At 74.7% G+C, this 115,343-nt stretch carries 102 protein-coding genes and 1 riboswitch (1 of these 103 running past the window's edge); of the genes, 71 read left to right on the plus strand and 31 right to left on the minus strand.

All coding sequences use genetic code 11. From position 1 onward, the window contains the following. Positions 1–33: 33 nt before the first annotated feature. Positions 34–1,179, plus strand: coding sequence for a hypothetical protein (locus ACR80Q_RS13470; RefSeq protein ID WP_435378147.1), 1,146 nt, complete (start codon positions 34–36; stop codon positions 1,177–1,179). 33 nt (positions 1,180–1,212) lie between these two features. Here the strand turns inward: ACR80Q_RS13470 and ACR80Q_RS13475 are convergent, their stop codons facing one another. The 3 genes from ACR80Q_RS13475 to ACR80Q_RS13485 all read right to left on the minus strand — a co-directional run bounded on the left by ACR80Q_RS13475 (position 1,213) and on the right by ACR80Q_RS13485 (position 3,682). Then, a complete protein-coding gene (locus ACR80Q_RS13475; protein WP_435378148.1) occupies positions 1,213–1,527 on the minus strand; it encodes a PadR family transcriptional regulator in 315 nt (104 codons plus the stop codon). 2 nt (positions 1,528–1,529) lie between these two features. After that, positions 1,530–2,534 carry a hypothetical protein gene (locus tag ACR80Q_RS13480; RefSeq protein ID WP_435378149.1) on the minus strand — a complete coding sequence of 335 codons (1,005 nt, stop codon included), beginning with the start codon at positions 2,532–2,534 and terminating at the stop codon, positions 1,530–1,532. Between the two features lie 101 nt (positions 2,535–2,635). Then, positions 2,636–3,682 (minus strand): DUF1015 family protein, encoded by a 1,047-nt coding sequence (locus ACR80Q_RS13485; RefSeq protein ID WP_435378150.1) that lies wholly within the window; start codon positions 3,680–3,682, stop codon positions 2,636–2,638. Positions 3,683–3,737: 55 nt separating this feature from the next. Between ACR80Q_RS13485 and ACR80Q_RS13490 the strand changes: the two genes are divergently transcribed. The 11 genes from ACR80Q_RS13490 (at position 3,738) to aspS (ending at position 15,815) form a co-directional block, all read left to right on the plus strand. Continuing rightward, entirely contained in the window at positions 3,738–4,184 is a 447-nt protein-coding gene (locus ACR80Q_RS13490; RefSeq protein ID WP_435378151.1) for a tetratricopeptide repeat protein, read from the plus strand. Next, positions 4,171–5,106, plus strand: coding sequence for an HAD-IIA family hydrolase (locus ACR80Q_RS13495; protein WP_435378152.1), 936 nt, complete (start codon positions 4,171–4,173; stop codon positions 5,104–5,106). The genes ACR80Q_RS13490 and ACR80Q_RS13495 overlap by 14 nt, the downstream gene beginning before the upstream one ends. 39 nt (positions 5,107–5,145) lie before the next feature. Then, entirely contained in the window at positions 5,146–5,280 is a 135-nt protein-coding gene (locus ACR80Q_RS13500; RefSeq protein ID WP_435378153.1) for a hypothetical protein, read from the plus strand. After that, positions 5,277–6,248 carry a TlyA family RNA methyltransferase gene (locus ACR80Q_RS13505; RefSeq protein ID WP_435378154.1) on the plus strand — a complete coding sequence of 324 codons (972 nt, stop codon included), beginning with the start codon at positions 5,277–5,279 and terminating at the stop codon, positions 6,246–6,248. Before ACR80Q_RS13500 ends, ACR80Q_RS13505 begins: the two co-directional genes overlap by 4 nt. Continuing rightward, positions 6,245–7,204 (plus strand): NAD kinase, encoded by a 960-nt coding sequence (locus ACR80Q_RS13510; RefSeq protein WP_435378155.1) that lies wholly within the window; start codon positions 6,245–6,247, stop codon positions 7,202–7,204. Before ACR80Q_RS13505 ends, ACR80Q_RS13510 begins: the two co-directional genes overlap by 4 nt. Continuing rightward, the gene (gene recN / locus ACR80Q_RS13515) at positions 7,201–8,922 is read left to right on the plus strand and encodes a DNA repair protein RecN (RefSeq protein WP_435378156.1); all 1,722 of its coding nucleotides are present in this window, start codon (positions 7,201–7,203) and stop codon (positions 8,920–8,922) included. Before ACR80Q_RS13510 ends, recN begins: the two co-directional genes overlap by 4 nt. Before the next feature lie 12 nt (positions 8,923–8,934). Beyond that, a complete protein-coding gene (gene steA, locus ACR80Q_RS13520; RefSeq protein ID WP_435378157.1) occupies positions 8,935–10,152 on the plus strand; it encodes a putative cytokinetic ring protein SteA in 1,218 nt (405 codons plus the stop codon). Positions 10,153–10,328: 176 nt separating this feature from the next. Then, positions 10,329–11,519, plus strand: a complete 1,191-nt coding sequence (locus tag ACR80Q_RS13525) for a glycosyltransferase family 4 protein (RefSeq protein WP_435378158.1) — start codon at positions 10,329–10,331, stop codon at positions 11,517–11,519. A 14-nt stretch (positions 11,520–11,533) separates the two neighbouring features. Then, positions 11,534–13,279 carry a CTP synthase gene (gene pyrG / locus ACR80Q_RS13530; protein ID WP_435378159.1) on the plus strand — a complete coding sequence of 582 codons (1,746 nt, stop codon included), beginning with the start codon at positions 11,534–11,536 and terminating at the stop codon, positions 13,277–13,279. A 1-nt stretch (position 13,280) separates the two neighbouring features. Beyond that, positions 13,281–13,958, plus strand: coding sequence for an NUDIX domain-containing protein (locus ACR80Q_RS13535; protein WP_435378160.1), 678 nt, complete (start codon positions 13,281–13,283; stop codon positions 13,956–13,958). Between the two features lie 45 nt (positions 13,959–14,003). After that, the gene (gene aspS, locus ACR80Q_RS13540) at positions 14,004–15,815 is read left to right on the plus strand and encodes an aspartate--tRNA ligase (protein WP_435378161.1); all 1,812 of its coding nucleotides are present in this window, start codon (positions 14,004–14,006) and stop codon (positions 15,813–15,815) included. A 178-nt stretch (positions 15,816–15,993) separates the two neighbouring features. On the opposite strand, the gene ACR80Q_RS13545 is transcribed toward aspS, so the two are convergent. Both ACR80Q_RS13545 and ACR80Q_RS13550 read right to left on the minus strand, forming a co-directional pair. Further along, positions 15,994–16,737: a GNAT family N-acetyltransferase gene (locus tag ACR80Q_RS13545; RefSeq protein WP_435378162.1), complete on the minus strand. Its 744-nt coding sequence runs from the start codon at positions 16,735–16,737 to the stop codon at positions 15,994–15,996. After that, complete coding sequence (locus ACR80Q_RS13550) at positions 16,734–19,019, minus strand: MMPL family transporter (protein ID WP_435378163.1); 2,286 nt, start codon at positions 19,017–19,019, stop codon at positions 16,734–16,736. The genes ACR80Q_RS13545 and ACR80Q_RS13550 overlap by 4 nt, the downstream gene beginning before the upstream one ends. Positions 19,020–19,079: 60 nt before the next feature. Here ACR80Q_RS13550 and ACR80Q_RS13555 point away from each other — a divergent pair, with 60 nt between their 5' ends. From ACR80Q_RS13555 to nusB, 28 genes are all read left to right on the plus strand, one after another. After that, positions 19,080–20,516, plus strand: a complete 1,437-nt coding sequence (locus tag ACR80Q_RS13555) for a replication-associated recombination protein A (protein WP_435378278.1) — start codon at positions 19,080–19,082, stop codon at positions 20,514–20,516. 10 nt (positions 20,517–20,526) lie between these two features. Further along, positions 20,527–20,904 (plus strand): DUF948 domain-containing protein, encoded by a 378-nt coding sequence (locus tag ACR80Q_RS13560; RefSeq protein ID WP_435378164.1) that lies wholly within the window; start codon positions 20,527–20,529, stop codon positions 20,902–20,904. Continuing rightward, a complete protein-coding gene (locus ACR80Q_RS13565) occupies positions 20,901–21,251 on the plus strand; it encodes a hypothetical protein (RefSeq protein ID WP_435378165.1) in 351 nt (116 codons plus the stop codon). Before ACR80Q_RS13560 ends, ACR80Q_RS13565 begins: the two co-directional genes overlap by 4 nt. A gap of 69 nt (positions 21,252–21,320) precedes the next feature. Further along, a complete protein-coding gene (gene alaS, locus ACR80Q_RS13570; protein WP_435378166.1) occupies positions 21,321–24,044 on the plus strand; it encodes an alanine--tRNA ligase in 2,724 nt (907 codons plus the stop codon). 4 nt (positions 24,045–24,048) lie between these two features. Next, entirely contained in the window at positions 24,049–24,552 is a 504-nt protein-coding gene (gene ruvX, locus ACR80Q_RS13575) for a Holliday junction resolvase RuvX (RefSeq protein ID WP_435378167.1), read from the plus strand. Beyond that, on the plus strand, positions 24,549–26,108 hold the full coding sequence (gene mltG, locus ACR80Q_RS13580) for an endolytic transglycosylase MltG (RefSeq protein ID WP_435378168.1): 1,560 nt from the start codon (positions 24,549–24,551) through the stop codon (positions 26,106–26,108). The genes ruvX and mltG overlap by 4 nt, the downstream gene beginning before the upstream one ends. A 9-nt stretch (positions 26,109–26,117) precedes the next feature. Further along, the gene (locus tag ACR80Q_RS13585) at positions 26,118–27,026 is read left to right on the plus strand and encodes a shikimate dehydrogenase (protein ID WP_435378169.1); all 909 of its coding nucleotides are present in this window, start codon (positions 26,118–26,120) and stop codon (positions 27,024–27,026) included. Positions 27,027–27,092: 66 nt separating this feature from the next. Further along, positions 27,093–28,760, plus strand: coding sequence for a GspE/PulE family protein (locus tag ACR80Q_RS13590; RefSeq protein WP_435378170.1), 1,668 nt, complete (start codon positions 27,093–27,095; stop codon positions 28,758–28,760). A 91-nt stretch (positions 28,761–28,851) separates the two neighbouring features. Continuing rightward, positions 28,852–30,303 (plus strand): type IV pilus twitching motility protein PilT, encoded by a 1,452-nt coding sequence (locus tag ACR80Q_RS13595; protein ID WP_435378171.1) that lies wholly within the window; start codon positions 28,852–28,854, stop codon positions 30,301–30,303. A 29-nt stretch (positions 30,304–30,332) separates the two neighbouring features. Then, positions 30,333–31,553, plus strand: a complete 1,221-nt coding sequence (locus tag ACR80Q_RS13600) for a type II secretion system F family protein (RefSeq protein ID WP_435378172.1) — start codon at positions 30,333–30,335, stop codon at positions 31,551–31,553. Between the two features lie 185 nt (positions 31,554–31,738). Beyond that, positions 31,739–31,814: riboswitch (cyclic di-GMP riboswitch) on the plus strand. Between the two features lie 67 nt (positions 31,815–31,881). Beyond that, positions 31,882–32,301 carry a type IV pilin protein gene (locus ACR80Q_RS13605; RefSeq protein ID WP_435378173.1) on the plus strand — a complete coding sequence of 140 codons (420 nt, stop codon included), beginning with the start codon at positions 31,882–31,884 and terminating at the stop codon, positions 32,299–32,301. Between the two features lie 102 nt (positions 32,302–32,403). Beyond that, the gene (locus ACR80Q_RS13610) at positions 32,404–32,826 is read left to right on the plus strand and encodes a type IV pilin protein (RefSeq protein WP_435378174.1); all 423 of its coding nucleotides are present in this window, start codon (positions 32,404–32,406) and stop codon (positions 32,824–32,826) included. Positions 32,827–32,951: 125 nt separating this feature from the next. Continuing rightward, on the plus strand, positions 32,952–34,289 hold the full coding sequence (locus ACR80Q_RS13615) for a type IV pilus modification PilV family protein (protein WP_435378175.1): 1,338 nt from the start codon (positions 32,952–32,954) through the stop codon (positions 34,287–34,289). Next, positions 34,286–34,978 (plus strand): PilW family protein, encoded by a 693-nt coding sequence (locus tag ACR80Q_RS13620; RefSeq protein WP_435378176.1) that lies wholly within the window; start codon positions 34,286–34,288, stop codon positions 34,976–34,978. The genes ACR80Q_RS13615 and ACR80Q_RS13620 overlap by 4 nt, the downstream gene beginning before the upstream one ends. 22 nt (positions 34,979–35,000) lie before the next feature. Further along, a complete protein-coding gene (locus tag ACR80Q_RS13625) occupies positions 35,001–36,836 on the plus strand; it encodes a pilus assembly PilX N-terminal domain-containing protein (protein WP_435378177.1) in 1,836 nt (611 codons plus the stop codon). 67 nt (positions 36,837–36,903) lie between these two features. Beyond that, positions 36,904–37,215, plus strand: coding sequence for a hypothetical protein (locus ACR80Q_RS13630; RefSeq protein ID WP_435378178.1), 312 nt, complete (start codon positions 36,904–36,906; stop codon positions 37,213–37,215). Between the two features lie 109 nt (positions 37,216–37,324). Continuing rightward, positions 37,325–38,131: a prepilin peptidase gene (locus tag ACR80Q_RS13635; RefSeq protein WP_435378179.1), complete on the plus strand. Its 807-nt coding sequence runs from the start codon at positions 37,325–37,327 to the stop codon at positions 38,129–38,131. Between the two features lie 234 nt (positions 38,132–38,365). After that, positions 38,366–39,415 carry a type IV pilus assembly protein PilM gene (pilM, locus tag ACR80Q_RS13640; protein ID WP_435378180.1) on the plus strand — a complete coding sequence of 350 codons (1,050 nt, stop codon included), beginning with the start codon at positions 38,366–38,368 and terminating at the stop codon, positions 39,413–39,415. Then, positions 39,412–40,104 carry a PilN domain-containing protein gene (locus ACR80Q_RS13645; RefSeq protein WP_435378181.1) on the plus strand — a complete coding sequence of 231 codons (693 nt, stop codon included), beginning with the start codon at positions 39,412–39,414 and terminating at the stop codon, positions 40,102–40,104. The genes pilM and ACR80Q_RS13645 overlap by 4 nt, the downstream gene beginning before the upstream one ends. A 31-nt stretch (positions 40,105–40,135) precedes the next feature. Beyond that, positions 40,136–40,942, plus strand: a complete 807-nt coding sequence (locus ACR80Q_RS13650) for a hypothetical protein (protein ID WP_435378182.1) — start codon at positions 40,136–40,138, stop codon at positions 40,940–40,942. 13 nt (positions 40,943–40,955) lie between these two features. After that, positions 40,956–41,882 carry a flagellar basal body-associated FliL family protein gene (locus ACR80Q_RS13655; protein ID WP_435378183.1) on the plus strand — a complete coding sequence of 309 codons (927 nt, stop codon included), beginning with the start codon at positions 40,956–40,958 and terminating at the stop codon, positions 41,880–41,882. Positions 41,883–41,969: 87 nt separating this feature from the next. Continuing rightward, complete coding sequence (gene aroC / locus ACR80Q_RS13660; protein ID WP_435378184.1) at positions 41,970–43,151, plus strand: chorismate synthase; 1,182 nt, start codon at positions 41,970–41,972, stop codon at positions 43,149–43,151. A gap of 10 nt (positions 43,152–43,161) precedes the next feature. After that, on the plus strand, positions 43,162–43,728 hold the full coding sequence (locus ACR80Q_RS13665; protein WP_435378185.1) for a shikimate kinase: 567 nt from the start codon (positions 43,162–43,164) through the stop codon (positions 43,726–43,728). Further along, a complete protein-coding gene (aroB, locus tag ACR80Q_RS13670; RefSeq protein ID WP_435378186.1) occupies positions 43,725–44,804 on the plus strand; it encodes a 3-dehydroquinate synthase in 1,080 nt (359 codons plus the stop codon). The genes ACR80Q_RS13665 and aroB overlap by 4 nt, the downstream gene beginning before the upstream one ends. After that, positions 44,801–45,271 carry a type II 3-dehydroquinate dehydratase gene (gene aroQ, locus ACR80Q_RS13675; protein ID WP_435378187.1) on the plus strand — a complete coding sequence of 157 codons (471 nt, stop codon included), beginning with the start codon at positions 44,801–44,803 and terminating at the stop codon, positions 45,269–45,271. The genes aroB and aroQ overlap by 4 nt, the downstream gene beginning before the upstream one ends. Before the next feature lie 99 nt (positions 45,272–45,370). Next, positions 45,371–46,258, plus strand: coding sequence for an EAL domain-containing protein (locus ACR80Q_RS13680; protein ID WP_435378188.1), 888 nt, complete (start codon positions 45,371–45,373; stop codon positions 46,256–46,258). Next, a complete protein-coding gene (efp, locus tag ACR80Q_RS13685) occupies positions 46,164–46,724 on the plus strand; it encodes an elongation factor P (protein ID WP_435378189.1) in 561 nt (186 codons plus the stop codon). Before ACR80Q_RS13680 ends, efp begins: the two co-directional genes overlap by 95 nt. Continuing rightward, the gene (nusB, locus tag ACR80Q_RS13690) at positions 46,721–47,131 is read left to right on the plus strand and encodes a transcription antitermination factor NusB (RefSeq protein WP_435378279.1); all 411 of its coding nucleotides are present in this window, start codon (positions 46,721–46,723) and stop codon (positions 47,129–47,131) included. The genes efp and nusB overlap by 4 nt, the downstream gene beginning before the upstream one ends. A gap of 487 nt (positions 47,132–47,618) precedes the next feature. On the opposite strand, the gene bldD is transcribed toward nusB, so the two are convergent. Further along, positions 47,619–48,110 (minus strand): transcriptional regulator BldD, encoded by a 492-nt coding sequence (gene bldD, locus ACR80Q_RS13695; protein WP_340290635.1) that lies wholly within the window; start codon positions 48,108–48,110, stop codon positions 47,619–47,621. Between the two features lie 183 nt (positions 48,111–48,293). Here bldD and pyrR point away from each other — a divergent pair, with 183 nt between their 5' ends. The 21 genes from pyrR to dxs all read left to right on the plus strand — a co-directional run bounded on the left by pyrR (position 48,294) and on the right by dxs (position 72,094). Further along, entirely contained in the window at positions 48,294–48,872 is a 579-nt protein-coding gene (gene pyrR, locus ACR80Q_RS13700; protein ID WP_435378190.1) for a bifunctional pyr operon transcriptional regulator/uracil phosphoribosyltransferase PyrR, read from the plus strand. Further along, positions 48,869–49,807, plus strand: a complete 939-nt coding sequence (locus ACR80Q_RS13705; RefSeq protein ID WP_435378191.1) for an aspartate carbamoyltransferase catalytic subunit — start codon at positions 48,869–48,871, stop codon at positions 49,805–49,807. The genes pyrR and ACR80Q_RS13705 overlap by 4 nt, the downstream gene beginning before the upstream one ends. Beyond that, a complete protein-coding gene (locus tag ACR80Q_RS13710) occupies positions 49,804–51,147 on the plus strand; it encodes a dihydroorotase (RefSeq protein ID WP_435378192.1) in 1,344 nt (447 codons plus the stop codon). The genes ACR80Q_RS13705 and ACR80Q_RS13710 overlap by 4 nt, the downstream gene beginning before the upstream one ends. Further along, the gene (locus ACR80Q_RS13715; RefSeq protein WP_435378193.1) at positions 51,147–51,653 is read left to right on the plus strand and encodes a PH-like domain-containing protein; all 507 of its coding nucleotides are present in this window, start codon (positions 51,147–51,149) and stop codon (positions 51,651–51,653) included. Before ACR80Q_RS13710 ends, ACR80Q_RS13715 begins: the two co-directional genes overlap by 1 nt. Continuing rightward, the gene (gene carA, locus ACR80Q_RS13720) at positions 51,650–52,840 is read left to right on the plus strand and encodes a glutamine-hydrolyzing carbamoyl-phosphate synthase small subunit (protein WP_435378194.1); all 1,191 of its coding nucleotides are present in this window, start codon (positions 51,650–51,652) and stop codon (positions 52,838–52,840) included. Before ACR80Q_RS13715 ends, carA begins: the two co-directional genes overlap by 4 nt. Beyond that, positions 52,840–56,166 carry a carbamoyl-phosphate synthase large subunit gene (gene carB, locus ACR80Q_RS13725; protein WP_435378195.1) on the plus strand — a complete coding sequence of 1,109 codons (3,327 nt, stop codon included), beginning with the start codon at positions 52,840–52,842 and terminating at the stop codon, positions 56,164–56,166. The genes carA and carB overlap by 1 nt, the downstream gene beginning before the upstream one ends. Next, the gene (locus ACR80Q_RS13730) at positions 56,163–57,218 is read left to right on the plus strand and encodes an iron-sulfur cluster-binding protein (protein ID WP_435378196.1); all 1,056 of its coding nucleotides are present in this window, start codon (positions 56,163–56,165) and stop codon (positions 57,216–57,218) included. The genes carB and ACR80Q_RS13730 overlap by 4 nt, the downstream gene beginning before the upstream one ends. Continuing rightward, the gene (locus tag ACR80Q_RS13735) at positions 57,215–58,294 is read left to right on the plus strand and encodes a dihydroorotate dehydrogenase (protein ID WP_435378197.1); all 1,080 of its coding nucleotides are present in this window, start codon (positions 57,215–57,217) and stop codon (positions 58,292–58,294) included. The genes ACR80Q_RS13730 and ACR80Q_RS13735 overlap by 4 nt, the downstream gene beginning before the upstream one ends. Then, the gene (gene pyrF, locus ACR80Q_RS13740) at positions 58,291–59,244 is read left to right on the plus strand and encodes an orotidine-5'-phosphate decarboxylase (RefSeq protein WP_435378198.1); all 954 of its coding nucleotides are present in this window, start codon (positions 58,291–58,293) and stop codon (positions 59,242–59,244) included. Before ACR80Q_RS13735 ends, pyrF begins: the two co-directional genes overlap by 4 nt. A 226-nt stretch (positions 59,245–59,470) precedes the next feature. Further along, complete coding sequence (mihF, locus tag ACR80Q_RS13745; protein ID WP_435378199.1) at positions 59,471–59,788, plus strand: integration host factor, actinobacterial type; 318 nt, start codon at positions 59,471–59,473, stop codon at positions 59,786–59,788. Continuing rightward, a complete protein-coding gene (gene gmk / locus ACR80Q_RS13750; protein ID WP_435378200.1) occupies positions 59,785–60,399 on the plus strand; it encodes a guanylate kinase in 615 nt (204 codons plus the stop codon). The genes mihF and gmk overlap by 4 nt, the downstream gene beginning before the upstream one ends. A gap of 67 nt (positions 60,400–60,466) precedes the next feature. Then, positions 60,467–60,739 carry a DNA-directed RNA polymerase subunit omega gene (rpoZ, locus tag ACR80Q_RS13755; RefSeq protein ID WP_435378201.1) on the plus strand — a complete coding sequence of 91 codons (273 nt, stop codon included), beginning with the start codon at positions 60,467–60,469 and terminating at the stop codon, positions 60,737–60,739. A gap of 5 nt (positions 60,740–60,744) precedes the next feature. Next, the gene (coaBC, locus tag ACR80Q_RS13760; protein ID WP_435378280.1) at positions 60,745–62,007 is read left to right on the plus strand and encodes a bifunctional phosphopantothenoylcysteine decarboxylase/phosphopantothenate--cysteine ligase CoaBC; all 1,263 of its coding nucleotides are present in this window, start codon (positions 60,745–60,747) and stop codon (positions 62,005–62,007) included. A 69-nt stretch (positions 62,008–62,076) separates the two neighbouring features. Continuing rightward, a complete protein-coding gene (gene metK, locus ACR80Q_RS13765; RefSeq protein ID WP_435378202.1) occupies positions 62,077–63,270 on the plus strand; it encodes a methionine adenosyltransferase in 1,194 nt (397 codons plus the stop codon). Between the two features lie 19 nt (positions 63,271–63,289). After that, positions 63,290–65,404: a primosomal protein N' family DNA-binding protein gene (locus ACR80Q_RS13770; protein ID WP_435378203.1), complete on the plus strand. Its 2,115-nt coding sequence runs from the start codon at positions 63,290–63,292 to the stop codon at positions 65,402–65,404. A 97-nt stretch (positions 65,405–65,501) separates the two neighbouring features. Further along, positions 65,502–66,047, plus strand: coding sequence for a peptide deformylase (gene def, locus ACR80Q_RS13775; protein WP_435378204.1), 546 nt, complete (start codon positions 65,502–65,504; stop codon positions 66,045–66,047). Next, entirely contained in the window at positions 66,048–67,046 is a 999-nt protein-coding gene (gene fmt, locus ACR80Q_RS13780) for a methionyl-tRNA formyltransferase (RefSeq protein WP_435378205.1), read from the plus strand. It abuts the gene before it with no gap. After that, positions 67,039–68,727, plus strand: a complete 1,689-nt coding sequence (locus ACR80Q_RS13785) for an RsmB/NOP family class I SAM-dependent RNA methyltransferase (protein WP_435378206.1) — start codon at positions 67,039–67,041, stop codon at positions 68,725–68,727. The genes fmt and ACR80Q_RS13785 overlap by 8 nt, the downstream gene beginning before the upstream one ends. A gap of 44 nt (positions 68,728–68,771) precedes the next feature. Beyond that, complete coding sequence (gene rpe, locus ACR80Q_RS13790) at positions 68,772–69,449, plus strand: ribulose-phosphate 3-epimerase (RefSeq protein WP_435378207.1); 678 nt, start codon at positions 68,772–68,774, stop codon at positions 69,447–69,449. Beyond that, complete coding sequence (locus ACR80Q_RS13795) at positions 69,446–69,874, plus strand: hypothetical protein (protein WP_435378208.1); 429 nt, start codon at positions 69,446–69,448, stop codon at positions 69,872–69,874. The genes rpe and ACR80Q_RS13795 overlap by 4 nt, the downstream gene beginning before the upstream one ends. Before the next feature lie 228 nt (positions 69,875–70,102). Further along, positions 70,103–72,094, plus strand: a complete 1,992-nt coding sequence (gene dxs / locus ACR80Q_RS13800) for a 1-deoxy-D-xylulose-5-phosphate synthase (protein ID WP_435378281.1) — start codon at positions 70,103–70,105, stop codon at positions 72,092–72,094. Here dxs and ACR80Q_RS13805 read toward each other — a convergent pair. The 9 genes from ACR80Q_RS13805 to ACR80Q_RS13845 form a co-directional block, all read right to left on the minus strand. After that, positions 72,017–72,895, minus strand: coding sequence for a hypothetical protein (locus ACR80Q_RS13805; RefSeq protein ID WP_435378209.1), 879 nt, complete (start codon positions 72,893–72,895; stop codon positions 72,017–72,019). The genes dxs and ACR80Q_RS13805 overlap by 78 nt on opposite strands. 168 nt (positions 72,896–73,063) lie before the next feature. Next, on the minus strand, positions 73,064–75,163 hold the full coding sequence (locus ACR80Q_RS13810; RefSeq protein ID WP_435378282.1) for a 3-hydroxyacyl-CoA dehydrogenase NAD-binding domain-containing protein: 2,100 nt from the start codon (positions 75,161–75,163) through the stop codon (positions 73,064–73,066). A gap of 41 nt (positions 75,164–75,204) precedes the next feature. Continuing rightward, on the minus strand, positions 75,205–76,449 hold the full coding sequence (locus ACR80Q_RS13815; protein ID WP_435378210.1) for a thiolase family protein: 1,245 nt from the start codon (positions 76,447–76,449) through the stop codon (positions 75,205–75,207). Between the two features lie 69 nt (positions 76,450–76,518). Further along, the gene (locus ACR80Q_RS13820) at positions 76,519–77,922 is read right to left on the minus strand and encodes an HRDC domain-containing protein (RefSeq protein WP_435378211.1); all 1,404 of its coding nucleotides are present in this window, start codon (positions 77,920–77,922) and stop codon (positions 76,519–76,521) included. Positions 77,923–77,944: 22 nt separating this feature from the next. Then, positions 77,945–79,477, minus strand: coding sequence for a DUF6297 family protein (locus tag ACR80Q_RS13825; RefSeq protein ID WP_435378212.1), 1,533 nt, complete (start codon positions 79,475–79,477; stop codon positions 77,945–77,947). Continuing rightward, positions 79,470–80,111 (minus strand): ABC transporter ATP-binding protein, encoded by a 642-nt coding sequence (locus tag ACR80Q_RS13830; protein ID WP_435378213.1) that lies wholly within the window; start codon positions 80,109–80,111, stop codon positions 79,470–79,472. The genes ACR80Q_RS13825 and ACR80Q_RS13830 overlap by 8 nt, the downstream gene beginning before the upstream one ends. A gap of 325 nt (positions 80,112–80,436) precedes the next feature. After that, positions 80,437–81,084, minus strand: coding sequence for a Crp/Fnr family transcriptional regulator (locus ACR80Q_RS13835; protein WP_435378214.1), 648 nt, complete (start codon positions 81,082–81,084; stop codon positions 80,437–80,439). A 34-nt stretch (positions 81,085–81,118) separates the two neighbouring features. Continuing rightward, complete coding sequence (locus ACR80Q_RS13840) at positions 81,119–81,718, minus strand: response regulator transcription factor (protein ID WP_435378215.1); 600 nt, start codon at positions 81,716–81,718, stop codon at positions 81,119–81,121. 110 nt (positions 81,719–81,828) lie between these two features. Further along, on the minus strand, positions 81,829–82,428 hold the full coding sequence (locus ACR80Q_RS13845) for a DUF3000 domain-containing protein (protein ID WP_435378216.1): 600 nt from the start codon (positions 82,426–82,428) through the stop codon (positions 81,829–81,831). 88 nt (positions 82,429–82,516) lie between these two features. On the opposite strand from ACR80Q_RS13845, the gene hemE reads away from it, so the two are divergent. From hemE to hemQ, 3 genes are read left to right on the plus strand one after another with little or no spacing between them, the layout of a single operon-like run. After that, the gene (gene hemE / locus ACR80Q_RS13850) at positions 82,517–83,581 is read left to right on the plus strand and encodes a uroporphyrinogen decarboxylase (protein ID WP_435378217.1); all 1,065 of its coding nucleotides are present in this window, start codon (positions 82,517–82,519) and stop codon (positions 83,579–83,581) included. Then, positions 83,578–85,050, plus strand: a complete 1,473-nt coding sequence (gene hemG, locus ACR80Q_RS13855) for a protoporphyrinogen oxidase (RefSeq protein WP_435378218.1) — start codon at positions 83,578–83,580, stop codon at positions 85,048–85,050. The genes hemE and hemG overlap by 4 nt, the downstream gene beginning before the upstream one ends. Before the next feature lie 44 nt (positions 85,051–85,094). After that, positions 85,095–85,811, plus strand: a complete 717-nt coding sequence (gene hemQ / locus ACR80Q_RS13860; protein WP_435378219.1) for a hydrogen peroxide-dependent heme synthase — start codon at positions 85,095–85,097, stop codon at positions 85,809–85,811. 53 nt (positions 85,812–85,864) lie between these two features. Here hemQ and ACR80Q_RS13865 read toward each other — a convergent pair whose 3' ends face one another. Together ACR80Q_RS13865 and msrB are read right to left on the minus strand one after the other, a co-directional pair. Then, a complete protein-coding gene (locus tag ACR80Q_RS13865) occupies positions 85,865–86,326 on the minus strand; it encodes a GNAT family N-acetyltransferase (RefSeq protein WP_435378220.1) in 462 nt (153 codons plus the stop codon). A 43-nt stretch (positions 86,327–86,369) separates the two neighbouring features. Continuing rightward, positions 86,370–86,885, minus strand: coding sequence for a peptide-methionine (R)-S-oxide reductase MsrB (gene msrB / locus ACR80Q_RS13870; RefSeq protein ID WP_435378221.1), 516 nt, complete (start codon positions 86,883–86,885; stop codon positions 86,370–86,372). 117 nt (positions 86,886–87,002) lie between these two features. On the opposite strand from msrB, the gene ACR80Q_RS13875 reads away from it, so the two are divergent. Further along, positions 87,003–88,256: an alpha/beta hydrolase family protein gene (locus ACR80Q_RS13875; RefSeq protein WP_435378222.1), complete on the plus strand. Its 1,254-nt coding sequence runs from the start codon at positions 87,003–87,005 to the stop codon at positions 88,254–88,256. A gap of 828 nt (positions 88,257–89,084) precedes the next feature. Here ACR80Q_RS13875 and ACR80Q_RS13880 read toward each other — a convergent pair. Genes ACR80Q_RS13880 through ACR80Q_RS13890 form a run of 3 tightly spaced genes read right to left on the minus strand, consistent with a single transcriptional unit; the run spans position 89,085 to position 91,196 of the window. Then, complete coding sequence (locus tag ACR80Q_RS13880) at positions 89,085–89,873, minus strand: dihydrofolate reductase family protein (RefSeq protein ID WP_435378223.1); 789 nt, start codon at positions 89,871–89,873, stop codon at positions 89,085–89,087. Next, entirely contained in the window at positions 89,866–90,309 is a 444-nt protein-coding gene (locus ACR80Q_RS13885) for a SufE family protein (protein WP_435378224.1), read from the minus strand. Before ACR80Q_RS13885 ends, ACR80Q_RS13880 begins: the two co-directional genes overlap by 8 nt. Further along, complete coding sequence (locus ACR80Q_RS13890; protein ID WP_435378225.1) at positions 90,306–91,196, minus strand: sulfurtransferase; 891 nt, start codon at positions 91,194–91,196, stop codon at positions 90,306–90,308. The genes ACR80Q_RS13885 and ACR80Q_RS13890 overlap by 4 nt, the downstream gene beginning before the upstream one ends. 103 nt (positions 91,197–91,299) lie before the next feature. On the opposite strand from ACR80Q_RS13890, the gene zapE reads away from it, so the two are divergent. Continuing rightward, positions 91,300–92,349, plus strand: coding sequence for a cell division protein ZapE (zapE, locus tag ACR80Q_RS13895; protein ID WP_435378226.1), 1,050 nt, complete (start codon positions 91,300–91,302; stop codon positions 92,347–92,349). Between the two features lie 181 nt (positions 92,350–92,530). Then, entirely contained in the window at positions 92,531–93,331 is an 801-nt protein-coding gene (locus ACR80Q_RS13900; protein WP_435378227.1) for a DUF2382 domain-containing protein, read from the plus strand. Positions 93,332–93,455: 124 nt separating this feature from the next. On the opposite strand, the gene treZ is transcribed toward ACR80Q_RS13900, so the two are convergent. The 10 genes from treZ to ACR80Q_RS13950 form a co-directional block, all read right to left on the minus strand. Beyond that, complete coding sequence (gene treZ / locus ACR80Q_RS13905) at positions 93,456–95,246, minus strand: malto-oligosyltrehalose trehalohydrolase (protein WP_435378228.1); 1,791 nt, start codon at positions 95,244–95,246, stop codon at positions 93,456–93,458. A gap of 70 nt (positions 95,247–95,316) precedes the next feature. Then, the gene (gene treY / locus ACR80Q_RS13910; RefSeq protein WP_435378229.1) at positions 95,317–97,857 is read right to left on the minus strand and encodes a malto-oligosyltrehalose synthase; all 2,541 of its coding nucleotides are present in this window, start codon (positions 97,855–97,857) and stop codon (positions 95,317–95,319) included. After that, positions 97,854–100,070, minus strand: a complete 2,217-nt coding sequence (gene glgX / locus ACR80Q_RS13915) for a glycogen debranching protein GlgX (protein ID WP_435378230.1) — start codon at positions 100,068–100,070, stop codon at positions 97,854–97,856. Before glgX ends, treY begins: the two co-directional genes overlap by 4 nt. Before the next feature lie 110 nt (positions 100,071–100,180). Beyond that, positions 100,181–102,022 (minus strand): acyl-CoA dehydrogenase family protein, encoded by a 1,842-nt coding sequence (locus ACR80Q_RS13920; RefSeq protein ID WP_435378231.1) that lies wholly within the window; start codon positions 102,020–102,022, stop codon positions 100,181–100,183. Between the two features lie 101 nt (positions 102,023–102,123). Next, positions 102,124–103,152 (minus strand): Atu2307/SP_0267 family LLM class monooxygenase, encoded by a 1,029-nt coding sequence (locus tag ACR80Q_RS13925; RefSeq protein WP_435378232.1) that lies wholly within the window; start codon positions 103,150–103,152, stop codon positions 102,124–102,126. A gap of 95 nt (positions 103,153–103,247) precedes the next feature. Then, the gene (locus ACR80Q_RS13930) at positions 103,248–105,299 is read right to left on the minus strand and encodes a hypothetical protein (protein WP_435378233.1); all 2,052 of its coding nucleotides are present in this window, start codon (positions 105,297–105,299) and stop codon (positions 103,248–103,250) included. Positions 105,300–105,381: 82 nt separating this feature from the next. Beyond that, the gene (locus ACR80Q_RS13935) at positions 105,382–106,839 is read right to left on the minus strand and encodes an FAD-dependent monooxygenase (protein ID WP_435378234.1); all 1,458 of its coding nucleotides are present in this window, start codon (positions 106,837–106,839) and stop codon (positions 105,382–105,384) included. A gap of 111 nt (positions 106,840–106,950) precedes the next feature. Then, entirely contained in the window at positions 106,951–107,505 is a 555-nt protein-coding gene (locus ACR80Q_RS13940; RefSeq protein ID WP_435378235.1) for a hypothetical protein, read from the minus strand. Next, the gene (locus tag ACR80Q_RS13945; RefSeq protein ID WP_435378236.1) at positions 107,502–107,966 is read right to left on the minus strand and encodes a hypothetical protein; all 465 of its coding nucleotides are present in this window, start codon (positions 107,964–107,966) and stop codon (positions 107,502–107,504) included. The genes ACR80Q_RS13940 and ACR80Q_RS13945 overlap by 4 nt, the downstream gene beginning before the upstream one ends. A gap of 88 nt (positions 107,967–108,054) precedes the next feature. After that, entirely contained in the window at positions 108,055–109,350 is a 1,296-nt protein-coding gene (locus tag ACR80Q_RS13950) for a PP2C family protein-serine/threonine phosphatase (RefSeq protein WP_435378237.1), read from the minus strand. Between the two features lie 151 nt (positions 109,351–109,501). Between ACR80Q_RS13950 and ACR80Q_RS13955 the strand changes: the two genes are divergently transcribed. Then, positions 109,502–110,209, plus strand: a complete 708-nt coding sequence (locus ACR80Q_RS13955) for an alpha/beta fold hydrolase (RefSeq protein WP_435378238.1) — start codon at positions 109,502–109,504, stop codon at positions 110,207–110,209. A gap of 178 nt (positions 110,210–110,387) precedes the next feature. After that, a complete protein-coding gene (locus tag ACR80Q_RS13960) occupies positions 110,388–112,334 on the plus strand; it encodes a glycoside hydrolase family 43 protein (protein WP_435378239.1) in 1,947 nt (648 codons plus the stop codon). Between the two features lie 9 nt (positions 112,335–112,343). Here ACR80Q_RS13960 and ACR80Q_RS13965 read toward each other — a convergent pair whose 3' ends face one another. Further along, a complete protein-coding gene (locus ACR80Q_RS13965; protein ID WP_435378240.1) occupies positions 112,344–113,366 on the minus strand; it encodes a LacI family DNA-binding transcriptional regulator in 1,023 nt (340 codons plus the stop codon). 208 nt (positions 113,367–113,574) lie between these two features. Between ACR80Q_RS13965 and arfA the strand changes: the two genes are divergently transcribed. Together arfA and ACR80Q_RS13975 are read left to right on the plus strand one after the other, a co-directional pair. Then, positions 113,575–115,098 (plus strand): arabinosylfuranosidase ArfA, encoded by a 1,524-nt coding sequence (arfA, locus tag ACR80Q_RS13970; RefSeq protein ID WP_435378241.1) that lies wholly within the window; start codon positions 113,575–113,577, stop codon positions 115,096–115,098. Between the two features lie 75 nt (positions 115,099–115,173). Beyond that, positions 115,174–115,343 carry the 5' end (the start) of an ABC transporter substrate-binding protein gene (locus ACR80Q_RS13975; protein ID WP_435378242.1) on the plus strand. 1,189 nt of this gene lie beyond the right edge of the window, so 170 of the gene's 1,359 nt are visible here — the first part of the coding sequence; the start codon lies at positions 115,174–115,176; the stop codon falls past the right edge of the window.

Consider the following 115,343-nt stretch of genomic DNA (forward strand, 5'->3'; position numbering starts at 1 on the left):
GGGCGGCCTATCGTGCGTTACTGAGGAGTACAGATGAACAACAGCTCTCGCCCCAACGGCTCGGGTTCTGGCAGCGGACGGCCGCCCTCCCGCGGTGGACGACAGGGCGGCCCCCCCAGGAGCGGTGGCCCCCGTCGTGACGGTCCGCCCCGTGGCGAGGGTGGCCCCCGTCGTGACGGTCCGCCCCGTGGCGAGGGTGGCCCCCGTCGTGACGGCGCGCCGGGCTCGGGCGCCGGACGGCCCGACCGTTCCGGCGGCCGTGGTGCGCCGGACCGTAGCGGCGGCCGGGGCGCCCCCGACCGATCGGGCGGGCGAGGCGCACCGGATCGTTCCGGTGGGCGTCCCGACCGTCCCGGTGGTCGAGGAGGAGCGCCCAACCGGCCCAGCCAGGCCCGGGAGGACTTCGAGCCGGGCGTCCACGGTGCCCGTGACGAGCGTGCCGTCGTCCCGTTCGGGCCCCCGATCCCCGAGTGGGCGACCGAGGGGGCGCTGGACAAGCACGTCCTGCGCGAGTTCGAGGCCCTCGGCGAGCGTCGTTCCACCGAGGTCGCCCGTCGTCTCGTCGCGGCCTACGTGGCCGCGGACGAGGGTGACTTCGACACGGCCCTCGCTCACGTGGCGGTCGTCCGGGTGGCCGGCGCCCGGCTCGCGGCGGCCCGCGAGGCGGCCGGCATCATCGCCTACCGGTGCGGGCGCTACGACCTGGCGTCGAAGGACCTGAAGGCGGCGCGGCGCATCAGCGGCCGGTTCGACACCCTTCCGGTGCTGGCGGACTGCGAGCGTGGGCTGGGACGACCCGAGCGGGCGCTCGAGCTCGCCGCCTCGCCCGAGGCCGCACGGCTGGACCTCGAGGCGCGCATCGAGATGCTGCTCGTCGCCTCGGGGGCGCGCAAGGACCTGGGTCAGGCCGACGCGGCCGTGCTGACGCTGCAGGTGCCCGAGCTGAAGGCTCAGCACAAGCAGGAGTGGCACTACCGCCTCGTCGCCGGGTACGCCGAGGCGTTGGCCGAGGCGGGTCGGGCCGACGAGGCGAAGGTGTGGCGGCTCAAGGCGGCGGCGCACCCCGCCGCCCCGGAGGGCCTGGAGCTGGAGGACGGCGACGACATCGGCCACTTCCTCGACCTGGACCCCGAGGACGACGACGGTCGTGTGGACGGCGGGGTCGGCCGACCCGAGTGAGGCCGACCGTCGGTGGGCCGCTCGTCGCGACCGTCAGCCCTCGCGGCTGACGGTCGCGACGGCGGTGACGAACGCGTCCCACTCGGCGCGCAGCGCCTCCCGTCTGGTGCGCCCCGCCCCGGTCAGCTCGTAGACCTTCCTCGCCGGACCGGTCTCGCTCTGCTCCCACCGGGCCACGATCGCGCCCTCGTCCTCCAGGCGTACCAGCGCGGGGTAGAGCTGGGCGCCCTTGATGGGTTGCAGCCCGGCCGTCACCAGGGCCTGCGAGACCCCGTACCCGTGCCGCGGCGCGACCGCGAGCACGTCCAGCACGAGCATGGGCAGCGAGACGCGCTGCCAGGCGGCCATGCTCAACGTCGCCCCGCCCAGGGCCGGTCGCCCCAGCCCACGACCACGGTGACCGCCGCGCTCAGCAGGAGCAGGACGACGAACACGGCGGTGAGGACGCCGCCCCCGCTGTCGAGGGCCACGATCGCGGCGGCGACGGCGAGCGGGGTGACCGTTCCGGTGACCGTGGACACCCACCAGCGCCGGGTCCGCGCCGTCCGGTCGGCCTCCGCGAGCCGGCGGGCCAGGACCACGGGGTGCCCGAACTCCACGGCCGCCGGTGCGAACCCGGCGCGGAGCGCGTGCTCGACCTCCGCGACATGACCTCGTGCCGTGGCCGCCGGCACCAGTCGGGACCGCAACCCGCCCCGGAACCGGCGGAGCCACTCGGTGTCGTCCCACCGGTCGCGAAGCACCTGCTGCGGCATCCGGTCCGCGACCACCAGGGCGAGGACGCCGGGGGCGAGCAGTGCCACGCCCAGCCACGGCACCGGCACGTCCCGCAGGGCCACGGGGTCCGGGCCGATCCCCGCCGCGGCGGCGACCCCGGCCACGGCCAGCGCGCCGACGGCGACGAGGCCCCCGACCGTGGACCCCGGCCGACCAGCGGACAAGAGGGCCCGCCCCACGCGCCAACCCACGAGCACGACGACGACGCTGACCGCGACCAGGGCGGCCCCGACGCCGACGTCGACCCGCCACCCACCGCGGACCGCGAGCAGGAGCACCGCGATCACAGCGACCCCCACCAGGGACCCGCCCACCTCCCGCAGCGCGGGGCGCAGCCCGCCGCCCTCGGAGGTCCGTACCGCCTCCTCGACCGTCGCCAGCTCGGCCGCGTCCTCGCTCGCCAGCTCGACGGCGTCCCCGAACAGCTCGGCCGCGTGCACGCCCGCCTCGTGCGCCGCCTCCAGCAGCTCGCGTTCGCGCGCCTCGAGCGCGTCCGCCGGGACGTGCCGCCCGGCCACCGCCCTCCGGTAGCGCGCCACCCAGTCCTGGTCCTGCGCCGGCCACGCCCTGACTGCCATGTCGACTCCCGTACCTAGGTAAATTCCGTATCTAGATACAACCAGGACGCTCGTCGGGGTGCAAGAGCCCGGCCCCCCCCCCGTGGCCGGCCGTGCCGTACCTAGGCCCCGTCGCGCGGGCTGGGTTGCCAGCCGGCCAGCGGCCGGACCAGGGCGCCCGAGGGGAGCTTGGGCTCGAAGGCGGTCGCCTTGTACGGCATCAGGGCGCCCCGTCGCGACAACGTGAGCACGTCGTCCAGGTCGGGGGCCGGCAGCAGCACGGCCAGGGCCCCGCTCCGCCCGGACGCCGCGGCCATGTCGGCCTGCGGCTCACGCCGCGTCCGGCACCTGACCGTGTCCTGCAGGACGTGGTCGACCAGCGTCGTCACGTCGGTGCGCGGGTGGTCGGGCCAGATCACCGTCCACGACCGGTCCCCGTGCAGCAGGCGCACGGCGCGGCCGGCGTCGGAGGTCCCCGCCTCGACCACGGCGCCCGCCGCCCGGCAGCGCTCGAGCACCCCCGTCACCACGTCCTCGGCGACCCGGTCGCGCCCGTGCAGGTCCAGCAGCACCCGGTGGATCGGACCGAGCGAGAGCGGCTCGTCGTCCGCGTCCACGACCAGGGCCGTCACCTGCGCCGGCAGCCCCTCCCGGACCAGCTGCACCGCCCCCTCCAGCCGGTGGTGCCCGTCCGCGACGAGGTACGCCCCGCCCGTGAGCAGGGCCACCACCTCGTCGGTCACCGTCGCCGCCACCTGGAGCACCCGGACGTGCCGGTCCCGTTCCGTCACCTCGTACACCGGAGCGGTCCGGCCCGCGACGAGCGCCGACACGGCGCCGCCACCGCGGTGGGTCAGCAGCAGCGGGTCCCGGTCCACGTGGGCGGCGCGCAGCGCCTTCACCCGGCGTCGGACCCCGCGCGGGTCCGTCTGCTCATGGGGCAGCAGACCACCCGAGGCGGGCGGGTCCGCGACGTCCCAGACCGCCACCACCCCGCGCACCTTGGCGTGGGGGGAGTCCAGCTCCACGGCGAACACCGCGGGCGGTCCCAGCAGGTCCCGTCCGGACTCGACCCAGCCCGCATCCCGGAGCCCGCTGTCGTGCCGGGCCGTCTCGGGGTCAGGATGGAGCAACCGGACCGGCGAGACCCCCGCCGTCCCGGTGATCATGTCCGGCATCGTACGGTCCCGGGTCGGGACGAGCAGACAGGAACGGAGGTGTCGGATGGTCGGCGCCCAGGAACCGGAGCGCGGTGGACCCGGCGACCCCGACGGCGTCCGACGACCCGCCGGCGACGTGTACGACTGGGTCTCCCGGGCCCGCGGCATGCTCGCCCGTGGCGACGCCGGAGCCGCGGCGACGCTCCTGCGGCACGCGCTGTCCGAGGTGCCGGGCTCTCCCGAGCTCGTCGAGACGCTGGCGCGGGCCGAGTTCGAGACGGGCCGCTTCGCGGTGGCCCGCGACCTGTTCGCGGACCTGGTGGAGGCCAGCCCCGACTCCGACTACGCCCGGTTCGGTCTGGGCGCCAGCCTGGTCCGGCTCGGCCGCTACCAGGAGGCCCTGCCCCACCTGGCGATGGCCGACGTCATGCGTCCCGGCCGGGCCGAGTACCAGGCGTTGCTCGCCCGAGCCCGCGCCGTCACCGAGAGGAGCCCCCGTGCCGAGGACTGACCACGACGCCCTGCTGCTGGACCTGGACGGCGTCGTCTACGCCGGAGAGCGTGCGGTCCCGGGGGCGCCGGAGGCGCTGGCGCGGCTGCGGGAGGAGGGCACCGCGCTGCGCTTCGTGACCAACAACGCCTCCCGCACCCCGCAGCAGGTCGTCGACAAGCTCGTCTCCGTCGGGGTGCCGGCGAGCGTCGAGGAGGTGCTGGCCTCGCCGCGGGCCGCCGTGGAGCTGCTGCGCGGGTCGGTCGGGCTGGCCGAGGGGGCGCACGTCGCCGTCGCCGGCACGCAGGCCCTGATGGACGCCGTGACCGGTGCCGGCCTGCGGGCCGAGCACGTCTCGCAGGTGACGCAACGCCCGGACGCGCTCGTGCAGGGGTTCTCGCCGACCACCTCCTGGGCCGACCTGGCCGCCACCACCCGCTGGGTGGCCGCCGGGGTCACCTGGGTGGCGACCAACCTGGACTCGACGATCCCCACCGACTGGGGCATCGCCCCGGGCAACGGGCTGCTCGTGCACGCCGTGGCGGAGGCGGCCGGGCGCCGGCCCGACGCCGTCGCGGGCAAGCCGGGACCGCACCTGTTCGCGGTCGCCGCGCGGTCCTGCGACTCCTCCCGGCCGCTGGTCGTGGGGGACCGCCTCGACACCGACATCGCGGGCGGTGTCGCCGCCGGCCAGGACACCGCCCTCGTGCTGACCGGGGTCCACGGCCTCGTCGACGCCCTGCGGGCCGGTCGCGACCACCGTCCCGGCCTCGTGCTGCAGGAGCTGGGTGACCTGTGGGACTCCCCGGGACGGGAACGCTCGCTCGAGCTCACCCGGCAGCTGCACGAGGCCTGGGAGGAGCTGGACGCGGCACCGGACCCGGCACGGCGGGACGAGGTGATGGCGCGTCGGCTGGAGGAGCTGTCCCCAGGGGCGGGGTGATCTCATCGCCCGAGGGTGCCGACGGGTACGGTCGGAGCCATGCAGGAGCAGACCCGGGCCGCCGTGGAGGACCTGGACGACCTCACGGTCGCCGTCGCCCGGCTGGAGGCGACCGCCGACGCCCTGGACTCCCGGCTCACCGCCGCCGCCACCCCGGGGACCGACCGGGCGTGAGACGCCGCCTCGACGTCGAGCTCGTCCGGCGTGGTCTGGCGCGCAGCCGCGAGCACGCGGGTGAGCTCGTCGCGTCCGGCCGCGTCAGCGTCGGCGGTCAGCGGGCCGACAAGCCCGCCACGCAGGTGGACGCGGCCGCGGCCGTCCTGGTCACCGAGCCCGAGGCCTCCGACTCGTGGGTGGGTCGCGGGGCGGGCAAGCTCGACGGCGCGCTCGACGCGCTCGCCACCCGCGGGCTGGCCCCGGTCGTGGCGGGGCGGGTGTGCCTGGACGCGGGGGCGAGCACCGGCGGCTTCACCCAGATGCTGCTGGCACGAGGCGCGTCCGCCGTGCACGCCGTCGACGTCGGCTACGGGCAGCTGGCGTGGCCGCTGCGCACCGACGACCGGGTGCTGGTCCGCGAGCGGACCAACGTCCGCGACCTCGCGGCCGGCTCGCTCGACCCCGCGCCCGACCTGGTCGTGGCCGACCTGTCGTTCATCTCCCTCGCCCTGGTGCTGCCGGCGCTGGTCGCCGCCGCGACCGACGACGCCGAGCACCTGCTGATGGTGAAGCCCCAGTTCGAGGTGGGCCGGGACAAGGTCGGCACCGGCGGGGTGGTGCGCGACCCCGCGCTGCGGGCGGAGGCGGTGCTGTCGGTGGTCGAGGTCGCCCGACGCCTCGGCCGCACGCTGGTGGCCGCCACGGCCAGCCCGTTGCCGGGACCGTCGGGCAACGTCGAGTACTTCGTCCTGCTCCGGCCTACCGGCACGGGGGCCGGGCCCGGGGCGGGGGCCGGCACCGGGCCGGGCACGTCGTCGGAGCAGCAGACGTCGCCGCAGGAGCAGCCCTCGTCGGAGGAGCTCGACCGGGCCCGGGCCGAGGTCGAGCGGGCCGTGGCCGAGGGGCCGACGGGCAGCACCAGCAGCACCAGCAGCAGCAGCACGAGCACCGGCAGCACCGACGACGGCCCGGAGGCCCCGCGATGACCGAGCGCCCGGCCGTGGCCCCTCGCAGCGTCCTCGTCATCGCCCACACCGGACGCGAGCAGGCGCTGCAGGCCGTCGTGTCGGTCGTGTCCGCGCTGGCCTCGGCCGGGGTCGACGTCGTGGTGGGGGAGGACCAGGCCCAGGCGCTGGCCGCGGCCATGCACTACGCCGACGTGTCCGGTGACTTCCGCCACGTCCCCGTGGACGAGGTGGGGGCCCCGTCGCCGGAGGTGCTGCACGGCGTCGACCTGGTGCTGGTCCTGGGCGGCGACGGCACGATCCTGCGGGCCGCGGAGATCGTCCGGGGGACGCCCGCCCCCCTGCTCGGGGTCAACCTGGGGCACGTCGGGTTCCTGGCCGAGAGCGAGCTGGACGGGCTCGCCGACACCGTCGAGCGGCTGGTGGCCGGCGACTACGACGTCGAGGAGCGGATGACGGTCGACGTCGTCGTCCTGGACGCCGGGCGCGAGGTGGCCCGGACCTGGGCGCTGAACGAGATCGCGGTGGAGAAGGCCAGCCGCCAGCGCATGCTCGAGATCGTGCTCGAGGTCGACAGCCGCCCCCTGACGCGGTTCGGCTGCGACGGCATCGTCGTCGCGACCCCGACCGGGTCGACCGCCTACGCGTTCTCGGCCGGCGGACCGGTGGTCTGGCCCGAGGTGGAGGCCATGCTGGTGGTCCCGCTCAGCGCCCACGCGCTGTTCTCCCGCCCCCTGGTGGTGGGGACCAGCAGCGTCGTGGCCATCGAGACCGTCCCGGGCCTGGGCGGCTCCGGGGTGCTGTGGGCCGACGGCCGCCGCTCGCTGGACCTGCCCGCGCGGGCCCGGATCGAGGTCCGCCGGGGCGAGGTGCCGGTCCGCCTGGCCCGGCTGTCGGCGACGGGCTTCACCGAGCGGCTGGTCCAGCGCTTCCGGCTGCCCGTCAACGGCTGGCGCGGCCCGGGGGCCGGCGCGTGATCGAGGAGCTGCGGATCCGTGACCTCGGTGTCATCGCCGACACCACGCTGCCGCTGCACCCCGGCCTCAACGTGCTCACCGGCGAGACCGGCGCCGGCAAGACGATGGTCGTCACCGCGCTGGGCCTGCTGCTGGGCGCCCGCGCCGACCCGGCCCTGGTGCGGGCCGGGGCCCGTGCCGCCACCGTCGACGGGCTGCTCCGGGTACCCCTCGACGGCGAGGCGGCCCGGCTCGCCCAGGAGGCCGGGGGCGAGCTCGACGACGACGCGCTGCTGCTGGCCCGATCCGTCCCCGCCGACGGCCGGGCCCGCGCCTGGGCGGGCGGGCGCGCGGTGCCGGTGTCCGTGCTGGGGGCCGTCACCGAGCAGGAGGTGACCGTCCACGGCCAGTCCGACCAGCTCCGGCTGCGCTCGACCAGCCACCAGCGCTCGCTCCTGGACGCCTACGCCGGGCCCGAGCACGCCCACCTGCTCCAGCGCTACCGCGAGGCCTGGTCCGAGCACCGCCGCCTGCTGGGCGAGCTGGGACAGGTCGAGGCCGCCGCGCGGGAGCGGGCGCAGGAGGCCCAGATGCTGCGGCTGGCCCTGACGGACTACGACCGGGTGCAGCCGCTGCCGGGCGAGGACGCCGAGCTGCACGAGGAGTGGGAGCGGCTCGCCCACGCCGACGAGCTCCAGCGGGCCGGGCACGACGCCCTGGAGGCCGTCGCCGGCGACGACGAGGCGACGACCCCGGGCGCGCAGGGGCTGCTCGCCGCCGCGCGCACCGCGCTGGAGGCGGTCCGCGAGCACGACCAGCGGGCCGCCGAGCTCGCCGACCGGCTGGCCGAGCTCACGTACCTGACCACCGACCTGGGCACGGACCTGGCCGGGTACGCCTCCGGCATCGACGCGGACCCGGGCCGCCTCGCCGACGTCGACGCCCGCCGCAACGACCTGACGCCGCTGCTGCGCGCCCACGGCGACCTGGAGGCCGCCGCGGCGTGGGCCCAGCGGTCCCGCACCCGGCTCGACGAGCTGGACGACGACGGGCTCCCGCAGCGGCTCCGCCGGCAGGCCGACGACGCCGGGGCCGAGCTGCAGCGGCTCGCCGCGGAGCTGCACGGCTCCCGCTGCTCGGCGGCGGAGCGGTTGTCGCAGGCCGTGACCGGCGAGCTGTCGTCCCTGGCGCTGGCCCGGGCGCGGGTCCAGGTCCGGGTCGGGTCCACCGAGCCCGGCCCCGACGGCGCCGACGACGTGGTCTTCCTGCTGGCCTCGCACTCCGGGGCCGAGCCGCGGCCGCTGGCCCGCTCGGCCTCCGGCGGCGAGCTGTCGCGCGTCATGCTGGCCATCGAGGTGGTCACCACGGCCGACGCCCCGGTCGGCACCTACGTCTTCGACGAGGTGGACTCCGGTGTCGGTGGCGAGGCCGCGGTGGAGATCGGTCGGCGGCTGGCCCGTCTCGCGGGTGGCGGCCAGGTCGTCGTGGTCACCCACCTGCCCCAGGTGGCGGCGTTCGCCGACCACCACCTGGTCGTCACCAAGGCCGACGACGGCACCGGGACCGTGTCCGACGTCGCCGCGGTCGACGGCGTCGACCGCGTCCAGGAGATCGCCCGGATGCTCGCGGGCCTGGGCACGTCGAGCACCGCCGCCGCGCACGCCCAGGAGCTGCTGGACACCGCCGCCTCGATGCGCGACGCGCCGCAGCGCACACCCGCCTCCCGCCAGGGGCCGTGACACCCTCGAACGATGAGGACCCTCCTGGGACGGCGACGTCAGCAGCGTGACGAGTCCGGTGTCGTCGGCACCGCCCGCGTCGCCGAGCCCGGGCACCTGCCCGGCGGGCGGTGGCGCTCCGGTGACGTGGCCGTGCTCGACCTGCCCCACCTGGACGTCCGGACCGCCCAACGGCTGCTCGACACCGGGCCGTCCGCGGTCCTGCTCGCGGGCAGCAGCACGTCCGCGCGGTACCCGCACCGCGGTCCCGAGCTGCTCCTGGAAGCCGGCGTCCTGCTGGTGGACCGGCTCGGTCCGCACCTGACGACGACCCTCACCGACGGGACCACGGTGCGCGTCGACCAGGGCCGGGTGATGGTCGGGGCGGGCCGGGACCGGTGGGTGGACACCGAGGTGCCGCTGCAGGGGCGGGTGCAGGACCGTGACACCGTCCGCCTGGCCGTCGAGCAGGCCTCGCGCGGCATGGCGGCCCAGCTGGAGGCCTTCGCCGAGAGCACGGCCCAGGTGCTCGACGTCGAGCGGGACCTCCTGCTGGAGGGCACGGGCGTCCCCGAGGTCCCGGTGCGCCTCGCCGGGCGTCCGGTCGTCGTGGTCGTGCGCGGTTTCGGGTACGCCGAGGACCTGCGGCGGCTGCGGTCCTTCATCACCGAGCGGCGACCGGTGCTCGTCGGCGTCGAGGGCGGCGCCGACGCACTGGTCGAGGCCGGTCTGCGCCCGGACCTCGTCATCACCGACGCCGACGCCGCCGACGGCACCTCGATCGGGGTCGCCGGGCTGTCGTCCGGGGCCCACGTGGTCGTGCACTGCCGCCCGGGTGAGGACGACGTGCGGCCGGCCCCGTCGCCCGACCCGGGGTCGACGAGGTTCTGCTCCCGCCTGACCACGGAGGACACCGCGGTGCTGCTGGCCCACGCCAACGGGGCCGACCCCGTCGTCATGGTCGGTTCCCCGGCCACGCTGGAGGAGTTCCTGGACCGCGGTCGTGCCGGTTCGGCCAGCTCGTTCCTGACCCGGCTGCGGGCCGGCAGCGCGGTCGTCGACGCAGCCACGGTGGCGCGGCTGCACCAGCCCCGCCGGTCCTGGGCGCTCGTCCTGCTGCTCGTGCTGGCGGGCCTGGTCGTCGTGGCGTCGGTGGCCGCCGCGACCCCGTGGGGTCAGGAGCAGCTCGCGGCCGTGGCCGAAGCGGCTCGCGGCTGGGGGCTGCCGGGCGGGGCCTCCTCCGGCGGCTGAGTCCCCGCTCGACGTGGGGTCCACCGCTCGGACCGGGGGGCGTCGGGACCGGGCTGGTGGGGCCGTGCGCCGACGCCGCCACGAGGTCGTTACGGTCTCCCCCACACGTGGAGCACCCCGAGCCCGTCCCGGGGCCCGTCGGCGGCTCGACCCGGCCGGTCACGGAGGTCCAGGCAGTGCCGACGAGCGACGACAGCCGGGCCTACCCGCGCGCGGTCGTCGTGCTGTCCTCACCGACCAAGACCGTCCGCGTCCACGTGCGCGGCCTGGTGCGACGGCTGCTGCTGGCCGGCGTCGACGTCCGCCTGGCGGGGTCCCGGGCCGTCCTGGCGGCGTTCGGCGACGTCGTCGACGTCGACGCCCGCGGCATCGTCCTGCCGCTCGGGGAGGACGTCCGCCCGGTGCACGACCTCGCGGCCGCGACCACCCTGCGCGTCGCGCTGCGGGCCCACGGCACCGACGTGGTCCACGCCCACGGCTTCCGCGCCGGGGCGGTGGCCGCCCTGGCGGTGCGGACGCTGCGGCCCAGGCCCGCGCTGGTCACCACCTGGCACTCGTCGCCCTACCCCGGTGACAGCGGCCGGATGGCCCTGGGGGCGGGGGAGAGGCTGGTCGCGCGCTCCAGCGACGTCACCCTGGCCCCCAGCGCCGACCTGCTGGGACGGGCGCAGGCGCTGGGTGCCCGTCGGGCCCGGCTGTCACCGGTCTCGGCGCCGGCGGTGGACCCGCCGACCCGACCGCGGGACGAGGTGCGGGCGGGCCTGGCCCGGGAGCTGGGGATGGACGCCGACGTCCCCTGGATCCTGACGGTCGGGCGCATCGTGCCGCAGAAGAACCACGACCTGCTGCTGGACGCCTCCGCCCGCTGGCGGGGTCTGCACCCCGCGCCGGAGGTGCTGGTGGTCGGGGTCGGGCCGGGGCCGGTCGTCGCCCGGCTGCGGCGGACCATCGCCGAGGAGCGGCTGCCCGTGCGGCTGCTCGGCGCCCGGGACGACATCGCGGCCCTGATGCACGCCTCGGACGTGTTCGTCCTGACGTCGCGGTGGGAGGCGCCCGCCCTGTCGGTCCAGGAGGCGATGCACGCCCACCTGCCCGTGGTGTCCACCGCCGTCGGCGGCGTCCCGGACGTGCTGGGCGACACCGGCGTCCTGGTGCCGGGGGACGACCTGGAGGCGTTCGCCGTCGAGGTGGCCCTGCTGCTCAGCGACCCGGTCCGCGCCGAGGCCCTGGCCGAGGCCGCCGGGGCCCGCGCCCGGGCCATGCCGGACGAGGACGACGTGGCCGCGGACGTCCTCGACTCCTACGCCGAGGCCTGCGCGGCCCGCCCCACCCGGCCGCGGCGGCACCCGGTGGACCCGGCCGACTGATAGCGTCGAGGTCCGTGGTGGAGCGCGCGGTCACTCAGCAGATATTCGTCACCGGGGGCGTCGCATCGTCCCTGGGCAAGGGGTTGACCGCCTCGAGCCTGGGCCGGCTCCTGCGGGCCCGGGGCATGCGGGTGGTCATGCAGAAGCTGGACCCCTACCTCAACGTCGACCCCGGGACGATGAACCCGTTCCAGCACGGCGAGGTGTACGTCACGGAGGACGGCGCCGAGACCGACCTGGACATCGGGCACTACGAGCGGTTCCTGGACATCGACCTGGACGCCGCGGCCAACGTGACGACCGGGCAGGTGTACTCCGCCGTCATCGCCAAGGAGCGCCGCGGGGAGTACCTGGGCGACACGGTGCAGGTCATCCCGCACATCACCGACGAGATCAAGGCCCGGATGCGGGCCAAGGCCGGTTCCGACGTCGACGTGATCATCACCGAGATCGGCGGCACGGTCGGCGACATCGAGTCGCTGCCGTTCCTGGAGGCCGCCCGCCAGGTGCGCCAGGACGTCGGCCGCGACGACGTGTTCTTCGTCCACGTGTCCCTCGTGCCGTACATCGGGCCGTCGGGGGAGCAGAAGACCAAGCCGACCCAGCACTCCGTGGCCGCGCTGCGCAGCATCGGCATCCAGCCCGACGCCATCGTCTGCCGGGCCGACCGCTACATCCCGGACTCGGTCAAGCGCAAGATCGCCAACTCCTGCGACGTCGACCTCGACGGGGTCGTGGCCGCCATCGACGCGCCCTCCATCTACGACATCCCCAAGGTGCTGCACGCCGAGGGCCTGGACGCCTACGTCGTGCGCCGGCTCGGCCTGCCCTTCCGGGACGTGGACTGGACCCAGTGGGACGAGCTGCTGCGTACCGTCCACCACCCCGCCCACGAGGTCGAGATCGCCCTCGTCGGCAAGTACACCGACCTGCCCGACGCCTACCTGTCGGTCACCGAGGCGCTGCGCGCGGGTGGCTTCGCCAACGACGCGCGGGTCCGGCTGCGCTGGGTGCCGTCGGACAGCTGCGACACCCCCGAGGGAGCCCGACGCGCGCTGGAGGGCGTCGACGCGGTGTGCGTCCCGGGCGGGTTCGGCATCCGGGGCATCGAGGGCAAGCTCGGCACGCTGCGGTGGGCGCGGGAGAACCGGGTCCCCACGCTGGGGCTGTGCCTGGGCCTGCAGAGCATGGTCATCGAGTACGCCCGCACCGTCCTGGGCCTGGAGGACGCCAGCAGCTCGGAGTTCGACCCCGACACCAGCCACCCGGTGGTGGCGACCATGGCCGAGCAGCAGGACATCGTGGCCGGGGCCGGGGACCTGGGCGGGACGATGCGGCTGGGTTCCTACACGGCCCGGCTCACCGAGGGCAGCGTCGTCGCGGGCGTCTACGACGCGACCACCTGCGTGGAGCGGCACCGGCACCGCTACGAGGTCAACAACTCCTACCGCGGGCGGCTCGCCGAGGCGGGGCTGGTGTTCTCCGGCACGAGCCCGGACGGCGCGCTGGTCGAGTTCGTCGAGCTGCCCCGCGAGGTCCACCCGTTCTACGTCGGCACGCAGGCCCACCCCGAGTTCCGGTCCCGGCCCACCCGGGCCCACCCCCTGTTCGCCGGGCTGGTCGCGGCGGCGCTGCAGCGGCAGGCCGAGGAGCGGCTCGACCTGGACGAGGCGCAGATGCAGCACGCCGACCTGGACGACGGGGCCGACGGGGCCACGGACCGGTCGACCACCGCCGCCGCGTCCGTCGCGGGCGCCTGAGGTGCCGCAGGACCGGTACGCGCCGCGCCCGGTGACCGGCCGCGAGCGTCTCGTCGAGGGCATGAAGTGGGACGTCGTGGCGGACGACTTCACCCTCGAGCCGCCCGAGGGGCAGGACGTCGACCCCGTCACGGTCCGTCGGGAGTACCTGGAGCACCCGGGCGCGGTGAGCGTCCTGGCCATGGACGACGACGAGCGGGTCCTGCTGCTGCGGCAGTACCGCCACCCCGTCCGGCACGAGCTCTGGGAGCTGCCGGCCGGGCTGCTGGACCTGGACGGCGAGGAGCCGTTGCTGGCGGCGGAGCGCGAGCTGTGGGAGGAGGTCGACCTGCGGGCGGGCCGCTACGACCTGCTCGTGGACTTCCTCAACTCCCCGGGTGGTTCCGACGAGGCCCAGCGGGTGTTCCTGGCCCGCGACGTGCAGGTGGTGCCCGAGACCGAGCGGTTCACCCGCGAGAACGAGGAGGCCGGCATCATCACGGCCTGGGTGCCGCTGGACGAGGCGGTGGCGGACGTCCTGGCGGGGCGGATCCAGAACCCGGGCGCCGTCATTGCGCTGCTGGCCGCCGACGCCGCCCGCCGGGCCGGCTGGTCGACGCTGCGCCCGGTCGACAGCCCCTGGCCGATGCACCCGACCTACCGTCCCGCCCCGCGCGGCACGGACGCGCCGAGCACCTAGACTCCCGGGAGCCCGTCAGCCCCGAGAAGACAGAGGACCTCCCCCGTGCTTCGCACCCACACGGCAGGCGCCCTGAGCGCCTCCGAGACCGGCACCGCCGTCACCCTCACCGGTTGGGTCGCGCGCCGTCGCGACCACGGTGGGGTCGCGTTCATCGACCTGCGTGACGCGTCCGGCGTGGTCCAGGTGGTCGTCCGCGACGAGACCATCGAGTCCTCCGGGGCGCACGAGCTGCGCAACGAGTACTGCGTCAAGGTGTCCGGCACGGTCCGCCGCCGCCCCGAGGGCAACGAGAACCCGGCCCTGCCCACCGGCGAGATCGAGGTCGACGTCGACGAGCTCGAGGTGCTGAGCCCCGCGGACCCGCTGCCGTTCCAGGTCGACGAGCACGTCGAGGTGGGCGAGGAGGCGCGGCTGCGCCACCGCTACCTGGACCTGCGCCGCCCCGGCCCCGCCGCCGCGATGCGCCTGCGCAGCGAGGTCAACAAGGCCGCCCGCACCGTCCTGGACGACCAGGGCTTCGTCGAGGTCGAGACGCCCACGCTCACCCGCTCCACCCCCGAAGGGGCCCGCGACTTCGTCGTGCCGGCCCGCCTGGCGCCCGGCTCGTTCTACGCGCTGCCGCAGAGCCCCCAGCTGTTCAAGCAGCTGCTCATGGTCGGCGGGCTCGAGCGGTACTACCAGATCGCCCGCTGCTACCGCGACGAGGACTTCCGTGCCGACCGGCAGCCGGAGTTCACCCAGCTCGACGTCGAGATGAGCTTCGTCGAGCAGGACGACGTCATCGCGATCGGCGAGGACGTGCTGCGGGCGCTGTGGGCGCTCGTCGGCCACGAGATCGGTGACGTCCCGCGGATGACCTACGCCGACGCCATGGCGCGCTTCGGCACCGACAAGCCCGACCTGCGCTTCGGCCTGGAGCTGGTCGACTGCACCGACTACTTCGCCGACACCCCGTTCCGGGTGTTCCAGCAGAAGGCCTCCGGCGGCCACGTCGGCGCCGTCGTCATGCCCGGCGGCGCCGGGCAGCCCCGCAAGGTGCTCGACGCGTGGCAGGAGTGGGCCAAGCAGCGGGGCGCCAAGGGGCTGGCCTACGTGCTGGTCGCCGAGGACGGCACGCTGGGCGGTCCGGTGGCGAAGAACCTGTCCGAGTCCGAGCGGGACGGCCTCGTCGCGCACGTCGGCGCCTCGGCGGGCGACTGCGTGTTCTTCGGCGCGGGTGCCGTGCCGGAGGCCCGCGCCCTGCTCGGTGCGGCGCGGGTGGAGATCGCCCGCCGCACCGGCCTGATCGACGCGGCCGACGCCGCGGCGCCCGGCGGCAAGGCGTGGTCGTTCGTCTGGGTCGTCGACGCCCCCATGTTCGAGTCGTCCGCATCGGCCACCGCCGCGGGCGACGTCGCGGTCGGCGCGGGGGAGTGGACCGCCGTGCACCACGCGTTCACGTCACCCAAGCCGGAGTTCCTCGACAGCTTCGACTCCGACCCCGGTCGCGCCCTGGCCTACGCCTACGACATCGTCTGCAACGGCAACGAGATCGGCGGCGGGTCGATCCGTATCCACCGCCGCGACGTCCAGGAGCGGGTGTTCTCGATCATGGGCATCGACGCCGACGCCGCCCAGGAGAAGTTCGGGTTCCTGCTCGACGCGTTCAAGTTCGGCGCCCCGCCCCACGGCGGCATCGCGTTCGGCTGGGACCGGATCGTCATGCTGCTGGCCGGCGCGGACTCGCTGCGCGAGGTCATCGCGTTCCCCAAGTCCGGTGGCGGTCACGACCCGCTGACCGGCGCCCCGGCCCCCATCAGCGCCCTGCAGCGCAAGGAGGCCGGCATCGACGCCAAGCCGGAGCCCAAGGCCTGACCCGGGCCGGCCCGGCTGGCCGGGCCGGCCGGGCTGGTCCGGCTGGCCGGGTGGCACACGCAGTGGTCGTGAAATGGGCCTCGAAGGGCGTGGATCGCGACCACAACGTGTGCCAGGCAGGACGGGCGGGGCAGGACGGGCGGGGCGGGACGGCCACGGCGGGATGGGCTGGGCAGGACTAGGCGGGGAGCTCGCGGGTGGCGTAGTCGTGGCCGCCCGTGAAGCCGATGCGGTCGTAGAGGGCCCGGGCGACGGTGTTGCCGGACCACAGCGCCAGGCTGACGGCCGGGGCGGTGCGCAGCAGCCGCCGGGTCATGCCCACCGTGAGGGCCGCACCGAGGCCCTGCCGGCGGGCCGCCGGTGACACGGCGATGCTCGACAGGTGCGGCACCCCGGGGGTGTGCTCGGTGACGGCGCCGCAGGCCAGCAGCCGGCCGTCCTCGTCGGCGACCGCGGCCCACGACCGGGCGCCGGGGCTGCCCGGTCGGACGTAGGCGTCGGGGTTGGCCTCGTCCAGGAGCTCGTCCAGGCGTACGGGGTCGGGGTCCCAGCGCACCCGGTCCTCACCCGGCACGATCGGCAGCGCTGAGGTGGTGTGCAGCCAGGCCCACAGCGAGCCGTGCTCCGGGTGCGCGAACGGCAGGGGTACGGCGGCGTCGACCGTCACCTCGTGGGGCCGGAGCGCCCGGCACAGGTCCTCGACGACCTCGCCGACGCGGGCCACGTCCCCGCCCACGTGCAACCCCCCGCGGGAGAAGTAGGACGTCGGCGCGTACCCCACCGCCCACCACCCCTCGCCGGAGCGGACCTCGCGGACCGCGGCCGGCGCCAGGTGGTGGGTGACGTAGGCGTCGCGGCCCGACGCCACGACGGCCTCGCGCCACGACCGTCCGACCAGGCGCCCCGGGGCGGCACCGGTCACTCGCTGACCCCGATCCGCTCGTGCAGGCGTCGCAGCGGCCGCGGCGCCCACCAGTTCCACTCCCCGAGCAGGGTCATGGTCGCGGGCACGAGCAGGATCCGGACCAGGGTCGCGTCGATGGCCACGGCCGTGGCCAGCGCGACCCCGGTCTGCTTGATGATGAGCAGCTCACCGGTGACGAAGCCCGCGAACACGATGACGATGATGAGCGCGGCCGAGGTGATGATGCGCCCGGACCGCTGCAGCCCGGCCGCGACGGCCTCGTCGTTGCCCATCCCGGAGTCGCGCAGCTCCTTGATCCGGGCCAGCAGGAACACCTCGTAGTCCATCGCGAGGCCGAAGCCCAGGGCCAGGACCAGCGGCGGGATGAACGCCTCGATGCCGCCCGTCGACGTGAAGCCGAGCAGCTCCTCGCCCCAGCCGTCCTGGAACACCAGCACCAGCACCCCGAACGACGCCCCCAGCGACAGCACGTTGAGGACCAGCGCCTTGGCCGGGATCAGCAGGGAGCCCGTCATGAGGAACAGCAGCACGAACGTGGCCAGCACCACGACACCGATCGCCAGCGGGGCGTCGCGCAGCAGCGACGCGGTGAAGTCGTCCAGCGACGCGGCGAGCCCGGTCACGTACGTCTCGGCGCCCACGTCCAGCGCCCGGACCTCCTCGATGACCTCCAGCGCCTGCGCCGAGGAGGAGTCCTCGACGGCCAGGTCGACGTCGACCACGGAGATGCCGTCCAGCACCTGCGGGGGGCGGACCGCGTCGACGTCGGCCAGGTCCTCGACCTGCGCCACCAGGTCGGCGACCACGGCCTCGTCGGTGGACTCCAGGACCACGGTGACATCCGGCGCCGACAGCGCGGGGAAGTCCGCGTCCAGGGTGTCGAACAGCTCCCGCTGCTCGTTGCCCGCGGGCAGCAGGGCCGTGCCCGAGGAGCGCAGCTGCATGTCCAGCGCCGGCACGGTCAGCAGGGCGAGGACCGCGGTGGTCGCCCCCGCGACCAGCCACGGCCGGCGCTGGGTCCAGGCGGCCAGGCCGGAGAAGAACCCCGTCGGTGGCGGGACGTCGCCGAAGGCCGTCGACAGCCGCCCCAGCCCGGGGACGCGTCGCAGCAGGCCGGGACGCAGCAGCCGGTCCCCGCCCGCGGCCAGCAGCGCCGGCACCAGGGTCAGGGCCACGAGCAGCGCCACGACGACGACGCTGAGCCCGGCCGCGCCGACGGCCCGCAGGATCGACGCCTCGAAGAGCAGCAGCCCGGACAGGCTCAGCGCGACCGTGATGCCGGAGAACATGACGGTGCGGCCCGCGGTCGACATGGTGCGGCGCAGGGCGTCGACCCGCTGCTCGCGGGCGCTGTGCCGGTGTCGGTGCCCGGGCACCCGTGCGTCGACGGGAAGGTCTCCCGGGCGGCGGCGGGCCTCCTCGCGGTAGCGGGACACGATGAGCAGGCCGTAGTCGATGCTGAGGCCCAGCCCCAGCACCGTGAGGATGCTGACCACGGAGGAGTCGATGTCCACCAGGTAGGAGAAGCCCAGCAGGCTGGCCAGCGCCGCGGCGACCGACGCGACGGCCCCGACGATGGGGATGCCCGCGGCGAGGAACCCGCCGAACACGAACACCATGACGGCCAGCGACAAGGGCAGCGCGATCAGCTCGCCGCTGCGCAGGTCCTCCTCGACCTGGCCGGTGATGGCCTCGATCAGCTGGTCGACGCCGCCGACCGTGCCGCTGCTGCCGGGCAGGTCGGCCTCGACGTCGACGACGAGCTGCTCGAGCCGTTCCACCGCCGCCTCCGCGTCCGCCTCGGCGACGTCGTCGGCCGGGACCACCACGACGACGACCGCGTCCCCCTCGGTCGACACGTAGGCCAGGGCGCGCGGGTCCTCCGGGGCGAACGCGAACGGGTCCGCGACGGACGTGACGCCGTCGACCTCGGACAGGTCGGCCCGCGCGTCGCCGACCAGCCCGGCCAGGGCCGGGTCGGCGGGGTCCACGTCTCGCAGCAGGGCCGTCAGCACGGCCCCGGAGTCCGACGCCTCGGCGATGCGCTCGGTCGCGGTCAGCGACTCCCCGGGCACCGTCGGCTCGCCGGAGGTCAGTCGGTCGAACAGGGACTGGTTGCCGAAACCACCGCTGGCCAGCGTGAACGCGCTCGCCGCGACCGTCAGCCAGACCAGCAGGGTGACCCAGGGATGGTGGCCGACCAGACCACCGAGGCGGCCGAGCAGACCGACGGGACGGGGCGCACCGACAGGACGGGGCGGGCTGGCAGGGGCAGGCACACCGATAGGTTGGCAGCAGTGGACGCCTCAGCTGACCCCGCCCTGCCGCTCGCGGTCAGGATGAGACCCGGTCGGGTCGACGAGCTCGTCGGCCAGCAGCACCTGCTGGCCCCCGGCTCGCCGCTGCGTCGTCTGGTGGAGCCGCGATCCGGGGCGGACAGGATCGGGCCGAGCTCGGTCGTGCTGTGGGGGCCGCCCGGGGTGGGCAAGACGAGCATCGCCCACCTGGTCGCCTCGGTGCCGGGTCGCCGCTACCGCGAGCTGTCGGCGGTGACGGCGGGGGTGAAGGACGTCCGTGCGGTCATCGACGACGCCCGCCACGCCCGCGACGGCCTCGAGCAGTCCGAGACGGTGCTGTTCATCGACGAGATCCACCGGTTCAGCCGCTCGCAGCAGGACGCCCTGCTCCCGGCGGTGGAGAACCGGCTGGTGACGCTGGTCGCGGCCACCACGGAGAACCCGTCGTTCTCGGTGGTGTCGCCCCTGCTGTCGCGCTCGCTGGTGCTCACGCTGCGGCCGCTGACCGACGACGACGTGGACGGGTTGCTGGCCCGGGCCCTCACCGACCCGCGTGGGCTCGGTGGGCGGGTCGAGCTGTCCGGGCCGGCGCGGGAGCACCTGGTCCGTCTGGCCGGTGGTGACGCCCGCCGCGCGCTGACGATCCTGGAGGCGGCGGCGGGGGCGGCGCTGGCCCGCACGGCGCACGAGGCGGGCGAGGCGCCCGAGAGCGCGGGCGCCGAGAGCGCGGGCGCCGAGAGCGCGGGCGCTGACGGGGCGGGCGCTGACGGGGCGGGCACTGACGGGACGGGCACTGACGGGACGGACGCCGACGGGGCGGACGCCGACCGGCCGGTCGTGGTGGCCCTGGAGGACGCCGAGGCGGCGGTGGACGTGGCGGCGGTCCGCTACGACCGCGAGGGCGACCAGCACTACGACGTGGCCAGCGCCCTCATCAAGTCGGTGCGTGGCAGCGACGTCGACGCCGCGCTGCACTACCTGGCCCGGATGCTCGAGGCGGGCGAGGACCCCCGGTTCGTGGCCCGTCGCCTGATGATCAGCGCGTCGGAGGACATCGGCATGGCCGACCCGTCCGCGCTGCAGACCGCCGTGGCCGCGGCCCAGTGCGTCGCGCTGATCGGGATGCCGGAGGCCCGGATCGTCCTGGGCCAGGCCGTCGTGCACCTGGCGACCGCCCCCAAGTCGAACGCCGCCTACCTGGCGATCGACGCCGCCATCGCCGACGTCCGGGCCGGCAAGGGCGTCGGGGTGCCGGCGCACCTGCGCGACGCCCACTACGCCGGCGCGCAGAAGCTGGGCCACGGGCAGGGCTACCGCTACGCCCACGACGAGCCCCACGGCGTCGCCGCGCAGCAGTACCTGCCGGACGACCTCGTCGCCGCGGAGTACTACCGACCCACCGACCGGGGCGTCGAGGCCCGGCTGGGGGAGCGGCTGCAGCGGTTGCGCGCGCTGCTGGGGCGGCGGTCCAGCAGGTAGGGTCCCCGACATGTCTGCTGGAGATGTCGCAGGGCTGATCGCGGCCATCGCGTTCGTGCTGCTCGTCGGCGCGCTCGCCGTGCCGCTGGTCAAGCTCGGCTCGCTGATCGACGAGGCCCGGATCACCGTCCGCAACCTGTCGAACGAGACCACCCCGCTGATCGCAGGCGTGACGACCACGGTCGAGCAGACCAACGCCCAGCTGGGCAAGGTCGACGTGATCACCACCAACGTGGCCTCGACCACCACCAACGTGTCGGCCCTGACGGCGCTGTTCGCCGCGACGCTGGGCAGCCCGATCATCCGGGTCGCCGCGTTCAGCTACGGCGTGCGCCAGGCCGTCACCGGGGCCCGCAGCGGCCGTCGCGCCGGACGGCGGGCCCGGTGAGCCGCGCCCTCTGGGCCGTGGCCGGTGCCGTCGCGGGTGTCGTCGTGGTCCGCAAGGTGACGGGCTCCCTGCGCCGCGCCACCCCGGAGTCCGTCGCCGACGCCGGGGCCCGGTTCGCCGGGGCCGTCGGCAGCAAGGCGTCCCAGGGCCTGAGCGGTCAGGTCCGTCGGCTGGCCGACGACGTCGCCGACTTCGCCGCCGCGGTCCGCGAGAACGCCGCCGAGCGCGAGGACCTGCTGCGCAGCGCCCTGGGCGTCGACGTCGAGACCGGTGGCATCGACCCGGACGAGGCCCGTGACCTGCTGGCCCACCCCACGCAGCGCCACGAGGACCGTCGGGCGGGCTGACCGCCCACCCATCCTTCCCCGCACGATCACCCGGCCCGCCTTGTCGTGGGCCCGTGAGAGGACCCCCTGATGGAGACCGCCGAGATCCGCCGCCGGTGGCTGTCGTTCTTCGCCGACCGCGGCCACACCGTCGTGCCCAGCGCGTCACTGGTCTCGCCGGACCCGTCGCTGCTGTTCACCGTGGCGGGCATGGTGCCGTTCATCCCGTACCTGACCGGTCGGGAGACCCCGCCCTACACCCGGGCCACCAGCGTGCAGAAGTGCGTGCGCACCCTCGACATCGAGGAGGTAGGCCGCACCACCCGGCACGGCACGTTCTTCCAGATGAACGGCAACTTCAGCTTCGGCGACTACTTCAAGGCCGACGCGATCCGGTTCGCCTGGGACCTGCTCACGACCAGCCAGGACGACGGCGGGTACGGCTTCGACCCCGAGCTGCTGTGGGCGACGGTGTACGAGGAGGACGACGAGGCCTACGGCCTGTGGCAGGAGGTGGCCGGGCTGCCGCCGGAGCGGATCCAGCGCCGCGGCCGCACCGACAACTACTGGTCGACCGGGCAGCCCGGGCCCGCCGGTCCCTGCTCGGAGATCTACGTCGACCGCGGTCCGGCCTACGGCGTCGACGGCGGCCCGGTGGCCGACGAGGACCGCTACCTCGAGGTGTGGAACCTCGTCTTCATGCAGTACGAGATCGACCAGGTCCGCAGCAAGGAGGAGTTCCGCGTCCTCGGCGAGCTGCCCAGCAAGAACATCGACACGGGGATGGGCCTGGAGCGGGTCGCGCTGCTGCTGCAGGGCGTCGAGAACATGTACGAGATCGACGAGATCCGCCCCGTGCTGGACCGGGCGGCCGCCCTGGCCGGGGTCACCTACGGCGCCGGGACCGTCGGCGGGCACGACGTGACCGACGGCTCGCCCGAGCAGACCGCCGCGCACGAGACCGACGTCCGGCTGCGGGTGGTGGCCGACCACGTCCGCAGCGCGCTCATGCTCATCGGTGACGGTGTCCGTCCCGGCAACGAGGGCGCCGGCTACGTGCTGCGCCGCCTCGTCCGTCGCGCCGTGCGGGCGATGCGGCTGCTGGGCGTGCAGACCCCGGTCCTGCCCGAGCTGCTGCCGGTGAGCATGGAGCGGATGAGCCGCTCCTACCCCGAGCTGCGCTCCGACTTCGGTCGGATCTCCACCATCGCCTACGCCGAGGAGGAGGCGTTCCGGCGCACCCTGGACTCCGGCACCGCCCGGTTCACCGCGGCGGCCGACGGCACCCGCGCCCAGGGGCGTCGCTCGGTGTCGGCGGAGGAGGCGTTCGCGCTGCACGACACGTACGGTTTCCCGATCGACCTGACGCTGGAGATGGCGGCCGAGCAGGGCCTGGCCGTCGACGCCGACGGGTTCCGGCGGCTGATGGGCGAGCAGCGGGAGCGCGCCCGCGCCGACGCCCGGGCCAAGAAGACCGGTGGCGTCGACACCAGCGTCTACCGCTCGGTGGCCGACGCCGCGGGCGGCCCGGTGACGTTCACCGGCTACGAGACGACCACGGGCGACGCCACCGTCGTCGGGCTGCTGGTCGACGGGGCGTCCGTCCCGGCCGCCGCCGAGGGCGCCGACGTCGAGCTGGTCCTGGACCGCACGCCCTTCTACGCCGAGGGCGGCGGGCAGCTCCCCGACGCGGGCACCGTCCGCACGTCATCGGGCGCGAGCGTCGACGTGGTCGACGTGCAGAGCCCCATCACCGGCCTGGTCGTGCACCGTGGCCGGGTCACCGACGGCGAGGTCGTCGTGGGCGACGTCGTGCGCGCCGAGGTCGACCTGGAGCGCCGGCGGTCCATAAGCCGCGCCCACACCGCGACCCACATGGTGCACAAGGCGATCCGCGAGGCCCTCGGCGAGACGGCGACCCAGGCCGGCTCGGAGAACGCACCGGGCCGGTTCCGCTTCGACTTCAGCTCCTCCGGCCCGGTGCCGCCGACGGTCCTGCGCGACGTGGAGCAGCGGGTCAACACGTTGCTCGCGGACGACCTCGAGGTCAGCGCCGAGATCATGACCCAGGAGCAGGCGCGGGCCGCCGGGGCGATGGCCCTGTTCGGCGAGAAGTACGGCGACGCGGTCCGCGTGGTGTCGGTCGGCGACTGGGCCCGCGAGCTGTGCGGCGGTACCCACGTCGAGCGCTCCGGCCAGCTCGGCGTGGTCACCCTGCTGGGCGAGGCGAGCATCGGCGCCGGGGTCCGGCGCGTCGAGGCCCTGGTCGGGGTCGACGCCTACGCCCACCTGGCCCGGGAGCACGTGCTGCTGGCCAGCGTCACCGACGCCCTCAAGGTCCGCCCCGACGAGGTGCCCGAGCGCGTCGAGCAGATCGTCACGCGGCTCCGCGAGGCCGAGAAGGAGCTGCAGCGGCTGCAGGGCGAGAAGGTCCTGCAGGCCGCGCCCTCCCTGGTCGCCGCGGCCGAGGACCTGGCCGGCACCCGGTTCGTCGCCGCCCACGTCGGAGAGGTCGGTGGCGACGACGTCCGCTCGCTGGTGCTGGACGTCCGGCAGCGCCTGGGCGCCACCTCGGCGGTCGTGGCCCTGACGGCGGTGGCCAAGGGCCGACCGCTCGTGGTCGTGGCCACCAACGAGGCCGCCCGTGAGGCCGGGGTCGCCGCGGGCGCGCTGGTCAAGGTGGCGGCCGGGGTCCTCGGCGGCGGGGGCGGCGGCAAGCCCGACCTGGCCCAGGGGGGCGGCACCGACCCCGCCGCGGTCGAGCAGGCCCTCGCGGCCGTCCGGCGCGAGGTGTCCGGGACGGTCGGGGCCTGAGCCCGTGGGAGCCCGCCTGGCCGTCGACGTCGGCACCGTGAGGATCGGGGTCGCCGTGAGCGACCCCCGCCGCACGGTGGCGGTGCCGCTGGACACGGTGAAGCGCGTCAAGGACGGTTCCGACCTGCGGGCCATCGCCGCCATCGCGGCGGAGCGCGAGGTCGACGACGTCGTCGTCGGTCTGCCGGTCGGGCTGTCGGGGCGGGAGGGGCCGGCCGCCGCCAGCGTCCGGGAGTTCACCCAGACCCTGGCCGACGCTCTGGCGCCGCTGCCGGTCCTGCTCTTCGACGAGCGCCTGACCACGACGTCGGCGCACCAGGCGCTCCACGCTGCTGGGCGGCCCGGGCGCCGGCACCGTACGGTGGTCGACAGGACGGCCGCCGCGATCCTGCTCCAGACCGTCCTCGATGCGGAGGCCGACAACGGGGAACCGGGCGATCTGGGGAGAACTGCACTCGGGGAACCGGTCGCACCGACCGGCGGGCCAGTCGACAGGAGCGATGGATGACCTACCGGGACACCGGTGGCGCAGGCGCGGGCGGCGACGACGCCGGCGTGCTTCCCGGCGCCGACCTCGACCAGCTGCGTCGCACCAGCCCGCGCCGCGCGGCACGCCTCGAGGCCGAGCGCGCCCGCGGCGGCGGGTTCGCCGCCGCGCCAGGGCCGCCGCCGCACGACCTGCCGTTCGACCAGCACGCCGACGAGGTCGGGCACCAGGACGAGGCGGTGCACCACGACGAGGTCGTGCACCACGACGAGGTCGTGCACCACGACGAGGTCGTGCACCACGACGAGGTCGTGCACCACGACGAGGCGCTGCACCACGACGAGGTGCTGCACCACGACGAGTACGTGGACGAGCCGGCGCACGACGTCTTCGGAGCGCCCTTCCTGCCGCCCGCCCACGACGCGTTCGGCGACCCGGTCAGCGACGGCTACGTCCCCGCCGCCGCGCCGGTGCCGCCGCGCCGCCGCCGGCCGCGCTGGGTCGGTCTGCTGGCCCTCGTCCTGACCGTCGGTGTCGTGGGTGTCGCCGGCTGGTACGCCTACCAGGGGCTGCGCCCCGTGATCGGCGACCTCCAGTCCTTCGAGCTGTTCGAGGCGGCCGAGGACTACGAGGGCGCCGGGACCGGGTCGGTCGAGGTCGTCGTCAACCCCGGCGACACCGGCCAGCAGATGGGCCGCACCCTGCTGGAGGCCGACGTGGTCGCCAGCGTCGAGGCGTTCGTCGAGGCCGCCAACGCCGACCCGCGGTTCACCTCCGTCCAGCCCGGCACCTACACGGTGCCGCAGCAGATCCCCGCCGTCGACGCCGTCGCCGCCCTGCTGGACCCCGCCAACCGGGCCAGCAGCACCGTCGTCATCGCCGAGGGCCTGCGCGTCGACCAGATCCTCGACCGGCTCGCCGAACGGACCGGGCTGCCGCGGGCCGACCTGGCCGCCGCGGTCGCCGCCGCCGAGCTGCCCCCGGCCGCCGCCGGCGCTCAGGGGGTCGTGGACCCGGCCGAGGGGTTCCTGTACCCCGACGGCTACCAGTTCGCGGAGGACGTCACCGCCCAGCAGGTGGTCGACCAGATGATCGCGCGTGGCCAGGAGGTGCTCACCGAGCTGGGGGTCGCCCCCGAGAACCAGCTCGAGGTCCTCACCAAGGCCAGCCTCGTGCAGGGCGAGGCCCGCATCGACGAGGACTTCGGCCGGGTCGCGCAGGTCGTCGACAACCGGCTCGCGATCGACCAGCCGCTGGGCCTGGACTCCACGGTCAACTACGCCACCCAGACCTTCGACACCCGGACCACCGCCGAGCAGCGCGCCTCGGACTCCCCGTACAACACCTACCGGTTCCCGGGGCTGCCGCCGGGCCCGATCAAGTCCCCCGGACGTCAGGCCATCGAGGCCGTCGTGACCCCGACCCCGGGCCCGTGGCTGTACTTCGTCACCACGGACCTGTGCACGGGGGAGACGGCGTTCGCGGAGACCTTCGAGGAGCACCAGGCCAACGTGCAGGTGCTCAACGCCTGGCAGCGCGAGAACACCGCCGAGGACGGCTCGCTCATCTGTGGTTGACGAGCAGCCGTGAGTGACGAGGTCGTGGGCCGGGACGCCGTCGGCCGGGTGGAGGGCCCCCGCCGGGCGGCGGTCCTCGGCCACCCCGTCGCGCACTCGCTGTCACCCGTGCTGCACCGGGCCGCGTACGCCGCCCTCGGCCTGGCGGGGTGGACGTACGACGCGGTGGACGTCGACGAGGCGGTGCTGCCCGGCTTCGTCGCGTCGCTGGACGACGACTGGGCGGGCCTGTCCCTGACGATGCCGCTGAAGCAGGCGGTCCTGCCGCTGCTCGACGAGCTGGACGAGGCCGCGACGGTGACCGGTGCCTGCAACACCGTCGTCCTGCGGGCCGGGCGCCGGGCGGGGGCCAACACCGACGTCGACGGCATGGTGGCGGCGCTGGCCGAGGTCGACCCCCGCGCCGCCGCGGGCGGGCTGCCGGTCGCCCACGTGCTGGGCGGTGGCGCCACGGCCGCGTCGGCCGTGCTCGCCCTGCGCCGCACGGGCTGCCCCGCCCCGGTCGTCCACGTCAGGGACCGCAACCGGGCGGGCGCCGTCCTGGCCGCGGCGCAGCGGTGCGGCAGCGCCGTCGACCTGCAGCCCTGGCCGGACCGGCCCGAGCTGGCCGCCGCTCTCGCGGCCGCCGACGTCGTCGTCTCGACCACCCCGGCCGGCAGCACCGACGCCGTGGCCGCGGCCCTGCCCGCCGGTGTGGTGGGGGTGCTGCTGGACGTGGCCTACGAGCCCTGGCCGAGCCAGCTGGCCGCGGCGTGGGAGCGGTCCGGGGGAGCGGTGGCCCCCGGTTCGCTGATGCTGCTGCACCAGGCCGCGGAGCAGGTCCGGCTGATGACCGGCCGTCCGGCCCCCCGTGCGCCCATGCGGGTGGCGCTGGCCGAGGTGCGGCCCGAGATCCTGCTGCGGGGTCAAGGCCGGTAGCGGTCACGCCGAACTGTCCGGCATGACCCTTCCCTCAGGCGCGCCGTGCGGGACGCGGGCGGGCCGATGAAGCAGCTCACCGACATCCTGCTCGACGAGCGGCTCGTGGAACCCGCCCAGCTGGACGAGGCCTGGCAGGAGCACGAACGGGTCGGACGGCCGCTGGGACGGATCCTCGTCGAGATGGGCCACATCACCGAGGCCCAGCTGGTCGCCGCGCTCGCGAGCCAGATCGGGCTGGACTTCGTCGACCTGTCGGAGCACGCCGTCGACGCCAGCGCCGTCGCGGTCCTCAACCCGGCCATCGCGCGCCGGCACACGGTCCTGCCCATCGGCTTCGACGAGCAGGGGCGGCTGCTGCTGGCGATGGCCGACCCGGGCAACGTGTTCGCCCTGGACGACGTCCGACAGATCACCGGCAAGGAGGCGCGCCCCATCGTCGCCACCCGCGACGACCTGCTGGCCGCCATCGACCGGTACTGCCGCGCCGACGCGGACATGGACGACATCACCAACGCGATGGACGCCGACGAGCTCGAGGACGAGCTCACCCACGTCCGCGCGATCGTCGAGGACGCGCCGATCGTCAAGTACGTCAACATGCTCATCACCCAGGCCATCCAGGACCGGGCCAGCGACATCCACGTCGAGCCGGGGGAGGACGCCCTGCGGATCCGGTACCGGATCGACGGCGTGCTGCACGAGATCATGCGCTCGCCCAAGGCCATCGCGTCCGGCGTCACCAGCCGGCTCAAGATCATGAGCGACATCGACATCGCGGAGCGTCGCAAGCCGCAGGACGGCCGGCTGTCCGTCAACGCCAACGGCCGCAAGATCGACCTGCGCGTGGCGACCCTGCCCACGGTGTGGGGCGAGAAGATCGTCATGCGGATCCTGGACAACTCCAACACCCGGCTCGCGCTGACCGACCTGGGGTTCAGCCGCGAGAACCTGGACCGGTTCGAGACCAGCTACGTCAAGCCCTACGGGATGATCCTCGTCACCGGCCCGACCGGGTCGGGCAAGTCGACGACGCTGTACGCCACCCTCAACGTGGTCTCCAAGCCCGAGATCAACGTCATCACCGTCGAGGACCCGGTGGAGTACCGGCTGCCCGGCATCAACCAGGTGCAGGTCAACCCCAAGGCCGGCCTGACGTTCTCCGCCGCGCTGCGGTCGATCCTGCGCTCGGACCCCGACGTGGTGCTGCTGGGCGAGATCCGCGACCACGAGACGGCCCAGATCTCGATCGAGGCCGCGCTCACCGGCCACCTGGTGCTGTCGACGCTGCACACCAACGACGCCCCGTCGGCCATCACCCGGCTGACGGAGATGGACGTCGAGCCGTTCCTGGTCGGCTCGGCGCTGGACGCCGTGCTGGCCCAGCGCCTCGCCCGCAAGCTGTGCAGCAAGTGCGCCGAGGAGTACACGCCGCAGCGGGAGGAGCTGCGCGCGGTGCGCTTCGGCCTGCCCGACGACGAGCCCGTGCCGACGCTGTGGCGCCCGGTCGGCTGCCCGGCCTGCTCCAAGACCGGCTACAAGGGCCGGCTGGCGCTGCACGAGGTCATGTCGGTCACCGAGGAGATCGAGCGCCTCACCGTGACCCGCGCGTCGGCGACCGAGATCGCCGCCGTGGCCCGCGAGCAGGGCATGACCACGCTGCGCCAGGACGGCATGGCCAAGGTCCGGGCCGGCGTGACGACCATCGACGAGATCCTCCGGGTGGTCGCGTGAGGCCACGCCTCAAGGACGTCGTGGTGGCGTCCGATGCACCGACCGGACACCCGTCTGACCGACGCAGGCCTGAGCACAGCAGGGATGACACGTGAGCGAGCAGGGCTACCAGCCGAACAGCTACGCCTTCGACGGCAGCGCGCACCTCGCGCCGGGCCCGGCCGCCGGCGGCTACCAGGACGTCGGCGGCCCCGTCGCGCCGTTGGTGCCGCCCGCCGCGGCCGGTGTCTACACCCCTGGCGTCGTGCCGCGCGAGGGCTACGGCGAGGCCCCCGGGCCGCTGGACGACGGCTACCGGGGCTCGGAGCTGGCCACCGACGACTACCGCAGCGCCGTTCGTGACGCCGGGGCGTTCGTCGAGGACTACGACACCGGTCACGGCGTCGACATCGAGGGCGACTTCAGCGCCGTCGCGGCCCGCTTCGACGCGGAGCCGGACGGCCCGGTCGAGGTCGCGATGCCCGACTCCACCCACGAGGAGTTCGACCTCAACGCCGTCCTCATCGACCTCAAGGAGCGGGGCGGCTCCGACCTGCACCTGACCGCCAACGCGTCGCCCGCGATGCGGCTGTCGGGCGAGCTGGTCCAGCTGGACGAGTACGCCAAGCTCACCCCGATCGACACCCAGCGGGTGCTGTACTCGATCCTCACCCAGAAGCAGCGCGAGAAGTTCGAGCAGAACCTCGAGCTGGACCTCTCGTACTCGGTGCCCGGTCACGCCCGCTTCCGCGTCAACATCTACCGCCAGCGCGAGTCGCTCGGGGCGGCGTTCCGGCTGATCCCGTTCGAGATCAAGCCGCTGGAGGAGCTCGGCGTCCCGCCGGTCGTCAACAACTTCTCGGGCCTGCCGCGCGGGATGGTGCTGGTCACGGGGCCGACCGGCTCGGGCAAGTCCACGACGCTCGCCGCCGTGGTCGACCAGGCCAACCGGACCCGCAAGGACCACATCATGACGGTGGAGGACCCGATCGAGTTCCTCCACCAGCACAAGAGCTGCCTGGTCAACCAGCGTGAGGTCGGCGAGGACACCCAGAGCTTCGCCAACGCGCTCAAGCACGTGCTGCGCCAGGACCCCGACATCATCCTCGTCGGCGAGATGCGCGACCTGGAGACCATCCACGTCGCCCTCACCGCGGCCGAGACCGGTCACCTGGTGTTCGGCACGCTCCACACCCAGGACGCCGCGCAGACCATCGACCGCGTCATCGACGTGTTCCCCGCGCACCAGCAGCAGCAGGTCCGCACCCAGCTGGCCGGCGCCATCCAGGGCGTCGTCTGCCAGACGCTGTGCAAGAAGGCCGACGGGCGCGGCCGGGTGGTGGCGACCGAGGTCATGATCGCGACGCCCGGCATCCGCAACCTCATCCGTGAGGGCAAGACCCACCAGATCTACTCCGCGATGCAGGCCGGGGCCCAGCACGGCATGCACACCCTCGACCAGCACCTGGCCGAGCTCGTGCGCACCAACCAGATCACGTGGGAGCACGGGCTCGAGAAGTGCCACCACGTCGAGGACTACCAGCGCCTGACCGGGCGCGGCTGAGCCCGGCGACGGAGCAGAGGGAGCCACCGATGGCAGCGACCAAGACCTACGAGTACAGCGTCCGCGACCGCGCGGGCAAGCTGGCCTCCGGCAAGCTCGACGCCGCCAACGAGGCGGTGCTCGTCGGCAAGCTCAAGGCGATGGGCTACGCCCCGATCAGCGTCCGCGAGTCCGGCGCCGGGATGAACAAGGAGATCACGCTGCCGTGGGGCGGCAACGTCGGCCTCAAGGACCTCGCCGTGATGTCGCGGCAGTTCGCGACGATGATCAACTCGGGGCTGTCGCTGCTGCGCGCGCTGACGATCCTGGCCGACCAGACCGAGAACAAGAAGCTGGCCACGACGCTGGGCGAGGTCCGCTCCGAGGTGGAGACCGGCCAGTCGCTGTCCGGGGCGCTGGCCAAGCACCCGCAGATCTTCCCCCCGCTGATGATCAACATGATCCGGGCCGGTGAGGTCGGCGGGTTCCTCGACGCGGTGCTGTTGCAGATCGCCGAGAACTACGAGGCCGAGGTCAAGCTCCGCAACAAGGTCAAGTCGGCCATGACCTACCCGGTCGTCGTGTTCACGATGGCCATCCTGGCCGTGGTGGGCATGCTGCTGTTCATCGTCCCCATCTTCGAGGAGATGTTCGCCGGCCTCGGCGGTGAGCTGCCGGCCCCGACCAAGGTGCTGGTCTGGCTGTCGGGGGTGCTGCGCCTCGGTGCGCCCGTGCTGGTCGTGCTCATCGTCGTGATGGTGGTCGTGTGGCAGAAGATCAAGCACCAGAAGCGGGTGCACGCGATCGTCGACCCGCTGTACCTCAAGGCCCCCGTCTTCGGCGGCCTCGTGCAGAAGATCGCCCTGTCCCGGTTCGCCCGCAACCTGGGCACCATGATCAGCTCCGGCGTCCCGATCCTGCAGGCGCTCGACATCGTCGCCGACACCACCGGCAACGTCGTGCTGACCAAGGCCATCCACGAGGTGCAGGACAGCGTCCGTCAGGGCGAGAGCCTGGCCGGCCCGCTGGCCAACCACCCGGTGTTCCCGTCGATGGTGGTGCAGATGCTCGCCGTCGGCGAGGACACCGGCGCCATGGACACGATGCTCCACAAGATCAGCGAGTTCTACGACCAGGAGGTCGAGGCCACCACGGAGGCCCTGACCAGCCTCATCGAGCCGCTGATGATCGCCGTCCTGGGCGCGCTGATCGGCGGCATGATCGTGGCCCTCTACATGCCGATCTTCAGCATCTTCGAGCTCGTCCAGTAGCACCGCCGACGGCCGTCGTGCCGTCGCCGCGCCGCACGTCACGGTCCGGTCGCCCCTCGCGGGCGGCCGGGCCGTGATCGTGCTGTGACCTGCGTGTTCGCGCCGTTGCTGCGACCGGGTGACAGACCCGCAGAAGCCGTCAAGGACGGGCGGCCAGGACCGATGTCACACGTGTCAACGAGCACGGCCAGACAAGGCACTCCCGCCGAGAGGCGGGGTCGCAAAGCCAGGGGACCCGCACGGGTCGGCCCAGCTGCCTCGGCCGGCGCACCCGCGCCGCGAGGGACCGGTCCTAGCTCACGGTCAGTCTTCTCGAAGGGACACACCCATGCTCGCTCGCATCAACAAGGCGATGGCCAAGAAGGACTCGGGCTTCACGCTCATCGAGCTCCTGGTCGTCGTGATCATCATCGGCATCCTCGCCGCCATCGCCATCCCGACCTTCCTCAACCAGCGTCAGGCCGGCTTCCGCGCCGCCGTCGAGTCCGACCTGCGCAACGCCGCCACCGCCGCCGAGACCTACGCGGTCGAGAACAACGGCGAGTACTCCGGTGGCACCGAGGACCTCGAGACCTACCTCGGGACGGCGGGCAACTTCACCGAGAGCGACAACGTCACCATCACCGTTGCTGAGGCCAACGAGACGACCTTCTGCCTCAACGGTCAGCACTCCAGCATCGACGAGGACGCCATCTCCTTCTCGTTCGACAAGGCAGCGGGCACCCCGGTGGACGGCGCCTGCAGCTGATCCACCTAAACCACCCCGGGGGCGGGTCCGGCAGCGCCGGGCCCGCCCCCGGGCGTACCACCCCGCCGCGCCACCGCGAGACCACCTCGATGGGAGTCCACCGTGCGCCACCTCCGCCCCGGCCGCGACCACGGCTTCACCCTGATCGAGCTGCTCGTGGTCGTGATCATCATCGGGATCCTGGCCGCCATCGCCGTTCCGGTGTTCCTCAACCAGCGAGAGGCGGGCTGGCGAGCCCAGGCCACGTCCGACATGAAGCACGCCGTGCTGGCCGTCGAGACGTTCGTCGCCGGCGACCAGGACCGCAGCTACGCCGACGTCGACGGCGAGACCCACACCTCACCGGTGCTGGCCGACTGGGGCCTCACCACCACCCAGTGGACGACGCTGGTCATCACGGCCGACGACGACCGCGACTTCTGCATCCTCGGCCGGCACGAGCTCCTCACCGAGGACGACATGGTCTACGCCAAGTCCGACGGCGTCGTGAGCTTCGGCCCCGCCGGCTCGCTGTCCTGCCCGTGATGCTCCGATCGGGTCCCGCCCGGTCCTCCGGGCTCCAGACCGCACCCGGGATGACGACAACTGAGGTCGGGCGCACCCGCCCCCGCCGCGCACCGCGCGGCCGGACGACAGCCCAGGAGGCCGCCGTGGCAGGACGCCAGCCCCGACCCGTCGACGCCGACGCCGGCTTCACGCTCATCGAGGTGCTCGCCGCCATGGTGATCTTCGCCGTGGTCAGCATGGGCCTGCTGCACTCGGTCCTGTCGGCGGTCGACACCTCCGGGGACTCCCGCAGCCGGGTGATCGCCGCGAACCTCGCCGCCGGCGCGATCGACCAGGCCCGGGCGGACGGCCTCACCGACCTCGAGGGCGTCGACACCGAGGTGTGGGACGTCACCGTCGAGGGCACGACCTACACCGTGGGCCGCTCGGCCAGCTGGGTGCCCGGTACGGGTGGTACCAGCTGTGGCGCGAGCGCCGGCACCTCGCTGCTGTACAAGCGCGTCGGGATCCAGGTGACCTGGCCCAACATGGGCGGCACCGACCCGGTCCGCACCGACACCGTCATCAGCCCGCCCGCCGGGGTGTTCGACCCGACCACGGGCAACCTGGCGATCAGCGTCCTCGACCGCGACGCCGGGGCCACCGAGTTCGCCCAGGTCCGGCTGACCGGACCGACCACGACCATGGCGCTGACCGACGACAGCGGGTGCGCGTTCTTCGCCGGGATCCCGGGTGGCACCTACACGATCAGGATCACCAAGAGCGGGCACGTCGACACCCAGGGCAACGTGGAGGCCACGGGACAGGCCACGGCCGTGGCGGGGGAGACCGTCTCGTACCAGGCCGACTTCGACCGCGCCGCGACCCTGGAGATCGACGGCCTCGCCGACCCGGACGGCGACGAGGTGGACGCGGACGACTTCCCCTTGCCGGCGGGCAGCCAGCTGAGCCTGGCCCACCCAGGCCTGCAGCAGGGCCGCCGGCTCGTGCCGGCCCAGCTGGGAACCGACGTCGAGGGCGTCTTCCCGTTCGCCTCCGGCTACAGCACCTGGCTCGGGTCGTGCACCGACGCCAACCCTGAGGGGGTCTACACCCCGCCGGCGCCCCCGCCCCCGGCGGCGCCGACGCCACCGACCCCGTGGTGGGACGGCACGGTGTCCGCACCCGTGACGGCTGTGGACCCCGGCGACGACACCGAGGTGGAGGTCCGCGGCGCCCAGGTCGAGGTCCTGCTCCAGACGAGCGTCCTGGGGACGGACATCCCGCTCGTGGGGGTGCCCGTGCGGTTCCAGCACGCAGCCGAGGCGGGTACCGGGTGCAACGGCGGCGAGACGTGGGCGCTGGGCAGCACCGGCACCGACGGTCGGGTCCGCGCCACGTTGCCCTACGGCCGGTCGTGGCAGGTGTACGCCGGGGGTGTGCTGGTCGACACGGTCGACCTCGACCCGGCCGCGGACTACCCCGTGGTGGTCCAGCCGTGAGCGGCGAGCTGGTCCACCGTGGGCTCGGCCGTGTCGTGCGGCGGGTCCGGGGTGTCGGGGCGGGTGACTCAGCAGCCGGCTTCTCGCTCGTGGAGCTGCTCGTGACGATGGTGCTGCTGGGGATCCTCGGCACGGTGGTGGGGACCACGTTCGCCTCCAGCACCGACTCGTTGCAGCGCAGCACCTGGCGGCAGGAGAACACCAGGCTGGCCCAGACCGGCATGGAGACCCTCACCAAGTCCGTCCGGGCGGGCTCGCTCGTCGAGCAGTCCGGTGGTGGGACCGCCGTGCCCGCCTTCCGCGAGGCGACCGCCACCAGCCTGGAGGTCCACTCGTTCGTCGGGGACCGGCCGATGCGGCTGCGCTACAGCATCGACGCGCAGGGTCGGCTCATCGAGACCCGTCGCAAGGCCACCGCAGGCAGCTCGTCGCCGTACTGGACGTTCTCGTCCACCGCGACGACCCGCATCGTCATCGACCGCGTCGTCAACAGCGCCGGCGAGCCCCTGTTCGTGTACCGCGACGGCACCGGTGCAGCTTTCCCGTCGGGCGCCCTCAACGAGGCGTCCCGGCGTGGGATCCGAAGCGTCGACATCACCCTGCACGTGCAGACGGACGACCCCGGTCGGGTCCGTCCCGCCGAGGTCGAGCAGCGGGTCCACCTGCCCAACCTCGGCTCGATCGGCTGAAGGGCCTGAAGGAGTGCACCAGATGCGAACCACCACGAGGTCGACCAGCCGCCGGGACGGGCGGACCCGATCCCTGCTCGCCCTGCTGCGTGGCCGACGGCCGCGGGGCGAGGCGGGGGCCGCCATGATCACGGTGATCGGCACGACCATGGTCATCACCGCCCTGGTGGTGGCCACCCTGGCGTTCACCGTCAACGGGGTCCGCAGCGCGCGCGGGGACCAGGACTGGCAGGCGGCGCTGCCCGCCGCGGACGCCGGCATCGGCGACTACCTGTCGCGGCTCAACGAGGACGGCACCTACTGGCGCTTCGGCAACCCCGCCTCGGCGTACTCGGCCACCAGCGCGGTGACGCTGCCGGGCGGCGCGGACGCCAACCCGGCGTTCACGGGCTGGACGGACGTGCCCGGCTCCAGCGGACGGGCCCAGTTCCGCTACGACGTGAACACCAGCGAGTTCTTCTCCACGGGTCTGGTCAAGGTGCGGTCCACGGGCCGCGTCGGCGAGCGGACCCGCACGGTCGAGTCGACCATCGGTCGACGCAACTTCATCGACTACCTGTACTTCACCGACTTCGAGGTCAAGGACCCCGACCTCTACACCACGAGCGGTACAGGGGCTGACAGCTACAACCCGACCGAGGCCTACGACCGGTGCAACCGCCACCTGTACGACGTGGTGGGCGGGCAGTACCGACGTGACCGGGTCAACAGCGACTACGCCAACCGCACCACCGGGTGCACGGTCATCAACTTCATCGGTCCGGGGGTCGTCTCCGGGTTCGACGGCGACACCATCAACGGCCCGTTCCACTCCAACGACGCGGTGTACGTCTGCGGGAACCCGACGATCAGCGCCGAGGCGTCCACGTCCTACGACGGCGCCCTGACCGGCGGGCGCAACTACCTGCGCAACCGGGACTGCAGCCACACCAGCACGCCGCAGATCGCCAGCAGCGGCAACGACTTCGTCTACGAGCCGCCGCTCACCCTGCCGCCCAGCAACACCGAGCTCTCGCTGCAGGTCGACCACGCCCACACCGGCGGGGACCCCGGCTGCCTCTACACCGGCCCCACCCAGATCACGTTCGTGGGCGACAACAAGATGAACGTCGTCAGCCCGTGGTCGGACAACGGTGGCTCGGCCTGGTGCGGCACCGGCGTGGTCGAGCTGCCCGACCGCGGGGTGATCTGGGTGCGGGACGTGCCCACCACCGACGACGCCTACCGCCGGGACAGCCCGGTGCTGGAGAGCGGCGGCGGGTGCACCACCACCCGGAACCCGCTGGGCTACCCCAAGCGGTTCGGGTCCGGCGGTACGGCTCGGACGGACATCACCCCCTACCGCTGCGACGCCGGCGACGCCTTCGTGTCGGGCACCCTCAAGGGGCAGGTGACCATCGGGACCGACAACAACATCGTCGTCACCGACGACCTCACCTACGCCTCGCCCGGCTGCACCGCTGCCAACTCGACGTGCACTGACCTGCTCGGCCTGGTGGCGAACAACTACATCGAGGTGTACCACCCGTACGGCTGCCGCAGCAACGGCAGCAACTGCGGGGACCTCAGCACCGCCCAGAGGGACATCGTCATCGAGGCCGCGATCCTGTCGGTGAAGCACTCGTTCCGGGTGCAGAACTACCAGTACGGCGGGGACCAGGGCGACCTCACCGTCAAGGGCGCCATCGGCCAGCGGTACCGCGGTGCCGTCGGCACCACCAGCGGTTCCGGTTACGCCAAGAAGTACGAGTACGACTGGCGGCTCCGCTACGCCAGCCCGCCCTACTTCCTCGACCCGGTCGAGTCCGCCTACGGGCAGAAGACCTGGTCCGAGCCGCGAGCGGCCTACGGGCCCTGACGCCCCCCCACGTCGCGGTGGGACCACCACCGCGCGAACGACCCCATCAGAGAGCAGAGGTACCACCATGCGCCGAACCCTCGCCATCACCGCCCTCGCGGCCTGCATCGTCGCGGGCGGCGCCGCCCCGGCCCTGGCCGCGAACGGCAACCCCCAGCGCCCGGACGGCCCTGTCGTCCCCGTCCAGCCGTCCGTCAACGGCGGCGACAACGGCTGGGGCAACTGCGGGCACAACTCCAGCGGCGGCAACCCGCCGACCAAGGCCGAGCGTGGCAACGGCGGGTACAAGAAGGGCGACGGCTGCGGCACCCCCACGGCCCCGACCGACCCGACCGACCCGACCGACCCGACCAACCCCCCGATCATCATCGTCCTCTGAGCCGCCGCCCGGTTCGACGGCCCCACCCCTGCACCCGGGGGTGGGGCCGTCCCGGTGAGCGGGGCCTTCGCGCCGTCGGGGCCGACGGGGGCCCACTACGCTCGGTCACGTGTCGAACCTCGTGGTGACCGTGGTCGTCCTGGCGGGGGTGCTGGGCCTGCTCATCGGCTCCTTCCTCAACGTCGTCGTCCACCGCGTGCCCCGCGGGGAGTCGATCGTCACGCCGCCGAGCGCCTGCCCCGGGTGCGGGGCGCGCATCCGTCCCTGGGACAACGTGCCGGTGCTGTCGTGGCTGGTGCTGCGCGGCCGGTGCCGCGACTGCCGTGAACCGATCAGCCCGCGCTACCCGTTGGTCGAGGCCGGCACCGGGCTGGCCTTCGCCGCCGTGGTGCTGGCCGTCCTCACCGCCGGTCCCACGCCGTGGGTCATCCCCGCCCTGCTCTACCTGGCGGCCGTCAGCATCGCGCTGTCGCTCATCGACATCGACTGCAAGCGGCTGCCCGACGCCATCGTCCTGCCCAGCTACCCGGTCGTCCTGGCGCTGCTGGCCGTCGCGTCGTGGGGCGAGGGGGACTGGTGGTCGCTGGCGCGCGCCGCCATCGGGGCCCTGGCCGGTTTCGCGTTCTTCTTCCTGCTCGCGTTCGTCTACCCGGCCGGCATGGGCTTCGGCGACGTCAAGCTCGCGGGCGTGCTCGGCGCGGTGATGGCCTGGTACGGCTGGGGCACGCTGGTGGTCGGCACGTTCCTCGGGTTCCTGCTCGGCGGCCTGGTCGGCATCGCCCTCATCGCGCTGCGGCTGGGCACCCGCAAGACGTTGATCCCCTTCGGCCCGTACATGATGCTCGGGGCCTGGCTGGCGGTCGGGTTCGGCGAGGGCCTCAGCGACCTCTACCTGACGAGCACCGGCCTGCGCTGACGGCTCCCGGCGACGGCCCGCCCCGACGGCTCCCACCGGCGGTCCGAGGGACCCCGGCCCGGTCGGCCGCGTCGTGCTGGCCCGGACGGGTGACTGGTCGCCGCTGAGTGCCCCCCGAGGTCCGGAGGGGCTCAAGCAGCCCCCCGTCGGGCCGATGTCTGCCTCGGGAAGCGGGTGGACCGCCACCCGGGGGCCGAGCAGTCGGCCCTGTCGCAGAGGTGAAGGAGACGCGCCGTGGCCGCACGAAGCGCCATCGGTCTCGACATCGGGACGTCAGGCGTCCGCGCCGCCGAGCTGTCGTTCGGCCGCCACGGCGTCACGCTCGAGAAGTTCGGTCAGGTGGCCGTGCCGCCCGGGTCGGTCCGCGACGGCGAGGTCGTCGAACCCGTCGTCGTCGCCGAGGCCATCCGCGAGCTGTGGGCCGCTACGAAGTTCTCCGGCAAGGACGTCGTGCTCGGCATCGCCAACCAGCGGGTCGTCGTCCGCACCGTCGAGGTCGCCTGGCTGCCGCCGGCCGAGCTGCGCAAGAGCCTGCCGCTGCAGGTCGCCGACCAGCTGCCGATGCCCGTCAACGACGCCGTCCTCGACTTCCACCCGTTGGAGGAGGTGCACGGGCCCCGCGGCCGGATGCTGCGCGGGCTGCTCGTCGCCGCCGTCCGGGAGAGCGTGCTGGGCAACGTCCGCTGCGTCGAGAAGGCCGGGCTGCGTCCGACCTCGGTCGACCTGACGAGCTTCGCCGTGCTGCGCTCGATGGGCACCCGCGGCCTGGAGGACACCCAGACCGAGGCGCTGGTCGACATCGGCGCCCGGGTGACGAACATCGTCGTCCACACCGCCGGCGTCCCGCACTTCGTCCGCATCCTGCTGATGGGCGGCCACGACCTGACCGACGCGCTGGCCGAGCGGCTCGGCACCTCGCTGGCCGAGGCCGAGGGCATCAAGCAGACCACCGGGCTGGACGCCGGCCCCGGCGTCAGCGCCAACGCGGTCCGTACCATCGACGGTTCGGCCCAGGCCCTCGTCGACGAGATCCGCGGCTCGCTGGACTACTTCCGGTCCTCCTTCGCCGGCACCCCGCCGGAGCGGGTGGTGCTGTCCGGCGGCGGGTCGACCCTGCGCGGGTTCGCCGCGCGTCTCGAGCAGGGCGTGCGCATCCCGGTCGTGCAGGGCAACCCGATGCAGACCATGCGGCTGGGTCGGACCGGTCTGGACGAGGCCCAGCTCGAGCTCGTGCAACCGCTGGCGGCCGTGCCCGTCGGCCTGGCCATGGGAGCCGTCCGATGAGCACGCAGCAGCAGGAGACCACCCGGGAGACCGTCGTCCCGCTGACCGGTGAGTACCCGGTGGCGCGCGTCGACCTGATGCCGCCGGAGGTCCTCGAGCGCCGTCGCTTCAAGAGAGCCCAGGCCTGGATGGTCGTCGGGGTCGTCGGCGTCGTCTCGGCGCTGGGGGCGGGCTACTACCTGTCGTACGCCGACGCCCAGCAGGCGGCCGAGGACCTGGCCGTGGAGCAGCAGCGCACCACCGTCCTGCAGGCCGAGGCCGCGCAGTTCGCCCAGGTCCCCGCCATCCTCGCCAGCGTCGACCGGGCCGAGAGCGCCCTGGCCACGGCCATGGCCACCGACGTCGAGTGGTACCGCTACCTGTCGGAGATCGGCCAGAGCGCGCCGGACACGGTCTGGTTCGAGACCATCACGGCCTTCGCCGCCGAGCCGGTCGACGTCGCCGGGTCCGACCCGCTCGCGCCGGTCGACGCCGTGGCCGAGGTCACGGCCACCGGTCGGGCGCTGACCTACCCGGACGTCGCGACCTGGCTGGACTCCCTGGACGGCATCAGCCACCTGGACTACGTCCTCTTCAACGAGGCGGTCCGGGACGACGAGACCGGCGAGAAGCCGTGGGTCGACTTCACCACCTCGGCGAAGGTCGGACCCGAGGCCTACTCCGACCGCTACGCCCAGGAAGGGCAGTGAGATGGCGCTGACCAGGACGTCCGCATGGACGATGGGTACGACGGGTCTGTGCGTGGCCCTGAGTGCCGCCTCGTGGTTCCTGCTCATCCAGCCGGAGCGCGCCGAGGCGGCCGAGACCCGGGAGCAGACGGTGGCCGCCGAGCAGGCGAACGCCCAGCTGGAGATCCGGATCGAGCAGCTGCGTCAGGAGTACGCCGACCTGCCGGCGCGTCAGGCCGAGCTCGCCGCCATCCGGCAGGCGCTGCCCGAGGAGCCGGCCCTGGCCGCGCTCATCCGTGACATCAACACCGCCGCGGTGGACAGCGGCATCGTGGTCGACGCCGTGACCACCGGCGCCGCCAGCGCGGTCGTCGACCCGGAGGCCCTGACCGCGGTCGAGGGCGACGCGGCCGCGGAGGGCGACACCGCCGCAGAGGGTGGCGACGGCGCGGACGACGGCGACACCGAGCCCACGGAGGGCGACGCGACGGACGAGTCGTCGGCCCCCCCGGTGGACCCCGACGGCGGGGCCGTGCCCGCCGACGCGGGCAGCGGGGTCAGCGAGGTGCCCGGCGCCCCCGCCGGTGCGGTCCTCGCGTCGATCCCGCTGACCATCGACACGACCGGCGACTTCTACCAGAGCAACCTGCTCATCAAGAACCTGCAGACCGAGATCTCGCGGGCGCTCCTCATCGACGGCCTCACGATCCAGGTCTTCGAGGAGGAGGGCGAGGACGGCGAGGAGGTCGAGCCCGGCATGGTCAGCACGACCATCACCGCCCGGGTGTTCGCCTTCGTCGACCCCGACAGCGTCGAGGCCCTCGAGTCCCTGCCCGCACCCGCCAGCACGACCGACTGACCAGGAGCCCGACATGATCAACCCCCCGTCGACCTTCGGTCAGCCCGAGGCCGCCGCCCAGGCCCCCGAGCCCGAGCCCGAGCCCACCCGCAAGCCCCGCACCGTCATGATCGCCGCCGTCGCCGGGGTCGTGGCCCTCGGTGTCCTGGGAGGAGCAGCCGCCCTGGTGCTCACGTCCGGCGACGACGACGCGATGCTCGAGGCCGCCCCGGCCCCGGCGGTGGTGGAGCCCACCACGGAGCCCTCGGTCACCGCCGAGGTCGTCGCTCCGCTGCCCGTCAGCGCCGTCCGCAGCCGCAACATCTTCGTCCCGCTCGTCGAGGAGGCCAGTGAGGGCGAGTCCGCTGCCGGCGAGGACGAGGGGGCTGCGACCGAGGAGAACGAGGACAGCGAGGACGGCGAGGACCGCGACGACACCCGGGGCTCGACATCCGGAGGCGGCGGCCTCACCCAGGTCGTCGTCGACCAGGCCTCGGTCGAGGCCCTCCGCGCGTCCGAGCAGCAGGTGGCCGAGCTCCAGCGCCAGATCACCGACCTGACGACCAGGCTGGAGGCCGAGGACGACGACTCCGCCCTGCAGGCCAAGCTGAGGGACCTGCAGGAGCAGTACGAGCTGCTCTTCAAGGAGGCGCAGGATCTGAAGGACGCGCTGGACGCCCAGCAGGTCACCGTCGAGGTGGTCGAGGTCGACGACACCGACGAGCAGGCCTTCGCGATGACCCTGCTGGTCGACGACGTGGAGAGGGTCCTCGACCTCGACCCGGCGACGGAGGACGTCCTCGACACCACCATGCTGGGGGAGCCCAGCGACGACATCACGATCAGGTACCTGAGCTACCTCCCGGCGGAGGCACCGGAACCCGCCAAGGTGTCGCTCGAGATCGGGTCCACCATCTACACCGTGGCCGTGGGCAGCGAGCTTCTCTTCTACCTGGGCTGACACGCCCGCACCCCCCACCAGCGCGGTGGCCGTCCGAGCGACGGCCACCGCGCTGCGGCGTCCGGTGCGTCTGACACGATGAGGACCATGCGCTGGATCACTGCCGGGGAGAGCCACGGCCCCGCCCTCGTGGGCGTCGTCGAGGGGGTGCCGGCCGGGGTGCAGGTGACCTCCGCCGACGTCGCCGCCGTCCTGGCCCGTCGTCGTCTGGGCTACGGCCGGGGCGCGCGGATGAAGTTCGAGCAGGACCAGGTCAGCTTCCTGGGCGGGCTGCGCCACGGCGTGACCATGGGTGGGCCCGTCGCGGTCCAGGTGGCCAACACCGAGTGGCCCAAGTGGCAGACGGTGATGAGCCCCGACCCGGTCGACGCCGACGAGCTGGCCGGCCAGGCCCGCAACGCCCCGCTGACCCGCCCCCGGCCTGGCCACGCCGACCTGGTCGGCATGCAGAAGTACGCCTTCGACGACGCCCGCCCGGTGCTGGAGCGCGCCAGCGCCCGCGAGACCGCGGCCCGGGTCGCGCTGGGCACCATCGCCGCCGCGCTGCTGCAGCAGGCGGCCGGGGTTCGGCTGGTCAGCCACACCGTGGCCATCGGCGCGGTCACCGTCCCCGAGGGCACGGAGCTGCCGGACGCCGACGACGTCGACGCGCTCGACGCCGACCCGGTGCGCTGCCACGACACCGCCACCAGCGAGGCCATGGTCGCCGAGATCGACCAGGCCCGTAAGGACGGCGACACCCTGGGCGGAGTCGTCGAGGTCCTCGCCTACGGGCTGCCGCCGGGCCTGGGCAGCCACGTCCACGCCGACCGCCGCCTCGACGGCCGTCTCGCCGGCGCCGTGATGAGCATCCAGGCCATGAAGGGCGTCGAGATCGGCGACGGGTTCACCACCGCCCGGCGCCGCGGCTCGGTCGCCCACGACGAGATCGAGACCGGTGACGACGGCCGGCTGCGGCGCCGCACCGGGCGCGCGGGCGGCACCGAGGGCGGCATGACCACCGGCGACGTGCTGCGGGTGCGGGCGGCCATGAAGCCCATCAGCACCGTGCCGCGTGCCCTGGACACCGTCGACGTGTCCACCGGCGAGGCCGCGCAGGCCATCAACCAGCGCTCCGACGTGTGCGCCGTCCCCGCCTCCGGCGTGGTCGCCGAGGCCGCCGTGGCGCTGGTGCTGGCCGAGGCGCTGCTGGAGAAGTTCGGCGGCGACAGCGTCGGCGAGACCGCCCGCAACGTCCAGGCGTATCTGGACACGCTCACCATCCGATGACGAGGACCCCATGACGACACCCCCCACCGCCGCCCCGACCCCCGGGACGGACGCGCCGCTGCTGGTGCTGGTGGGCCCGCCCGGTTCCGGCAAGACCAGCGTCGCGCGGGCGCTGGCCGGCAAGCTGGGCGTCGAGGCCCGCGACACCGACGCCGACGTCGAGCGGACCGCCGGCTCGACCGTGCCCGAGATCTTCTACGACTCCGGCGAGCCGGCGTTCCGGGCGATGGAGCGCGCCGCGGTCGCCGCGGCCCTGCGAGAGCACCGAGGCGTCCTGGCCCTGGGCGGGGGAGCGCCGATGGACCCCGCGACCCAGGAGCTGCTGCGCGGGCAGCGGGTCGTGTTCCTCGACGTGGGCCTGGCCGCCGCGACGAAGCGGATCGGGATGGACGCGCCCCGACCGCTGCTGCTGGACGCCCCCCGGGCCACCTGGCTGCGGCTGATGGACGAGCGGCGCCCCGTGTACACCGACGTCGCCACCCTCGTGGTGATGACGACCGAATTGGACCCGGACGGCGTGGCCGAGCACGTGCTCGGCGCGTTCTCCGACCTGGGTCCGGTCGGGAGCGGGGCGTGAGCGAGCCGACCGTCGTCCGCGTCGAGGGCGCCCAGCCCTACGACGTCGTCATCGGCCACCGCCTGCTGGACCGGCTGCCCGGCCTGCTCGGCGGCGTCCGGCGTGTCCTGGTCGTGCACCCGCGGGCGCTGCGCAGCACCGGCGACGCCGTCCGCGAGGACCTGGCCGCCGTCGGCTACGAGGCCGTCACCGCCGAGGTCCCCGACGGCGAGGAGGCCAAGAACGCCCAGGTCGCGTCCTTCTGCTGGCAGGTGCTCGGCCAGGCCGGGTTCACCCGCTCCGACGCCGTCGTGGGCGTCGGCGGGGGAGCCGTCACCGACCTGGCCGGGTTCGTCGCCGCCACCTGGCTGCGCGGGGTGAAGGTCGTCCACGTCCCCACCACCCTGCTCGGCATGGTCGACGCCGCCGTCGGGGGCAAGACCGGCATCAACACCACCGAGGGCAAGAACCTGGTCGGGGCGTTCCACCCGCCGGCCGGGGTGCTCGCCGACCTGTCGGCCCTGCAGACCCTGTCGGACTTCGACCTGCGGGCCGGGCTGGCCGAGGTCGTCAAGTGCGGGTTCATCGCCGACCCGGACATCCTCACCATCCTGGAGGCCCAGCCCGACGAGGCCGTCCGCTGGGACTCGCCCGTGCTGGCCGACCTGGTCGAGCGCGCCGTGACCGTCAAGGCCGCCGTGGTGTCGGAGGACCTCAAGGAGTCCGGCCTGCGGGAGGTCCTCAACTACGGGCACACCTTCGGTCACGCCATCGAGCTGGTCGAGCGGTACTCCTGGCGCCACGGCGCCGCCGTCAGCGTGGGCATGGTCTACGCCGCGGAGCTCGGCCGCCTGGCCGGGCACCTGCCCGAGCGGGTCGTCGACCGCCACCGCACCATCCTCACCCGCCTCGGCCTGCCGATCGTCTACCGCGGTGACCGCTGGTCGGCGCTGTACGACGCGATGCGCAAGGACAAGAAGAACCGCGGGGACCTGCTGCGGTTCGTCGTGCTCGACGGGTCGGGGCGACCCACCCGGCTCGAGGGCCCCGACCCGTCGCTGCTGCAGGCGGCCTACGTCGAGGTGAGCGACACGTGAGCGACGGTGACGCGGGCCAGGACGCCCTGGACGTGCTCGTCCTGAACGGGCCCAACCTGTCCCGGCTCGGCACCCGGGAGCCGGAGGTCTACGGCCACGCCAGCCACGCCGACCTCGTGGCCCTGGTCGCCCGCGCGGCGGGTGAGCTCGGGCTGCGCGCCGAGGTGCGGCAGAGCGACGACGAGGCCGACCTCGTCCGCTGGCTGCACGAGGCCGTGGACGCCCGGTCGGACGTGGTGATCAACCCCGCCGCCTTCACCCACTACTCCTACGCGCTGCGGGACGCCGCGGCGCTGGTCACCGGGGCCGGGCTGACGCTGGTCGAGGTGCACCTCAGCAACCCCCACGCCCGGGAGGCCTTCCGTCGCCACAGCGTCATCACCCCGGTCGCGACGGGGGTCGTGGCGGGGTTCGGGGTGGACGGCTACGCGCTCGCGCTGCGGGCCGTCGCCGGACGCGCCGGCTGAGCGCGGCATCCACCGATCGGCCGATCCCGCACCACCTCTTCGTACCGTCGGTCACCGAATATGTTCACAACGTGACCGAATGCCGCCAGGCTGCCGGTCATGAGGTCGTCGACGAGACAGCGGGAGCGGCACCAGCTCGCGGTCGCCCACGGGCCCACGTCCTCCGAGCTGCGTTCGGCCCTGCGTCACGACGGGCTCGAGGTGGCCCAGCAGCCCGTCGTCCGGCTCGCCGACGGCGTCCTGGTGGGGACCGAGTCCCTGGTCCGCTGGACCCACCCCCGGCTCGGGCTGCTGCTGCCGGGTTCGTTCCTGCACCTGGCCCAGACCCTGGACGAGATGCCGGCCCTGGACCTGCTGGTCATGCGGGCCGCCTGCCGTCGCCTCGCCGCGTCGCCGTTCGTCACCCCCACCAGCGTCAACGTCTCACGCGCCACGCTGCTGCAGCGCGGCTTCGTCGCCACCGTGCTCAGGACGCTGCGCGAGTACGGCGTGGACGGTGCCCGGCTGCTGCTGGAGCTGTCGGAGGAGCTGACCCTGGACGACCTCGAGCTGGTCCGGGACGAGCTGCTGGCCCTGCGCCGGGCCGGGGTCCAGCTCGCGCTGGACGACCTGGGCGCCGGTGTCACGACGCTGCAGCACGTGCGCATGCTGGAGCCCGCGTTCGTCAAGGTCGACCGCTCCCTCGTCACCGGGGTGCACACCTCGCCGCACCGCCTCGCCGCGGTCGCGCGGGTCGTCGACCTGGCCCGCGCCACGGGGGCGGCCGTCACCGCGGAGGGCGTCGAGGAGCAGGCCGAGGCCGACGCGCTGCTCGGCCTGGGCTGCGAGCGGGGCCAGGGGTGGCTGTTCGGGCGGCCGGTGCTGCAGCCCGCGACCGATAGGATCAACCACCATGGCGACGACCAACGACCTCAAGAACGGCCTGGTGCTCAACATCGACGGAAACCTCTGGTCGGTGGTGGAGTTCCAGCACGTGAAGCCGGGTAAGGGTCCGGCCTTCGTCCGCACCAAGCTCAAGAACGTCCTGTCCGGCAAGGTGGTCGACAAGACGTTCAACGCCGGTCTCAAGGTCGAGACCGCCACGGTGGACAAGCGGGACATGCAGTACCTCTACGCCGACGGCGACGACTTCGTCTTCATGGACCAGAGCACCTACGACCAGGTCCACGTGCCGAAGGCCACGGCCGGTGACGCGGCCGGGTTCCTCCTGGAGCAGCAGGTCGCGACCGTCGCCGTGCACGAGGGCACCGTGCTCTACATCGAGCTCCCGGCCTCGGTCGAGCTCCTGATCAGCCACACCGACCCCGGCCTGCAGGGCGACCGCTCCACCGGTGGCACCAAGCCCGCGACGCTGGAGACCGGCCGCGAGATCCAGGTGCCCCTGTTCCTGGAGTCCGGCACCAAGGTCAAGGTCGACACCCGATCCGGGGACTACCTCGGGCGCGTCAGCTGAGCGCCCGGCACAAGGCGCGCAAGCGGGCCCTCGACGTCCTGTTCGAGGCCGAGCAGCGACGCCTGGACCCGATCGGGCTGCTGGCCACCCGGATCGCCGGTGGTGAGCCCCCGGTCCCGGAGTACGCCGTCACCCTGGTCGAGGGCGTCGTCGCGCACTCCGAGCGCATCGACGAGGCGTTGTCGACGTACGCGCACGGCTGGACCCTCGACCGCATGCCCGCGGTCGACCGCATCATCCTGCGGATCGCCACCTGGGAGCTCGTCCACAACGACGACGTGCCCGACGACGTCGTCATCAACGAGGCCGTGACGCTGGCGAGCGAGCTGTCCACCGACGAGTCGCCGGCCTTCGTCAACGGCCTGCTCGCCCGGCTGCGGAGCCTCAAGGCGACCCTCGAGGTCTGAACCCGCTCCCCGTCGTGTGGGACGTTCCGCGACGGGGTCGGGTGCCTGGGCGCGCGGGACGTCCCCCTCGGTGCGGGTCTCTCGGGGGGTGGGACGTTCGGTGACGGGGTCGGGTGCCGGGGCGCGCGGGACGTCCCCCTCGGTGCGGGTCTCTCGGGGGGTGGGACGTTCGGTGACGGGGTCGGGTGCCGGGGCGCGCGGGACGTCCCCCTCGGTGCGGGTCTCTCGGGGGGTGGGACGTTCGGTGACGGGGTCGGGTGCCTGGGCGCGCGGGACGTCCCACTCGGTGCGGGTCTCTCGGGTGGTGGGACGTTCGGTGACGGGGTCGGGTGCCTGGGCGCGGGGAACGTCCCACACGGTGCGGGGCCTGGTCGGGTGGTGGGACGTTCCGTGACTGGATCGGGTGCCCGGGCGCGCGGGACGTCCCACATGGTGCGGGGCGCGGTCGGGCTGGCCGGACCCGGCGGTCAGCCGCGACCCAGGGTCCTCAGTCCAGGACGGCGCGGCGGGCGTCGGCGTCCAGCACCTGCCAGCTGATGAGCTGGTCGACCAGGGCCGCGGGGGCCAGGTCGTAGATCACGGCGAGCGAGCGCAGGTCGTCGGCGCGGATCGACAGGATCTTGCCGTTGTAGTCGCCGCGCTGGGACTGGATGGTCTGCGCGTAGCGGGCGAGCGGGCCGGCCTTCTCGGCGGGCACGTTCATGAGCCGCTCCAGGTCGAGCACGAGCCGGGGCGGCGGCTCGCCGGAGCCCGCGGGGGCGCCGTCGGGGAGCAGGGCCTGCACGGGTACGCCGTAGAAGTCGGCGAGCTCGGCCAGGCGCTGCACGGTGACGGCGCGGTCGCCGCGCTCGTAGGAACCCACGACGACGGCCTTCCACCGACCCTGCGACTTCTCCTCCACGCCGTGGAGGGACAGACCCTGCTGGGTTCGGATGGCGCGCAGTCGCGATCCGAGGGCACGTGCGTAGTCGGTGGCCACGGGTTCAATATCACGGAGAGTGACGCCCGGGGTCAAGCCGACCCGCACGGAGCGTCACCGTCCCGGGCTAGTCCTTACGGCCGGGATGCGTGCCGGGGGGTCCCGTCGCAAGCGCTAGGCTCATGGTCGACCGACGTCCTTTAAGTCCCGTCCCGTGAGGCGGGGAAGGAGGTCCACGCGACCATGACCTACGAACGCACCGTCGTCAGCGCCGACGACATCGACCGCGTCGTGCAGCGGATCGCCCACGAGCTGCTGGAACGCAACCGGTCCGTCGACGACCTCGTCCTGCTGGGCATCCCCACCCGCGGGGTGCCGTTGGCCGAGCGCATCGCCGACGCCGTCGAGCGGGTCGAGGGCGTCCGCCCGGCCACGGGCTCGCTGGACGTGACGATGTACCGCGACGACCTGCGGCAGCACCCCACGCGAGGACTGGCCGTGACCGAGGTCCCGGTCGACGTCACGGACCGTGTGGTCGTGCTCGTCGACGACGTCCTGTTCTCCGGCCGCACCATCCGGGCCGCGCTGGACGCCGTCGCCGACCTGGGCCGGCCGCGGGCCGTGCGGCTGGTGGTGCTCGTCGACCGCGGCCACCGGGACCTGCCCATCCGGGCCGACCACGTCGGTCGCAACCTGCCGACGGCGGCCGACGAGCGGGTCGCGGTCCGCCTCCGCGAGACCGACGGCAGCGACGGCGTCGACATCCTCCGCCCGCTCGGCACCCCCGCCAGCGACCGCGGCGACGGCGGGGGGATGGCGTGAGGCACCTGCTGTCCACGGCCGACCTGAGCCACGCCGACGCCGTGCACCTGCTCGACACCGCCGAGCAGATGGCCGCCACCCAGCAGCGCGAGATCAAGAAGCTGCCGACCCTGCGCGGGCGGACGGTGGTCAACCTGTTCTTCGAGGACTCCACCCGGACCCGGATCTCGTTCGAGGCCGCCGCCAAGCGGCTGTCAGCCGACGTCATCAACTTCTCGGCCAAGGGCTCGAGCGTCTCCAAGGGCGAGAGCCTCAAGGACACCGCGGAGACGCTGCAGGCGATGGGGGCCGACGCCGTCGTCATCCGCCACCCCGCCTCCGGGGCCCCGCACCGGCTGGCCGCGATGGGCTGGACCCGGGGAGCCGTGCTCAACGCCGGGGACGGCACCCACGAGCACCCCACCCAGGCCCTGCTGGACGCGTTCACCATGCGCCGCCACCTGGCGGGCGGCACGGGGGACCTGGCCGGCCTGCGTGTGGCCGTGGTCGGCGACGTCCTGCACTCGCGGGTCGCGCGGTCCAACGTGCACCTGCTGCACACCCTGGGCGCATCGGTGGTCCTGGTCGCGCCGCCGACCCTGGTGCCGTTCGGCGTCGGGTCCTGGCCGTGCGAGGTGTCCTACGACCTGGACGCCGTCCTGCCCCAGCTCGACGCCGTCATGATGCTGAGGGTCCAGGGGGAGCGGATGAACGCCGCGTTCTTCCCGTCCGAGCGCGAGTACTCCCGCCGCTACGGCCTGGACGCCCGCCGGCTGGGGCTGCTGCCCGACCACGCCATCGTCATGCACCCGGGCCCGATGAACCGGGGTCTGGAGATCAGCGCGGACGCCGCCGACAGCGGCCGCGCCGTCGTGCTCGACCAGGTGACCAACGGGGTGTCCGTCCGGATGGCCGCGCTGTACCTGCTGCTGGCAGGAGAGGGGAACGACTCGTGAGCACCTACCTGCTGCGCGGCGCCCGGCTGCCCGACGGCACCGCGGCCGACCTGGTCCTCACCGACGGGGTCGTCACCGAGGTCGCCGAGGCGGGGGCCGCCCGCCCCACCGGCGCCACCGTCGTCGACGCCGACGGGCTGCTCGCGCTGCCCGGCCTCGTCGACCTGCACACCCACCTGCGCGAGCCGGGGCGGGAGGACGCCGAGACCGTCGAGTCCGGCACCCGCGCCGCCGCGGCGGGCGGGTACACCGCCGTGCACGCCATGGCCAACACCAGCCCGGTGGCCGACACCGCCGGCGTGGTGGAGCAGGTGTACCGGCTGGGTCAGCAGGCGGGCTGGTGCGACGTCCGCCCGGTCGGCGCGGTGACGGTGGGCCTGGCCGGCAGCCGGCTCGCGGAGCTGGGCGCCATGGCCACCTCCACGGCCCGGGTGCGGGTGTTCAGCGACGACGGGCACTGCGTGTCCGACCCCGTCCTCATGCGCCGGGCCCTGGAGTACGTCAAGGCGTTCGACGGCGTCGTCGCCCAGCACGCCCAGGACCCCCGCCTCACCGAGGGCGCGCAGATGCACGAGGGCGAGGTGTCCGCGGTGCTCGGCCTGACCGGCTGGCCCGCCGTGGCCGAGGAGGCCGTCATCGCCCGCGACGTCCTGCTCGCCGCCCACGTCGGCTCCCGCGTCCACGTCTGCCACGTGTCCACCGCCGGCAGCGTGGAGATCGTCCGCCTGGCCAAGCAGCGCGGCCTGCCCGTGACCGCCGAGGTCACCCCCCACCACCTGCTGCTGACCGACGAGCTGGTCCGCAGCTACGACCCGGTCTTCAAGGTCAACCCGCCGCTGCGGACCGCCGCCGACGTGCAGGCCCTGCGCGAGGCCGTCGCCGACGGCACGGTCGACGTCGTCGCCACCGACCACGCCCCGCACCCCACCGAGGCCAAGGACTGCGAGTGGGCCGCCGCGGCCATGGGCATGACGGGCCTGGAGACCGCGCTCGCCGTGGTCCAGCAGACCCTGGTCGACACCGGCCTGCTCGACTGGGCCGGCGTCGCGGACCGGATGTCGCACGCCCCGGCCCGGATCGGTCGGCTCGACGAGGCCGCACTGGGCGGGTTCGCCCACGGCCGCGGCCTGGCGGTGGGGGAACCGGCGCACGTCACCCTCTACGACCCGACGGCGGCGTGGACCGTCGACCCGGCCGCCCAGCAGACCTCCGGGCGCAACAGCCCGTTCCGGGGGCACCGGCTGCCGGGTCGGGTCGTGGCCACGTTCCTGCGGGGTCGGGCCACGGTGCTCGACGGGCGGCCCGTGCCGACCGACGACGCCGCGGGGGTGTCCGGCTGATGAGCCAGTGGGTCGCGGGTGGGCTGGTCCTGCTGGTCGTGCCCGTCCTGTTCGGCCTGATGTACCTGGGCTGGCGGGGGCGCGGTCGCCGTCAGGGCGACGTGCCCGCCCCGGCCGCGGTCCCGCCGGCGGTCGAGCTGGGCGAACCCCTGCTGGCGCCGTCGGTCGGGACCTACGTGTCCAGCGTGCGCGCCGGCGACTGGCTGGACCGGGTCGTCGTCCACGGCCTGGGGGTGGGTTCCGCCGCCACCCTGCAGGCCTGGGCGGCCGGGATCTGGTTCGAGCGCGACGGCGCCCCGGACGTCTTCGTCCCGGCCGCCGACGTGCGCGCCGTGCGCGTCGAGACCGGCATCGCCGGCAAGTACACCGTCGGCGAGGGTCTGCTCGTCGTCCGCTGGTCGCTCGGCGGCGTGGAGCTGGACACCGGCTTCCGCCCCAAGAGCTGGGCGGACGCCTCGGTCCTCGCCACCGCCCTGCAACCCCTCGCCCCCGGAGGCCGCACATGACCGCCACCACCGCCAGCCACGCCCTGCTCGTCCTGGAGGACGGCCGGGTGTTCCGCGGCCGGCCGTTCGGAGCCGTCGGCCAGACCGTCGGCGAGGCCGTCTTCGCCACCGGGATGACCGGCTACCAGGAGACCCTCACCGACCCGTCGTACCACCGGCAGGTGGTCGTCATGACGGCGCCGCACATCGGCAACACCGGGATCAACGACGAGGACGGCGAGTCCCGCCGGGTGTGGGTCGCCGGGTACGTGGTGCGTGAGGCGTCACCGCGCTCCAGCAGCTGGCGCGCCCGCCGGACCCTGGACGACGAGCTCGTCGAGCAGGGCACCGTGGGCATCGCCGGGGTCGACACCCGCGCCGTCGTGCGCCACCTGCGCGAGCGCGGCGTCATGCGCGCCGGCGTGTTCTCCGGACCGGCCGCCGACCGGCCCGTCGCCGACCTGCTGAGCATCGTGCGGGAGTCGCCGTCGATGAGCGGGGCCGACCTGGCCGGCGAGGTCACGACCGCCGAGGCCTACCTGGTGCCCGCCGTCGGCGAGCGTCGCCTGAGGGTCGCGGCCGTGGACCTGGGCATCAAGACCGCCACCCCGCTGCGGCTGGCCGAGCGCGGCATCGACGTCCACGTCCTGCCCGCCTCGGCGACCCTGGCCGACGTGCTCGCCGTCAGCCCCGACGGGGTGTTCTTCTCCAACGGCCCGGGTGACCCGGCCGCCGCCGAGGGACCGGTCCGGCTGCTGCAGGAGGTGCTGGAACGGGACCTGCCGTTCTTCGGGATCTGCTTCGGCAACCAGCTGCTCGGCCGCGCGCTGGGCCTGGGCACGTACAAGCTGGGCTACGGGCACCGCGGCCTCAACCAGCCCGTGCTCGACCGCGCCACCGGCCGGGTCGAGATCACCGCCCACAACCACGGCTTCGCGGTCGACGCCCCGCTCGACGGGCCGGTCGAGGCCCCCGTGGGCGGGCTGGGGCGGGTCGAGGTGAGCCACGTCGGCCTCAACGACGACGTGGTCGAGGGCCTGCGCCTGCTGGACCGTCGGGCCTTCAGCGTCCAGTACCACCCCGAGGCCGCCGCCGGCCCGCACGACGCCGGCTACCTGTTCGACCGGTTCGTGGACGTCATGACCACCGACCCCACCACCGACCCGCAGCACGGCCGAACCGTCATCCCCGAGGAGGGCAGCGCCTGATGCCCAAGCGCACCGACATCAGCAGCGTCCTGGTCATCGGGTCCGGCCCGATCGTCATCGGCCAGGCCGCGGAGTTCGACTACTCCGGCACCCAGGCCTGTCGCGTCCTGCGCGAGGAGGGCCTGCGGGTCGTCCTCGTCAACAGCAACCCCGCGACGATCATGACCGACCCCGACTTCGCCGACGCGACGTACATCGAGCCCATCACGACCGAGGTCATCGAGCGGATCATCATCGCCGAGAAGCCCGACGCGCTGCTGCCCACCCTGGGCGGGCAGACCGCCCTCAACGCGGCGATCCAGCTGGCCGAGGCCGGCATCCTCGAGCGTCACGGCGTCGAGCTGATCGGGGCCGACATCCCGGCCATCAACAAGGCCGAGGACCGCGAGCAGTTCAAGGACGTCGTGGCCGCGGCGGGCGCCGAGAGCGCCCGCAGCCGCATCGTCCGCGACCTCGACGGCGCGCTCGCCGCCGCGGCCGAGTTCAGCTACCCCGTGGTGCTGCGCCCGTCGTTCACCATGGGCGGTCTCGGGTCCGGTTTCGCCGACGACGAGCCCACCCTGCGTCGCATGGTCGTGGCCGGCCTGGCCGCCAGCCCCACCCACGAGGTGCTCGTCGAGGAGAGCATCAAGGGCTGGAAGGAGTACGAGCTCGAGCTGATGCGCGACCGCGCCGACAACGTGGTGGTCGTCTGCTCGATCGAGAACTTCGACCCGATGGGCGTGCACACCGGCGACTCCATCACCGTCGCACCCGCCCTGACCCTGACCGACCGGGAGTACCAGCGGCTGCGCGACATCTCCCTGGCCATCATCCGCGGCGTCGGGGTCGACACCGGCGGCTGCAACATCCAGTTCGCCGTCGACCCCACCGACGGCCGGGTCGTCGTCATCGAGATGAACCCGCGCGTGTCCCGCTCCAGCGCGCTGGCCTCGAAGGCCACGGGCTTCCCGATCGCCAAGATCGCCGCCCGGCTGGCCATCGGCTACACCCTGGACGAGATCACCAACGACATCACCGGGTCCACCCCGGCCAGCTTCGAGCCGACGCTGGACTACGTCGTCGTCAAGATCCCCCGGTTCGCGTTCGAGAAGTTCCCCCACGCCGACCGCACCCTGACCACGACCATGAAGTCGGTCGGGGAGGCGATGGCCATCGGGCGCAGCTTCACCGAGGCGCTGCAGAAGGCGATGCGCTCCCTGGAGCGGCGCGGCTCGGCGTTCGCGTTCCCCGAGCTGCCCGCCGAGGGTCCCGGTGCCCCCGACCTGGACGCCCTGGTCGAGGCCACCCGGGTGCCCACCGAGGACCGGCTGCTCGCGGTGCAGCAGGCGCTGTGGGCCGGGGCGACGGTCGAGGCCGTCCACGACGCGTCCGGCATCGACCCGTGGTTCCTCGACCAGCTGCAGCTGATCAGCGACGTCGCGCACCAGGTGGCGGACGCCGCCCACCTGGACGAGGACACGCTGCGCCTGGCCAAGCGGCACGGCTTCTCCGACGAGCAGATCGGCGCGATCCGCGGCATGGCCGAGCCGGTGGTCCGCGGCCTGCGCCACGCGCTCGGCGTCCGACCGGTCTACAAGACCGTGGACACCTGCGCCGCGGAGTTCGCCGCCCTGACGCCGTACCACTACTCCTCCTACGACGAGGAGGACGAGGTCGCCGCGTCCGACCGGCGCAAGGTCGTCATCCTCGGCTCCGGCCCCAACCGGATCGGCCAGGGCGTCGAGTTCGACTACTCCTGCGTCCACGCGGCGTTCGCGCTCCGCGACGCCGGCCTCGAGACGATCATGGTCAACTGCAACCCCGAGACCGTGTCGACGGACTACGACACCTCCGACCGGCTGTACTTCGAGCCGCTCACGGTCGAGGACGTCCTCGAGGTCGTCCACACCGAGGCCCGCTCCGGTGAGCTGCTCGGCGTCGTCGTCCAGCTGGGCGGGCAGACCCCGCTGGGGCTGGCCGACGAGCTCGCCGCCGCGGGCGTCCCGATCCTGGGCACCAGCCCCGACGCCATCCGCCTCGCCGAGGACCGCTCCGCGTTCGGCCACGTGCTGGCCGGGGCGGACCTGCCCGCCCCCATGTGGGACACCGCGGCCAGCTTCGAGGAGGCCGCGGACGTCGCCGAGCGGATCGGCTACCCCGTCCTGGTCCGGCCCTCGTTCGTCCTCGGCGGGCGCGGCATGGAGGTCGTCGACGACGCGGAGGCCCTGGAGGGCTACGTCGCGCGTGCCGGGCAGACCGGGGTCCGCGTCGGCCCGCAGCACCCGCTGCTGGTCGACCGGTTCCTGGACGACGCGGTCGAGATCGACGTCGACGCGCTGTGCGACGGCACCGAGGTGTTCATCGGCGGCGTGATGGAGCACATCGAGGAGGCCGGCGTGCACTCCGGCGACTCCGCCTGCGTGCTGCCGCCCGTCACCCTGGGCGCGGCCGTCGTCGACCAGGTCCGCCACGCCACCGAGGCCATCGCCCACGGCGTCGGTGTCCGGGGCCTGCTCAACGTCCAGTACGCCCTGGTCGGCGACACCGTCCTGGTGCTGGAGGCCAACCCCCGCGCCAGCCGCACCGTGCCGTTCGTGTCCAAGGCCACCGACGTGCCGCTGGCCAAGGCCGCCGCCCGCATCATGGTCGGCGCCACCATCGCCGAGCTGCGCGCGGAGGGCATGCTGCCCGCCGTCGGCGACGGCGCCAGCCACCCGCCGATGTCGGTGTCGGTCAAGGAGGCCGTGCTCCCGTTCAAGCGGTTCCGCACCACCACCGGTGCGGTCGTCGACTCCGTCCTCGGCCCGGAGATGCGCTCCACCGGCGAGGTGATGGGCATCGACGTCGACTTCCCCCGCGCGTTCGCCAAGAGCCAGGCCGCGGCCTACGGCGGGCTGCCCACCAGCGGACGGGTGTTCGTGTCCGTCGCCGACCGCGACAAGCGGGCCATGCTGTTCCCGATGAGCCGGCTCGCGGCGCTCGGGTTCGAGATCCTCGCCACCGCCGGCACCGCGGAGACCCTGCGCCGCAACGGGATCACCAGCACCGTGGTCCGCAAGCACAGCCAGGGCCCGGGCCCCGACGGCGAGCCGACCATCACCCAGCTCATCCTCGACGGGGGCGTCGCGATGGTCGTCAACACGCCGTCCGGGCGGGCGGCACGCGCCGACGGCTACGACATCCGGGCCGCGACGACGACGGTCGACGCACCCATCATCACCACGGTCCAGCAGCTGTCGGCCGCCGTGCAGGGCATCGAGGCCGTCATCGGTGGCGGGTTCGACGTGATGAGCCTGCAGCAGCACGCCGCGCAGATCTCGCGCGAGCGGGAGGGGCACCGGTGACCTCCGCGGCCGGGACCGTCGCCGGGCCCGCGCAGGTCCGGGCGCGGGTGGTGGCGGCCGCCGACACCGGCGTGTACCGGCACCTGGTGCTGGCGGCCCCGGCCGCGTCCCGGGCGCGGCCCGGGCAGTTCGTCGCACTGGCCGTGGGGGACCCCACGACGTCGAGCATGCTGCTGCGGCGGGCCTTCAGCGTCCACCGCGCGGACCCGGTGGCGGGCACCGTCGAGGTCGTCGTGGCGGCCCACGGGCCCGGCACGGGATGGGTGTGCGGGCGGGAGGTCGGGGACGAGGTCGACGTGGTCGGCCCGCTCGGCACCGGGTTCGACCTGCCCACCGCCGGTCGGCTCGTGCTGGTCGGTGGCGGCTACGGGTCGGCGCCGTTCGCCTGGACCGCGGCGTCGGCGGCCGCCGGCGTGGTGGTCGACGCGGTCGTCGGGGCCGGGGACGCCGCGCGGCTGTGCGACGTCGAGGGCATCCGGGCCGCGGTCGAGGCCACGGGCGGCGGGGTGCACGTGACCACCGACGACGGCAGCGCGGGACGGCGGGGGCGGGTGACCGACGCGCTCGCCGACCTGCTGGGCGCCGGTGCGACCGGCGCGACCGGTACGACCGGTGCGACCGGTACGACCGGTGCGACCGGTACGACCGGTGCGACCGGTACGACCGGTGCGACCGGTACGACCGGTGCGACCGGTACGACCGGTGCGACCGGTACGACCGGTGCGACCGGGCCTGCCGCGACCGTCGTGGCCGCCTGCGGGCCGATGGCCATGCTGGCCGCCGTCGCCGCGACCGCGAGCCGGGCCGCCGAGGCCACCGGACGCGCCGTCGGCGTCCAGGTCGCCGTCGAGGAGGCCATGGCCTGCGGCATCGGCATCTGCATGACGTGCGTCCTGCCGGTGCGCGGCGCCGACGGCCTGACCCGGATGCTGCGGGCCTGCACCGAGGGCCCCGTCCTGGACGCCGACCGGGTCCGCTGGGACTGCGTCGGCGCCCACGGCGCCTCGGTACCCGCCGACGCCGTCGGCGCCCCCGAGGGCGGTGCCGCATGAGCGAGGTGCCCGTCACCGCGACGACGTCAGGCGCGGTCCCCGACCCGACGTCCGGTCCCAGCCCGGTCGACCTGTCCGCGCGGCTCGTCGCGCCGGCCGGCCCCGTCGACCTGACCGGCGCGGTCCTCACCGCCAGCGGTTGCGCCGCGGCCGGCCGCGAGCTGGACCCCTACCTGGACCTGACCGCGCTCGGCGGGGTCGTCACCAAGACGATCATGCGCGACCCCCGCTCCGGGCGGCCCACGCCGCGGATGGCGGAGACACCGTCGGGGATGCTGAACTCCATCGGCCTGCAGGGCCCGGGCGTCGACGCGTTCCTCGCCGCCGACCTGCCCTGGCTCGCCCGCCGCGGCGCCCGCGCCGTGGTCAGCGTCGCGGGGGAGGACGTCGGGGAGTTCGTCGAGGTCGCCACCGCCGTGCGCGAGGCCACCTCCGGCGCCGACGAGCTGGGCGCCCCCGGCACCGACGGCGGGGTGCTGGCCGCCGTCGAGGTGAACATCTCCTGCCCCAACGTCGCCAACCGCGGCCTGGTGTTCGCCTGCGACCCCGGGACGGCGGCCGACGTGGTGTCCGCCGTGCGCGCGGTCACCGACCCGCGGGTGCCCGTGCTGGCCAAGCTGTCGCCGGACGTCACCGACATCGTCGCCATCGCGGCGTCGGTCCTCGCCGCGGGCGCCGACGGCCTCGTCATGGTCAACACGCTGCTCGGCGTCGCGATCGACGTCGACCGCGGGGCGCCGGTCCTGTCCCGGGTCACGGGCGGGTTGTCCGGCCCGGCCATCCGCCCCGTCGCCGTGCGCTGCATCTGGCAGGTCCACGCCGCCATGCGGGCCGGGCTGATCCCCACCGCGCCGATCGTCGGCGTCGGCGGGGTCCGGACCGGCCGGGACGCGGCCGAGCTGGTGCTGGCCGGCGCCGCCGCGGTCCAGGTGGGCACCGTCACCTTCGGTGACCCGTCCGCCCCCGGCCGGGTGCTCACCGAGCTGGGCCGGTGGGTCGGCGCCCGCGGTGCGTCGTCGCTGTCGCAGCTCGTGGGCGGCGCGCACGACGCCGTCCGGTCCGGAGGCCACGCGTGAGTAACGCCACGAGCCCCCCCGAGGTCGCCGTCCCGCCGTTCGGGGCTCGGCTGCAGGCCGCGCTGCGCCGCCACGGCCCGCTGTGCGTCGGCGTCGACCCCGCCCCGGCCACGCTCGTCCGCTGGGGCCTGACGGACGACGTCGCCGGTCTCGAGCGGTTCTGCGGCACGGTGGTGGAGGCCCTGGCGGGCCGGACGGCGATGCTCAAGCCCCAGGTGGCCTTCTTCGAGCGGCACGGCTCTCGCGGCCTCGCGGTGCTGGAGCGGCTCCTGGCCGACTGCCGCTCGGCGGGGCAGCTGGTGCTGGCCGACGCCAAGCGCGGCGACATCGGGTCGACGGCCGCGGGGTACGCCGACGCCTGGCTGGACCCGCGGTCCCCGCTCGCCGCGGACGCGGTGACGGTGTCGCCGTTCCTGGGCTACGGCAGCCTCGCGCCCCTGGTCGACGCGGCCGCCGCCCACGGTCGCGGCGTGTTCGTGCTGTGCCTGACCTCCAACCCCGAGGGGGCGTCGGTGCAGCACGCCCGCCCCGCCGACGGCTCCGCCCCCAGCGTGGCCGCCGCCGTGGCCGCCGCCGCCGCGGCCGACAACGCCCGCCTGGGCGACGGCCCCCCGGACGACGCGCGCCCGGACGACGCCAGCCTGGACGACGCGGGCCGGTCGGGGTTGCGCCGGCCCGGGCCCGTCGGCCTGGTCGTCGGCGCCACGGTGGGGGAGCAGCTGGCCGCCACCGGGGTGGACCTGGCCGCGGTCGGGGGGCACCTGCTGCTGCCCGGCCTGGGCGCCCAGGGGGCCACGGCGCAGGACGTGGCGCGTCACCTGGGGGCGCTGGCCGAGCTGCTGGTCCCCAGCGCCAGCCGTGAGGTCCTGAACGCCGGACCGGACCGCCAGCGGCTCCGGGACGGGGCGGCCCGCCTCACCGGCGACCTGGCGTCCGCGCTGGGGGTCTGAACCGCCGCACCGGGCACGCTGCGCGACCGGGCGCACGCCGGTTGTGGACGACACCAGGACCGCGTTGGACCAGGGGCGATGCCATGGGTACGTTCGCCTCCTGCCGGTGGTCACCCGGTCCATCAGGACCGGGACCGGCGGACGAGCACCGCACGTCGCAACCACGGACAGCCGCACCGCCGATCCGCACCCGATCTCATCGACCCACCGACCACAGAGGTGTCACGTGCCCCTTCCCACTCTCACGCCCGAGCAGCGCGCCGCAGCGCTCGAGAAGGCCGCCGCTGCCCGTCGGGAGCGCGCCGAGGTGAAGAACAGGCTCAAGAACTCCACGGCCACGCTCGCCGATGTCATCAAGGAGGGCTCGACCAACGACGTCATCGGCAAGATGAAGGTCGCCGCCCTGCTCGAGGCGCTGCCCGGCACGGGCAAGGTCCGCGCCAAGGCGATCATGGAGGAGATCGGCATCAGCGAGACGCGTCGTGTGCGCGGCCTCGGTGCCAACCAGACCGCCTCCCTCATCGAACGCTTCGGCGGCAAGTGACCTCAGCCCCGCCGCCGTCCCCCGCACCGGTCGGGGGCGGCGACAGGACGGGCCCCCGCGTCACCGTGCTGGCGGGTCCGACCGCGGTCGGCAAGGGCACCGTGGCCGCCGAGGTGCGGCGCCGGTACCCCGAGGTGGCCATCTCGGTGTCGGCGACGACACGTCGACCGCGCCCCGGCGAGGTGGACGGGGTGCACTACCACTTCGTGTCCGACGACCGCTTCGACGCCATGGTCGCCGGGGGCGAGCTTCTCGAGTGGGCCCTGGTCCACGGCCTGCAGCGCTCCGGGACCCCGCGCGCCGAGGTGGAGCAGGCGCTGGCCGGCGGTCGGCCCGTCCTGCTGGAGATCGACCTGCAGGGTGCCCGGCAGATCCGGACCAGCTACCCGCAGGCGCAGTTCGTGTTCCTCGCACCGCCGTCGTGGGACGAGCTGGTGTCCCGGCTGGTCGGTCGGGGGACCGAGGACGAGGCCGAGCGGGAGCGCCGGCTGAGCACCGCGAAGGTCGAGCTGGCGGCCGAGCCGGAGTTCGACCGGACCATCGTCAACCACGATGTCAGCCAGGCCGCCCGCGACCTCGTATCATTGATGGGATTGCCGGTCCGCGACTGAGCCCGCTCGGCTCTTCACGGCGTCCTCGCCGTCCGCGGACCGGAGCACCCGACGTCTGGAGTCCTCAGTGCCCGGAACACCTGCTGCCCCCGAAGGCATCACCAACCCGCCCATCGACGACCTGCTCACCACGGTCGACTCGAAGTACTCCCTCGTCATCTACGCGGCCAAGCGCGCCCGTCAGATCAACGCGTACTACTCCCAGCTCGGCGAGGGCCTGCTGGAGTACGTCGGTCCCCTGGTCGAGACCCACGTGCAGGAGAAGCCGCTGTCCGTGGCGCTGCGCGAGATCGACGCCGGCCTCCTCACCATCGAGGCCAACCCCCCCGCCGAGGACTGAGACCCCTGCGGGTCGTCCTCGGCGTCAGCGGGGGCATCGCGGCCTACAAGGCCGCCACCCTGCTGCGCCTGCTCCGCGCGGACGGGCACGACGTCACCGTCGTGCCCACCGCGTCGGCGCTGCGCTTCGTCGGCGAACCCACCTGGTCGGCGTTGTCGGGGCACCCCGTGGCCACCGACGTGTGGACCGACGCGCACGACGTGCCCCACGTGTCGATCGGCCGGACCGCCGACCTCCTCGTCGTCGCCCCCGCGACGGCCGACCTGCTGGCCCGCGCCGCGCACGGCCTGGCCGACGACCTGCTCACCAGCACGCTGCTGACCGTGACCTGCCCGGTCCTGCTGGCCCCGGCCATGCACACCGAGATGTGGGAGCACCCCGCGACCCGCGCCAACGTGGCCCTGCTGCGCGAGCGCGGCGTCACGGTCGTCGACCCGGCCGTCGGCCGGCTCACGGGGGCCGACACCGGGCAGGGCCGTCTGCCCGAGCCCGAGGAGCTCCTGGAGCACGTCCGGGCGGCGCTGGCCGCAGCGGCCCCGGCGACGCGCCCCCAGGACCTGGCCGGTCGCCACGTCGTCGTCACCGCCGGGGGTACCCGTGAGCCGCTGGACCCGGTGCGGTTCCTGGGCAACGCGTCCTCCGGACGGCAGGGGATCGCCCTGGCCGAGGCCGCCCGGGACCGCGGCGCCGACGTGCACCTGGTCGCCGCGCACGTCGAGACGGCCCTGCCCGACGGCGTCCGTACCACCCGCGTCGGCACGGCGCAGGAGCTGCTGGGCGCCGTGACGGACGCCGTGGCCGGCGCCGACGTGCTGGTGATGGCCGCCGCCGTGGCCGACTACCGGCCCGCCGAGGTGTCCGGCACCAAGATCAAGAAGACGGGGGAGTCCGACGCCCCGACGCTGCGCCTGGTCCGCACCGTCGACGTGCTGGCCACCGTCTCCCACGACCGACCCCGCCCCGGTCTGGTCGTCGTCGGCTTCGCGGCCGAGACCGGCGACGAGACCGGCGACGTGCGCCACCACGCCGAGGCCAAGCTGCGCGCCAAGGGCTGCGACCTGCTGGTGGTCAACGACGTGTCCGGCGGTGCGGTGTTCGGCAGCGAGCACAACCAGGTCGTCGTCCTCGCGCCCGGCCCCGACGGGGCCGTCGAGGTCGCCTCGACCGGCACGACCGACAAGCGCGCGGTCGCCGAGACGGTCGTCGACGCCGTCGTCCACCGGTTGGCAGAAGTCGCCCGGGCGGGTTCGGCGCAGCCCGTAGGGTGAGCGCGGCCCGGTCGCCGGAAGCCGTCCAGCACCAACCCGCACCTCGACGGTGCCGTCCTGGGAGATCTGATGAGCCTTCGCCTGTTCACGTCCGAGTCCGTCACCGAGGGGCACCCGGACAAGATCTGCGACCAGATCAGCGACGCCATCCTCGACGCGATGCTCGAGCAGGACCCCCACTCGCGGGTGGCGGTCGAGACCCTGGTCACCACCGGCCTGGTGCACGTCGCCGGTGAGGTCACCACCGAGGCCTACGTCGAGATCCCCCGTGTGGTCCGCGAGACCGTGCTGCGGATCGGCTACGACTCCTCCGTCAAGGGCTTCGACGGCTCCTCCTGCGGGGTGTCGGTGTCCATCGGCCAGCAGTCGCCGGACATCGCGCAGGGCGTGGACCGGGCCCACGAGGCCCGCACCGCGGGCGCCGAGGACCCCCTGGACGCCCAAGGCGCCGGGGACCAGGGCCTGATGTTCGGCTACGCCTGCGACGACACCCCCGAGCTGATGCCGCTGCCGATCGCGCTCGCCCACCGGTTGTCGGCGCGCCTCAGCGAGGTCCGCAAGAGCAACGAGCTGGCCTACCTGCGCCCCGACGGCAAGACCCAGGTGACCATCGCCTACGACGGCACCACGCCGGTCGCCGTCGACACCGTGGTCCTGTCTACCCAGCACGCCGCCGACATCTCGCTGGAGGGCATGCTCGCGCCCGACATCGAGTCCCACGTCATCAGGCCCGTGCTGGAGAGCGCGGGCCTGGAGACGTCCGGGATGCGGCTGCTGGTCAACCCGACGGGCCGCTTCGAGATCGGCGGGCCGATGGGTGACGCGGGCCTCACCGGACGCAAGATCATCGTGGACACCTACGGCGGCATGGCCCGTCACGGGGGCGGTGCGTTCAGCGGCAAGGACCCGTCCAAGGTGGACCGCTCCGCCGCCTACGCCATGCGGTGGGTGGCCAAGAACGTGGTCGCCGCCGGGCTGGCGACGCGCTGCGAGGTCCAGGTCGCCTACGCCATCGGCAAGGCGGCACCGGTGGGGCTGTACGTCGAGTGCTTCGGCACCGAGACCGTGTCCCTGGACCGGGTGACCGCAGCGGTCCGCGAGGTGTTCGACCTGCGCCCGGCCGCGATCATCCGCGACCTGGAGCTGCTGCGGCCGATCTACCAGCAGACCGCCGCCTACGGCCACTTCGGGCGCGAGCTGCCGGGGATGACGTGGGAGCGGACCGACCGCGTCGACGCGCTGCGCAGCGCCGCGGGCGCCTGAGCCGCCGCGTCGGGGTCGGGTGAGCAGCGGGCCCGCGCAGCCGGCCCTGTTCGGCCCTGCGCCCAGACGGCGCGGCGCGGCGCGGTCGCCGTCCCCGGCGTCCGAGGGCGGCGGACCGGTCGCCGCCGTCGTCGTCGACGTCCCGCTGGCCCACCTGGACCACCCGTTCTCCTACGCCGTCCCGGCGGCGCTGGTCGACCAGCTGCACCCCGGGGCGCGCGTGGTGGTGCCCTTCGCCGGACGGACCGAGGACGGCTGGGTGCTGGACGTCGCGGACGGGGACGTGGCCGGGCTGCGCCCGGTCCGGCGCGTCGTCACCCCGCACCCGCCCCTGACCCGGGAGGTGGCGGCGCTCGCCCGGGCCGTTGCCGACGCCACCGGCGGCACCCTGGCCGACGTCCTGCGCTCGGCCGTCCCGCCACGGCACGCCGCAGCGGAGCGGGTGCTGCTGGCGGACGACGCGCCGGCGGGCGACGCGCCGGCGGACGACGCGTCGGCGGACGAAGCGGTGGACCGGTCGGACGACGTCGGGGCCGGCGACCCGCGGACCTCGGAGGAGGACCCGGGCCCGTGGGCGTCGTGCGTGGCCGGACCCGCGTTCCTCCAGCACACCCGCTCCGGCGAGGGGCCCCGGGCGGCGGTCCGGCTCCCGCTGGACGCGGACCCGTGGTCGGCCGTCACCCCCGCCGTGCGGGCCGCCCTGGCGTCGGGACGTGACGCCGTCGTCGTCCTGCCCGACGTCGTGGCGGTCGAGGCCTGCGCCGCCGTCCTCACCGCGGCCCTCGGCACCGGGCAGCCGGTCGTGGCCCTGCACCACGGCCTCGGCCCGGCCGCACGGTGGCGGGCGTTCCTGCGGCTGCGGCTGGGACGGGCCCGGGTCGTGGTGGGCACCCGCTCCGCGGTGTTCGCACCCGTCCGGGACCCCGGCCTGGTCCTGGTCTGGGACGACGGCGACGACGGCCACGTGGAGCCGCACGCCCCGGGCTGGGACTCCGGCCTCGCGGCCCTGCTGCGGGCCGAGGCGTCGGGCGCGGCCCTCGCGCTGGTGTCGCACGCCCGGTCGGTCCGCACCCAGTGGTGGGTCCGGACCGGGCGGGTCAAGGACGTCGCGCCCGACCGCGCCACCCGCCGTCGTGCCGCGCCGCGGGTCGACGTCCCGGATCCCGCCGACCCGCTGGAGATCCACGCCCGGGTGCCCCGGGCGGCCCACCGGGCCGCGGCCGAGGCGCTGCGCACCGGGCCCGTCCTGGTGTCGGTGCCCCGCACGGGCTGGGCGACCGCGCTGCAGTGCCGCCGCTGCCGGCACGCCGTGCGGTGCCGTCGCTGCTCCGGGCCGCTGGCCGTCGTCGGGGCGGCGGGGGAGCTGGCCTGCCGCTGGTGCACCCGCAGCGACGACGCGTGGGCGTGCCCGGAGTGCACCGGGACCCAGGTCCGGGCCGGGGTCGTCGGCGCCACCCGCTCGGCCGAGGAGCTGGGCCGGGCGTTCCCCGGGGTGCCCGTCACGCTCAGCCGCGGGGGGCACCGCAGCGACCCCGTGCCCGGGACGCCCCGCCTCGTGGTCGCGACACCCGGCACCGAGCCCCCCGCGGCCGGCGGCTACACGGCGGCGCTGGTGCTCGACGGGGACCTGGCCCTGGCCCGCCGCGGTCTCGCGGTCGAGGAGGAGACGCTGCGCAGGTGGCTGGCGGTGGCGGCCCTGGTCCGACCGGCCGCCGACGGCGGACGGCTCGTCGTCGTGGCCGACCCCGCGCACCGGGTGGTGCAGGCGCTGGTGCAGGACGCGCCCGAGGCGCTCGCCGGGCGGCTCTGCGACGAGCGCGCCGAGGTCGGGCTGCCCCCGGCCCGCACCGTGGCCCGTCTGCTCGGGGACGAGCACGCCCTGTCCGACGTCGCCGCCGACCTGCGGGGCGAGAGCACGCTGCTGCCCGACCCCGTCGCCCCGGCCGTCGGAGCCGGACCGCGGCCGACGGTCCTGGGCCCGGCCCCGACCGAGGACGGCGAGCGGTGGCAGCTGCTGCTCACCGGCCCGGCCGACGTCGTGGTGGGCGCCGTCAAGGACCTGCTGGCGACCCGGTCCGCCGCCAAGGCGCCCGGCCGGCTCGTGGTGCGCGTCGACCCGCACGACCTGGACTGACCGTCGGGCCCCGGCCGACGGGGGCACCGGGTCGCGCGTCGAGCGGTTCGGTGGACGTCGATCGGGGGCGCGTCGGGGCGCTCCTACACTGGGCGGCATGGCGCTCAAGGACATCCGGCTCTTCGGCGACCCCGTGCTGCGTACCCCCGCGGTCGAGGTCACCACGTTCGACAAGGAGCTCCGTCAGCTCGTCAAGGACCTCGAGGACACCATGCTCGAGGCCCCCGGCGCCGGGCTCGCGGCCCCGCAGATCGGCGTCGGCCTGCGGGTGTTCACCTGGTACGTCGACGACGAGCTCGGCCACCTGGTGAACCCCTCGCTCGACCTGTCGGACGAGACGCAGGAGGGCGAGGAGGGCTGCCTGTCGTTCCCGGGCATCTACGCCGACACCCGCCGGGCCATGCGGGTGGTCGCCAGGGGCTGGAACATGCACGGCGAGCCCGTCACGGTCGAGGGCTCGGCCCTGCTGGCCCGTGCGGTGCAGCACGAGACCGACCACCTGGACGGGATCCTCTTCATCGACCGGCTCGACCGCGAGCAGAAGAAGCAGGCCATGCGCATGATCCGCGAGGCGGAGTGGGCGGGGCTGGAGTCGCCGACGGTGCGGGTGAGCCCGCACTCCACGTTCGGTGCGGCGCGCTGAGTGAGGCTCGTCCTCGCCGGTACCCCTGAGGTCGCGGTCCCCAGCCTGGCCGCCCTCGTCGCGTCGCGGCACGACGTGGTCGGGGTCGTCACCCGGCCCGACGCGGCCGCAGGACGGGGTCGACGGTCCCGACCGAGCCCGGTCCGGGTGCTCGCCGAGTCCCACGGCATCCCCGTCCTGGCGCCTCGCCACCCCCGCGACCCGGAGTTCGTCGCCGCCCTGACGGACCTGCGCCCCGACTGCGTGCCCGTGGTCGCCTACGGGGCCCTGGTGCCCCGGGCGGCCCTCGACGTGCCGACGCACGGCTGGGTCAACCTGCACTTCTCGCTGCTGCCCGCCTGGCGCGGGGCGGCACCGGTGCAGCACGCGATCATGGCCGGCGACGACATCAGCGGGGTCACGGTCTTCCGGCTCGACGAGGGCATGGACACCGGGCCGGTGCTGGCCACCATGACCGAACGGCTCCGCCCGGACGACACCTCCGGTGACGTCCTCGACCGGCTCGCGACGGCCGGCGCCCAGCTGCTGGTGCAGGTGATGGACGCGCTGGAGGACGGGGCCGTCGAACCGGTGCCGCAGCCGGCGGACGGGGCCAGCCTGGCGCCCAAGATCGGGGTGCCGGACGCCCGCGTCGACCTGACGCTGCCCGCGGTGGCGGTCGACCGGCTGGTCCGCGGCTGCACGCCGTCGCCCGGCGCCTGGACCACGCTGGACGGCCGGCGGCTGAAGCTCGGCCCGGTCTCGCCGGTCGGGCCGGGCGACGAGCGCTCCGACGCGCCCGCCGAGCCGCTGGGTCCCGGTCAGGTCCGGGTGGCCGGGGCGGACGTCCTCGTGGGCACGGCCACGGTGCCCGTCCGGCTGAGCACCGTCCAGCCCGAGGGCAAGCGCCCGATGCCGGCCGGCGACTGGGCCCGCGGCGCCCGGCTGACGGCCACGTCCGTGCTCGGTGAGCCCGAACCCACCCCCGCGCCGAGGACAGACGAGGACCACCATGGCTGACGCCGACCGCCCCGACCGCTCCGGCGACCGCCCCGACCGCGGCCGAGGCGGCCCGCCCCGCTCCGGGGGCCCGTCCCGCTCCGGCGGCGCGCCCCGCGGTGGCGGCGCGTCCGGCGGTGGCGGCGCGTCCGGCTCCGGGGGCGCGTCCCGCTCCGGCGGCGCGTCCCGCGGTGGCCCGTCCCGTGGTGGCCCGCCCCGCTCCGACGGCCCGCCCCGCTCCGACGGCGCGGGTCGCGCCCCCGCGCGGGAGCGGCTGCGCGGCTCCGACGCCCCCCGGACCGCGGCCTTCCACGTCCTGCGCGAGGTCGAGGGCAACGACGCCTACGCCAACCTCGTCCTGCCCGGCGTCCTCAGCCGAGAGGGCCTCCAGGGCCGTGACGCGGCCTTCGCGACCGAGCTCACCTATGGCACGCTGCGCATGCAGGGCCTCTACGACGCGATCCTGGCCCGGGTCGTCGACCGCCCGCTGGACAAGCTCGACCGACCCACGCTGGACGTCCTGCGCCTGGGCGCCCACCAGCTGCTCAGCATGCGGGTGCCCGACCACGCCGCGGTGGCCTCCACCGTCGGCCTGGCCCGGCAGGAGCTCGGCATCGGGTCCTCGGGCCTGGTCAACGCCTGCCTGCGCAAGATCACCGTGAAGGACCTCGACGGCTGGCTCGACGAGGTCGCCCCCGCCGACGGCGAGGACCGCGACGCCACGCTGGCCACCCGGCACTCGCACCCGCAGTGGATCGTCCGCGCCCTGCGGCAGGCCCTGGTCGGTCACGGTCGCCCCGCCGAGGAGCTCGAGGACCTGCTGGTCGCCGACAACGCGCCCGCCGACGTGTCGCTGCTGGCCCGGCCCGGTCTCATCGAGGTCGACGAGCTGCTGTCCGACGGCGGTCGCGCCGGGGCCTGGTCCCCGTTCGCGGTGACCATGGCCTCGGGGTCGCCCGGCGGGCTGCGGGCCGTGCGGGACTCCCGCGCCCGGGTGCAGGACGAGGGCAGCCAGCTCGTCGCGGCCGCGCTGGTCGGGGCGGGGCTGGACGACGACGCCCCGAGCGACGTGCGCACGCCCGGGGCGAACCGGTCGGGGGAGCGGTGGCTCGACCTGTGCGCCGGCCCCGGCGGCAAGTCCTCCTTGCTGTCCGCGCTCGCCGCGCGCGACGGTGCGACGGGGGTCGCGGTCGAGCTGGCCGAGCACCGGACGCGCCTGGTCGAGCAGGCCGTCCGTGGCGCCGAGCGGGTCTGGACGGTCCGGACCGGTGACGGCCGCGTGGTCGGCGAGGACGAGCCCGGTGCCTACGACCGGGTCCTCGTCGACGCCCCGTGCACCGGGCTGGGCGCGCTGCGCCGCCGCCCGGAGGCCCGCTGGCGGCGCACCCCCGCCGACCTGGCCGGGCTCGCGGCGCTGCAGCGGTCGTTGCTGGCCTCGGGCCTGGACGCGGTCCGCCCCGGTGGCGTGGTGGCCTACGTCACCTGCTCCCCGCACCTGGCCGAGACCACGGTCGTCGTGGAGGACGCCGTGCGCGCCGCCCGCAAGCGGGGCGTCGAGGTCGAGCTGCTGCCCACGGCCGAGGTCCTCGACGCGGCCGTCGGCCGCCCGGTCGAGGGTGCGGCCGCGGGGACGTCGGTCCAGCTGTGGCCGCACGCCCACGGCACGGACGGCATGTTCCTGGCCCTGCTGCGCCGCCGCTGAGCCCGGGGCCCCGGCCGGTCGCGGGGCGCCCTACCCTGCTGCAGGTGGCCGCACCCCTGATCGCCCCGAGCATCCTCAGCGCCGACTTCGCCCGCCTGGCGGACGAGCTGGACCGCATCTGCGACGCAGACTGGGCCCACGTGGACGTCATGGACGGTCACTTCGTGCCCAACCTGACCCTGGGCGTGCCGGTCGTGAAGGCGCTGGCCGCCGTCAGCCCCGTGCCGATCGACTGCCACCTGATGATCACCGACGTCGACCGGTGGGCGGTGGACTACGCCGAGGCCGGGGCGGCCGGGGTGACCATCCACGCCGAGGCCTCCGCCGCCCCCGTCAAGACCGCACGGGAGCTGCGCGCGGCCGGGGCCCGCGCCGGGCTGGCGCTGCGACCGGGCACCGGCTTCGAGGCCTACGAGGACCTGCTCCCGGAGTTCGACATGGTGCTGGTGATGTCCGTCGAGCCCGGGTTCGGCGGTCAGCAGTTCCTCGACGTGGTGCTGCCCAAGATGCGCCGCGTGCGTCGCGCCGTCGACGCCGCGGGCCTGGAGGTCAGGGTGCAGGTCGACGGGGGCGTGTCGGAGGACACCATCGCCCGCTGCGCCGAGGCCGGGGCCGACGTGTTCGTCGCCGGGTCCGCGGTCTACGGCGCCGACGACGCCTCGCGGGCGATCGGCCGGCTCCGCGAGCTGGCGGCGGCGCACCCCCACGTCGCGGTGCCGTGAGCGGCTACGGCCAGGAGCGAGGTCGGCGCGGACGTCCCGAGCACGCCCGGTCGGCGTCCGGGTCCGTCCCGCCCGGCTGGCCGCGCAGCGTGCCGCCACCGGGGACACCCGGCTTCGTCGACCGGGCCGTGGGCTGGTTGCTGGACGTCTGCCCGCCGGAGTACCGGGAGCACCCCGTCCTGCTCAAGCACCCGCCCGTGCTGGCGTGGCTGGCCGCCCGGCACGTCGCCGCCCAGGTCGAGGCGGGAACGGTGGCCCTGGCGCAGGCCCGCGCCGACCTGGCCTCCCGCGGCGTGGACGGCCGCACGGTGGAGGAGGTCCTCGAGGTGCTGCACAGCGAGAGCACCCGGCTCCGGGCCGCCGCGCGCGGTTGCGAGCTGCTGGCGGGGGCGCTGCAGGGCAGCCGGTGGGTCCCGCGCCTGTGACGGGGGCCGGGACGCGCGGCCGGTGCGAGCGGCGGCGACGGCCGGGGCCACGTATCGTGGGGCGACGGCCCACCTGGGTCCGAGGGGTGGGCGTCAGCGCCCCCCGCACGTGAGGGAGTGGTGACCACGGACAGGAACGACCAGCAGGGCACGGGCGACGACGTGGTCCCCGTCCCACCGACCGCTGCCGTGCCCGGAGTGCCCCAGGCCACCGTCGGACCCGCGCGGGTGCTGCCGCGGGTGACGTGCCCCGCGGACCTCCGGGGTCTGGACGACGCCGACCTGGGGGTGCTCGCCGACGAGATCCGCGAGCACCTCATCCGCTCCGTCACCGCCACCGGCGGGCACCTCGGTCCCAACCTGGGCGTCGTGGAGCTCACCCTGGCCCTGCACCGGGTGTTCGACTCGCCCCGGGACCGGATCGTCTTCGACACCGGGCACCAGGCCTACGTCCACAAGCTGCTCACCGGTCGCCAGGACTTCTCGATGCTGCGGCGTCGTGGGGGGCTGTCCGGGTACCCCAGCCGGGCCGAGTCCGAGCACGACATCGTCGAGAACTCCCACGCCTCGACCGCGCTGTCCTGGGCGGACGGCATCGCGCGGGCGTTCCAGGTGCAGGGCGTCAAGGACCGTCACGCCGTCGCCGTCGTCGGTGACGGCGCGCTGACCGGCGGCATGTCGTGGGAGGCGCTCAACAACATCGCGCACGACCCCGAGCGCCCGGTCGTGGTCGTGGTCAACGACAACGGCCGGTCCTACTCCCCGACGATCGGGGGCCTGGCCACCCACCTGGAGGGGCTGCGCACCGACCGCCGCTACGAGCGCGTCCTGACCTGGGGGCGGCACTCCCTGACCCGCCGTGGCCGGGTGGGTCAGTGGCTGTACAGCGCGCTGCACGCCACCAAGGCCGCCGTGAAGGACTACATGTCCCCGCAGGGCATGTTCGGCGACCTCGGGCTCAAGTACGTCGGGCCGGTCGACGGCCACGACCGCGGTGCCGTGGAGCGCGCGCTGGAGCGGGCCCGTCGGTTCGGCGGGCCGGTGATCGTCCACGTCATCACGCAGAAGGGGCGCGGCTACGAGCTGGCCGAGGCCGACGACGCCGACCGCTTCCACGGCATCGGGGCCATCGACGCCGTGACCGGCAAGGCCCTCAGCGAGTCCAAGCCGTCGTGGACGGCGGCGTTCGCCCAGGAGATGGTCGCGGTGGGCCGGGAGCGGCAGGACGTCGTGGCGATCACGGCCGCGATGCTCATCCCGGTGGGCCTCAAGCCGTTCGCCGACGCCCACCCGGACCGCATCATCGACGTCGGCATCGCCGAGCAGCACGGTGCCACCAGCGCCGCCGGGATGGCCCTCGCGGGCCTGCACCCCGTGATGGCCGTCTACGCCACGTTCCTCAACCGGGCCTTCGACCAGGTGCTGATGGACGTCGCCCTCCACAAGGCGGGCGTGACGTTCGTCCTGGACCGGGCCGGGGCCACGGGGGACGACGGCGCCAGCCACAACGGCATGTGGGACATGTCGATGCTGCAGGTGGTGCCCGGGCTCCGCCTCGCCGCCCCCCGCGACGAGGCCACGCTCCGCCAGGCGCTGCGCGAGGCGCTCGACGTGGACCACGCACCGACCGTGCTGCGCTTCCCCAAGGGGGCGCTGGCCGCCGACGTGCCGGCCGTGGCGCGGCACGGGCAGACCGACGTCCTGCGGACCCCGCGCAGCAGCCGGCCCGAGGTGCTGCTGGTCAGCGTGGGCGCCATGGCCCCGATCTGCCTGGAGGCGGCCAGCCGCCTGCAGGCGCACGGCCTGGACGTCACGGTCGTCGACCCCCGCTGGGTCAAGCCGGTCGACGCGTCCCTGGTCGAGCTGGCCCGCAGCCACCGGGTCGTCGCCGTCGTGGAGGACGGCATCCGGGTCGGTGGCGTGGGTGCGGCGGTCCGGCTGGCGCTGGCCGAGGCGGACGTCGACGCCACGGTCGTCGGCTTCGGGCTCGCACCGGAGTTCTTCGACCACATGTCCCGCGCCGACGTCCTGGCCCGCAGCGGGCTGACGCCGCAGGACATCTCCCGCCGGGTGGTGGAGGTCGCGACGCGGACCGGCCAGGGCCCTGCGGCCGGTGACGAGGCGCTCCGCGGTGACGAGGCGTCAGCGCCGGTGGAGGTCCCGGTCCAGGCTCCGGCCCGCGGGGTCGGCCAGGACACCGGCCCCCAGGACGTCACCTGACGCGACCGGGGCGGCCACCTCGTCCGCGGTGACGAGGACGGGGCGGTCGAAGGCCCGCTCGAGGGGTTCGCTCGCCGTCCAGGCGGCCCCGACGTAGGCGGGGTCGATCCGACCCAGGTCGAACCAGCCGCGGTCCCGGACCGGCACGGCGACGGCTCGCATGCCGGTGCCGTCGCCCTGCGCCAGCGCGGTACGCAGCCGTCGGCTGCCGAGCAGCGTGACGACGTCGGCGGTGCCCATCGGGCGCAGCACCAGGGGACGGCCCTCGCGCTGGTCGCGCCGCAGCCGCTCCTGCACCAGCCCCCCCAGCCGCTCCAGGTCCTGGCGGGCCTCGGCCCAGCGGGCGTCCAGGCGGGCGCGCAGCGCCCCGTCCAGGCCGGGCAGGGGCGGCAGCGGGTGAGGTCCGGCGACCGCGCCCAGGTCGCTGACCCCCAGGCCGAGGCCCAGCACGCCACCAGGCACCCGCTCGCGGACCCAGCCGTCGCCGCAGGCCATGGCGGCCACCTCGACGGGCTCGCCGTGGGCGTGGCAGGCGGCCAGCAGCGCGTCGGCCCCGCCGAGCGCCACGACCCCGACGACCTCGGCGGCCAGCCGGAGCCGTCGACGCGTGACGGGGTGGTCGGGCAGGACCGCCCACGGGCCCACGGCGCAGGCGACGTCTTCCCAGGTCAGAGACCCGCCGGCGGCCAGGTCGACGCCGTCGTCGCGGGGGTCGAGGTCGACCTCGTCCAGCACCGCCATGGCCAGCACGGCCCGGCGCAGCTCGGCCCGGGAGGTGGGCGAGGTGACGGGATCGGGCACGGCCCCAGCGTCCCCGGTGCGGGCCCGCCCACAAACCCGCCGGGGCGGGGCGCGGCGCACGTCACCCGGATGCACGGGAGCCGGTCACCGTCGGTGGTCCCGCCGTGACGGGGCCCCCACCGGTGACCGGCTCGACGTGCTGCGCCCGGGGGCGCGCGGAGGACCGGTTCAGCCCGGCAGGCTGGCCGCCCCCGCCGGGAGGAACCGTCGGCCGTTGACCCGGTCGCTGTACCCCTCGCGGTCCAGCAGCGGGGTGAGCCCGCCCAGGTGGAACGGCCAGCCGGCGCCGGTGATCATGCACAGGTCGATGTCGCGCGGGTCGTTGACGACCCCGTCGGCCAGCAGCAGACCGGCCTCCTGCGCCAGGGCGGACAGGGCGCGCTCCCGGACCTCGTCGGGGCTGCTGGCGGCGCCGCCCGACGGCAGCAGCGCGAGCGTCTCCTCCGCCAGGTACGGCTTGCCGCGCTCGTCCCAGGACCAGATGCCCGGCTGCTTGGCCTCGACCACCTTCTGCAGGGTGCTGGACACCGTGAACCGGTCGGGGAACGCCTCGTGCAGGCTCTCCAGCACGTGCAGCGCGACGGCGGGGCCGACCAGCTGCAGCAGCACCAGGGGGGACATCGGCAGCCCGAGCGGACGGAACGCGGCGTCGACGACGTCGGGCGGGGTGCCCTCGTCGACGGCGGCGAACGCCTCGGACAGCATCCGGATCAGCAGCCGGTTGACGACGAACGCGGGGGCGTCCTGCACCGGCACGCACGACTTCTTCAGCTGCTTGCCGACCGCGAAGGCCGTCGCGACGGTCGCGTCGTCGGTGCGGGGGGCGCGGGCGATCTCCACCAGCGGCATGATCGCCACCGGGTTGAAGAAGTGGAACCCGACCATCCGCTCCGGGTGCTGCAGGTCCGCCGCCATCTCGGCCACCGACAGGCTCGAGGTGTTGGTGGCGAGGACGCAGTCGGGGCGCACGACCTGCTCGAGGCTGGCCAGCACCTGCTTCTTGACCTGCATCTCCTCGAAGACGGCCTCGATGACGAGGTCGCACCCGGCGAACACGGCGTGGTCCGTTCCGGCCGTGACGAGGGCCTTGAGCCGGTTGACCTCGTCGGGGCCCATCCGGCCCTTGCCCGCGAGGGTGTCGAGCTCGCCGTGGACCCGGGCGACGCCCGCGTCGGCGCGCGACTGGTCGAGGTCGGTCATGACGACGGGCACCTTGAGCCGGCGGACGAACAGCAGCGCGAGCTGGGAGGCCATCAGGCCCGCGCCGACCACGCCGACGGAGCCGACGGGGCGGGCCAGGGCCTTGTCGGGCACGCCGACCGGACGCTTGGCACGCCGCTGGACCAGGTCGAAGGCGTACATCCCGGCCCGGAACTGCGGCGACACGATCAGGTCGGCCAACGCCTCGTCCTCGGCGGCGAACCCGGCGTCGCGGTCGTTCGTGCGTGCCGCCTCGACCAGGTCGATGGCCCGCGGGGCGGCGGGCGCGGCCCCGCCGAGGCGGGCCTTCACGCCGGCCCGGGCGGCGGCGACCGCACCGTCCCAGGTCGCGGCGTCGGCCGTGTGGTCGGTGCGCTCGACCGTGACGCGACCGGCGATGACGTCGGCGGCCCAGGCGACGGACCGCTCGAGGAAGTCGGCCGGCTCGTACATGACGTCGGCGATGCCGAGGCCGAACGCCTTGGGGCCGGTGAGCATGCGGTTCTGGTTGAGGGCGTTGTCCACCATCACGGTCAGCGCGCCCGGCACGCCGATCAGGCGGGGGAGCAGGTAGGTGCCGCCCCAGCCGGGGACCAGGCCGAGGAAGCACTCGGGCAGCGCCACGGCGGGCACCCCGGAGGAGATGGTGCGGTGGGTGCAGTGCAGGGCGATCTCGAGCCCGCCGCCCATCACCGCCCCGTTGACGAAGGCGAACGTGGGCACGCCCAGCTCGCCGAGGCGGCGGAACACGTCGTGGCCCAGCCGGGCGACGGCCAGGGCCTGCTCGCGCGTGACGACCTGACCGGTGCCCTTGAGGTCGGCACCCACGGCGAAGATGAACGGCTTGCCGGTGATCGCGACCCCGCGGACCTGACCGGAGGCGATGCCGTCGGCGAGGCCGTCGAGCGCGTCGCCGATCCCGAACAGCCCGGCGGGGCCGAAGGTGGTCGGCTTGGTGTGGTCGTGGCCGTTGTCCAGGGTGAGCAGCGCGAGCTGCCCGCCGTCGGTCAGCGGGACGAGCTGGACGTGGCTGGCGGTGACGACCTCGTCGGCGAACAGCGCCGTCATCTCGTCACGGTCGTAGCGGGTGGCGGTGTCGGTGGCGGCGCTCACGCGGCGTCCTCCTCGTCGGTGGTGGCGGGACGGGCCCAGTCGCCGGCGTCGGCGTGGTGCGGGTTCTCCCAGATGACGGTGCCGCCCATCCCGATGCCGATGCACATGGTGGTCAGCCCGTAGCGGACCTCGGGGTGGGTCTCGAAGTGGTCGGCGAGCTGGCTCATCAGCCGCACGCCGGAGGACGCGAGCGGGTGCCCGACGGCGATCGCCCCGCCCCAGGGGTTGACGCGCTCGTCGTCGTCGGCGATGCCGAAGTGGTCGAGGAACGCCAGGACCTGCACGGCGAAGGCCTCGTTGATCTCGAACAGGCCGATGTCGTCGATGCTCAGGCCCGCACGCTGCAGCGCCTTCTCCGTCGCGGGGACCGGGCCGACGCCCATCACGGACGGGTCGACCCCGGCGAAGGCGTAGCCGACCAGGCGCATCCGAGCCGTCAGGCCCAGCTCGCGGGCGGTGTTCGCCTCGGCCATCAGGCAGGCGGTGGCGCCGTCGTTCAGACCCGCGGCGTTGCCCGCCGTCACGCGCCCGTGGGGGCGGAACGGGGTCTTCAGCGAGGCCAGGTCCTCGACCGTGGTGCCGGGACGCGGCGGCTCGTCGGCCGTGGCCAGGCCCCAGCCGCGCTCGGCGTGCCGGGTGGCCATCGTGACCAGCCCCTGCTGGAGCCGGCCGGACTCGTAGGCCGCGGCCAGCTTGGTCTGGCTGGCGACGGCGTAGGCGTCGGCGCGCTCCTTGGTGATGTGGGGGAAGCGGTCGTGCAGGTTCTCCGCGGTCGCGCCCATGACCAGCGCCGACGGGTCGACGATCTTCTCCGCGACGAAGCGGGGGTTGGGGTCGACGCCGGAGCCCATCGGGTGGTGGCCCATGTGTTCGACCCCGCCCGCCACGGCGATGTCGTAGGCGCCGAAGCCGATGCCCGACGCGGTCGTGGTGACCGCCGTCATGGCGCCCGCGCACATCCGGTCGATGGCGAACCCCGGGACCGACTTCGGCAGACCCGCGAGCAGCGCCGCGGTCCGGCCGATGGTCAGACCCTGGTCACCGGTCTGGGTGGTCGCTGCGACGGCTACCTCGTCGATCCGCTCCGGCGGCAGCGACGGGTTGCGCTCCAGCAGGCCGCGGATGCAGCGCACGACCATGTCGTCGGCTCGGGTCTGGGCGTACATCCCCTTGTCGCCGGCCTTGCCGAAGGGGGTGCGGACGCCGTCCACGAAGACGACATCTCTGACGGTGGTGGGCACGGGGCCTCCCGGATCGGTCTGGGCGCCCGCGTCCTCACGGGCTGCCCGACCTATGTTACCGCTCGGTAACTACGGGGTCGAACCCTCGTCGGGGTCCGTCCGGGTGACGGACCCGGACCCGGCCGCGGCCTGGGCCGCCCCGGCGGCGAGGGCCGTGCTCAGCGCGGGCGCGGTCAGCGACACCTGCCACTCCCGGGCTCCCCGGCCCCGCAGCAGCCCAGCCACGTCCTCGACCGTGGTGCCGGGCGGGTCCCAGGCGAGGCGCCGCGCGGTGTCCGGGGTCAGCAGGTTCTCCAGCGGCACGTCGTGCTCCGCCGCGAGGCCGGCGAGCGCGGCACGCACGTGCACGAGGCGGGCGGCGGCCGCGGGGTCCCGGTCGGCCCAGGCGCGGATCGGCGGGGGGCCGTCGCTGCGGGGCGGAGGACCGGGCAGGTCCTTCTCGGGCAGGGCCAGGGCCTCGTCGATCGCGTCGAGCCAGTAGCGGCCCAGCCGCCGGTTGGCGGGGCCGGAGAACACGGGCAGGCCGGCCAGCGCCTCCAGCGTGCGGGGCTGCGACGTGGCGGCGTTGATCATGGCGGCGTCGGGGAGCACCCGCCCGGGGGCCACGTCGCGGCGGCGGGCCTGCTCCTCCCGGGCGTACCAGAGGGCACGCACGACCGCCTGCGCCCGGCGGGAGCGGAGCTTGTGCACCCCGGACGTCTTGCGCCACGGGTCGACCTTGGGGGCGGGCGGGCCGGCCGCGGCGACGGCCGCGAACTCCTCGCGCGCCCAGCCCAGCTTGCCCTGCTGCTCCAGGTCCGCGGCCATGGCGTCGCGCACGTCCAGCAGCAGCTCGACGTCCAGCGCGGCGTAGGTCAGCCACGACGTGGGCATCGGCCGGGTCGACCAGTCGACGGCCGAGTGCTCCTTGGCCAGCCCGACGCCGAGGTAGTGCTCGGTGACGGCCGCCAGCCCCACCTTGGGCAGTCCCGCCACCCGGGCGCCCAGCTCGGTGTCGAAGACGGTGCGGGGGCGCAGCCCCAGCTCGGCCAGGCACGGCAGGTCCTGCGAGGCGGCGTGCAGCACCCACTCGGGACCGTCGAGAACGGCGGCCAGCCCGGTCAGGTCCAGATCGGCCACCGGGTCCAGCAGGACGATCGGACCGTCCTCGCGACGGAGCTGGACCAGGTAGGCGGCCTGCCCGTACCGGTAGCCGGAGGCCCGTTCGGCGTCGACGGCGACGGGACCGTCGGTCGCGGCCAGGTGCTCGACCGCGGCGTCGAGGGCGGACTGGGTGGTGATGACGTCAGGGGTGCCGTCGCGCGGGGCGCTGAGCACGGGCACGGCCGGCGGGTCCTGGGCGGGGGCACCCGGCTCGGGCGCCTCGTCGCGGGACGGGGCCGCCGCGGGCGCGGTGGCGGCCGGCCGGTCCTGCGGTGCAGGGGTCACGAAGGCGTCGGGCACGCGGAACGGGTCGGCGAGAGGGTCGGGCACCCCGCCACAGTAGGGGAGCCGGTCAGCGCGGGCCCGAACGCAGCAGCGCGAGGAGGACCAGCGGGGGTGCGGCCAGCGCGAGCCACACCGGGGCGCCCAGCAGCAGGGGGAGGACGGCGAGGGCGGCGGCGTCCGCCCCACGGAGAGGGTCGGACACCGTGCCCAGCGGTACCGGCCCGGCCTCGGTCATCATCAGCGCCCCCGCGTCCCCGGCGGGGGGCGTGGCGGAGCGCACCGCGCCGGCGAGGGCGGCGCCGGCGAGCGCGAGCCCCTGCCACGCAGGGGCGCCCGTCACGAGCGCGGCGAGCAGGGCCCAGACGAGCACGACGAGGCCGGGCGCCACGAGCAGCGCGGCGCGGGCCCGCCGGAGGTCGACGGGCAGGCTGCGCTGCAGCGACGCGGACCGGGTGAGGGCGCGGACCGGGACCGCCGTCCGGGTGGCGAGCGCCGTGGCGACGGCCGTGGCCGCGGCCAGCCCGGCGGGGGTGCCCAGCAGTGACGCGACCACCAGGGGCACGACGAGCAGCACCAGGGCGTCCAGCACCCGCTCCGGCCGGCTCGTGACCGCGAGCGCACCGACGACGACCAGCGCCGTCCACACCCCGCCCTGGCGCGGCAGGCGGAGCCGGGCCCAGCCGCGACGGTGACCGGGGGGCGCCCCCGCCGTGCCGAGGACGTCGGTGTCCAGGCGCAGGACCGCGCCGACGACCGAGCGCCGGGCGCTGCCGGGGCCGAGCAGCACCCGGACGGGCATGCGGTCCAGCCGCAGGACGGCGACCGCGGTCACCGCGGCGGCACCCAGCACGGTGAGGCCGGCGACCAGCCCGAGCGGCAGGGACGCGCCACCCGTCGTCGCGCCGGGCAGGAGCAGGTCGGGCAGGGGCGAGCCGGGCAGGAGCGGGCCGGGCAGCAGGACGACCGCGGCGGTGGCGAGCGCGCCGAGCAGGGTCACGGCCCGCACCGGCCGTCCAGGGGCGCCCGTCGCGGCCGCCCTCACCTGCAGCAGCACCAGCCCGGCGACCACCCCGACCGACGAGGCGGCTCCCAGCAGGGCGATCGGCCCGACGCCGGCGCCGGGCGCGGCCCAGCCCGTGGCCCGCCCCGCGAGGGCGACGTCGGGTCCGAGGGCGAGCAGCCCCACCGCGGTGCCGCCCGCCGCCCCCAGTGCGGCTGCCACCAGCAGGGCACGGACCAGGCCGGGCAGCAGCAGGCGCCCGCGGGCCGCCGGGGTGGACAGCAGCCAGGTCGCCTCGCCGGCGGTGACGCCCAGCGGGCCCAGGGCCCGGGCTCCGGCCCCGAGCAGACCCAGCAGCAGGACGGACAGCGAGCCGGCGAGCGCCGGCCGCTGCCCGTCGGTCAGGCAGGGCGCGGGTGCCGTGCACCCGGCGGCGTCGGTCAGGTGCAGCACGGCCGCGACGAGCAGCGACCCGACGACTGCGGTCGTCAGCACGGTCAGGTACCAGCGTCCCAGCCGCTCCGACCAGTCCGTCGTCCCGGCGCCCGGCCTCCCGGCGCCCGTTGTCCCGGTGGTCCGGGACGGCCCGCGGTCAGGCACCGACCGCCACCTCCCGACCGCCGACGGCTGCGGCGAGACCGGGCTCGTGGCTGGCGAGGAGGACGGCGGCCCCCGTCGCGGCGACCGCGCGCAGGTGATGACGCAGCCAGTGCCGACCGTCGTCGTCCAGGCGCTGCTCCGGCTCGTCGAGCACGAGCAGGCGGCAGGGCCGGACCGCGGTCGCCGCGAGCAGCACCCGTCGACGCTGCCCCGAGCTGAGGGTGGCCGGCAACCGGTCCGCGACCGCGTCCAGCCCGGTGCCCGCGAGGACCTCGTCGACGACGCCGGCCGGGTCGGGCACCCCGTGCGCCCGGGCCAGCAGGTCCAGGTGCTCGGTGACGGTCAGGTCGTCGAGCAGGTCGGCGTCGCCCAGCGAGGACGCGACCGCGCGTCGGGTGCCGGGGTCCCGCTCGTCCAGCGGGCGTCCGTCCAGCAGCACCTCGCCGCCGTCGGGTCGGTCCGCGCCCACCACGCAGCGCAGCGCCGTGGTCTTGCCGGACCCGTTGGCCCCGACCAGGACGACCACCGCCCCCGCGGCGACGTCCAGGTCCCAGCCGTCCAGCACGACGGGGGAGCCCGGGCCCGGGTAGCGGCGTCGTAGCCCGCGCACGGTCAGCCCGGAGGTGGTCACCACCCACCCAGCGTAGGACGACGTCCCGCCCCGGCCTTGTGTCGCCGGCGCGACAGACGTGTCGGCCGTGGTCGCGGAGGATCGGTCCCGGGAGCACCGCAGGGGCTGGTGCGCAGGAGGTCGGCATGCGGGCGACGCGGACACGACGCTCCACCGACGGCGACCAGGACGGCCGGGGCGCAGCCCGGACCACCGTCGCGAGACCCCTGTGGCTCCCGGTCCGGGGGCAGGCCTCGACGGCCGTCGCCGGGCCTGCGCTGCTGCGCCGCCTCGGCCGCCCGCGCAGAGCGGTCCTGGTGGTGCAGCAGCGCGCCCGACCCGGTGGTCCTCAGGCGTGCGCGAGCCGGTCGCGGTCCAGGACCACCGTGCGGCCCCGGCCGAGCCGCAGGATCCCGTCGCCCTCCAGCCGACGCGCCAACCGGTTGACGGTGGGCCGGCTGGTCCCGGCCATGGCGGCGACGTCCTCCTGGCGGATCGGGATGACGACGGGGCCGTCGCCCTCGGCGTAGAGGTCGGCGAGACGGACCAGGGTCGCCACGATGCGTTCGTCGACCGGCAGGTGCAGGGCGTCCAGGACCTGCTCGCTGAGCCGCTGGACCTGCGCGGCGAGGACCAGCAGCAGGCCGCGGTCGACCCTCGGGTGCAGGGTCCGCACCCGGTCCAGGTCCTTGCGGTGCAGGACCCGGGTGCGCACGTCGTCCAGCGCCACGACGTCGGCCGTGCGGGTGGCCTCGGGCACGAGCAGGCTCAGCTCGCCGAAGGAGTCACCTCGACCGAGCACCGCCAGCGTGACCAGGTCGCCGTCCCGGGTGGTCCGGCGCACCACCACGTGGCCGTGCTCGACGACGTGCAGGCCGTCGCCGCGGTCGCCCTCGCGGAACACCGTCGAACCGGCGCGGTAGCTGCGGGGCTGCATCCGGGCCAGCACCGACGTGCGCTCGTCGTCGGCGAGCCCCGAGAACGGGTCCTGCGGCACCCGGGGACTGTAACCCCGGCGAGGCCGCCGTGGCTCAGGCGACGGCGCCCGCGCGCATGGCCATGGCGACCATCTCGGCCCGGTCGCCGGTGCCCAGCTTGCGGGCGATCCGGGCCAGGTGGCTCTTGACGGTGAGGGCGGACAGGCCGAGGGACTCCCCGACCTCCTTGTTGGAGCGGCCGTCGGCGACCAGCGCCAGCACCTCGATCTCGCGCGCCGACAGCTGGTCGACGCCGGGGTCGGACGCGCCGGCGGGCCCCGAGTGGGCGTTGGGTCGGTTGGTGACCAGGAAGCACCGGGCGCCGGCCATCAGGGCGCCGCGCACCGTGAACGGGTCGGTGGACTGCGACAGCAGGACGGTCCGGGTCCAGCCCATCGACCGCAGCGTCTCCACGGCAGCGATGCCGGACCCGTCGGGCAGCTGGCACTCGACCACGGCGAGCGAGGTCGGGGTGCCGCGGCCGAGCAGCCGGGCCTCCTCGACGAGACCGGCCGTGGCCACGTCGGCGGCACCGAGGGAGGTGAGCACGCGCACCAGCGACTCGCGCAGGCCGGGGGACCCGGCGACGACGGCGGCGTGGAACCGGCCTCGGCTCAGGGGGATCCGAGCCCGCTCGTGGACCAGGGTGGACATGGGTGCCTCCTCCTCAGGTGGGGAGACGTCTCCTCACCTGACTGCTCATCGGCCGCGGTACCGGCGACCTTGAGCGGTCGGGGGCACCGGAGCGGAGCGGTGAGGAGGGTTCAGCGGCGGCGGGGCAGGGCGCTGACCCCGGCGGGCAGCGGCGGCAGCCCGGCCAGCCGGCACAGCACGTCCGCCCAGGCGTCCAGCTGGGCGTCCAACGGCCCGAGCGGGGTCCAGGACGCGCGGAGCTCGACCTGGATCGCGGCCGGTCGGTCCGCCAGCGAGCCGAAGCTTTCCGACACCACCCGGGTGACCGTGCCGCCGAGACGGTGCGCGGGCACGTCGGGGGCCACCAGCGCCTCGCCCAGCCACGCCCACACCACGTCGGCCAGCATCGGGTCGGCGGCGAGCTCGGGCTCCACCACGGCCTTGACCAGGGCGATGACCCGCAGGTCGCTGTCCCAGGCGTCGGGGCGGTCCGGGTCGTGCAGCAGCACGAACCGCCCCCCCGCCTCCTCCACGTCGTCCTCGAGCCCGGTGGTCGGGGGCATCGCGGACAGGTCGACGTGCCCTTCCACCGCGTGGGCGTAGGGGGCGACCCGACGGGGCGGCGGGATCTCGCCCAGGCGGACCTCGGGACGCACCTGCGCGGAGCGCAACGCGGCCACGGCCTCGTCGAAGACGGCGGACGAGGGCGCCGAGGACCGGATGGTGGTCACCAGCCGAGAGTAGGTCGCGACCACGACGCCGGGGCGCTACGGCCCGGGCGTGTCCGGGGGCGGTCGGTGCGGATGACACCATCGACCGGTGAGCACCCCCGACCTGGTCCGAGCCGCCCGAGGCGAACCCGTCGACCGCACCCCGGTGTGGTTCATGCGGCAGGCCGGCCGCTCGTTGCCGGAGTACAAGCAGGCGCGCGGCTCCACGGCCATGCTCGAGGCCTGCCGCACCCCGGAGCTCGTCGCCGAGATCACGCTGCAGCCGGTGCGCCGCTACGGCGTCGACGCCGCGGTGCTGTACAGCGATATCGTCGTGCCGCTGCACGCGGCCGGGGTCGACGTCGACATCGTGCCCGGCACGGGCCCGGTGATGGGGGCCCCGGTGCGGACCGCGGCCGACGTCGACGCGCTGGCGGCGCTGCCCCCCGCGGACCTGGGCTTCCTGGCCGACGCCGTGCGGCTGACCCGGGCCGAGCTGGGCGCCACCCCGCTGCTCGGGTTCGCCGGGGCGCCGTTCACCCTGGCCAGCTACCTGGTCGAGGGCGGGCCCAGCAAGGACCACGCCGCGACCAAGGCGCTCATGCACGCCGACCCGGGCCTGTTCCACGCCCTGCTCGACGTCGTCGCGGACATCACGGCCCGGTTCCTGCGGGTGCAGGTCGACAACGGTGCGGCCGCGGTCCAGCTGTTCGACTCCTGGGCGGGGGCCCTGTCGCGGCCGGACTACGAGCGTCACGTCGCGCCGCACTCGGCGCGGGTGCTGGCCTCGGTGACCGACGTCCCCCGGATCCACTTCGGGGTCGGGACGCAGGACCTGCTGCCGTCGATGGCCCGGGCCGGCGCCGACGTCGTGGGCGTCGACTTCCACCTGCCGCTGGACGAGGCCGTCGACCGCCTGGCCGCGGCGGGCACGCCGCGACCGGTGCAGGGCAACCTCGACCCCGCCCTGCTGCTGGCGCCGTGGCCCGTGGTGGCCGAGCGCGCGACCGAGGTGCTCCGCGCCGGGCTCCGCGCCCCCGGGCACATCTTCAACCTGGGGCACGGTGTCCTGCCCCCCACCGACCCCGACCAGCTGGCGCGGCTGGTGGACCTGGTGCACGGCTTCGACCGGGCGGGCGAGCTCCGGGCGTTGGACCCCAGCCCGACCGCATGACCCGTCGGCACGTGCTGGTCGTCGGCGGCGGCGTCAGCGGGCTCGCCGCGGCGCTGGACCTGCTCGACGCCGGCGCCGAGGTGACCCTGCTCGAGGCGCGGCCGCTGGTCGGCGGGCTGGTCCGGCGGGCGGACCTCGACGACCTCCCGCTCGACGTCGGGGTCGAGGCCCTGCTGGCCCGCCGGCCCGAGGGCGTCGACCTGGTCCGCCGGCTCGGGCTGGAGGACCGCCTCGTCACGCCGTCGTCCGCCCGGCCCGCCGTCTGGCGCACCGACGGCGCCCGCTCGCTGCCCACCGGCACCGTCATGGGGGTGCCGGGGCACGCGAGCGACCTGTCGGTGGCGCTGCGTCCGGACGAGGTGGCACTGACCCGGTCCGCCCTGGCCGTCGCGCGTGAGCGTCCGGAGGTGGCCGCGCGGCGACGCGGCCCCGACGTGAGCGTGGCCGAGGCCGTCCTGGCGGAGTCGGGTCGTCCGGTGCTCGACCTGCTCGTGGAGCCCCTGCTCGGTGGGGTCCACGCCGGGCGGACCGACGAGCTGTCCCTGCGCTCCACCGTCCCCGCCCTGTGGGCGGCCTGGCGGCGGGGGGAGCCGTTCGCGGACGCGGTCGCGGCCGCCGGGGCCGCGGCGACGCCGGGGGCGCCGGTGTTCACCGGGCTGCGGGGCGGCATGAGCCTGCTGGTGGACACCGCGGTCGAGCAGCTCCGGGCCCGGGGGGCACGGGTCCTCACCGGCACCCTGGTGCACGACCTCCGCCGCGAGGCCCGCGGCTGGGTCGTGCGCACCTCGCCCGCGCAGACCGGGGGCCGGCCGGACGCGACCGGGCCCGACGACGACGCCACCGCGGGCGGTGCCGGGCCGGTCACCGAGCTGAGGGCCGACGCGGTGGTCGTCGCGCTGCCCACGACCCCGGCGCAGCGGCTGCTGGCCGACGCCGCCCCGGACGCGGCGCGTCCGCTCGCCGAGGTCCCGGTGGTCTCGGTCGCGGTCGTGGCGCTCGCGCTGCGCTCGGCCGTCCCGGAGCGCTCCGGGCTGCTCGTGCCGCCGGGTGAGGCGGCCGCCGCAGGGGTACGGGCCAAGGCGGTGACCTTCAGCACCCGCAAGTGGGAGTGGCTGGCGGAGGCCGCCGCAGGCCGCGAGCTGGTCCGGGTCTCCTACGGCCGGCGCGGCGAGCAGGACGTGCTGCAGCGACCGGATGCGGAGCTGGTCGACCTGGCGCGGGCGGACCTGCGGACGTTGCTCGCCGTGGACGGCGTGCAGGGCGACCCGGACGTGGTCGGCGCGCAGGTGGTGCGCTGGGGTGGTGCCCTGCCCCAGCAGACCGTGGGCCACCACGAGCGGGTCGCGGCGGTCCGCGCCGCGGTCGCCGAGGTGGGCGGCCTCGCGGTGGCCGGTGCGTGGCTCGACGGGGTCGGGGTCCCGGCCTGCATCGGGTCCGGTCGCGCGGCGGCCGCGGCGGTCCTGGCCTAGGGCCCTGGCCGCAGCGGGCCGGACGCGGTCGGGATACTGGGGGCATGAGCCACCACGACACCCCCGAGGCCCAGGCCGCCGCCGAGACCATCAACGCGACCATCCGCTACACGGCCTGGTCGGTGTTCGCGGCCACCGAGGCGTTGCCCGACGGCGACCGGGCCGGCCTGGTCGCCGAGGTGGAACGACTGCTCGCGCCGCTGCAGGAGGACAAGAACCTGCAGGTCCGCGGCTGGTACGACCTGGGCGGGATGAGCGCCGACGCGGACCTGATGGTCTGGTGGCACGCACCCGAGGTCGAGACCGTGCAGGCGGCCTACCACGCGCTGCGGCGCAGCGAGCTGGGCCGGCACCTGTCCCCGGTGTGGTCGGTCATGGGACTGCACCGTCCGGCGGAGTTCAACCGCGGGCACGTCCCGGCGTTCATGGCCGGCGAGGACCCGCGTGGGTACTGCTGCGTCTACCCGTTCGTGCGCAGCTACGAGTGGTACCTGCTGCCGGAGGAGGAGCGTCGCACGATGCTCATCGACCACGGCAAGGCCGCGCGGCCCTACCCCGACGTGCGGGCCAACACCGTGTCGGCGTTCGCGCTCGGTGACTACGAGTGGCTGCTGGCGTTCGAGGCCGACGAGCTGCACCGCATCGTCGACCTGATGCGCGACCTGCGGAACACCGAGGCGCGTCACCACGTCCGCGAGGAGCTGCCGTTCTTCACCGGCCCGCGGGTGGGGCTGGACGCGCTGGTGCAGACCCTGCCCTGACCGGGTCGGCCCTGACCGGGTCGGCCCTGACCGGGTCGGCCCTGACCTCCGGGTCAGCCGGCGGGTCGGGCCATCGGGGTGTGGGGGATGCCGTCCTCGACGAAGTCGTCCCCGTCGCGGACGAACCCGAACCGGGCGTACCAGTGCGCCAGGTGGCTCTGCGCGTCCAGGACCAGCTCGCCCGAGGTCCCCAGGTCGACGACGACGTCGGCGACCAGGCGTGCGGCCAGGCCGCGTCCGCGGGCCGCGGGCGCGGTGACGACGCGACCGATCCGGCGGCGCGGTCCGTCGAGGAGCACCCGCAGGTAGGCCAGCACCCGGGCGGGGTCGTCCGGGTCGGCCACCCAGCGGTGCTGGGTGGTCGGCTCGAGGTCGCGGCCGTCCAGGTCCGGGTACACGCAGTCCTGCTCGACGACGAACACGTCGCTGCGCAGCCGCAGCAGGGAGTAGGCGACGAAGACGTCGACGTCGGCCCAGGTCGCCGTCCGGGTGCTGTGCTGGTCCTGCTCCGTCACGGCCTGGAGCCTAGGCCGCGCAGCGACCGGTCCGGCCTCCCGCTCAGGCGCCGGCGCCCGGCCGGAAGTCCATGCTGATCGAGTTGATGCAGTAGCGCAGGTCGGTGGGGGTGTCGAAGCCCTCGCCCGCGAACACGTGCCCCAGGTGGGACCCGCAGGCGGCGCAGCGGACCTCGGTGCGGGCCATCCCCATAGACGTGTCCGTGATCTCCTCCACCGCGTCGCCGGCCAGCGCGGAGTAGAAGGACGGCCAGCCGCAGTGGCTCTCGAACTTCGTCTCGCTGCGGAACAGCTCGGTGCCGCACGCCCGGCAGGAGTAGACGCCGACGTCCTTGGTGTCGGTGTACTCGCCGGTCCAGGCGCGCTCGGTGCCGGCCAGACGCAGCACCTGGTACTCCTGCGGGGACAGCTTCTCGCGCCACTCGGCGTCGGTCCGGGCCTTGGGGTAGGTGGGGGTCGCGTCGGTCGTGCTGCCGACGTCGGTCGTGCTGTTGTCGTCGGTCGCGGCGTCGGTGGTGCTGCCGGTGGTGCGGTCGGACGACCTCGAGAAACCGAGCATGTGGGACCCCTCTCCGTGGTGCGCACCCGGAACAGGTGCCGCTCCTGCCGAGGTCAACGAGGCCTGTCCGTGCGATGTTCCGCACCCGGCGCCGCGGGGTCCTGCCAGACTCGGCCCGTGCCCCGCCGCCGTCGCCACCAGCCCGCCACCCCGGACGTCCCGCCCCCAGCCGCGGCGCGTCCCCTCGCCGCCGCCCTCGCGATCGGGGGCTCCGCCCTGGCGGCCGGTCTGCTGTTCTCGGCGCTGGTGAGCGCCGTGGCGGCGTACTTCGTGCGGCGGGTGCTGACCCCGGAGCGGCTGAAGCCGGACGACACCGAGGTGCTGAGCGTGGGGCCGGGCAACATCACCGTCCGGGCCACCGACGAGACCGTCGCCCGCGGTCGCTTCGGCCTGCGGCTCGCCGGCGGCGCCAGCCACGCGCTGCTGGGCGAGGTGATCCGCGCCGACGGCCCGACCGTGACGCGCGAGCTGGTCGAGGTGGACGGCCCGATGAAGGTCGGACCGGCCCGCTGGAACCCCTACTACTACGCGGGTACCCCGACCACCGCCCTCGGCCTGGACCACGAGGACGTGGTCCTGGACGGCGAGGTCGGTCCGCTGCCCGCGTGGGTGGTCCCGCCCGCCGACGGGTTCACCGGCGGGGACACCTGGGCCGTGCTGGTCCACGGCCGCGGCGCCACCCGTGAGGAGTGCCTGCGTGCGGTGCCCGTGCTGCACCGGATGGGCATCCCCACCGTCGTGCCGAGCTACCGCAACGACGCCGACGCGCCCGCCCTGCCGGGTGGGCGCTACCACCTGGGCGACACCGAGTGGGCCGACGTCGAGCACGCCATCCGGCTCGCGCTGCGCCGGGGGGCCAGCCACGTCGTGCTGTTCGGCTGGTCGATGGGCGGCGCGATCGTCCTGCAGCTGTTGTCCCGCTCCCGGCTGCTGCACGTGGTCAGCACGGTGGTGCTCGACGCCCCCGTGGTGTCGTGGGCCGACGTGCTGGACCACCAGGCCAAGGTCAACCGGGTGCCCGTCTGGATGGCCCGCCTCGGCCTGGAGCTGCTGGGTCGCAGGCAGGCCGACCGGCTGTTCGGGGTCGAGGGCCCGGTCGAGCTCGACCGCTTCGACTGGGTGGCCCGGGCCAACGAGCTGCGGCACCGCATGCTCGTCATCCACTCCGACGACGACGAGTTCGTGCCCTCGGGCCCCTCGCGGGCGCTGGCCCAGGCCCGCCCGGACCTCATCACCCACGTGGCGTTCCGCGGGGCGCGGCACTGCCAGGAGTGGAACGTCGACCCGGACCGCTGGGAGCGGGTGGTGGAGGAGTACCTGCAGGCGACCGTCGGTGCGTCCCTGCCGAAGCGGGACGCCGCCGCCGGCTAATCACGGCGACGCCGGGTGGGCCGGCCGCCGCCGGGTGGACCGGCCGTCGCGCTCTGGCCGGCCGCGACGGGCGTGGGGCCGCCTTGCAGCCCTGTTGACCGGGTTGTGGGACCAGATCGGGGTCGACGGCCGGCAGCAGGCCCGATCTCGTCCCACAAGGCCGAGGCCTCGCCCCACCCCGCCGGGGCGCCAGCGCCGGGCCGACGCGAGCTCCGACGCGGACCGGGCTCGGACCCGGCGCGGCTCCGGCGGGGCCCGGAGTTGTGTGGGCAGATCGGGGCGGCGAGGGTTGCCGCACCCCGATCTGATCCCACAACGCGGGTGGCGGGCGGGCCGGGAGGCGGGGCCGGCGCGGACCCGGTTCGGACCGGACGCGGACCCGGCGCGGCTCCGGCGGGGTCCAGGATTGTGGGAGCAGATCGGGGCGGCGAGGGTTGCCGCGCCCCGATCTGATCCCACAACGCGGGTGGCGGGCGGGCCGGGAGGCGGGGCCGGCGCGGACCCGGCGCGGACCCGGCTCGGACCGGGCGCGGACCCGGCGCGGCTCCGGCGGGGTCCAGGATTGTGGGAGCAGATCGGGGCGGCGAGGGTTGCCGCGCCCCGATCTGATCCCACAACGCGGGTGGCGGGCGGGCCGGGAGGCGGGGCCGGCGCGGACCCGGCGCGGACCCGGCTCGGACCGGGCGCGGACCCGGCGCGGCTCCGGCGGGGCCCGGAATTGTGTGAGCAGATCGGGGCGGCGGGGGTTGTCGCGGCCCGGTCTGATCCCACAAACCCGCAGGGCGGGCGGGGGGGCCGGGAGGCGGGCCGCGACATCCCCGGGGGGCGTCAGCGCTCGCGCACCCAGCGCGCCAGCAGCGTCGAGCCCTCGTGCAGCAGCCCGGCCAGCCGGTAGCCGCGCGGGTCGACGGCAGGCCCGGTGACCACCCGGGCCGCGTCTCCGGCCACCAGGGTCGGGCTGGTCGTCAGGCACAGCTCGTCCAGCAGGTCAGCCTGTGCCAGGGCACCCAGCAGCGCCGGGCCCCCCTCGCACAGCACGCGGGAGAACCCGCGGTCGGACAGCTGCTCCAGCGCGTCGGCCAGGTCGACGCCACCGGTGTCGACGTGACCGGCCAGGAGGACCTGGTCGGGCCCGGCGGCGTCACGGGCCCGGGCCGACGCCTCCGGATCCCCGTCGGCGAGCACGACGAGACCCGGGCGTGGCCCCTCGAACAGGCCGCGCCCGGACTCGACCCGCCCGGAGCGGGTGACCTGGACGACCACGGCGGCGTCGGGGCTGCCCCGCTCGCGTCGACGCGGCAGCAGGTCGTGGTTGACCGACGCCGGCCCGTAGCCCTCGGTCCGGGCCGTCCCGGCCCCGACCAGGACGACGTCCGCCAGGCCGCGCAGCACCCGGAAGACCTCGCGGTCCACCGGGCTGCTGACGGTGCCCGAGCGCCCGTCGTCGCCCGCGGTGGCCCCGTCGAGCGTGGTCACCATGTTCGCCCTCACCCAGGTGCCCCGACCCGGTGCCGGCTCCGGCCACTCGTAGGCCGCGGCGAGCGCCGCGACGTCCGAGGGCTCGACCGGCACCGGGGCGTGGGCCCCCGGACCGAGCAGGACGTCCAGCTCAGACACCGGCCTTCTCGCGCACCTGGCGCTGGATCCGCCCGAGCATGCCGGACATGCCGCGCAGCCGGAGCAGGCTGACGGCCCGGTCCAGGCCCAGCCGGTCCGGCACGTCGTCCGGCACGCTGAGGACGCCGGCCGCGTCCAGCCCGGTCATGCCCTCGGCCAGGATGGCCGCGAAGCCGCGCGTGGTCGGCGCCTCGCGCGGTGCGCTGAGGAACACCTGCACCGGCGCCTGCGGGCCCGTGCCTTCGACCTCGACGTGGACGAAGACCGGGGACTGGCACTCCGGCACGGCCTCCATCAGGTCCTTGTGGTCGGCGAGGCGCGGCGGCAGGTCGGGCAGGCCGTTGGCGAAGTCCAGGAGCAGCTCCAGACGCTCCCGCTCCTCGAGGGCCTCGAAGTCCTCCACCACCGCGTCGAAGCGGCCGGGCAGCCCGCTCACGCGGTCCCCGGCTCCTCGCCCTTGACGATCGGGACGCGGACCGCGTTGCCCCACTCGGTCCACGAGCCGTCGTAGTTGCGCACCTTCTCGAAGCCCAGCAGGTGGGTCAGCACGAACCACGAGTGGCTGGAGCGCTCGCCGATGCGGCAGTAGGCCACCACGTCGTCGGTGGGGGACAGCCCCTTCTCACCCTGGTAGATCGCCTCCAGCTCCTCGCGGGTCCGGAAGCCGCCGTCGTCGGCCACGGCCCGGGCCCACGGGACCGACTGCGCCCCGGGGATGTGGCCGCCGCGCAGCGCACCCTCCTCGGGGTAGGCGGGCATGTGGGTCCGCTTGCCGGTGTACTCCTCGGGGGAGCGGACGTCGACCATCGGCTTGCCGATGTGCTCGACCACGTCGGGCATGAACGCCCGCAGGGTGGAGTCGTCGCGCTCGACGACGGGGTAGTCCGCCGCCGGGACGGTCGTGGCGTCGGTGGTGTACTCGCGGCCCTCGGCCTCCCACTTGGTGCGACCGCCGTCGAGCAGGCGCACGTCGGCGTGACCGAACAGCGAGAACACCCACAGGGCGTAGGCGGCCCACCAGTTGTTCTTGTCGCCGTAGACGACGACGGTGTCGTCGCGGTTGATGCCCTTGGCCTTCATCAGCTCGGCGAAGCCCGCGCCGTCGACGAAGTCGCGGGTCACGGGGTCGTTGAGCTCGGTGTGCCAGTCGATCTTGACGGAGCCGGGGATGTGGCCGGTCTCGTAGAGCAGGACGTCCTCGCTGGACTCCAGCACGACGAGGCCGGGGGTGCCGATCCTCTCGGCGAGCCACTCGGTGGTGACGAGGCGGTCCGGGTGGGCGTAGGCGGCGAGCCTGGCTGCGGTGTCGTGCTCGATGGGCACTGCGTCTCCCTTGTCGGTGCGGCTGGTGGGTCCATCCTGCCAACCCCGCCGGCGCCCGGACCCTTCCCGTCCCCCGCCGACGCGTCCCGTAACCTGCGTCCTCGTGAGCGACGGGGCAGGACGGCTGGTGGACCGCCACCCGTCCCTGGACCGGTCACGGGTCCTGGAGGACCTGGTGCCGCCGCCCCGCTTCGACCAGGCGCGGTTCTCCACCTACGAGCCCGACCCGGCGCAGCCGTCGCAGGCGACCGCACGCGCCCGGCTGCAGGAGTTCGCGGCCGGCGGGCCGGGACGACGCGGTGGGCGGGGGAGCGGCCTCGGTCGGCTCCTGGGCCGCCGTGACGGCCCCGGCGGCCCGAACGGCGACGGGTCACCGCAGGGGGTCTACCTGGACGGAGGCTTCGGCGTCGGCAAGACCCACCTGCTGACGGCGGCCTGGCACGAGGCGTCCGGGCGCCGGCACTACGGCACCTTCGTGGAGTACACCAACCTGGTCGGGGCCCTCGGCTTCCGCGGGGCGGTCGACGCGCTCGCCGGGGCCGACCTGGTCTGCATCGACGAGTTCGAGCTCGACGACCCGGGCGACACGGTCCTGATGGCCCGGCTGCTGCGCGAGCTGGCGGACTCCGGGACCCGGCTGGCCGCCACGTCCAACACACTGCCCGACGCGCTGGGGGCCGGGCGGTTCGCGGCGGACGACTTCCTGCGCGAGATCCAGGCCGTCGGGCGGCTGTTCGAGGTCGTCACCGTGGACGGGGAGGACTACCGCCACCGCGGGGCCCCCGAGGCGCCGCGCCCGGCCACCGCCGACCAGGTCGACGCGCTGCGCACCCGGGACGGGGCCGTCGTGGACGACTTCGCCGACCTGTGCCAGCACCTGGCCACGGTGCACCCCAGCCGCTACGGCACGCTGCTGGACGGGGTCGGGGAGGTCGGCTGGTCCGACGTGGCGCCGCTGCCGGACCAGACCGTGGCGCTGCGGCTGGTCGTCCTGGCCGACCGGTTGTACGACCGCGGCCTGCCGCTGGTGGCCTCCGGGGTGCCGCTGCCGGAGCTGTTCACCGAGGAGATGCTGCGCGGCGGCTACCGCAAGAAGTACCTGCGCGCGCTGAGCCGGCTCACGGCGCTGGCCCGCGAGCCCCGCGCCGTCTGACGCGGCCCCGGCCCGGCCCCGGCCCCGGCCCGGCCCCGGCCCGTGATCGACCCCGGCCCGTGATCGACCCCGGCCGGTGATCGACCCCGGGGGGCCCCCGTTTGCGACTCCTGGCCCGGGGCACTGACACCTCGTGGCCGGGCGGACGCCCGTCGCGAACCGAGCAGTCAGGAGCCACCTCATGATCACCACCAACGAGATCGACCGCGTGACCGGCACGACCATCTACACCAACGACGGTGACAAGATCGGTTCGGCGAACCAGGTGTACCTGGACGACGCCACCGGTGAGCCGCAGTGGGTGACCGTCAACACGGGTCTGTTCGGCACGTCCGAGTCCTTCGTCCCGCTGTCCGAGGCCGTCCTGCGCGACGACCGCCTCGAGGTCCCCTTCGACAAGAAGACCGTCAAGGACGCCCCCCGCCTCGGTGAGAGCGGCCACCTGTCCCCCGCGGAGGAGGACGAGCTCTACCGCCACTACGGCCTCGCCGACGCCGTCGGCGTGGGCAACGGCCAGGTCGGTATGGGCACCGTCGACGCCCGTGACGCCGGTACCCGTGGCGCCGGCCACGACACCTCCGGCCCCAGCACCGACGACGCCATGACCCGCTCCGAGGAGCACCTCGAGGTCGGCACCCAGGAGCGCGAGACCGGTCGGGCCCGTCTGCGCAAGTACGTGACCACCGAGACCGAGACCGTCCAGGTCCCGGTGAAGCGCGAAGAGGTCCGCCTCGAGCGCGAGCCCATCACCGGCGCCAACGCGGGCGACGCCCACGACGGCCCCGCCATCTCCGAGGAGGAGCACGAGGTCGTCCTCCACGAGGAGCGTCCCGTCGTGACCACCGAGGCCGTCCCGGTCGAGCGCGTCCGCGCCGAGAAGGAGACCGTCGTCGACACCGAGACGGTGTCCGGCGAGGTCCGCAAGGAGCACATCGACCTGGACGACACCGCGTCGACCACGGGCGACCGCGCCCAGCGCTGACCCGCCCGCACAGAACGAAGGAGCCCCGTCCGGGTCGGACGGGGCTCTTTCGTCGTCCTGCCGTGGGCGGGCCGACCCGGCCGTCTCGCGTGGGCACCCCGGGCGGCGGGGCCGGGTCTGCGCCTCAGCCGTGCAGGCGGACCAGGGCGACGCCGGGGCCGTCGAGGACGACGGCTTGGCCGTCGGCCCGGGCCGGGCCCCAGTGACGTTCGACGTGACCGCCGGCGTGCAGCGGCACACGGGTCTCGCCCGCCGCCAGCACCACCACCACGCGCCAGCCGCCGCGGTGGACGACCAGCCACTCCGGTCGCCCGTCGTCCCGGCCCTCGTCGGGCGGCCCGGCCTCGACGTCGACCGAGGACAGGTCGTCGTCGCGCAGGTCGGGCTCCCGACGACGCAGCGCGGCCAGGTCACGGGTCCAGGCCAGCAGCCCGGCGTGGGCGCCGTGCTGCTCCTCGCCCCAGGGCAGGACCGACGCCGCGCGGGTGGCGGGGTCCTGCGGGTCGGGGACCTCGTCGGCGTCCCAGCCGTGGGAGGCGAACTCGCGCCGTCGTCCTTCGCTGACCGAGCGGGCCAGGTCGGGGTCGCCGTGGTCGGTGAAGAACTGGAACGGGCTGCTCGCGCCCCACTCCTCGCCCATGAACAGCATGGGCGTGAACGGCGAGGTCAGGACCAGCGCCAACGACGCGGCGACCTCGCCGTCGGGCATCGTCGCCGAGGGCCGGTCACCGACCGCGCGGTTGCCGATCTGGTCGTGGTTGGACGCGAAGGCGAGGAACCGGTGCCCGGAGGTGCCCTCGGGCACCCGGCGGCCCCACGGCGCCCCCCGGAATGTCGAGTGCCGCTCCGCGTGCCAGAACGCCTCCCGCCAGACCGTCCGCAGCACCTCGACGCTGCCGAAGTCCGCGTAGTAGCCCTGCCGCTCCCCGGTGAGCAGCGCGTGCAGGGCGTGGTGCACGTCGTCGTCCCACTGCGCGGTCATGCCCAGGCCGCCGTCGGCGGTGGGGGTGACCATCACGGCGTCGTTGAGGTCGGACTCGGCGATCAGCGCCAGCGGACGACGCAGGCCGTCGGCCAGGGCCGCGGTCTCGTCGGCCAGCTGGGCCAGGATGTGCCGCGGGCTGTCGTCGACCAGGGCGTGCACGGCGTCCAGGCGCAGCGCGTCCACGTGGAAGTCGCGGAACCAGCGCAGCGCGTTGTCGCAGATCCAGCGCCGGACCTCGGCCGCGCGGTCGGTGTCCAGGTTGACGGCCTGACCCCAGGGCGTCTCGTGGGCGTCGGTGAAGTAGGGCCCGAAGACCGAGGTGTAGTTGCCGGCGGGACCCAGGTGGTTGTAGACGACGTCCAGGCTCACGGCGAGGCCGCGGGCGTGGCAGGCGTCGACGAAGCGCTGGAACGCGGCCGGGCCGCCGTACGGGTCGTGCACCGCGAACAGGTGGACCCCGTCGTAGCCCCAGCCCCACCGTCCGGGGAACGCGGCCAGCGGCATCAGGGCCACCACCTCCACGCCCAGGTGCACCAGGTGGTCGAGCCGCCCGACGGCCGCGTCGAGCGTGCCCTCGGGGGTGAACGTGCCGACGTGCAGCTCGTAGTGCAGGGCGCCGCGGACGTCGCGTCCGCGCCAGCCGTCGTCGCCCCAGCCGTGCAGCGAGGGGTCGAACAGCCGGCTCGGGCCGTGCACCCCGAACGGCTGCCAGGCCGAGCGGGGGTCGGGGACCGGGTCCTGGCCGTCGACGGAGAACAGGTAGTCGCTGCCGTGCCCGGTGCCGCCGACGGCCAGGTGCCACCAGCCGCCGTCGGCCCGGTTCATCGGTCGGGCGGTCCGCTGCCCGTCGTCGGGGCCGGAGGCGTCACGGACGAGGACGAGGTCGACGGCACCGGCCGAGGGCGCCCAGACGGCGAAGGTATGGCTCATCGGCGACGACCATGCCACGGGCCGGGCAGGTCCGCGAAACCCTGGCAGGAGGCGGTGGCAGGGGTCACCGTCATGCGCGCCGCAGCAGCGCGACGGGCAGGTCGGCGAGCAGGTCGACCAGGGCCGTCCCACCCCCCGGCCACGACGTGCCGGTCAGCACGTCGGTCCAGTCCCCGTCGGGCAGGTGGACCGTGTGGCGGCCCCAGCCGCCCAGCCGGTCCAGCTCGCCGGGCCGACGGGTGGCGACCAGCACGACGTCCGGGGTACCTGGTCGGCCGCGACCGAACGCCAGCGCGTTGCCGCTGGACGTGGCGACCGGCTCGTAGCCGGAGCCCTCGCCGACGAAGCTGTCGGGCAGGTCCCGGCGCAGGCGCAGCGCGCGGGACGTCACCAGCAGCTTCTCGTCGTCCAGGTCGCGCGGCGGGCCCCCGGAGTCCAGGTGCGCCAGCCGCGCGCGACGGTCGTCGTAGTCGACCGGACGGCGGTTGTCCGGGTCGACCAGGGACCGGTCGACGACCTCGGTGCCCTGGTACACGTCGGGCACCCCGGGAAGCACCAGCTGCAGCGCCTTCTGGGCCAGCGTCACGGCCCGGGTCCACGGCTCGATGCCCTCGACGAAGGAGTTGATGTCGCCCGACAGCGCCTCGTCGCCGAGCACCCCGCGGGCCAGGTCCGCCACGGCCTGCTCGTAGGCCTCGTCCGGCGCGGTCCAGGTGGTGCGCGTCTTGGCCTCCCGGGTCGCCTTGGTCAGGTACCCGAGCAGGCGCTCCTCGCTGATGGGCCAGGTGGCGACCAGCGTCTGCCACAGCAGCAGCTCGGTGTCGCCGTCGACGACGTCGCCCACGCGGTGCGGCGCGGCGGCCTCGTGCCAGCCCTTGACGGCCTCGACCCAGCGCTCAGGGTCCTCCACGGCCGCCACCAGGCGGGCGCGGGCGTCCTCGCTGCGCTTGGTGTCGTGGGTGGACAGCGTGGTCATCGTCGAGGGCCAGGTGGCGGCCTGCCGCTCGGCGAACGCGTGCAGCTCCTCCGGGGTCAGCCCGAACCGGGACGGGTCCCCGCCGACCTCGTTGAGCGCGATGAACCGCTGCCAGCGGTAGAACGCGGTGTCCTCCACGCCCTTGGCCATCACCGGGCCGCAGGTCTGCTGGAAGCGGACGACCAGCTCGCGGCGGCGCGCCAGACCGGCGACCCCGCCCCGGTCGTCGCCCTCGGTGCCCTCGGCCCCGCTCGCGCCGGGGACCAGGTCGCGGCCCAGGACCAGGTCGACGACCAGGTCGAGGGTGGCCTGCCGGTCCTCGGTGAGGTTCGCGCTCGCGCGGTGCGCGGCCTCGGACACCACGGCCACGGCCTCGGCGTCGGGGGCCTCGCCCGGCACGACGTAGGCGCGGTAGCGGTCCATCGCCACCAGCAGCTCGGTGACGGCGTCCTCGAGGGCGCGGCGGGTGTGGTCGCGCAGCTGCACGTCGTCCGCGCAGATCTCGACCAGCAGGTCGACCAGCCGGTGCACCTCGGCGTACTGCCCGCCGTGGACGACCTCGCGCTTGGCGGTGTCCATCAGCTGGTGGAAGTCGTCGCCGAGGGCGCCCTCGCCCAGCTCGGCGTGCAGCAGGGTCAGGGGCGCCTCGGCGGACGGGTTGACCAGCACGCCCGTGATGCGGCGCAGCGTGTCGTAGCCCGTCGTGCCGTCGCAGGGCCAGTCGGTGGGCAGCTGCTCCTCGCCCTCCAGGATCTTCTCGACCACGACCCAGGGGCGGCGGCCGTCGGGCCCGCGGGCCTCGGCCAGGCGACGCAGGTAGCCACGCGGGTCGGCCAGGCCGTCCGGGTGGTCGATCCGGAAGCCGTCCAGCACGCCCTCGGCGTGCAGGTCCAGCAGCACCCGGTGGGTGGCCTCGAACACCTCGGGGTCCTCGACCCGGACCGCGGCCAGGGTGTCGACGTCGAAGAACCGGCGGTAGTTGAGCTCCTCGTCCGCGACGCGCCAGTAGGCCAGGCGGTACCACTGCCGGTCGACCAGCTCCGCCATGGGCAGGTCCTCGGTGCCGGCGCGCACGGGCATGACGTGGTCGTAGTAGCGCAGCACCGTCTCGGTCTGCACGGCGCCGTCCTCGCCGACGGGCACCTCGGCGGTGTCCAGGCTCAGCTCACCGGCGTCCAGCACGTCGCCGATCCGGGCCCCGAGCAGGGGCATGAGCACCGCGCGGGCCGGCACGGTCCAGTCCACGTCGAGCCAGCGGGCGTAGGGGGAGCCCGGCCCGTCGCGCAGCACCGACCACATGGCGCGGTTGTGCCACAGAGGGCTGGGCACGTCCATGTGGTTGGGGACCACGTCGGCGATGACGCCGATGCCGCGGGAGTGCAGGGCCTCGGCCAGCGCCCTCAGCCGCTCCTGCCCGCCCAGCTCGGTGTTGATGCGGGAGTGGTCGACCACGTCGTAGCCGTGGGCGCTGCCGGGGGAGGCCTGCAGCACCGGGCTCAGGTAGGCGTGGGACACGCCCAGCGCGTCGAGGTGGTCCACGACGGCCAGCGCGTCGTCGAAGCCGAACTCCGGGCGGACCTGCAGCCGGTAGGTGCTCAGCACCGGGCGGGCCGGGGGACCGCCCGCCGTGCTCACGCCTCGACCCGCTTGTCGCTGCGCAGCACCACGACCGCGCGGGCCTTGACGTCGAGCGTGGCGGCGGGCTCCAGGTGGGGCAGGGCCTCGGCGTCGCGCTCGCTGGACAGCCGCGCCGACTCCGCCGACCCGGTGTAGGAGTGGGTGCGCGGGGGCAGGTGCTCGAGGTCGCCGGTGTCGACGACCACGTGCCAGCTGTGCCCGTACTCCTGGCCCGGCAGGGTGAACGGCAGGTCGTGGGGCGAGGCGTTGAACAGCAGGAGGAAGCTGTCGTCGACGATCCGCTCTCCGCGCGCGTCCGGCTCGTGGATGGCGTCGCCGTTGAGGAACACCATGACGCTCTGCGCGTAGCCGTTGTCCCAGTCGCCGTCGTCCATCGGGCGGCCGTCCATCTTCAGCCACGCGATGTCCTCGCTCACGTGACCCGCGTTCTCGGCGGCCGCGGTGTCCGGCATCGCGGAGCCGGAGAAGAACCGCCGGCGACGGAACACGGGGTGCCCGTGGCGCATGGCCACCAGGCGCCGGGTCCACTCCAGCAGCATCTCCTGGGCGCCGTCGAGCTCCCAGTCCATCCAGGTGATCTCGCTGTCCTGGGCGTAGCCGTTGTTGTTGCCGCCCTGGCTGCGGGCGATCTCGTCGCCGTGCGCGATCATCGGCACGCCCTGGCTCAGCAGGAGCGTGACCAGGAAGTTGCGGTGCTGCTGCTCGCGCAGCGCGACGACCTGGGGGTCGTCCGTGGGGCCTTCCACGCCGCAGTTCCAGCTGCGGTTGTGGCTCTCGCCGTCGTTGTTGCCCTCGTTGTTGGCCTCGTTGTGACGCTCGTTGTACGACACCAGGTCGCGCATGGTGAAGCCGTCGTGGGCGGTGACGAAGTTGATGCTGGCGATCGGCTTGCGACCGGAGTGCGCGTACAGGTCCGAGGACCCGGTGATCCGGCTCGCGAACTCGCCGAGCGAGCCCGCCTCGCCGCGCCAGAAGTCGCGGACGGTGTCGCGGTAGATGCCGTTCCACTCCGTCCACAGCGGGGGGAAGTTGCCGACCTGGTAGCCGCCCTCGCCCAGGTCCCAGGGCTCGGCGATCAGCTTGACCTGGCTGACGACCGGGTCCTGCTGGATCAGGTCGAAGAAGCTGGACAGCCGGTCGACCTCGTGGAACTGCCGGGCCAGGGTGGAGGCCAGGTCGAACCGGAAGCCGTCGACGTGCATCTCGGTCACCCAGTAGCGCAGCGAGTCCATGATCAGCTGCAGCACGTGCGGATGGCGCATGAGCAGGCTGTTGCCGGTGCCCGTGGTGTCGTAGTAGTGCTTCTCGTCGCCCTCGACCAGGCGGTAGTACGCCTTGTTGTCCAGGCCGCGGAAGGCCAGCGTGGGGCCCTTCTCGTTGCCCTCGGCGGTGTGGTTGTAGACCACGTCGAGGATGACCTCGATGCCCGCGGCGTGCAGGGCCTTGACCATGCCCTTGAACTCCTGGACCTGCTGGCCGCGCTGGCCGGTCGCGGAGTACTCGTTGTGGGGCGCGAAGAACCCGATGGTGTTGTAGCCCCAGTAGTTGCGCATCCCCTTCTGCTGCAGGTGCCCGTCCTGGACGAACTGGTGCACGGGCATCAGCTCGACGGCGGTCACCCCCAGGTCGCGCAGGTGGTCGATCATCGCGGGGTGCGCCATGCCGGCGTAGGTGCCGCGGATCGACTCCGGGATGCCCGGGTGCAGCTGCGTCATCCCCTTGACGTGCGCCTCGTAGACGACGGTCTCGTGGTACTCCAGGCGCGGGGCCCGGTCGTTGCCCCAGTCGAAGTACGGGTTGACGACGATCGAGTGCATGGTGTGCAGCCGGGAGTCCAGGCGCTGGATCTTGTTCTCGTCCTTGCCGAAGCGGTAGCTGTGCAGCGACTCGTCGCCGTCCGTCATGCCCTCGATCGCCTTGGCGTACGGGTCCAGCAGCAGCTTGCTCGGGTTGTACCGGAGCCCCTGCGAGGGGTCGTACGGGCCGTGCACCCGGAAGCCGTACCGCTGGCCGGGCTGCACGCCGGGCAGGTAGCAGTGCCACACGAAGCCGTCGACCTCGGGCATCTCGATGCGCTCACGCTCGCGGCGGGCGTCGTCGAGCAGGCACAGCTCGACCTTGGTCGCCCCCTCGGAGAAGACGGCGAAGTTCGTGCCGCTCCCGTCGTACGTCGCGCCCAACGGGTACGGGTGACCCGGCCACACATCCATCACAGCTGCATCCTTTCGACCCCGGCCGGACGTCCGGCCGGGCGGTCCATTGTCCACGGGTTCGGGGGCCCCGCACGCCGCGCCTGCTCGCGGGGCGTGGGGGGCTCCGCTCAGGCGTCGCTCAGCGCCCGGTCCAGGACCAGTGCCGTGTGGTGACTACCCAGCGGGAGCCCCCCCAGTCCCCGCGCTCCGGAGGAGTCCAGCCGGGCGGCCAGGAACGCGTCGGCCACCGGGTCCGGGCAGGACCGGACCACGAGCGCCGCCTGCAGGGTGACGGCGAGGCGCTCCACCAGCCAGCGGGCGGCGCCCTGGACGGCCCCGGGGTCCTGCCTGGCCTCGGACGACGCCGTGCGCAGCAGGTCGGCGCAGCCGTCGACGGCCGCGTCCAGGCGGGGGTGCTGCCCGCGGGAGCGTCCGCACTCGGCCACGAACGCCTCGACGGCGTCGGGGTCGTGGGCCACCACGCGGACCACCTCCAGGGCCAGGCCGTTGCCGGTGCGGCCCGCGAGCACGGCGCCGGCGTCGCGCTGCAGCCGGGCCGCGTCCCCCGTGTCGTCCCAGCCGGCCGACCCCAGGCACTCCACGGCCTCCAGGGCCACCTGGGGGGCCCGACGGCTGGCCCAGAGGGCCGCGACCGGCCCGGCCAGGCGCAGCAGCGCTGCGGCCCGGGCGTGCTCGTCGGTGCCGGAGCCGCCCTGGGCGGTGTCCGTGGTCGCCGCCAGGTGCAGGGCCAGCACCGTGGTGGCCTCGGACTCGACCGCCAGGTCGGTCAGCACCGTCCGCACCACGGGCGCGGTGTCCAGCGGCCCGCCCGGGACGACGCGGTGGCGGGCGTGGTGCCCCGCGGCGGACAGCAGGGCCCGCACGGCGGCGGCGGCCAGGACGGTGCCGTCGAGGTCGCGGACGGCCTGCAGCGCCGCGAGCGGGGGTGGGTCCGGACGGTCGCCGGCGCGTCGCTGCCCCTCGGGGGCGCCCTGGCCCTCGGGCCCGCCCTGGGCGCCCGGGGCGTCCAGCCTGACCGCCCAGGCGTCGTCCAGGTCCAGGTCGCCGACGACCCAGGCGCGGTAGGCGGGGCCGGGGCGCAGCCGCTGCGTCCGCACCCCGTTGGGCGTGCCGTCCCCCAGTCGTCGCGGCAGCAGGAACACCCCGGTGCCGGTGTCGGTGGTCGCCGTGGTGAGCAGCACGTCCGCGTCGGCGTTGCCGACGAACCACTTGCGACCCCGCAGCCGCCAGGTGGGCCCGCCGTCGACCGGGCCGCCCAGGTCGACCGACGCCGTGGTGGCGGGCCGGGCGCCCGGGGCCGAGCTGGTGCGCTCGGTCAGGGCGACCCCCGCGGTGGACCCCGGCCCGACGGGGGTGCGGCGGCTGCCGGTGTCCGGGCGGACGGAGCTGAGGCGCCGGGCGGCCAGCCGCGGCAGCCACTGCGCCGCGGCGGGCGTGGCGACGACGGCGGCCGTGGCGGCGTGGTGCGTGCTGAGGGCCATGGCCGAGGACCCGCTGGTCTGCGCCCACAGCAGCAGGCCCGCCGCCCGGGACAGGTGGGCGTGGTCCTCGCCCGCGGCCAGCCACGCGTGCCCCGCCAGGCCGGCCTCGTGCCCGTCCTGCTGCAGCGTGCGCCAGCCGGGGTGCACCACGACCCGGTCGACCCGGTCGCCACGCCCGTCGTGGACCTGGAGCCGGGGCGGCAGGGCCTCCACCTCGGCGGCCAGCCGGCGCTGCTCGACCGAGCCGGCGTGGCGTCCCAGCTCGTGCAGGGGCGGCAGCGCCTCGGGGCCGGCGTGGTGGCGGACGGCGTCCAGCAGCGCCCGGTCCGCCGCGGCGAGGTCGACGTCACCGGGGGCGGGGACGCCCGGGCCGGCCGCGGGGGCGCGGTTGCGGCTGGCTGCGGCCTGGCGCAGGTCGATGACCTGGTCCGACCCGCGGGCACGGGTCCGACGCTCCGGCGGCACCATGAGTCGACCACCCCCCGCACGTCCGGTCCTGCAGTGGGCAGAACCCTAGACGACGTCCCTGGACGGGGCGGGCCGTCGGTCGGGTCCGCCCCGTCGACCGCTCAGGCGGACGCCACCCGCGGCGCCACCTCGGTGCCCAGCAGCTCGATGCCGCGCAGCAGGTCGGTGTGCGACATGCGCGGGTTGGTCATCTGGATCGAGACGCGGTCGACCCCACCGAGCTGGTCGGAGATCCGGTCCAGCTTGGTGGCCACGGTGTCCGGGTCGCCCATGACGAACGCCCCGTCGGGCCCGCTGGTGCTGTCGAACTGCAGCCGCGACGGCGGTGGGAAGCCGCGCTCCCGCGAGACGGTGGTGAACATCTCGTGCCAACCCGGGTAGACGGTGTCCGAGGCGCTGCGGACGTCCTCGCCCACGTAGCCGAACATGTGCAGACCCACCTTGAGCTGCTCGGGGCTGTGACCGGCCTGGGCCCCGGCCTGCCGGTACAGCTGCACCAGCGGGGCGAACTGCCGGGGCTGGCCCCCGATGATGGCGATCATGAGGGGCAGCCCCAGGGTGCCCGTCCGCAGGAACGACTCCGGCGTGCCGCCGACGCCCACCCAGATCGGCAGCGGGTCCTGCACGGGGCGCGGGAACACGCCCTGGCCGCTCAGCGGGGGCCGGTGCCGCCCGGACCAGGTGACGTGGGTGGACTCGCGCAGCCGCAGCAGCAGGTCGAGCTTCTCCACGAACAGCTCGTCGTAGTCGCGCAGGTCGAGCCCGAACAGGGGGAAGGCCTCGGTGAAGGACCCGCGGCCCACCACCAGGTCGATGCGGCCCTTGGACAGCAGGTCGAGCGTGGCGAACTGCTGGAAGAGCCGGACCGGGTCGTTGGCGCTGAGCACGGCGACGGCGCTGCCCAGGCGGATGCGCGAGGTCCGCGCGGCCGCCGCGGCCAGGATCACCGGCGGGGCCGAGTCGTAGTACTCCTGCCGGTGGTGCTCGCCGATGCCGAAGGAGTGCAGCCCGACGCGGTCGGCCAGCTCGATCTCCTCCAGCAGGTGCTCCAGCCGTTCGACCGGCCCGACCACGTGACCGGTGGCGGGGTCGGTGACCTGGGAGACAAAGCTGTCGATGCCTACGTGCACGGGGACTCCTGCGGGTGCGGCCGATGGTGCGGTTCTGCTCGTGCGGACTCCGGTCCAACCGGCCCGCCGCCGCCGGTGTTCCTGCCCGCCGGTCGCTACGCCGCGGCCTGCAGCAGCGGCCACAGCACGGTGGCGCCGGCCGCGAGCGCGTAGAGGACCACCCCGCCCCCCACGAGGGGGTCGACCGAGCGTCGTGGCCCGGGGCCGTCGTCAGGGCCGACCGCGCAGGCGTCGGCGTGCCAGCGCGCCGCCAGGCCCGCCGCGCTCGCGGGGTCGAGCCCCACCGGTGGCCCGCCGACCGCGTCCAGGTCGCCGTCCTCGTCCACCCCGAAGGCGGCGACGACGTCCTGCCCGATCACGCGGAGCCCGGCGACCTGACGCCACGGGTGGACCACGACGAACCCGTTGGCCGCGATGTGCACCCCGTCGACCCGCAGGTACGTCGCGGACCGGGCGTAGGCGAGTCCGCCGAACCCGACGGACCCGGCCGCGAACAGCACCCCGGCCGACTGGAACCAGGTCAGCTGCTCCTCCGGTGGCAGGGAGCCGTCGGCGGTCAGCCAGAACGCGGCGGGCAGCAGCAGCAGGGCCGCCGTGGCCAGCCTGCGCCAGCGGGGGAGCGCGAGCTGCACCTCGTCCACGCGCCGTCCGTCGGCCCGCCGAGGTGTGTTCTCCGCCGGGGACGGCACCGCCACGGAACCCGGCATGCCTGCTGCGTCGTACATCTCGCCGTCGGGGCCGTCGGGGCCGTCGTCGTCCGGGTCGGGGCCGCCGGTGCCCGGGCCCGGGCCGGTCGCCGCGCGCAGGTACCGGACGTCCAGCGGGGACATCGGCAGCAGCGGGCCGTGAGGCGCCAGCACGACGTCCGGGGTGACCACGACGACCACGCCCCCGGGCCGCGGGTCACCGATCAGCAGGACGGGTTCCGCAGCCCCAGCGGCCGCGAGGTCGTCGAGGTCGTCGAGGTCGTCGCCCACCTCCAGCGACCGGTCCCCGCGCCAGGCCGCCGCGAACGTGTCCTGGCGCAGCTCCTCGTCCTGCTCGTCCTCCGGCTCCTCGACCGGCTCGCGGCCCAGCGGGTCGGCGGTGACCTCGTGGCGCAGCAGCCCGAGGCCCTCCAGCAGCCCGTCGGACGGCAGGCCACGCACCATCGGCGCCCGCAGCCCGAGCTGCGGCAGCAGCACCCGGGAACCGTCCGCCCCCGGAGCCCCCGTGGTGGACCACACCGGACCGCCCTCGGTCAGCAGGTGCCGACGACGGCGCAGCGCCCGGACCCGATCGGCGCCGACCGCCGCCGACAGCAGCGCCAGCGCGCCGGCCAGGAGGAGCCAGCCGTCGTTCTCCACCGGCTCCGCGTCCAGGCTGACCCAGGCCGGCTCGACCGTGGTGTCCACGTGGGCCGCCACCCGGTCCCCGACCGTGAACTCCTCGACGTCGTAGACACCGACCTCGCTGAGGCCGCCGGCCCCGGGGACGCGGACCTCCAGCAGCCAGTCGTAGTCGTCGACGGAGACCACCTCGACGTCCGTCCGCTGGGCCCGGGACAGGTGGTCGCGGGTGTCCAGGCTCTGGTGGGCGAACCACCCGAGCAGCCCCACCGCCGCGGTCAGGCCCACCACGACCCCCACCTCGACGGTGCCGACGCCCCGGGACGCGAGCACCTCGCGGCCGTGGCCGGGCAGGCGGCCGGGCCTCGCCGGGGGCAGGCGCCGCCGACGGTTCGACCGCACCAGACCCGACCCGGCCAGGCCGACCACCAGCTGCGTGAGCGCGGCCACGCCGGACACCGTGCCCAGCTCGCCCAGGACCGCGTACTCCACGACGAAGGGGAGGGCGGCGAGCCCGACCAGAGGCAGACCGGCGGCCGGCACCAGCCACACGGCGACCAGCGCGCCGAGGAGCAACCCCTCCAGCAGCGACCAGCCGGGCCGGGGCAGGCACGGGTCCACCACCGTGCACGCGTCGAAGGGCAGGAACCCGTACTCCACCGCCAGGGCCGCGGTGAGCACGAGCGGCAGCAGCACCCGGAGGACCCACCAGTACGCCGTGCCCCCCAGGGCTCCCGGCAGGGCGACCCCCGTGGGCAGGGCCGTGGCCCGGTCCTCGAGGTCCTGCCACGCATCGCCCGCCCGCTCGTCCGGCCTCATCCTGGTCCCACCGCTGCCTCCCGCGCCTGAGGGCGTGCGCCCGACGGCATCATCGGTCGTCCGCGTCGCCGCATGAGGCCGATCAGCGGGATCCGTCCGCTGGGGTCGCGGCGCCGAACCACCGCTGCATCGCCGACGCGAGCGCGGTGGGGTCGTCGCCGACCCAGACGACGTGGCCGTCCGGTCGCACCAGCACCGCGGGGACGCCGAGCCCGTCGTCCTGGTCGGGGGTGTCGACCAAGTGGTCCACCCGGTCGGCCCACCCCGTGGTGGCCAGGGCGCCGGTGGTGTCCAGGAGCAGCCCACGCCCGGCGTGCATCTGCTCGTACAACCGGCCCCGTCCCAGCCGGACGTCACGCACCCGTCGACCGACGAGAGGGTGGGCGGGGTCCGCCCCGACGTCGTACCGCACCCCCAGCGCCGTCACCTTCTCGACCAGGAGACGGTTGACCTCGTCGATGCCGACCAGCTCCGCGAGCAGCCGCCTGACCGCCCGGGCGCCGGGTTCCTGCGCCTGCAGCTGGACCTGCGCGCGGGTGTTGTCCAGCACGTCCTGGGCCACCGGTCGTCGTTCCGCCTCGTACGTGTCGAGCAGGTCCGCCGGTGCCCACCCGCCGACCTCGGCCGCGAGCCTCCACCCGAGGCCGAACGCGTCCTGGACGCCCAGGTTGAGCCCCTGCCCGCCGAGGGGAGGGTGGACGTGGGCCGCGTCCCCGGCCAGCAGGACGCGACCCCTGCGGTAGTGCTCGGCCAGCCGGGTCGCGTCGCCGAAGCGCGACAGCCAGCGCGGCGAGTGCGCCCCGACGTCGGTGCCGGTGACGTGGCGTAGCTGCTGCTGCAGCTCCGCCAGCGTGGGGGGCGCCGCCCGGTCGGTCGTCACGGCGGCGCTGGGGGTGACGACGCGGTGGACGCCGGCCCCGAGCGGCATGAACCCGAAGTCGTGGCGGGTCCTGCGGACCTCGGCCGTCACCGCGGCCAGCGTCTCCGGGGTCGCGGACAGCGACACCTCCGCCAGCAACCACTCGGTCGTGGCCGGCTCGCCGGGGAAGGCGACCCCGAGCAGGGTGCGGACGGTGCTGCGTCCGCCGTCGCACCCGACCACGAACCGGGAGCGCAGCCGCGTGCCGTCGGCCAGCTCGACGTCCACGCCGTCGTCGTCCGCCGCCAGCCCCACCACCTCGCACCCTCGCCTGACCTCCGCGCCCAGCTCGACCGCGCGCGCCGTCAGCAGCCGGTCGACCTCGGGCTGAGGGATCCCGAGGACGTACGGGTGGGTCGTGTCCAGCCCGGTCGGGGGGGGCGCGGCGATCCCCGCGAAGAACCCACCCAGCGGGTGCTGCCGGCCCAGCGCGAGGAACCGGTCCACCAGCCCGCGCTGGTCCAGCACCTCGAGGCTGCGCGCGTGCAGCCCCAGCGCCCGGACCACGGGGCTGGGCCGCTCCTGCTTCTCCAGGACCACGGTCGCCACCCCGTGCAGCCGCAGCTCTGCGGCCAGCATCGTCCCGGTCGGCCCACCGCCGACCACGATCACGTCGATCATCGCCACCACCCCTGCTCGTCGGGTACCGGACCGACGACTGTGCCGGGTGGCGGGGGTCTTGCGGCAAGACCCCCTGTGCTCTGTACGTTGAGGACGGCGGGGGGCGAACGATCACCCGTGCAGGAGCACGACCCCCACCCCGATGGACAGGAGCACGGCTGCGGCGACCTGACACGTCACCGCCGCCTTGAGGAACGTCGCCTTCTTCCCGTTGCGGACCCGTGCCTTCCTGATGATGTCGACCAGGACCGTCGCGATCTTGGGTGATCCTTCGTCGACGGGTGAGGCCATCGACCCGGCTGTTGCGGCCTCCTCGAGGGACTCCACGGTGACCTCGTGGTAGGTGCCGGGCCTGGCCGCCAGGATGGCGAGCACCGCTGCGAGCAGGAAGGCGAGCAGGGTCGCGAGCAGCACGTACCGGGCCGGGCCGGGCAGCTCGTAGTCGGTGGGTCGGGTGACCAGCGCGGAGAGGGCGAACAGCAGTGTCGTCAGGGCGCCGGACGACGTGACGACACCGATCGCCCGCGCCTCGAGGGACGCCTTGGTGCTGCGCTCCTCGGCCAGCTGGCCCTCGATCAGCGTCATCACCGCGGCCGCGGAGGTGGTGGGGGCAGCGGCGGTGCCCGTCGTCGGGGCGGACGGGCTGCCTGCGACCGGCGAGCTCATGCTGTGTCGCCGGCGTCGTCCTGACCCCGCACGTGCAGGTGCAGACCGGTCACGTCCATCGAGGTCACCGTCGCTGTCACCTGGTCCTCCAGGCGTGGTGCCTCACCCTCGACCGCAGCGGCGATGGCGATCTCGGAGGCCCTGTGCTTCCAGATCGTGACGGCCCGCTTCTCCATGAGGTCGTCCAGGAGGCTGCCGCTGATCTTGACCACGTCGCCGGTCCTCAGGTCGGGGAACAGCTTCGAGATGCCCCCGGTCTCGAGGTCCGGGAACGCGCCCACGACGCTCACCCGGTCGCCCGCGTGCGACTGCGGGACGACCTTGGGGACCCCGCCGGTCGTGAGGTCCGGGAAGTCCGCGGAGATCGGGGCGGGTCCACCGGTGCTGATGACCCTGATCTCCCCGCTGATCATCGGGGTGCCACCCGCACCGAGGCCCGGGAAGTCGCCAGGTCCGACCATGGTGGCCCGCCTCTCGCTGCACTCCGATGGGTGTCGCCAGTGTTCACCACGGGGATGTGCCGGGACAAGGACCACGCGACCGCGTGCGTCAGGGGCTGCCCGCACCGGCCGTGGTGGTGCGCTCCTCGCCGTGGTCCCCGTGCCAGTCCAGGACGAGGAGGGTGGCGTCGTCGGCGAGCTCGTGGCCGACGGCCTGCAGGACCAGGTCGGCGAGGGCGCGGGTGGCGGTCCGCGGGTGCAGACCCCGGGTCTGCTGGAGCAGGTCCGGCAGGTCCAGCGTCGTGGCGTTGCGCTCGAGCATCCCGTCGGTCACCAGGACGACCCGGTCGCCGGGCTGCAGGGCGAGGTCGGTCGAGGTGTAGCCGGTGGACGGGAGCACGCCGAAGGGCAGGTGCTCGGGCAGGTCCACGGTGCGCACGGACCCGTCCCGGACGAGGTAGGGCAGGGGGTGACCGGCGTTGACCAGCGCGAGGGTGCCGCGGGCCAGGTCGAGCCGCCCGATCAGGCCGGTGCAGAAGTCCTCGCCGACGTTGCCGGGGTGCTCGAGCAGCGCCTCGTTGGCCGACCCCGCCTGACCGGTCAGCGTGGCGCCCTCGCGGCGGGCGTTGCGCAGGGCGCCCACGGTCAGGGTGGCGGTGAGGGCGCTGCCGACCCCGTGGCCGCGGGCGTCGGTCATGCCCAGGTGCAGGACGTCCCGGTCGACGCTGTAGTCGAAGGTGTCGCCGCCCACGCTGGCTGCCGGCTCGAGCCAGGCCGCCAGCGTGAACGACCCCGTCTCGCAGATGTGCGCGGCGGGCAGGAGACGGCGCTGGATCTCGGCGGACAGGGAGAAGGCCGCGGTCCGCTGCCCCCACTCGTACACGTCGGTGTGCCGGCGGCTGGCGATGACGACGTAGGCGAGCAGGTGCCCCGTCTCCGCGATCTCGGCGGTGAGCTCGGGGTCCGGCTCCTCGGGCAGGCACAGCTGCAGCAGTCCCAGGGCCTCACCCCGTTCGATCACCGGCGCGAGGACGACCCAGTGCCCCGCGTCGGCCGGGCAGCCCTCGGGCCACCGACCGGGCGGGACGACGGTCACGGCCCGCCGGCCCAACGCCTCCGCGGGCGGTCCGGTGTCCACCGACAGGGTCGTGGCGCGCTCGCGGGCCGACGAGCGGGTCGTCTCGCCCGTCGGGTCGGAGACCGTGGCCTGGTCGACGAGGGTCGTGTGGGTGAGGCGCACCAGGTCGCGGCCGGTCACCCCGGCGATCAGCAGGGACGCCTCGACCGCGCCGACCGCCGCCGCGATGTTGCGGGTGACGGCCTCGACGGCGGCGACCGGGGCGGCGTTCTCGACGTCGTCCAGCACCTGGCGGACCGAGAACCTCGGCGGTCGGGAGGGCGTCACATCCGGACCATATCGCCGATGCGGAGCCGCCCGGGGGGTGCGACGCCTGTGGTCGAGGCCGTCACGCGCGGCGACGGGCCAGGTCGTCGTGCGCGGCCGTCACGACCTGCGGCAGTAGGCTGCCGCTCTGCCGAGCACCGCGGAGCCCCCCTTGTCGTCGGACGTCTTCTACACCGATCGCGGGCGCCCTGGCGGCCCCGCGGTCCTGCTCGTGCACGGGATCGGGATGTCCGGGCGGAGCCTGGAGCGTCTGGTCCGTGAGCTGTCGACGTCGCACCGGGTGCTGACGCCCGACCTGCGGGGCTTCGGGGCCAGCCCGCGCTCCCACCCGGCGGCGACCATCGAGGAGCACGCGGTCGACCTGGAGCGGCTCGTGGACCGCGCCGGCCTGGACCGGCCGTTGCTGCTGGGCCACTCCATGGGCTGCCAGGTCGTCACCGAGATGGCGGCGCGCCGCCCCGGACGGACGCACGGCGTCGTGCTCGTGGGGCCGGTGGCGGAACCCGGGGCCGCGAGCGCCCTCCACCAGGGGTGGAGGCTCGCCCGGGACGCGTCCCTCGAGCCGCCGTGGCTGAACGCCCTCACGATGAGGGAGTACCTGCGGGCGGGCCCCCGCTCCTACTCCCAGACGCTGGTCCACATGCTGGACTACCCGATCAAGGGCCGCCTCGCCCAGGTCACGGCTCCGGTCGACGTGGTGAGGGGGAGCCACGACCCGATCGCCTCGCGGGAGTTCGTCGAGGCGTTGGCCCGGGCGGCGCCCCGCGGGCGCGCCCACGAGGTCCCGCACGCCCGCCACCTGATCGTGGCCACCCGCCCCGACGTCGTGGCGGAGGTCTGCCGCCGGTCGGGCTCCTGACCGGAGCCGTCGAGGGCCGGGTCCGAGCGGGCCCGGCGACCACGCCTGCGGGATCCGGTGGTGCTCGCTCCCCGAGGACCTGACCACCCCCCCGAGGGTCTGCATTCTCTTTACAACGATGTACAACGCGGTCATGCTGCTGCCGTCCGCCCGGACGCCACCGTCGAAGGAGACCGTGATGCGTGCTCGACCCCACCTGCGCCCCCCGTCCTCGCCGCGACCACGTCGCCGCGCCGTCGCGACAGGTGCCCTCCTGGCCCTGGCGCTGCCGATGGCCGCCGTCCCCGCGGCCGCGGGTGCCTCCGGGGACGCACCCGGGCAGGGGAGCGCTCCCGGGCGGCCCCCGACGGCGACGTACACCAACCCGCTGGCCCCTGCCGTGCCCGGGGGCGGGACCGTCGACAGCTGTGCGGATCCCAGCGTCATCCGGGGCCAGCAGGCGGGGGACGACGACTGGTACATGTACTGCACGACCGACCCGCTGAACGACGAGGACCGCGACGCGGACGGCGACCTCGTGTTCCACAAGATCCCGCAGCTGCGATCCAGCGACCTCGTGACCTGGGAGTACGAGGGTGACGCGTTCACCGAGAACCCCGCGTGGGCGGCCGAGACCGCCGCCCTCTGGGCCCCCGACATCGTGTACTCGGAGACGTTCGACCAGTACTACCTGTTCGTCACGGTCACCGACACCGACGCCTCCGTGAGCGGTGAGGAGGGGTGCACCAGCGACAGCGCCATCGGTGTCGCCGTCGGTGCGTCCCCGACGGGTCCGTGGGAGTTCACCGACGAGCCCGTGGTCGGACCCCGTCGCGCGGGGGAGGGGTGCAGCTTCTTCTGGACCTACGACCCCGACGTGCTCGGCGACACCGTCGGCACCGAGAGCACGTTCTACTACGGCAGCTACTACGGCGGGCTGTTCGGGGCGCCCATCACCTTCACCGCCGACGGCGCCACGGCAGAGGTCGACGACGCGGTCCAGGTCACGGTCGGCAACCGCTACGAGGGACCCAACGTCGTCGAGCGCGACGGCTGGTACTACCTGTTCGTGTCGGCGACCAACTGCTGCGCGGGGGCGTTGACCGGCTACAGCGTCTTCGCCGGTCGTTCGCGCGACCCGCTCGGGCCGTTCGTGGACCAGCAGGGGGCCAGCCTGCTCGCGGGTCGGGTCGGGGGCACGCCCGCGATCAGCATGAACGGCAACCGCTGGGTCGGCACGGGCCACAACTCGGTGTTCACCGACGCATCCGGGCAGTGGTGGACCGCGTACCACGCGGTCGACCAGGCCGACCCGTTCTTCTCGCGCGAGCCCGGCTTCACCAAGCGGCCCGTCCTGCTCGACCCGATCGACTGGGTCGACGGCTGGCCCACCGTCAACGGCGGCCGCTGGGCCTCCGACGACCGGATGCGGGCGCCGGCGGCCCAGGACGGCCAGCGCAGCCTGCACCGCACCCGCCTCGTCCCCCCGCTGCTCCCGGGCCGCGAGGTCGTCCGCGCCTCCGACGACTTCACCGGCGACGAGCTGTCGGGCGGCTGGAGCTGGGTCCGCGACCCCGGCAGCGACGCCTACGAGGTCTCCGGCGGGGTGCTGCGCTGGCAGACCCAGGACGCCGACCTCTACGTCGACAACAACAGCGCCTCCGTGCTGACCCGCCCGGCCCCGGCGGGCGACTACGTCGTGCAGACCCGGGTGCGGGTCGACGTGCCCGCCGAGGGCTGCTGCTTCAACTACGTGCAGGCCGGCCTGGTCCTGCACGGCGACGACGACAACTACGTCAAGCTCACCAGCGCCTCGATCTGGGAGACCCGCCAGACCGAGTTCGCCAAGGAGCTGGCCCCGGTGCCGGACGGCTGGAACCGCTACGGCAACACCGTGGTGGGGGCCCCCGGGGACTGGACCTACCTGCGGGTGGTGGTGGAACGGCTGTCCGGGCGCGAGCAGCAGGACGCCGGCGGTGACACCGAGCGCTACACCAGCTTCACCAGCACCGACGGCGTGGACTGGGTGCACGGCGGGGTGTGGACGCACTCCCTCGACGACGCCCGGATCGGTCTGGTGTCGATGGGCGGCAGCGGGTTCACCGCCGAGTTCGACGACGTCACCACGTACCGGCTGCGCCGCTAGGGCGTGCCGTCACCGCCTGGTGCTCTCCCTGACCACCAGGCGGTGACGGGCGACGACCTCGTGCGGCGGGGCGTCGCGACCCTCGCCCAGCCGGGCGGCGAGCATCTCGACGGCAGTGGCGGCGACCTGCTCCTTGTCCGGCTGGACGGTGGTCAGGGTGGGCGAGCTGAACCGGCCGTCCTCGATGTCGTCCCAGCCGACCACGGCGACCTGCTCCGGCACCTTGATCCCGCGCTCGTGCAGGGTGCGCAGCGCCCCCAGGGCCAGCAGGTCGTTGAAGCAGAAGACGGCGTCCGGTGGCTCGGGCAGGTCGAGCAGGTGGGCCATCGCGGCGGCGCCGTCACCCCGGTGGTACTGCTCGACCCGGACCACCAGGTCCTCCTCGAGCGCGATCCCCGCGGCCGCGAGAGCCTCGGTGTAGCCCCGCAGGCGCAGGTGCGCGGTGTGGAACATCGGCTGCGACTGCTGACCGACGGCGGCCACCCGACGGCGCCCGAGCTGGAGCAGGTGCGTCGTGGCGTCCCGCGCGGCGGCGACGTTGTCGATCGCGACGTGGTCGGCCGGGCCGTCGTAGACGCGTTCGCCCAGCAGCACCAGCGGGGTGAGGTCCTTGCGGCGGGCGAGCTCGTCGGCCCCGACGGTGAGGGGGGAGAAGATCAGCCCGTCGAGCAGGTGGCCGCGGATGCCGTCCAGGGCGAGCTCCTCGCGCTCGGCGATGCCGTCGGTCTGGTCGATGAGCACCGTCCAGCCGTGGTTCTCGGCGGCCTTGATGACGCAGCGCGCGAGCTCGGCGAAGTACGGCAGGTCGAGCTCGGGCAGGGCGAGCGCGATGACCCCGGTCCGACCGGCACGCAGGTTGCGGGCGGAGATGTTGGGGCGGTAGTTCAGCTCGGCGAGCGCTTGCTGCACCCGTTCGCGGGTAGGGCCGGAGACATGGGTGTAGTCGTTCACCACGTTCGACACGGTCTTGACGCTGACCCCGGCCCGCGCGGCGACGTCCTTGAGCGACGTCCCTCGTCCTGCGTTGCGCATGGTCACCTCGGCAATTTAGCGCGTCGTCCGGCCTTATCCCCGGAACGCCAGGCCGGTGCAACGAAATGGTAACGGCGCTCAGCAGAAGATTTACAACGATGTGTACAACGATGTAAACACGCTGTGTGCCCCCAGTCCCGGGCGCCCGTGCCCCGGTCGACGTCGACCTCGCGACGGCCTCGGTGTCTCCTCCCAGAAAGGTGCCTCCATGCCTGACCGTGCGTCCGTCGTGCTCGACCCCCGCTTCACCGTCGCCCCCGTGGACCGCCGCGTCTTCGGCTCCTTCGTGGAGCACATGGGCCGCAGCGTGTACACCGGGATCTACGAGCCCGACCACGCCACGGCCGACGAGGCCGGCTTCCGGGGTGACGTCAAGGAGCTGGTCCGCGAGCTGGGTCCCACGGTGCTGCGGTACCCGGGGGGCAACTTCGTGTCGTCCTACCGCTGGGAGGACGGGGTGGGCCCGGTCGACGAGCGCCCGGTCCGCCTCGACCTGGCCTGGCGCTCTCTGGAGTCGAACGCGGTCGGGATCAACGAGTTCTGCGCCTGGGCGCGCGAGCTCGAGGTGGAGCCGATGATGGCCGTGAACCTGGGCACCCGTGGGGTGCAGGAGGCCGTGGACCTGCTGGAGTACAGCAACCACCCCGGCGGCACGGCCCTGTCGGACCTGCGCGTCTCGCACGGGGTCAAGGACCCGCACGGCATCCGGCTCTGGTGCCTGGGCAACGAGCAGGACGGCCCCTGGCAGATCGGCCAGAAGACGGCCGAGGAGTACGGCCGGCTGGCGGCGGAGACCGGCAAGGCGATGCGGCTGGTCGACCCCGAGATCGAGCTCGTCGCGGTCGGCAGCTCCAACAGCCAGATGCCCACCTTCGCCTCCTGGGAGGCGACGGTCCTGGAGCACACCTACGCCCAGGTGGACTACATCTCGCTGCACGCCTACTACGAGCAGGTCGAGGACGACCTGGGCACGTTCCTCGCCACGGCGGTCGACATGGACCGCTTCATCGACGCCGTCGTGGCCACGGCCGACCACGTCGGCGCCAAGCTGCGCGACCGGAAGAAGCTCAAGCTCTCCTTCGACGAGTGGAACGTCTGGTACCAGAAGCGTTTCGTCGGCCAGGCCAACCTGGACTGGCAGGAGAACCGCCACCTCATCGAGGACAGCTACGACGTCGCCGACGCCGTCGTGGTCGGCAGCTACCTGATCTCGCTGCTCAACCACGCCGACCGGGTGACGGTGGCCTGCCAGGCCCAGCTGGTCAACGTGATCGCCCCGATCCTCACCGAGCCGGGCGGGCGCGCCTGGCGCCAGACCATCTTCCACCCCTTCGCCCAGGCCGCCAGGTCCGCCCGCGGCACGGTCCTGCGGACGACCACCACCTCCCCGACGTACCCGACCGAGTCCTACGGGCAGGTGCCGCTGCTGCACGCGACCGCCACCCACGACGAGGAGACCGGCGAGGTCGTGGTCCTCGCGGTCAACCGCGGGCAGGAGGACGTGCTCGAGCTGGAGGTGGACGTGCGCGCCTTCGGCGGCACGGCCGGGATGGTCGTGGTGGAGCACAGCGTCCTGGCCGACGACGACATCCGAGCCCGCAACACCGCCGACGACCCGGACCGGGTGACCCCCCGACGGGGCAGCGGTGCGCGGGTCGAGGACGGCCGGGCCCGGCTGGCCCTGCCGCCCGTCTCCTGGAACGTCCTGCGGCTGCGACCCGCTCCTGCCTGACACCGGTCCAGCCGGCGTCCCCCGACCGAACGCCCGTCCACCCGCTCTTCCCCCAGAATCGAAGGAGCACCAGCCATGACAGGAACCACGACGACGTGGAGCCGAGTCCCCCGCCCCGTCACCCTGCTCTCGGCGGTCCTCACCGCCGGACTCGTCCTCGCGGCGTGCGGCGGGGGGCAGAGCGCCGGAGAGGCCGCCGGAGGCGGTGCCGACGCCGAGGCCTCGGGAGCCGCGGCGGAGTTCGA

Origin of the sequence: Aquipuribacter aurantiacus (genome assembly GCF_051216895.1) — a bacterium.
Taxonomy (GTDB): Bacteria; Actinomycetota; Actinomycetes; order Actinomycetales; family JBBAYJ01; genus Aquipuribacter.

Bases quoted from the DNA above. Each gene is read 5' to 3' on its own strand.
- ACR80Q_RS13470 (WP_435378147.1), top strand. From the start codon at position 34: ATGAACAACAGCTCTCGCCCCAACGGCTCGGGTTCTGGCAGCGGACGG.
- ACR80Q_RS13475 (WP_435378148.1), bottom strand. From the start codon at position 1,527: ATGGCCGCCTGGCAGCGCGTCTCGCTGCCCATGCTCGTGCTGGACGTG.
- ACR80Q_RS13480 (WP_435378149.1), bottom strand. From the start codon at position 2,534: ATGGCAGTCAGGGCGTGGCCGGCGCAGGACCAGGACTGGGTGGCGCGC.
- ACR80Q_RS13485 (WP_435378150.1), bottom strand. From the start codon at position 3,682: ATGATCACCGGGACGGCGGGGGTCTCGCCGGTCCGGTTGCTCCATCCT.
- ACR80Q_RS13490 (WP_435378151.1), top strand. From the start codon at position 3,738: ATGGTCGGCGCCCAGGAACCGGAGCGCGGTGGACCCGGCGACCCCGAC.
- ACR80Q_RS13500 (WP_435378153.1), top strand. From the start codon at position 5,146: ATGCAGGAGCAGACCCGGGCCGCCGTGGAGGACCTGGACGACCTCACG.
- ACR80Q_RS13510 (WP_435378155.1), top strand. From the start codon at position 6,245: ATGACCGAGCGCCCGGCCGTGGCCCCTCGCAGCGTCCTCGTCATCGCC.
- steA (WP_435378157.1), top strand. From the start codon at position 8,935: ATGAGGACCCTCCTGGGACGGCGACGTCAGCAGCGTGACGAGTCCGGT.
- ACR80Q_RS13555 (WP_435378278.1), top strand. From the start codon at position 19,080: ATGAGACCCGGTCGGGTCGACGAGCTCGTCGGCCAGCAGCACCTGCTG.
- ACR80Q_RS13560 (WP_435378164.1), top strand. From the start codon at position 20,527: ATGTCTGCTGGAGATGTCGCAGGGCTGATCGCGGCCATCGCGTTCGTG.
- alaS (WP_435378166.1), top strand. From the start codon at position 21,321: ATGGAGACCGCCGAGATCCGCCGCCGGTGGCTGTCGTTCTTCGCCGAC.
- mltG (WP_435378168.1), top strand. From the start codon at position 24,549: ATGACCTACCGGGACACCGGTGGCGCAGGCGCGGGCGGCGACGACGCC.
- ACR80Q_RS13590 (WP_435378170.1), top strand. From the start codon at position 27,093: ATGAAGCAGCTCACCGACATCCTGCTCGACGAGCGGCTCGTGGAACCC.
- ACR80Q_RS13600 (WP_435378172.1), top strand. From the start codon at position 30,333: ATGGCAGCGACCAAGACCTACGAGTACAGCGTCCGCGACCGCGCGGGC.
- ACR80Q_RS13605 (WP_435378173.1), top strand. From the start codon at position 31,882: ATGCTCGCTCGCATCAACAAGGCGATGGCCAAGAAGGACTCGGGCTTC.
- ACR80Q_RS13625 (WP_435378177.1), top strand. From the start codon at position 35,001: ATGCGAACCACCACGAGGTCGACCAGCCGCCGGGACGGGCGGACCCGA.
- ACR80Q_RS13630 (WP_435378178.1), top strand. From the start codon at position 36,904: ATGCGCCGAACCCTCGCCATCACCGCCCTCGCGGCCTGCATCGTCGCG.
- ACR80Q_RS13645 (WP_435378181.1), top strand. From the start codon at position 39,412: ATGAGCACGCAGCAGCAGGAGACCACCCGGGAGACCGTCGTCCCGCTG.
- ACR80Q_RS13650 (WP_435378182.1), top strand. From the start codon at position 40,136: ATGGGTACGACGGGTCTGTGCGTGGCCCTGAGTGCCGCCTCGTGGTTC.
- ACR80Q_RS13655 (WP_435378183.1), top strand. From the start codon at position 40,956: ATGATCAACCCCCCGTCGACCTTCGGTCAGCCCGAGGCCGCCGCCCAG.
- aroC (WP_435378184.1), top strand. From the start codon at position 41,970: ATGCGCTGGATCACTGCCGGGGAGAGCCACGGCCCCGCCCTCGTGGGC.
- ACR80Q_RS13665 (WP_435378185.1), top strand. From the start codon at position 43,162: ATGACGACACCCCCCACCGCCGCCCCGACCCCCGGGACGGACGCGCCG.
- ACR80Q_RS13680 (WP_435378188.1), top strand. From the start codon at position 45,371: ATGAGGTCGTCGACGAGACAGCGGGAGCGGCACCAGCTCGCGGTCGCC.
- efp (WP_435378189.1), top strand. From the start codon at position 46,164: ATGGCGACGACCAACGACCTCAAGAACGGCCTGGTGCTCAACATCGAC.
- pyrR (WP_435378190.1), top strand. From the start codon at position 48,294: ATGACCTACGAACGCACCGTCGTCAGCGCCGACGACATCGACCGCGTC.
- ACR80Q_RS13715 (WP_435378193.1), top strand. From the start codon at position 51,147: ATGAGCCAGTGGGTCGCGGGTGGGCTGGTCCTGCTGGTCGTGCCCGTC.
- carA (WP_435378194.1), top strand. From the start codon at position 51,650: ATGACCGCCACCACCGCCAGCCACGCCCTGCTCGTCCTGGAGGACGGC.
- carB (WP_435378195.1), top strand. From the start codon at position 52,840: ATGCCCAAGCGCACCGACATCAGCAGCGTCCTGGTCATCGGGTCCGGC.
- ACR80Q_RS13735 (WP_435378197.1), top strand. From the start codon at position 57,215: ATGAGCGAGGTGCCCGTCACCGCGACGACGTCAGGCGCGGTCCCCGAC.
- metK (WP_435378202.1), top strand. From the start codon at position 62,077: ATGAGCCTTCGCCTGTTCACGTCCGAGTCCGTCACCGAGGGGCACCCG.
- def (WP_435378204.1), top strand. From the start codon at position 65,502: ATGGCGCTCAAGGACATCCGGCTCTTCGGCGACCCCGTGCTGCGTACC.
- ACR80Q_RS13785 (WP_435378206.1), top strand. From the start codon at position 67,039: ATGGCTGACGCCGACCGCCCCGACCGCTCCGGCGACCGCCCCGACCGC.
- ACR80Q_RS13810 (WP_435378282.1), bottom strand. From the start codon at position 75,163: ATGACGGCGCTGTTCGCCGACGAGGTCGTCACCGCCAGCCACGTCCAG.
- ACR80Q_RS13840 (WP_435378215.1), bottom strand. From the start codon at position 81,718: ATGTCCACCCTGGTCCACGAGCGGGCTCGGATCCCCCTGAGCCGAGGC.
- hemG (WP_435378218.1), top strand. From the start codon at position 83,578: ATGACCCGTCGGCACGTGCTGGTCGTCGGCGGCGGCGTCAGCGGGCTC.
- hemQ (WP_435378219.1), top strand. From the start codon at position 85,095: ATGAGCCACCACGACACCCCCGAGGCCCAGGCCGCCGCCGAGACCATC.
- msrB (WP_435378221.1), bottom strand. From the start codon at position 86,885: ATGCTCGGTTTCTCGAGGTCGTCCGACCGCACCACCGGCAGCACCACC.
- ACR80Q_RS13900 (WP_435378227.1), top strand. From the start codon at position 92,531: ATGATCACCACCAACGAGATCGACCGCGTGACCGGCACGACCATCTAC.
- treZ (WP_435378228.1), bottom strand. From the start codon at position 95,246: ATGAGCCATACCTTCGCCGTCTGGGCGCCCTCGGCCGGTGCCGTCGAC.
- glgX (WP_435378230.1), bottom strand. From the start codon at position 100,070: ATGGATGTGTGGCCGGGTCACCCGTACCCGTTGGGCGCGACGTACGAC.
- ACR80Q_RS13920 (WP_435378231.1), bottom strand. From the start codon at position 102,022: ATGGTGCCGCCGGAGCGTCGGACCCGTGCCCGCGGGTCGGACCAGGTC.
- ACR80Q_RS13930 (WP_435378233.1), bottom strand. From the start codon at position 105,299: ATGAGGCCGGACGAGCGGGCGGGCGATGCGTGGCAGGACCTCGAGGAC.
- ACR80Q_RS13935 (WP_435378234.1), bottom strand. From the start codon at position 106,839: ATGATCGACGTGATCGTGGTCGGCGGTGGGCCGACCGGGACGATGCTG.
- ACR80Q_RS13940 (WP_435378235.1), bottom strand. From the start codon at position 107,505: ATGAGCTCGCCGGTCGCAGGCAGCCCGTCCGCCCCGACGACGGGCACC.
- ACR80Q_RS13945 (WP_435378236.1), bottom strand. From the start codon at position 107,966: ATGGTCGGACCTGGCGACTTCCCGGGCCTCGGTGCGGGTGGCACCCCG.
- ACR80Q_RS13960 (WP_435378239.1), top strand. From the start codon at position 110,388: ATGCGTGCTCGACCCCACCTGCGCCCCCCGTCCTCGCCGCGACCACGT.
- ACR80Q_RS13965 (WP_435378240.1), bottom strand. From the start codon at position 113,366: ATGCGCAACGCAGGACGAGGGACGTCGCTCAAGGACGTCGCCGCGCGG.
- arfA (WP_435378241.1), top strand. From the start codon at position 113,575: ATGCCTGACCGTGCGTCCGTCGTGCTCGACCCCCGCTTCACCGTCGCC.